Origin of the sequence: Stenotrophomonas maltophilia group sp. Smal12 (assembly GCF_037079935.1) — a bacterium.
Lineage (GTDB): Bacteria > Pseudomonadota > Gammaproteobacteria > Xanthomonadales > Xanthomonadaceae > Stenotrophomonas > Stenotrophomonas sepilia.
In genome coordinates this window covers 1-109116 of sequence record NZ_JBAWUK010000010.1, presented here as the reverse complement: position 1 = coordinate 109116, position 109116 = coordinate 1, and the positions used below count along the sequence as shown (strand labels likewise).

Annotated in this window: 118 protein-coding genes, 3 tRNA genes and 8 pseudogenes; 92 read left to right on the top strand and 37 right to left on the bottom strand. The window is 64.8% G+C overall.

All coding sequences use genetic code 11. The annotated features are described in order from the left end of the window. Positions 1–52 precede the first annotated feature (52 nt). Both WDC87_RS06805 and WDC87_RS06800 read left to right on the top strand, forming a co-directional pair. Complete coding sequence (locus WDC87_RS06805; protein WP_239669987.1) at positions 53–607, top strand: hypothetical protein; 555 nt, start codon at positions 53–55, stop codon at positions 605–607. Next, positions 579–893 carry a hypothetical protein gene (locus WDC87_RS06800; protein WP_239669986.1) on the top strand — a complete coding sequence of 105 codons (315 nt, stop codon included), beginning with the start codon at positions 579–581 and terminating at the stop codon, positions 891–893. Before WDC87_RS06805 ends, WDC87_RS06800 begins: the two co-directional genes overlap by 29 nt. 39 nt (positions 894–932) lie before the next feature. Here the strand turns inward: WDC87_RS06800 and WDC87_RS06795 are convergent, their stop codons facing one another. Then, the gene (locus WDC87_RS06795) at positions 933–1454 is read right to left on the bottom strand and encodes a DUF4124 domain-containing protein (RefSeq protein ID WP_301655299.1); all 522 of its coding nucleotides are present in this window, start codon (positions 1452–1454) and stop codon (positions 933–935) included. 263 nt (positions 1455–1717) lie between these two features. On the opposite strand from WDC87_RS06795, the gene WDC87_RS06790 reads away from it, so the two are divergent. From WDC87_RS06790 to WDC87_RS06740, 11 genes are all read left to right on the top strand, one after another. Further along, positions 1718–1942, top strand: coding sequence for a hypothetical protein (locus WDC87_RS06790; protein WP_043402292.1), 225 nt, complete (start codon positions 1718–1720; stop codon positions 1940–1942). Next, positions 1939–2193, top strand: a complete 255-nt coding sequence (locus WDC87_RS06785) for a hypothetical protein (RefSeq protein WP_301655290.1) — start codon at positions 1939–1941, stop codon at positions 2191–2193. Before WDC87_RS06790 ends, WDC87_RS06785 begins: the two co-directional genes overlap by 4 nt. After that, the gene (locus WDC87_RS06780) at positions 2190–2339 is read left to right on the top strand and encodes a hypothetical protein (protein WP_153856539.1); all 150 of its coding nucleotides are present in this window, start codon (positions 2190–2192) and stop codon (positions 2337–2339) included. The genes WDC87_RS06785 and WDC87_RS06780 overlap by 4 nt, the downstream gene beginning before the upstream one ends. A 74-nt stretch (positions 2340–2413) precedes the next feature. Further along, entirely contained in the window at positions 2414–2662 is a 249-nt protein-coding gene (locus WDC87_RS06775; protein ID WP_301655291.1) for a hypothetical protein, read from the top strand. A 15-nt stretch (positions 2663–2677) separates the two neighbouring features. After that, a complete protein-coding gene (locus WDC87_RS06770; RefSeq protein WP_043402296.1) occupies positions 2678–2950 on the top strand; it encodes a hypothetical protein in 273 nt (90 codons plus the stop codon). Then, positions 2947–3273 carry a hypothetical protein gene (locus tag WDC87_RS06765; RefSeq protein ID WP_301655292.1) on the top strand — a complete coding sequence of 109 codons (327 nt, stop codon included), beginning with the start codon at positions 2947–2949 and terminating at the stop codon, positions 3271–3273. Before WDC87_RS06770 ends, WDC87_RS06765 begins: the two co-directional genes overlap by 4 nt. After that, a complete protein-coding gene (locus WDC87_RS06760) occupies positions 3270–3509 on the top strand; it encodes a hypothetical protein (protein WP_301655293.1) in 240 nt (79 codons plus the stop codon). The genes WDC87_RS06765 and WDC87_RS06760 overlap by 4 nt, the downstream gene beginning before the upstream one ends. Continuing rightward, entirely contained in the window at positions 3506–3994 is a 489-nt protein-coding gene (locus WDC87_RS06755) for a hypothetical protein (RefSeq protein ID WP_301655294.1), read from the top strand. The genes WDC87_RS06760 and WDC87_RS06755 overlap by 4 nt, the downstream gene beginning before the upstream one ends. 7 nt (positions 3995–4001) lie before the next feature. Continuing rightward, entirely contained in the window at positions 4002–4394 is a 393-nt protein-coding gene (locus WDC87_RS06750) for a hypothetical protein (RefSeq protein ID WP_301655295.1), read from the top strand. Further along, positions 4391–5089: a hypothetical protein gene (locus tag WDC87_RS06745; RefSeq protein ID WP_301655296.1), complete on the top strand. Its 699-nt coding sequence runs from the start codon at positions 4391–4393 to the stop codon at positions 5087–5089. The genes WDC87_RS06750 and WDC87_RS06745 overlap by 4 nt, the downstream gene beginning before the upstream one ends. Continuing rightward, positions 5082–7166, top strand: a complete 2085-nt coding sequence (locus WDC87_RS06740) for a DNA cytosine methyltransferase (protein WP_301655300.1) — start codon at positions 5082–5084, stop codon at positions 7164–7166. Before WDC87_RS06745 ends, WDC87_RS06740 begins: the two co-directional genes overlap by 8 nt. 8 nt (positions 7167–7174) lie before the next feature. Here WDC87_RS06740 and WDC87_RS06735 read toward each other — a convergent pair whose 3' ends face one another. Then, positions 7175–7837 (bottom strand): hypothetical protein, encoded by a 663-nt coding sequence (locus WDC87_RS06735; RefSeq protein WP_301655297.1) that lies wholly within the window; start codon positions 7835–7837, stop codon positions 7175–7177. Here WDC87_RS06735 and WDC87_RS06730 point away from each other — a divergent pair. Next, positions 7837–8202, top strand: coding sequence for a helix-turn-helix domain-containing protein (locus WDC87_RS06730; protein WP_241882520.1), 366 nt, complete (start codon positions 7837–7839; stop codon positions 8200–8202). The two genes, WDC87_RS06735 and WDC87_RS06730, sit on opposite strands and share 1 nt — an antisense overlap. Here the strand turns inward: WDC87_RS06730 and WDC87_RS06725 are convergent. The 4 genes from WDC87_RS06725 to WDC87_RS06710 all read right to left on the bottom strand — a co-directional run bounded on the left by WDC87_RS06725 (position 8190) and on the right by WDC87_RS06710 (position 9900). After that, positions 8190–9305 (bottom strand): site-specific integrase, encoded by a 1116-nt coding sequence (locus tag WDC87_RS06725; RefSeq protein ID WP_301655298.1) that lies wholly within the window; start codon positions 9303–9305, stop codon positions 8190–8192. The two genes, WDC87_RS06730 and WDC87_RS06725, sit on opposite strands and share 13 nt — an antisense overlap. Before the next feature lie 161 nt (positions 9306–9466). Then, positions 9467–9540, bottom strand: a tRNA-Cys gene (locus WDC87_RS06720). 66 nt (positions 9541–9606) lie between these two features. Next, a tRNA-Gly gene (locus WDC87_RS06715) sits at positions 9607–9682 on the bottom strand. Between the two features lie 142 nt (positions 9683–9824). Continuing rightward, a tRNA-Gly gene (locus tag WDC87_RS06710) sits at positions 9825–9900 on the bottom strand. A 133-nt stretch (positions 9901–10033) separates the two neighbouring features. On the opposite strand from WDC87_RS06710, the gene WDC87_RS06705 reads away from it, so the two are divergent. After that, positions 10034–10483 carry a hypothetical protein gene (locus WDC87_RS06705; RefSeq protein WP_227837344.1) on the top strand — a complete coding sequence of 150 codons (450 nt, stop codon included), beginning with the start codon at positions 10034–10036 and terminating at the stop codon, positions 10481–10483. A gap of 4 nt (positions 10484–10487) precedes the next feature. On the opposite strand, the gene WDC87_RS06700 is transcribed toward WDC87_RS06705, so the two are convergent. From WDC87_RS06700 to WDC87_RS06685, 4 genes are read right to left on the bottom strand one after another with little or no spacing between them, the layout of a single operon-like run. Further along, a complete protein-coding gene (locus tag WDC87_RS06700) occupies positions 10488–11408 on the bottom strand; it encodes an HlyD family efflux transporter periplasmic adaptor subunit (protein WP_252745543.1) in 921 nt (306 codons plus the stop codon). Beyond that, positions 11405–12133, bottom strand: a complete 729-nt coding sequence (locus WDC87_RS06695; RefSeq protein WP_252745542.1) for an ABC transporter ATP-binding protein — start codon at positions 12131–12133, stop codon at positions 11405–11407. Before WDC87_RS06695 ends, WDC87_RS06700 begins: the two co-directional genes overlap by 4 nt. A 10-nt stretch (positions 12134–12143) precedes the next feature. Beyond that, the gene (locus WDC87_RS06690; protein WP_088497728.1) at positions 12144–13283 is read right to left on the bottom strand and encodes an ABC transporter permease; all 1140 of its coding nucleotides are present in this window, start codon (positions 13281–13283) and stop codon (positions 12144–12146) included. Next, on the bottom strand, positions 13280–14743 hold the full coding sequence (locus WDC87_RS06685) for an efflux transporter outer membrane subunit (RefSeq protein WP_252745541.1): 1464 nt from the start codon (positions 14741–14743) through the stop codon (positions 13280–13282). The genes WDC87_RS06690 and WDC87_RS06685 overlap by 4 nt, the downstream gene beginning before the upstream one ends. Before the next feature lie 190 nt (positions 14744–14933). On the opposite strand from WDC87_RS06685, the gene WDC87_RS06680 reads away from it, so the two are divergent. Then, positions 14934–15305: a hypothetical protein gene (locus WDC87_RS06680; RefSeq protein WP_072166733.1), complete on the top strand. Its 372-nt coding sequence runs from the start codon at positions 14934–14936 to the stop codon at positions 15303–15305. Between the two features lie 447 nt (positions 15306–15752). On the opposite strand, the gene WDC87_RS06675 is transcribed toward WDC87_RS06680, so the two are convergent. Then, a complete protein-coding gene (locus WDC87_RS06675) occupies positions 15753–16253 on the bottom strand; it encodes a DUF305 domain-containing protein (protein ID WP_003098996.1) in 501 nt (166 codons plus the stop codon). 450 nt (positions 16254–16703) lie between these two features. Between WDC87_RS06675 and WDC87_RS06670 the strand changes: the two genes are divergently transcribed. The 11 genes from WDC87_RS06670 to WDC87_RS06620 all read left to right on the top strand — a co-directional run bounded on the left by WDC87_RS06670 (position 16704) and on the right by WDC87_RS06620 (position 27014). Beyond that, positions 16704–17450, top strand: coding sequence for a hypothetical protein (locus tag WDC87_RS06670; protein ID WP_003098991.1), 747 nt, complete (start codon positions 16704–16706; stop codon positions 17448–17450). A gap of 118 nt (positions 17451–17568) precedes the next feature. Next, entirely contained in the window at positions 17569–17781 is a 213-nt protein-coding gene (locus WDC87_RS06665) for an AlpA family transcriptional regulator (RefSeq protein WP_003090093.1), read from the top strand. A gap of 42 nt (positions 17782–17823) precedes the next feature. Beyond that, positions 17824–18699, top strand: coding sequence for a ParA family protein (locus tag WDC87_RS06660; protein WP_003098988.1), 876 nt, complete (start codon positions 17824–17826; stop codon positions 18697–18699). Then, a complete protein-coding gene (locus WDC87_RS06655) occupies positions 18683–18952 on the top strand; it encodes a hypothetical protein (protein ID WP_003050422.1) in 270 nt (89 codons plus the stop codon). Before WDC87_RS06660 ends, WDC87_RS06655 begins: the two co-directional genes overlap by 17 nt. Then, entirely contained in the window at positions 18945–20624 is a 1680-nt protein-coding gene (locus WDC87_RS06650; protein ID WP_003098985.1) for a ParB family protein, read from the top strand. The genes WDC87_RS06655 and WDC87_RS06650 overlap by 8 nt, the downstream gene beginning before the upstream one ends. Positions 20625–20638: 14 nt before the next feature. Beyond that, complete coding sequence (locus WDC87_RS06645; RefSeq protein ID WP_003090097.1) at positions 20639–21199, top strand: DUF2857 domain-containing protein; 561 nt, start codon at positions 20639–20641, stop codon at positions 21197–21199. A 3-nt stretch (positions 21200–21202) separates the two neighbouring features. After that, complete coding sequence (locus tag WDC87_RS06640; protein WP_005408896.1) at positions 21203–22441, top strand: STY4528 family pathogenicity island replication protein; 1239 nt, start codon at positions 21203–21205, stop codon at positions 22439–22441. A gap of 429 nt (positions 22442–22870) precedes the next feature. After that, the gene (locus tag WDC87_RS06635) at positions 22871–23662 is read left to right on the top strand and encodes a PFL_4669 family integrating conjugative element protein (protein WP_003098981.1); all 792 of its coding nucleotides are present in this window, start codon (positions 22871–22873) and stop codon (positions 23660–23662) included. Continuing rightward, positions 23659–24186, top strand: a complete 528-nt coding sequence (locus WDC87_RS06630; protein WP_003098978.1) for a DUF3158 family protein — start codon at positions 23659–23661, stop codon at positions 24184–24186. The genes WDC87_RS06635 and WDC87_RS06630 overlap by 4 nt, the downstream gene beginning before the upstream one ends. A gap of 73 nt (positions 24187–24259) precedes the next feature. Beyond that, entirely contained in the window at positions 24260–24700 is a 441-nt protein-coding gene (locus tag WDC87_RS06625) for a single-stranded DNA-binding protein (RefSeq protein ID WP_003098976.1), read from the top strand. Between the two features lie 283 nt (positions 24701–24983). Beyond that, complete coding sequence (locus tag WDC87_RS06620; RefSeq protein ID WP_003098974.1) at positions 24984–27014, top strand: DNA topoisomerase III; 2031 nt, start codon at positions 24984–24986, stop codon at positions 27012–27014. 723 nt (positions 27015–27737) lie between these two features. On the opposite strand, the gene WDC87_RS06615 is transcribed toward WDC87_RS06620, so the two are convergent. Next, entirely contained in the window at positions 27738–28373 is a 636-nt protein-coding gene (locus WDC87_RS06615) for a cation transporter (protein WP_003098972.1), read from the bottom strand. A 417-nt stretch (positions 28374–28790) separates the two neighbouring features. Between WDC87_RS06615 and WDC87_RS06610 the strand changes: the two genes are divergently transcribed. Then, positions 28791–28994 (top strand): hypothetical protein, encoded by a 204-nt coding sequence (locus tag WDC87_RS06610; protein WP_023657334.1) that lies wholly within the window; start codon positions 28791–28793, stop codon positions 28992–28994. A 454-nt stretch (positions 28995–29448) separates the two neighbouring features. Here the strand turns inward: WDC87_RS06610 and cadR are convergent, their stop codons facing one another. Further along, positions 29449–29847 (bottom strand): Cd(II)/Pb(II)-responsive transcriptional regulator, encoded by a 399-nt coding sequence (gene cadR, locus WDC87_RS06605; RefSeq protein WP_003098965.1) that lies wholly within the window; start codon positions 29845–29847, stop codon positions 29449–29451. Between the two features lie 91 nt (positions 29848–29938). Here cadR and WDC87_RS06600 point away from each other — a divergent pair, with 91 nt between their 5' ends. The 8 genes and pseudogenes from WDC87_RS06600 to WDC87_RS06565 all read left to right on the top strand — a co-directional run bounded on the left by WDC87_RS06600 (position 29939) and on the right by WDC87_RS06565 (position 37406). Beyond that, entirely contained in the window at positions 29939–32851 is a 2913-nt protein-coding gene (locus WDC87_RS06600; RefSeq protein WP_252745539.1) for a heavy metal translocating P-type ATPase, read from the top strand. A gap of 3 nt (positions 32852–32854) precedes the next feature. Beyond that, positions 32855–33355, top strand: a complete 501-nt coding sequence (gene lspA, locus WDC87_RS06595; protein WP_252745538.1) for a signal peptidase II — start codon at positions 32855–32857, stop codon at positions 33353–33355. A gap of 465 nt (positions 33356–33820) precedes the next feature. Further along, a pseudogene (locus WDC87_RS22020) lies at positions 33821–34003 on the top strand (hypothetical protein); the annotation flags it as partial. A gap of 298 nt (positions 34004–34301) precedes the next feature. Continuing rightward, positions 34302–34553, top strand: coding sequence for a hypothetical protein (locus WDC87_RS06585; RefSeq protein ID WP_005408894.1), 252 nt, complete (start codon positions 34302–34304; stop codon positions 34551–34553). Between the two features lie 21 nt (positions 34554–34574). Further along, positions 34575–34967: a hypothetical protein gene (locus WDC87_RS06580; RefSeq protein WP_003098949.1), complete on the top strand. Its 393-nt coding sequence runs from the start codon at positions 34575–34577 to the stop codon at positions 34965–34967. Positions 34968–35180: 213 nt separating this feature from the next. Beyond that, complete coding sequence (locus WDC87_RS06575; RefSeq protein ID WP_003098947.1) at positions 35181–35918, top strand: hypothetical protein; 738 nt, start codon at positions 35181–35183, stop codon at positions 35916–35918. 96 nt (positions 35919–36014) lie between these two features. Further along, positions 36015–36293: a hypothetical protein gene (locus WDC87_RS06570; protein ID WP_003098943.1), complete on the top strand. Its 279-nt coding sequence runs from the start codon at positions 36015–36017 to the stop codon at positions 36291–36293. A 288-nt stretch (positions 36294–36581) separates the two neighbouring features. Next, complete coding sequence (locus WDC87_RS06565) at positions 36582–37406, top strand: hypothetical protein (RefSeq protein WP_003098941.1); 825 nt, start codon at positions 36582–36584, stop codon at positions 37404–37406. 261 nt (positions 37407–37667) lie between these two features. On the opposite strand, the gene merR is transcribed toward WDC87_RS06565, so the two are convergent. Continuing rightward, positions 37668–38075 (bottom strand): Hg(II)-responsive transcriptional regulator, encoded by a 408-nt coding sequence (gene merR, locus WDC87_RS06560; RefSeq protein ID WP_003098939.1) that lies wholly within the window; start codon positions 38073–38075, stop codon positions 37668–37670. A 71-nt stretch (positions 38076–38146) separates the two neighbouring features. Between merR and merT the strand changes: the two genes are divergently transcribed. The 25 genes and pseudogenes from merT to WDC87_RS06435 all read left to right on the top strand — a co-directional run bounded on the left by merT (position 38147) and on the right by WDC87_RS06435 (position 57918). Next, positions 38147–38497 carry a mercuric ion transporter MerT gene (gene merT, locus WDC87_RS06555; RefSeq protein WP_003098936.1) on the top strand — a complete coding sequence of 117 codons (351 nt, stop codon included), beginning with the start codon at positions 38147–38149 and terminating at the stop codon, positions 38495–38497. Between the two features lie 12 nt (positions 38498–38509). After that, entirely contained in the window at positions 38510–38815 is a 306-nt protein-coding gene (gene merP / locus WDC87_RS06550) for a mercury resistance system periplasmic binding protein MerP (protein WP_003098934.1), read from the top strand. Between the two features lie 10 nt (positions 38816–38825). Then, a complete protein-coding gene (gene merA, locus WDC87_RS06545; RefSeq protein WP_003098932.1) occupies positions 38826–40514 on the top strand; it encodes a mercury(II) reductase in 1689 nt (562 codons plus the stop codon). 24 nt (positions 40515–40538) lie between these two features. Then, positions 40539–41530: pseudogene (locus tag WDC87_RS06540) on the top strand (Tn3 family transposase); the annotation flags it as partial. Between the two features lie 45 nt (positions 41531–41575). Then, complete coding sequence (locus WDC87_RS06535; RefSeq protein WP_031629745.1) at positions 41576–41860, top strand: DUF3085 domain-containing protein; 285 nt, start codon at positions 41576–41578, stop codon at positions 41858–41860. A 141-nt stretch (positions 41861–42001) separates the two neighbouring features. Continuing rightward, positions 42002–42187: pseudogene (locus tag WDC87_RS06530) on the top strand (XF1762 family protein); the annotation flags it as partial. Continuing rightward, on the top strand, positions 42168–42452 hold the full coding sequence (locus tag WDC87_RS06525; protein WP_003098923.1) for an XF1762 family protein: 285 nt from the start codon (positions 42168–42170) through the stop codon (positions 42450–42452). The pseudogene WDC87_RS06530 and the gene WDC87_RS06525, both read left to right, overlap by 20 nt. Before the next feature lie 310 nt (positions 42453–42762). Beyond that, positions 42763–43668 (top strand): DUF3577 domain-containing protein, encoded by a 906-nt coding sequence (locus WDC87_RS06520; RefSeq protein ID WP_003098919.1) that lies wholly within the window; start codon positions 42763–42765, stop codon positions 43666–43668. Positions 43669–43813: 145 nt separating this feature from the next. Continuing rightward, entirely contained in the window at positions 43814–44641 is an 828-nt protein-coding gene (locus WDC87_RS06515) for a DUF932 domain-containing protein (protein WP_003098915.1), read from the top strand. Positions 44642–44735: 94 nt separating this feature from the next. Then, positions 44736–45425, top strand: coding sequence for a DUF3275 family protein (locus tag WDC87_RS06510; protein WP_003098913.1), 690 nt, complete (start codon positions 44736–44738; stop codon positions 45423–45425). A gap of 94 nt (positions 45426–45519) precedes the next feature. Further along, a pseudogene (locus tag WDC87_RS06505) lies at positions 45520–45858 on the top strand (hypothetical protein). Positions 45859–45964: 106 nt separating this feature from the next. Then, positions 45965–46372, top strand: a complete 408-nt coding sequence (locus WDC87_RS06500) for a hypothetical protein (RefSeq protein WP_003098908.1) — start codon at positions 45965–45967, stop codon at positions 46370–46372. Between the two features lie 16 nt (positions 46373–46388). Further along, a complete protein-coding gene (locus tag WDC87_RS06495) occupies positions 46389–46649 on the top strand; it encodes a hypothetical protein (RefSeq protein WP_003098905.1) in 261 nt (86 codons plus the stop codon). A gap of 76 nt (positions 46650–46725) precedes the next feature. After that, on the top strand, positions 46726–47373 hold the full coding sequence (locus tag WDC87_RS06490) for a hypothetical protein (protein WP_003098901.1): 648 nt from the start codon (positions 46726–46728) through the stop codon (positions 47371–47373). A gap of 40 nt (positions 47374–47413) precedes the next feature. Then, positions 47414–48547 (top strand): DUF6094 domain-containing protein, encoded by a 1134-nt coding sequence (locus WDC87_RS06485; protein WP_254917107.1) that lies wholly within the window; start codon positions 47414–47416, stop codon positions 48545–48547. 50 nt (positions 48548–48597) lie between these two features. Further along, entirely contained in the window at positions 48598–48918 is a 321-nt protein-coding gene (locus WDC87_RS06480; RefSeq protein ID WP_003098896.1) for a hypothetical protein, read from the top strand. An 89-nt stretch (positions 48919–49007) separates the two neighbouring features. Then, complete coding sequence (locus WDC87_RS06475) at positions 49008–49313, top strand: hypothetical protein (RefSeq protein ID WP_003098895.1); 306 nt, start codon at positions 49008–49010, stop codon at positions 49311–49313. 136 nt (positions 49314–49449) lie between these two features. After that, positions 49450–51729, top strand: coding sequence for a helicase-related protein (locus WDC87_RS06470; protein ID WP_003098893.1), 2280 nt, complete (start codon positions 49450–49452; stop codon positions 51727–51729). 138 nt (positions 51730–51867) lie between these two features. Continuing rightward, positions 51868–52467, top strand: coding sequence for a PilL N-terminal domain-containing protein (locus WDC87_RS06465; RefSeq protein ID WP_003098890.1), 600 nt, complete (start codon positions 51868–51870; stop codon positions 52465–52467). Further along, entirely contained in the window at positions 52464–53108 is a 645-nt protein-coding gene (locus WDC87_RS06460) for a hypothetical protein (RefSeq protein WP_003098888.1), read from the top strand. Before WDC87_RS06465 ends, WDC87_RS06460 begins: the two co-directional genes overlap by 4 nt. 12 nt (positions 53109–53120) lie before the next feature. Beyond that, positions 53121–53858 (top strand): TIGR03759 family integrating conjugative element protein, encoded by a 738-nt coding sequence (locus WDC87_RS06455; RefSeq protein WP_003098886.1) that lies wholly within the window; start codon positions 53121–53123, stop codon positions 53856–53858. Beyond that, positions 53840–54430, top strand: coding sequence for a transglycosylase SLT domain-containing protein (locus tag WDC87_RS06450; RefSeq protein ID WP_003109780.1), 591 nt, complete (start codon positions 53840–53842; stop codon positions 54428–54430). The genes WDC87_RS06455 and WDC87_RS06450 overlap by 19 nt, the downstream gene beginning before the upstream one ends. Beyond that, a complete protein-coding gene (locus WDC87_RS06445; RefSeq protein ID WP_003109779.1) occupies positions 54427–54975 on the top strand; it encodes an integrating conjugative element protein in 549 nt (182 codons plus the stop codon). The genes WDC87_RS06450 and WDC87_RS06445 overlap by 4 nt, the downstream gene beginning before the upstream one ends. Positions 54976–54979: 4 nt before the next feature. Further along, positions 54980–57172: a type IV conjugative transfer system coupling protein TraD gene (gene traD, locus WDC87_RS06440; RefSeq protein ID WP_301655141.1), complete on the top strand. Its 2193-nt coding sequence runs from the start codon at positions 54980–54982 to the stop codon at positions 57170–57172. Next, positions 57169–57918, top strand: a complete 750-nt coding sequence (locus WDC87_RS06435; protein ID WP_003105620.1) for a TIGR03747 family integrating conjugative element membrane protein — start codon at positions 57169–57171, stop codon at positions 57916–57918. The genes traD and WDC87_RS06435 overlap by 4 nt, the downstream gene beginning before the upstream one ends. A gap of 40 nt (positions 57919–57958) precedes the next feature. On the opposite strand, the pseudogene WDC87_RS06430 reads toward WDC87_RS06435, so the two are convergent. From WDC87_RS06430 to WDC87_RS06395, 8 genes and pseudogenes are all read right to left on the bottom strand, one after another. Continuing rightward, positions 57959–60582 (bottom strand): annotated as a pseudogene (locus WDC87_RS06430) (AAA family ATPase). A gap of 9 nt (positions 60583–60591) precedes the next feature. Beyond that, complete coding sequence (nucC, locus tag WDC87_RS06425) at positions 60592–61317, bottom strand: CBASS effector endonuclease NucC (protein ID WP_003050273.1); 726 nt, start codon at positions 61315–61317, stop codon at positions 60592–60594. A gap of 38 nt (positions 61318–61355) precedes the next feature. Then, positions 61356–62258: a CBASS oligonucleotide cyclase gene (locus WDC87_RS06420; protein ID WP_003105624.1), complete on the bottom strand. Its 903-nt coding sequence runs from the start codon at positions 62256–62258 to the stop codon at positions 61356–61358. Then, on the bottom strand, positions 62258–62758 hold the full coding sequence (gene cap7, locus WDC87_RS06415; protein ID WP_003090159.1) for a type III CBASS phage resistance system CD-NTase-associated protein Cap7: 501 nt from the start codon (positions 62756–62758) through the stop codon (positions 62258–62260). The genes WDC87_RS06420 and cap7 overlap by 1 nt, the downstream gene beginning before the upstream one ends. Continuing rightward, complete coding sequence (cap8, locus tag WDC87_RS06410; RefSeq protein WP_003105626.1) at positions 62755–63225, bottom strand: type III CBASS phage resistance system CD-NTase-associated protein Cap8; 471 nt, start codon at positions 63223–63225, stop codon at positions 62755–62757. The genes cap7 and cap8 overlap by 4 nt, the downstream gene beginning before the upstream one ends. Continuing rightward, on the bottom strand, positions 63222–64136 hold the full coding sequence (locus WDC87_RS06405; RefSeq protein ID WP_003105629.1) for an AAA family ATPase: 915 nt from the start codon (positions 64134–64136) through the stop codon (positions 63222–63224). The genes cap8 and WDC87_RS06405 overlap by 4 nt, the downstream gene beginning before the upstream one ends. A 17-nt stretch (positions 64137–64153) precedes the next feature. Then, the gene (locus tag WDC87_RS06400; protein WP_003109777.1) at positions 64154–64729 is read right to left on the bottom strand and encodes a PIN domain-containing protein; all 576 of its coding nucleotides are present in this window, start codon (positions 64727–64729) and stop codon (positions 64154–64156) included. Next, positions 64726–65196: a helix-turn-helix domain-containing protein gene (locus WDC87_RS06395; protein WP_003050245.1), complete on the bottom strand. Its 471-nt coding sequence runs from the start codon at positions 65194–65196 to the stop codon at positions 64726–64728. Before WDC87_RS06395 ends, WDC87_RS06400 begins: the two co-directional genes overlap by 4 nt. A gap of 203 nt (positions 65197–65399) precedes the next feature. Between WDC87_RS06395 and WDC87_RS06390 the strand changes: the two genes are divergently transcribed. From WDC87_RS06390 to WDC87_RS06315, 16 genes are all read left to right on the top strand, one after another. Beyond that, positions 65400–65783, top strand: coding sequence for an RAQPRD family integrative conjugative element protein (locus tag WDC87_RS06390; protein WP_003105635.1), 384 nt, complete (start codon positions 65400–65402; stop codon positions 65781–65783). After that, on the top strand, positions 65780–66013 hold the full coding sequence (locus WDC87_RS06385) for a TIGR03758 family integrating conjugative element protein (protein ID WP_003050225.1): 234 nt from the start codon (positions 65780–65782) through the stop codon (positions 66011–66013). Before WDC87_RS06390 ends, WDC87_RS06385 begins: the two co-directional genes overlap by 4 nt. Before the next feature lie 16 nt (positions 66014–66029). Further along, positions 66030–66389 carry a TIGR03745 family integrating conjugative element membrane protein gene (locus WDC87_RS06380; RefSeq protein ID WP_003090173.1) on the top strand — a complete coding sequence of 120 codons (360 nt, stop codon included), beginning with the start codon at positions 66030–66032 and terminating at the stop codon, positions 66387–66389. An 11-nt stretch (positions 66390–66400) separates the two neighbouring features. After that, complete coding sequence (locus tag WDC87_RS06375) at positions 66401–66799, top strand: TIGR03750 family conjugal transfer protein (RefSeq protein WP_003105639.1); 399 nt, start codon at positions 66401–66403, stop codon at positions 66797–66799. Then, on the top strand, positions 66796–67488 hold the full coding sequence (locus WDC87_RS06370) for a PFL_4703 family integrating conjugative element protein (RefSeq protein WP_003105641.1): 693 nt from the start codon (positions 66796–66798) through the stop codon (positions 67486–67488). Before WDC87_RS06375 ends, WDC87_RS06370 begins: the two co-directional genes overlap by 4 nt. Beyond that, positions 67485–68396 (top strand): TIGR03749 family integrating conjugative element protein, encoded by a 912-nt coding sequence (locus tag WDC87_RS06365; RefSeq protein WP_003105643.1) that lies wholly within the window; start codon positions 67485–67487, stop codon positions 68394–68396. Before WDC87_RS06370 ends, WDC87_RS06365 begins: the two co-directional genes overlap by 4 nt. Beyond that, positions 68386–69804 carry a TIGR03752 family integrating conjugative element protein gene (locus WDC87_RS06360; protein ID WP_003109776.1) on the top strand — a complete coding sequence of 473 codons (1419 nt, stop codon included), beginning with the start codon at positions 68386–68388 and terminating at the stop codon, positions 69802–69804. The genes WDC87_RS06365 and WDC87_RS06360 overlap by 11 nt, the downstream gene beginning before the upstream one ends. After that, on the top strand, positions 69785–70234 hold the full coding sequence (locus tag WDC87_RS06355) for a TIGR03751 family conjugal transfer lipoprotein (RefSeq protein WP_003109775.1): 450 nt from the start codon (positions 69785–69787) through the stop codon (positions 70232–70234). Before WDC87_RS06360 ends, WDC87_RS06355 begins: the two co-directional genes overlap by 20 nt. After that, on the top strand, positions 70234–73125 hold the full coding sequence (locus WDC87_RS06350; protein WP_003105079.1) for a conjugative transfer ATPase: 2892 nt from the start codon (positions 70234–70236) through the stop codon (positions 73123–73125). Before WDC87_RS06355 ends, WDC87_RS06350 begins: the two co-directional genes overlap by 1 nt. Positions 73126–73149: 24 nt before the next feature. Next, a complete protein-coding gene (locus WDC87_RS06345; protein ID WP_003090202.1) occupies positions 73150–73917 on the top strand; it encodes a thioredoxin domain-containing protein in 768 nt (255 codons plus the stop codon). 175 nt (positions 73918–74092) lie between these two features. Further along, complete coding sequence (locus WDC87_RS06340; RefSeq protein ID WP_003090203.1) at positions 74093–74587, top strand: JAB domain-containing protein; 495 nt, start codon at positions 74093–74095, stop codon at positions 74585–74587. Between the two features lie 164 nt (positions 74588–74751). Then, on the top strand, positions 74752–75198 hold the full coding sequence (locus WDC87_RS06335) for a TIGR03757 family integrating conjugative element protein (RefSeq protein ID WP_003109772.1): 447 nt from the start codon (positions 74752–74754) through the stop codon (positions 75196–75198). Beyond that, positions 75195–76145 carry a TIGR03756 family integrating conjugative element protein gene (locus WDC87_RS06330; protein WP_003109771.1) on the top strand — a complete coding sequence of 317 codons (951 nt, stop codon included), beginning with the start codon at positions 75195–75197 and terminating at the stop codon, positions 76143–76145. The genes WDC87_RS06335 and WDC87_RS06330 overlap by 4 nt, the downstream gene beginning before the upstream one ends. Before the next feature lie 9 nt (positions 76146–76154). Then, complete coding sequence (locus WDC87_RS06325) at positions 76155–77549, top strand: integrating conjugative element protein (RefSeq protein ID WP_003109770.1); 1395 nt, start codon at positions 76155–76157, stop codon at positions 77547–77549. After that, entirely contained in the window at positions 77546–77905 is a 360-nt protein-coding gene (locus WDC87_RS06320; RefSeq protein WP_003090212.1) for a hypothetical protein, read from the top strand. The genes WDC87_RS06325 and WDC87_RS06320 overlap by 4 nt, the downstream gene beginning before the upstream one ends. Before the next feature lie 13 nt (positions 77906–77918). Then, on the top strand, positions 77919–79439 hold the full coding sequence (locus WDC87_RS06315) for a conjugal transfer protein TraG N-terminal domain-containing protein (protein WP_003090214.1): 1521 nt from the start codon (positions 77919–77921) through the stop codon (positions 79437–79439). 11 nt (positions 79440–79450) lie between these two features. On the opposite strand, the gene WDC87_RS06310 is transcribed toward WDC87_RS06315, so the two are convergent. The 3 genes from WDC87_RS06310 to WDC87_RS06300 form a co-directional block, all read right to left on the bottom strand. Beyond that, positions 79451–79816 (bottom strand): DUF3742 family protein, encoded by a 366-nt coding sequence (locus WDC87_RS06310; protein ID WP_003090216.1) that lies wholly within the window; start codon positions 79814–79816, stop codon positions 79451–79453. A gap of 84 nt (positions 79817–79900) precedes the next feature. Beyond that, entirely contained in the window at positions 79901–80533 is a 633-nt protein-coding gene (locus tag WDC87_RS06305) for an RES family NAD+ phosphorylase (RefSeq protein WP_003090219.1), read from the bottom strand. A 12-nt stretch (positions 80534–80545) separates the two neighbouring features. Continuing rightward, complete coding sequence (locus WDC87_RS06300) at positions 80546–81172, bottom strand: integrase (RefSeq protein WP_252745537.1); 627 nt, start codon at positions 81170–81172, stop codon at positions 80546–80548. A gap of 315 nt (positions 81173–81487) precedes the next feature. Here WDC87_RS06300 and mobH point away from each other — a divergent pair, with 315 nt between their 5' ends. The 4 genes and pseudogenes from mobH to WDC87_RS06280 form a co-directional block, all read left to right on the top strand. Beyond that, positions 81488–83335 (top strand): MobH family relaxase, encoded by a 1848-nt coding sequence (gene mobH / locus WDC87_RS06295; RefSeq protein WP_252745536.1) that lies wholly within the window; start codon positions 81488–81490, stop codon positions 83333–83335. A 293-nt stretch (positions 83336–83628) separates the two neighbouring features. Further along, positions 83629–84825, top strand: a pseudogene (locus WDC87_RS06290) (efflux RND transporter periplasmic adaptor subunit). A gap of 92 nt (positions 84826–84917) precedes the next feature. After that, positions 84918–85363 (top strand): annotated as a pseudogene (locus WDC87_RS06285) (efflux RND transporter permease subunit); the annotation flags it as partial. Between the two features lie 282 nt (positions 85364–85645). Further along, positions 85646–87109 (top strand): annotated as a pseudogene (locus tag WDC87_RS06280) (chromosome partitioning protein ParB); the annotation flags it as partial. Between the two features lie 207 nt (positions 87110–87316). Here the strand turns inward: WDC87_RS06280 and WDC87_RS06275 are convergent. From WDC87_RS06275 to WDC87_RS06230, 10 genes are all read right to left on the bottom strand, one after another. Continuing rightward, a complete protein-coding gene (locus WDC87_RS06275) occupies positions 87317–87847 on the bottom strand; it encodes an N-acetyltransferase (RefSeq protein WP_003107230.1) in 531 nt (176 codons plus the stop codon). 5 nt (positions 87848–87852) lie between these two features. Then, positions 87853–89082, bottom strand: coding sequence for a chromate efflux transporter (gene chrA, locus WDC87_RS06270; RefSeq protein WP_003107233.1), 1230 nt, complete (start codon positions 89080–89082; stop codon positions 87853–87855). Then, complete coding sequence (locus WDC87_RS06265) at positions 89079–89381, bottom strand: PadR family transcriptional regulator (protein WP_003107234.1); 303 nt, start codon at positions 89379–89381, stop codon at positions 89079–89081. Before WDC87_RS06265 ends, chrA begins: the two co-directional genes overlap by 4 nt. A 98-nt stretch (positions 89382–89479) precedes the next feature. Next, positions 89480–89902 (bottom strand): arsenate reductase (glutaredoxin), encoded by a 423-nt coding sequence (gene arsC, locus WDC87_RS06260; protein WP_003107236.1) that lies wholly within the window; start codon positions 89900–89902, stop codon positions 89480–89482. 14 nt (positions 89903–89916) lie between these two features. After that, positions 89917–91002 carry an ACR3 family arsenite efflux transporter gene (gene arsB, locus WDC87_RS06255; RefSeq protein WP_003109696.1) on the bottom strand — a complete coding sequence of 362 codons (1086 nt, stop codon included), beginning with the start codon at positions 91000–91002 and terminating at the stop codon, positions 89917–89919. Between the two features lie 10 nt (positions 91003–91012). Then, on the bottom strand, positions 91013–91510 hold the full coding sequence (locus WDC87_RS06250) for an arsenate reductase ArsC (RefSeq protein WP_003107241.1): 498 nt from the start codon (positions 91508–91510) through the stop codon (positions 91013–91015). 12 nt (positions 91511–91522) lie between these two features. Next, a complete protein-coding gene (locus WDC87_RS06245) occupies positions 91523–91993 on the bottom strand; it encodes an ArsI/CadI family heavy metal resistance metalloenzyme (RefSeq protein ID WP_003107243.1) in 471 nt (156 codons plus the stop codon). Positions 91994–92006: 13 nt separating this feature from the next. Next, on the bottom strand, positions 92007–92336 hold the full coding sequence (locus WDC87_RS06240) for a helix-turn-helix domain-containing protein (protein ID WP_003116799.1): 330 nt from the start codon (positions 92334–92336) through the stop codon (positions 92007–92009). A 947-nt stretch (positions 92337–93283) separates the two neighbouring features. Then, positions 93284–94720, bottom strand: a complete 1437-nt coding sequence (locus WDC87_RS06235) for a Cu(+)/Ag(+) sensor histidine kinase (RefSeq protein ID WP_003097498.1) — start codon at positions 94718–94720, stop codon at positions 93284–93286. Beyond that, a complete protein-coding gene (locus WDC87_RS06230) occupies positions 94692–95384 on the bottom strand; it encodes a heavy metal response regulator transcription factor (protein WP_003097513.1) in 693 nt (230 codons plus the stop codon). The genes WDC87_RS06235 and WDC87_RS06230 overlap by 29 nt, the downstream gene beginning before the upstream one ends. Positions 95385–95638: 254 nt before the next feature. On the opposite strand from WDC87_RS06230, the gene WDC87_RS06225 reads away from it, so the two are divergent. From WDC87_RS06225 to WDC87_RS06185, 9 genes are all read left to right on the top strand, one after another. Then, on the top strand, positions 95639–97540 hold the full coding sequence (locus WDC87_RS06225; protein WP_003097515.1) for a copper resistance system multicopper oxidase: 1902 nt from the start codon (positions 95639–95641) through the stop codon (positions 97538–97540). Between the two features lie 25 nt (positions 97541–97565). Continuing rightward, a complete protein-coding gene (locus WDC87_RS06220) occupies positions 97566–98546 on the top strand; it encodes a copper resistance protein B (protein ID WP_005408883.1) in 981 nt (326 codons plus the stop codon). Between the two features lie 37 nt (positions 98547–98583). Then, positions 98584–99069 carry a DUF411 domain-containing protein gene (locus WDC87_RS06215; protein ID WP_003090303.1) on the top strand — a complete coding sequence of 162 codons (486 nt, stop codon included), beginning with the start codon at positions 98584–98586 and terminating at the stop codon, positions 99067–99069. Between the two features lie 33 nt (positions 99070–99102). Continuing rightward, positions 99103–99375 carry a DUF2933 domain-containing protein gene (locus tag WDC87_RS06210; RefSeq protein ID WP_003097518.1) on the top strand — a complete coding sequence of 91 codons (273 nt, stop codon included), beginning with the start codon at positions 99103–99105 and terminating at the stop codon, positions 99373–99375. Between the two features lie 287 nt (positions 99376–99662). Next, complete coding sequence (locus WDC87_RS06205) at positions 99663–101969, top strand: heavy metal translocating P-type ATPase (RefSeq protein ID WP_228777907.1); 2307 nt, start codon at positions 99663–99665, stop codon at positions 101967–101969. A gap of 141 nt (positions 101970–102110) precedes the next feature. Then, complete coding sequence (gene copC, locus WDC87_RS06200) at positions 102111–102497, top strand: copper homeostasis periplasmic binding protein CopC (protein WP_003090319.1); 387 nt, start codon at positions 102111–102113, stop codon at positions 102495–102497. Between the two features lie 4 nt (positions 102498–102501). Beyond that, entirely contained in the window at positions 102502–103428 is a 927-nt protein-coding gene (copD, locus tag WDC87_RS06195) for a copper homeostasis membrane protein CopD (protein WP_003097522.1), read from the top strand. A 128-nt stretch (positions 103429–103556) separates the two neighbouring features. Continuing rightward, a complete protein-coding gene (locus WDC87_RS06190; protein WP_003090336.1) occupies positions 103557–103841 on the top strand; it encodes a CopK family periplasmic copper-binding protein in 285 nt (94 codons plus the stop codon). 231 nt (positions 103842–104072) lie between these two features. After that, positions 104073–104963 carry a LysR family transcriptional regulator gene (locus WDC87_RS06185; protein ID WP_003097524.1) on the top strand — a complete coding sequence of 297 codons (891 nt, stop codon included), beginning with the start codon at positions 104073–104075 and terminating at the stop codon, positions 104961–104963. Positions 104964–104967: 4 nt separating this feature from the next. Here WDC87_RS06185 and WDC87_RS06180 read toward each other — a convergent pair whose 3' ends face one another. Beyond that, on the bottom strand, positions 104968–105273 hold the full coding sequence (locus WDC87_RS06180) for a helix-turn-helix transcriptional regulator (RefSeq protein WP_003097526.1): 306 nt from the start codon (positions 105271–105273) through the stop codon (positions 104968–104970). A gap of 107 nt (positions 105274–105380) precedes the next feature. Between WDC87_RS06180 and WDC87_RS06175 the strand changes: the two genes are divergently transcribed. Continuing rightward, the gene (locus WDC87_RS06175) at positions 105381–106022 is read left to right on the top strand and encodes a LysR substrate-binding domain-containing protein (protein ID WP_023657317.1); all 642 of its coding nucleotides are present in this window, start codon (positions 105381–105383) and stop codon (positions 106020–106022) included. Positions 106023–106545: 523 nt separating this feature from the next. Here WDC87_RS06175 and WDC87_RS06170 read toward each other — a convergent pair. Next, positions 106546–107338, bottom strand: a protein-coding gene (locus WDC87_RS06170; protein WP_086009121.1) for an IS5-like element ISStma16 family transposase whose coding sequence is annotated in 2 segments (ribosomal slippage) — positions 106546–107080 and positions 107079–107338 — 795 coding nt in all. Because the reading frame shifts where the segments join, the coding sequence is not laid out codon by codon here. Between the two features lie 206 nt (positions 107339–107544). Here WDC87_RS06170 and WDC87_RS06165 point away from each other — a divergent pair. Continuing rightward, positions 107545–108852 (top strand): TolC family protein, encoded by a 1308-nt coding sequence (locus WDC87_RS06165; RefSeq protein WP_003097539.1) that lies wholly within the window; start codon positions 107545–107547, stop codon positions 108850–108852. Positions 108853–109116: the final 264 nt, after the last annotated feature.

The window sequence follows — 109116 nt, the reverse complement described above, 5'->3', positions numbered from 1 at the left end:
TGTCAAGCACGCAGCGCAACTTCGGCGTTTAGCTACTAGCTACGCTTGCCGTATGGATGCCATCACCGCCAGACACCTCAACCTCCAGGCCCTGGTCGCCACGCTCAAACCCCAGTTGGGGACGCAAAAAGCGATCGCCATCCACCTGGACATGGCGCCTTCCTATCTGAACCAGCTATTGAGCGGCAAGAAGATGGGGGATGACGTTGCGCGCAAGATCGAACGCGCGGCCGGGCTATCCCATGGCTGGCTGGACCAGCCGAGGTCCGACGACGACGCTGGTGCTGGGGCCCCTGCTGGTTCTCAGGATCTGCGAATCGACCCTGAGATCATCGCCTCCGCGATCAGGCTCGTGAGGCTAACGTTCGCCAACCTCGGGATTGATGACTTCAGCAACGAAGAAGACGGTACGCCACTGGCTTATGCCTACGAGTACCTATACCAGCGGGGTGAGGCAACGGTAACTCCCGACAACCTGATCGACTTCAGCAAGGCGCTTGCACAAAGGCTCAGGGAGAAGGATGGAGAAGCAGAAGAAGGAACCCCCGGCCGCCGGGACGCTCGAAGCATTGGCTCAGGTGATCGCACAACGCGTCGCAAGGCGTGACGGGCAAAAGCCCAAGCTCCGCTTAGTCGAAGCACCTAGGCCATCAACCATCGATAACGTAACGCGAGACAGCATTCTCCGGCGTATCCGCTGGCTCCGCGATCACTACAACTTGGGCTGCTTGATCGACCAAGCAACATTCAACACGCCAGGCATCGATTGCCTTGAGAACGACGCGCTGGTGCGTCTGCATCGAGAAATGGAAGCCGCCAGAGAATGCTGCATGGACGGAGTTCCTTTGGATGAAGCTGGCTTCATCCGAGATGTTTCCATCCAGGACGCGTGACCCTGAAGCAAAGCAAGTGGGCGCGCAACGCGCCCACATCTATGGTGTGCCGGCACCTGAGTATTTTTCCCGCGTGACTCGTTCTCGCTCAGCACGTGCGTCGCCGCATCGCTTCCTAGCCTCGGCCATCTGGCTATCTGCAGAGATCCTGTCGGCTGTCTGGGCCTGCTGCAGGCTAGCAATCTGAGACCTTATTCCAGACGCATAGGTGGCGCCGGCAAGGTTATTCCTTGCAGTAGCCAGTTCACGATTTAGCGCAGCGATCTGACGTGACACATCCTGCCCCCGGGCGTTGACCGGGCCGTAAATCCGACTTTGCTCCGTGGACAAGCAGTTCCGTTCGGAGATGCCAGCATCTGCGAGCTCTGTCGTCTGATACACCGCCGCACGATTGGCAGCCTCGCCCGCACTCTCTGTAGAAGCTCGATTGGAGCGCAGCTTCATCGGCGCTGCGCCTGCGGAACACGGGGCTTGCGAGTAGACCGTCTCCCCGGCTGCCCCCTTGCACTTGAACACCTCTGCCGAAGCCCAAGGCGAAACTACAAGCGCAACCCCCAGCATCACCAACCTGTTAAACATCGCAGCCTCCCTGGCACCTGTATGCCTGGGAATTATCAGGCGTGCCCTTCCCTTTTTCAGCCCCTGACGAAAATTTAGCTCACAGCTATTGCAATGACAATTTAGCTGTGGGATAAATTGCCTCGCCGGCCAACGACCGGCGGGCGACCGGCGGGTCGCCACCTTGCCGGCCACTCCCCTGACCGGCAGTAGCCGCCCCCTCGGCCACTGACCCGCCGGCGCCCTCCTTCGAACAGGAGCGCGCCATGTCTCATCGCTACGCCGATCCAAGCCCCTGCCTGCTGCCGCTGTTGGCCGTGAAGGCGCTGCGGGCAGTGGCAGCACGCGATCACAGCACCGCCCGGACCCTGTGGGTTCGTAGCAAGGGCGAACACAGCCGCAACCAGCTGCGCCGCTCGCGGCGCATGGGGGTCGCCAGCCTCCGCCTGGAAGCTTGCTCACGGGACCTGTCGGCCGAGGTGCGGGCATGAGCGCACGTACTGCAGGCGCGATCTGGCGCCGTCTCGATCGCTTGGCGTTCAGCCAGCTCTGCGCAGAGGCCGCACGTTTGGCTGTCGAGAATGAGCGGCTTCGGGAACAGCTGCGGCGAGCAGAAGACGCCGCTCAATTCTGGCAAGAGGACGCTCTCGACCTGCAGCAGGCTCTGTGCGAGGCAACGGGCGGGCGTCCAGGGATCACCCGTGACGGCACCCTCGCCGTTGTGCAGGCAGGTGTCGTATGAGCCGGCGTCTCCGCCTCGCCTGGGCAGCTGTCGCGCTGTTGGCCGCGGTTGTCGTTCCGCTGCGCATCGCCGAGATCAACCAGGCGAACGCCGACCGTGATGCGGCCAAGGCGCGCTGGACGCTCAGCACTTCGGTGAGGGGCTGACCATGCGCCAGACCGCTCGCCCGCTTCCCGACTCAGTGCCCCTGTGCGCGCCCGGCCATCGACCGCAACTCGTCGTGACCGAAGGCGCCCCTACCGGCCATCGCCTGGGCGCGCCCTGCCCGCCGCTGCTGCACATCGAATGCCATCGGTGTGGCCTGGCCACGCGTCCGGTACCGGTGGAAAAGGCCGCGCTGGCCGAGCTGCGCTGGACCGATCCGAGCCTTGTCCACCTGCGCATCCCGATCTCCCTGCTCGCCCGCCATCGCGGCGAAGTACTTGCCGAGATCGCTGCCGCTTCCCCTTCCACGCCCATCGCCGCCTGACCAGGAGAACTGCCCATGGCCGCTCCACTGAAGCCGAAGGAAAAAGCCGCGTTGCTCGCAGCGCATGGCGCTTCCGACCTCACCCTCCACCGCACCGCCAACGGATTCGCGCCCCGCAACCGCCCCGAGAAGCTGTTCACGCGCCGCGTCATGAACTGGCTGGATGAGCGCGTGCTGATCCGATACGACGACCCGCAGCTGCCGCGCAAGGCTACCTTGACCGCCACTGGCATCGCTGCCGCCGAGGCCGAGATTGCCAAGGCGCGCGACCTGGCACTCACGGCATGAGCGTGCAAACCACGCTGCCTGTGGAGCAGCAGTTCGCCACCGGTCATCAGGGCGAGTCGCTCGTCCTGATGGTGTGCCAGGGCTGGCTATGGGCCGGCCTTTACACCGCCGCGCCCCGCGAGTTGCTCCTGAAGGTCGCCGCCAGCGCCAGCCGGAGCGTGGGGGTATCGCACCACTCGCTCACCCTCGGCGGCGTCACGTTCTCCCTCAACCGACTTGCCGCACAGGCCGCGCACCGCTGGCTCGACCGCCAGGGCGTGCGCGTTCGGTCGACTTCCCCCATCAACCGCGCTACGCGCCGCACGCGAGGAATCTCGGCATGAGCCGTTCTGTTGTGATCTATGGGCCGCACCTGTGCGGCAAGAACGCCAACGCGCAGGAGCTGCGCGAACACTTCGGCCTGCAGGCCGTGATTGAAGACTGGGATGGGCACAGCACCTATCCGTTGGACAACACGCTGGTCCTGACCGAGAACCCTGACGCTGTCGCCGACAGCTCATCCAAGGTGATGCAGCACGGTTGGGCCATGCGCGAACTGATTGCAGGGGCCCGCGCATGAGCGCCCGCCCACAGCAGACCGGCCGCGCTGCCGAAGTGCGCAGGGTCCTGTCCATGTTCCCCCAAGGCGCCACGGTCGAGCAGATCAAGACCGCTGGCCGCATCAACGGCACCCACCAGGCCATCGGCTACACGCTAAAGGGGCTGGCGCGCAGCGGCCAGGCGATCTGCCACCGCTCCGGCGTGCGCGGTATCTGGCGTCTCTCCAGCCACACGCAACATGCGATCGCCCCGCTGCGCGCGGCACCTGTCCGAGTGCAGCCGACCTGCGCGCCAGGTCCGCTTACAGGCGTCAGTGACGCGGCGACCACGATCCGACACCGGGAACTGGACCGACAGCAGCTGGCCGACGACCTGGACGCTTTCCTCGCAGCGGGCGGGCACATCGAGGTGCTGGGGCACACCCCGCTTCGTCCGCTGATGAGCCGTCACGCGGCTAACCATGGCAGCTATGCAGAGCGCGTGGCAGCCCATGAAATCGACTGAGGCCCGCATGAGCAGCGAATCGCACGCAGCTACCGTGGTCGAGCCCGGCAGGCCCGGTAGCACCTATTCCGATGGCCCGGCATGGCATGCCTTCGGCCTCAGTCGCGCCGCCTATCACGTGGTGCCGCGACGCACCCTGCAGTCGATGCCGGTCGGTTGGCAGACGCGCTTTGTCACGCTGATGGAAGAGGCACGCGCAGCGCTGCCCGACGAGGCGTTCCCTGAGTACCAGGTGATCCGCATCGAAGGCGGCAGGTTCGCATCGGACCCCAACCGCCGCTACCGCCACGCCGCGCCCTTCCCTCTTCGCCCCGCTGGCGCCGAGCAGGCGTCCCAGGTAGCGCCGCTCTCTGGCGCGTTCGTCAACACCGACACCCAATTCGAGCAGGCCCGCCGATGACCGAGAAACTTACTACTCTTCCCACGAGCTGCCCCGTTCTGCGCGACGCATTCGAAACGATCAGTGCGATCGCTGTCGAGGCTGTGTGGCTGCCCAACCAGGCGAAGGCCATCACCCTCGCCCAGGCCCACACCGCGCTGCGTGATCTGCATCACCGCCTCCCGCGCCTGCAGGATCTGCGCGTGTTCGAAGCCGCCGTAACCGCCTATGTGTCGACCCTGCGCAGCAGCATGCAGGACGGCGACACGCCGCTCTGCGACACCACCCGGGCCCGGCTGGCGCAGGCGACCGAGCTGCTGGAGCTGGTCAGGAATCAGACACACACCGTGGCCGATCCGGCAGACCCGTGGCGCGGCCTGTACCACCCGAGTCGCCTCCCAGCGCGCAATGCCTACGGCGAGATCCTGTGCCATCCGGACGTGCCGGCGTGGGCCGAGGGTCGCGAGGTATCGCTGCGACCGTTATTGCTTGCGCAGGGCTTCGACCTGCAGGTGACGTATGGCGACTTCACCGAAGAAGCCGTGGAGACCGGGGACCATCGCTACTGGGACGAGATGCGCGCGTGGCAGCCCGTTGGCCCAGGCGCAGATTGGCGCCTGGTGTGGCTGGGTGATACCGAAGATGGCCCAGCCGCATGGTTCGTGCGACCGCTTGGTGTCGAGGCGATCATCGCCTGGGAGGCAGCACATGGCTGACAGCTCCCGCTCGTTCAACTTCCCCCCGCCACAGCGCTCTCGCCTGCGCCCAGGCGAAATCGTGGTCGACCTGTTCGCCGGCGGCGGCGGCGCCAGCGAGGGCCTCAAGCAGGCCCTCGGCGTAGATCCCGCTCTAGCCTACAACCACGACAAACTGGCCATCGGCATGCATGCCGCCAACCACCCGCTGACCCAGCACCACCGCGAGGATATCTGGCACGCCGACCCGCGCGTGGACGTGGCCGGCCGGCCCATCGGCTGGTTCCATGCCTCGCCGGATTGCACGCACTTCAGCCAGGCCAAGGGCGGCCAGCCGTGCAGCCGGAAGACCCGCGCATTGTCGTGGGTGGTGCTGAAGTGGGTTGGCCAGCTGCTGCGTGCTGATCGGCTGCACGGGACCAACACGGCACCGCGCATCATCTCTATGGAGAACGTGTGGCAGATCCTGACCTGGGGTCCGCTGGTGGCAAAGCGTTGCTGTAATACCGGCCGGGTGATCACCCTAGACTTGGTCCAGGCCGTGCATCCGGAGTCGGGAAGGCCGCTGTTCCGGCGTGGTAAGCCGGTCATGGTCAACCGAGTCGCCGACAAGGGCGAGCGGGTGCCCGTCGAGCGCCAGGCTCTTATCCCCCACAAGCGTTACAGCGGCCGCACTTGGCGGCAGTTCGTTGCAGCATTACGGGCGCTGGGCTACGCGGTGGAGTGGCGCAAGCTGGTGGCCAGCGATTACGGCGCCGGCACCAGCCGCGAACGCCTGTTCCTGCTCGGCCGCCGCGACGGCCAGGCCATCGTGTGGCCCGAGCCGACCCATGGCACAGCCCCGGGACAGAAGCCGCGCGTGACTGCTGCTGACTGCCTGGACTTCTCGATTCCCTGCCCGTCCATCTTTACTCGGGACCGGCCGCTGGCCGACGCCACCATGCGCCGCATCGCCAAGGGCGTCATGCGCCACGTCATCAACTCGGCCGATCCCTTCATCGTCCCTGCAACGCACCAGGGCAGCGATCGCGTGCATGGAGTGCGCGATCTCATGCGCACCATCACCGCCGCCAATCGCGGCGAGCTGATGCTGGCCGCGCCGGAGCTGGCGCCGTTCCTCACCGAGCATGCGAACGCAAGCCGCCAGCGGACGATGCCGGCGGGCGAGCCGCTTCCCACGGTCTGTGCTGGGGTCAAGGGTGGCCACTTCTCGGTGGTATCCCCGACGCTTGTCCAGACCGGCTACGGCGAGCGCGAGGGCCAGGCCCCGCGTGCGCTGGACCTGCAGCAGCCGCTGGGCACGATTGTCGCGGGCGGTGTGAAGCACGCCGTGGCCGCGCCGCACCTGGTGAAGTTCCGTGGCGACAGCATCGGCACGGCAGCCACCGAGCCCGTGCCGACGATCACTTCTGGTGCTGGTGCAGCCAGGCCGGCCGGCGCAGCGCATGCCCTCGGTGTGGCCGCCGCTTCGCTGGTCACGCTGCGGAGGAACATGGTCGGTGCCGATGCGCGCACGCCGCTCACCACCGTAGCCGCTCAGGCCGAGCACCATGCGGTATCCAGTACCTTCATGGTCCAAGCCGCACACGGCGAAGGTCGAACTGGCGGCGTCCAACGCTGGGGAACTGGCAGCAAGGATGCTCGCTCACCGGTCGGCACGGTCACTGCCAGTGGCAATGGCGGGCATGCGGTGGCGGAGGCGGAGCTGGCACAACTGTCCCCCGAGCAGGAGGCAGGTGCCCTGCGAGTTGCCGCGTTCCTGGTGAAGTACTACGGCACAGGCGCGAACGTGCCGACGCTCCGGGACCCAGTGGATACCGTCACCACCCGAGATCGCCTGGCGCTGGTCACGGTGGTCATCAAGGGCACGCCCTACGTGATCGTGGATATCGGCCTGCGAATGCTCAAACCGCACGAGCTGTTCCGTGCGCAGGGATTCCCGGTGACCTACATCATCGACCGCACCGCCGACGGCACCGTGCTCAAGACGACGGCGCAGGTGCGCATGTGCGGCAACAGCGTCAGTCCGCCACCCATGTTCGCGATCGCAGAGGCCAACTTGGACCAGGTCCCGACTGGCATGGCGGTTGCAGCGTGATCGGCGACCTAGCGGAACCGCTTGAGAATCGATGTACGCCCGATCGCGGCCGAGCACCCCTTGGTCGCATGATCCAGCACGGCAAGACCGTCGTCCAAATTGCGATTCATCGCGACGCAGAACTTGATCCATACCTCGTCTTCCACGCTACTCCTGTCATATTGAAGAAGCCCGGCCAATTTCGATATGTAGTTGACGAAGTACAAAGACCGAGAAACGTCCGCGGCAAGAAGAGTACCTACGTCAGGATATTTGCTCAGATCGACTTCAAGAGCGCGGGTGGAGGCAAGGTTTTCCACAAGCGCCTCTGCGGCCTTGGCAAGCCCGGCATCGCTCTTGAGAACCAAGCGTTTATCAGCCGACTCCGTCGAGGGCGCGGCGAACGAGTACGCAGAACTGAAATTCCTAATTGCTGCTTGTGCCGCCTCAAGCTGCGTGACGTGAGCTGCAGCGAAAATCGCACTCACACGTCGACTCGCAAAGAAGCGCTTAACAGCGGGCACAGAGAGTGCTGTCACAACACCCGCGACAGTGCCGATGCTGGCCCATGCGTCCCAGTTTACTGCGCAGGTTTCGCTAAGCCACCAGCACTCACTTATCCCGTCAGAAAAGCTCATTTCAGAAATCCCCCTGATTGCTGGGATGAAGTTTGCCATGAGTTTGTAGGCCAATGAGAAACTTTCCGATTGACAACACCTCTAAGCAATTCAAAGACGAGATCGCTGACACACTGGGTATTGAGGGAGCGGCACGTATGCTGCGGCTCGGCTTGGAGGCAATGAAAGACCTGGTCGATAAGGGCGAGGTCCCAGCCGTGCGCTTGAATCAGAAACACACGGTCATGCTGCGTGAGGACCTGATCGACTTCCTACGTTCGGAAGGGCGCAGGCAAGCTGCTGAGCGCAAGAAGTTGGCCATCGGGAGCCGGTCTGCCGCCAACACGCCCGAATCACTGCCGACCAGACGTGCAAGCAAGTCCCGCCGCACAAAGCTTCCCGACCTCCGCGCTTATGAGCAGGCCGATCACCAAAGCTGATCGGCCAAATCCGAAGCGCGGAGGTTCGCGTACCGCTTCAACTGTCGCGGGTCGCGATGCCCAGTGATGCTCGCGATCTTGATATCTGTCAGCGTGGTCTTTTCGTACAGGCGGCTCGTCGCTTCGTGACGCAGATCGTGGAAGCCTAGATCCGCGCAGCCGGCTGCGACGAAGATGCGCTCGAACTGGCGCGACAGCTTGCTCGATACACGCCGCAGGGCCAGCGGCGTACGCTCGCCTCCCCAGAACGGGAATAGACGGCCTTCGAAATCACCCTCATACGCGGCAAGCTTCGCTAGCAGTACCGAAGTCATAGGTACCTGCCGCTTGCTCCCGTTCTTTGTCTTGTCCAAGAAGATCGTACGCCGCGCCACATCGAGTTGGCTGCACTCTAGCGTGTAGATCTCCCGCATGCGCATGGCGGTTTCCAGCGCCATGTCAAACATTAGAATCAGCGCCTCTCGCTGCGGCAGATCGAGCGGCCGCTGCCGCCCCGGCGGCTTTGCGCCGGCGAGGATCTCGCGGATGCGTTCCTCCTCACCAGGCTCCAGCCGGCGATCGCGCTCCTGGTCAGCTTTCGCTTCACCATCTATGCGCTTCACTGCGATCTTGTCATCAGCCGTGTACGTCGAATAACCCCGGGGCAGGAGTCGCAGAGGATTCATTGGCAGCGCGCCGTGAGCAGCCAGCCAATCCAGGGCACGCGAAAGCGCCCCCACGTAGTGCCGGATCGTTGAAGGCGCAAGGTTCTGCTCACGCTTCATGGTGGTCACCCACTCGGTCGCCCAGGTGAAGGTCAGCTGCGGCAGCGTAATGCCGATCGGCAGTCGCGAAAGCAGCACAGGCAGCAGTTGCTCATCGTCCACCGAGATGTGCTGCGCGCTCCGATACTCGCTGACCTGGCTGCGTAGATCCTTCGCAGCCGCCTTGGTATTGGCCAGCTCCTCCGGCACCACCCCACGGTCGAGCAGCGCCTCGAGGCGGCGCACATACTCGTCGCCCTCTGCCTCCGACGCAAAGCTCAGGTAGACCGGCTGGGGCAGTAGTCCCGCCCGCTTGATCGTGTACTGCCAGGAGTCGCCCCGGCGTCGCTTGGTTGCCATCCCTGCTCAAACTCACGTAAACGCACTCGGCACATGTTAACGCGAGTTTGCCACCCGAAAACGGGTGGCAGACCGATGATTTCATGGACGAATCAGGGGATTTTGGGTAGCGCCGCCAAACGTCAGGCAAAGAAAAACCCCTGACGAATCAGGGGTTTATTTGGAGGCCTCAAGCGGAATCGAACCGCTGTAAACGGATTTGCAATCCGGTGCATAGCCACTCTGCCATGAGGCCAACGTACTGCGCGCCAGGAACCCAGCCCTGACAAGACAAAACCCCAAGATGGGGCCTGTCGGAACATGGAGCGGGAAACGAGACTCGAACTCGCGACCTCAACCTTGGCAAGGTTGCGCTCTACCAACTGAGCTATTCCCGCGTAAGCCGACATGCTACCGGAAATCCGGAAAACACACCAGCGATTTCACCTTTCTGACTGCGCGCAAAGCCTTGTGGCCCAACGTGCCCCGCCTTGCCGGGGCGGGAGAAAAACAAGGCCCCTACCGGGGCCCTGTAGAATCTGGAGCGGGAAACGAGACTCGAACTCGCGACCTCAACCTTGGCAAGGTTGCGCTCTACCAACTGAGCTATTCCCGCAGATTCCGTTCGACCTGCGTCGAAGGAGCGCCATTGTGTCCAAATTCCTTCACGCCGTCAACAGTCTTCACATCATGCGGTCACGAGCGTCCGGGTTGGGGTACGCTGCCCCGCCCAAGCACGGACACCGCCGATGCCGACACGCTACGTCCGCCTGTTCTGGTTGCTGGTCGCGCTGACCTGGCTGGCGCTGATCGCCGCGCTGGTCAATGCCGGTTTCACCCCGGACTACTGGCTGCTGCACCGACTGGAAGGCGCTGAGCTGCCCTACCCGACCAGCACCGTCATCCTGTTCGCGCTGCTGGGAACGGTTGAACTGGTGGTGGCCGCGTTGATCGTGCGGCCGTGGCGACTGAAACGACTGTGGCTGCGCCTGCTTTTCGCCTTCGCCCTGCTGCTGGTGTGGTCGGTACCGTGGATGCTGTCGGCGATGCACCAGCCGCCGGTACAAGGCATGCACCTGCTGTGGTTGCTGCTGCTGGACGTGGGATTGCTGCTGGCGCTGTGCGTGGTGTCGGCGGTGAGCGCGTGGCGGACGCTCTGCCGGCGCGGGTCACCACAGACTCCCCCGCCGCAGCGCTAGAGACCTACTTCCGGAACTCCACCCGCACGTGCTGGCCGAAGCGCGCCTTGGCTTGCCCATCGAACTCCAGCACGCACTCCACCACTTTGGCCACGCCACGCCCTGCATCTTCAGGCAGGCGTGCCTGCGCGAACACCGGACTGATGCGCACCACGCGTGCAGGCGGCAGCGTGCCCGTGTTCTCCGCACCATCACTATCCGGCACGACAGTAGCCTTCATGCCCACCTGCACGGCATCGGCGTAGGCGGCGCTGAGTTCGGCGCGCACCTGCAGCGGGCGCGCCGGCAACAACGAGATCACCGGCTTGCCCGCCTGCACGAAGGCACCGACGCCCGGCACCTGGCCGACCACGGTGCCGGCTTCCGGCGCGCTCAATGACATCTGCTGCAGTCTCAGCTTCGCGTGCTCCAGCTTGTGCTGCGCCAGGTCGACCTGCGCACCGGCCACGTCGACATCGGCACGCACACCGGCCAGCTGCTGTTTGGCCGCATCGGCCTGCTGGTTCGAGGACACACCTTCGCTGGCGCCCGTGGACAGTCGGGCGGCGTTGCGCTCCAGTTCGCGCAGCTGCGCCTGGCTGCCCTTCAGGCGGTCATTGGCCAAGGCCAGATCGGCGGTGGCCATTGCCACTTCCTGCTGCAACAGGGCGCCATCCAGCGACAGCAGCAGCTGCCCCTTCTTCACCGTGGCGCCTTCCTTCACCGGCGCTGTAGTGATCGAGCCATCCACCGGCGGTGCCAGTGCGATCAGGCCACCTTCGACGTCAATGATGCCCCGCGCCACGGCGACCTTGCCGTCGGCGGCAGTACCCGCCTTGCCTGAGGAGGCCGATGCGGCGGTGGGCGCTTCCCTGGAACAGGCGCCGAGCAGCAGTGCCGCGGACAGGGCCAGGCTGAGGGGGAGCAGGTGCGACGTCTTGGTCATGGGGCGGACTCTACGGTTTCGTTCTGGCGGCGGTCATCACGGACCATGCCGTCTTCCATGGCGATCACCCGATCGGCATGCCGGATCAGGCGCGGATCGTGGCTCACGCACAGCACGGTGGCGCCCTGCGCGCGTGCGTAGCGATGCAGGATGTCGATCACGCGCTGACCGTTCTCGGCGTCCAGCGCGCTGGTGGGTTCGTCTGCGAAGATCAACGTCGGCGACTTGGCGAACGCGCGGGCGACAGCGACGCGCTGTTTCTCGCCACCGGACAGCTGCGCCGGGCGCATGTGGCTGCGATGGCTGAGGCCGACTTCTTCCACCGCCTGGCGGGCCAGCGGCTCGCTTTCGCGATTGCGCATGCCGCGGTAGCCCAGTGGCAGCTGCACCTGCTCCAGCGCGGTCAGTGCCGGGAACAGGTTGAAGCCCTGGAACACGAAGCCGACATGGTGCAGGCGGAAACGCTCCACTTCACTGCGGGTCATGTGACCCACGTCCTGGCCCAGCGCGTGCACGCGACCGCCATCGGGTGCGGACAGGCCGGACAGCAGCGACAGCAGCGTGCTCTTGCCGCAGCCGGACGGGCCGGATACCAGGGTCAGCTCGCCGGGATAGATGTCCAGCGACAGGCCACGCAGCACCGGCACCTGCACATCACCGGACATGAAGCCTTTTTCCAATGCTTCGGCCTGCAGGGTCGGGGCGATGGCGCGTGTGGAAGTCATCGGCCGGTCCTCAACGCAGCAGCAACGATGGATCGGAGCGGAGGACGCTGCGCACCGCCATGATGCTGGAGAGCATGGCCATCACCGCGACCAGCGCCACGCAGCCCAGGATCACCATCGGCGTCAGCTGCACCGGTACGCGCTGGGTCTGCGCGAGCAACAGCACCACGGTGCTGAAGGCCGCCGCCAGCAACATGCCCACGCCGCCGATCAGCAACGCCTGCTCGAACACCACCCGTGCCAGCGCATAGCGGCCTGCACCGAGTGCATTGAGCGTGGCGTACTCGCGTACCGAGCCGGCCACCACCGAGGCGAACGACTGGTTGGTGATCACCGCACCGACGAAGCAGACGATGACGGCCATGAACAACACGGCGATACCTGCGCCGGTATCGAACAGCCAATACTGCTGCGAACGGCTGGCGAACGCCGGCGCGGTCCAGAACTCGACCGGTGCGGCCTGGCCCATCGACGCGGCCAGGCGGTCACGCACGCGGTCGGCCAGGTCCGGCGAGCGCAGGCCCGCCACGAAATAGGTGCTTCCCGCGTGTGGGTCGGTGCCGGCGATGGCGCGCGCGGTGTCCAGCGAGGCCAGTACGTTGACACCACCAAGGCCCCGCAGGCCCGGTTGTGCAGCGACCACGCGCACCGCCTTGCCATTGATCCAGGCACGGTTGTTCTGCAGGTCCACGCCCAGCGTATCCAGATCGGCGCTGTCGACGATCACCGCACCCGGCTCGCGAAGCTGCGCGCGCAGGTTCGCAGGGAGGATGCGCGCGAACATCATCGCGTCGTCCCGGGTGGAGATGCCGGACAGGTACACCGACACATTGCCGGTGCCCTGCGCGCCGGACCGCCATTCGCCATCGACCCACTCGTAGGGCTCGACGCGGGTGACATCCGGGTCCATGCGCAGATGGCTTTCCACATCCGCGCTGATTGCATGGCCGTAATTGACGCTCTGGGTGCCGGGGAAACCAGCCCAGATATCGGCCGAGGACGCCTTCACGTAGATCGCGGCGGTACCGAAGATGCCCAGCACCAGTGCGGCCTGCACGATCAACAGCACACCGGCGAAACACATCGCCAGCACCACCGGCAGGAACCGGCGCCACTCATAGGCCAGGGTCTTGCGCGCGAGTGCGATCATTGTGGTTCGCCCTCACCCTCGGCAGGCAGCGGGGCACCGCCGAGGGCGCGGTACAGCGATGCAAAGGCCAGCACGCGCGCGCCCTGCGCACCGATCAGGTCGGCCTGCGAGGCCAATGCGGCACGCTGCGTATCCAGCCCGTCGAACTCGCTGGACAGGCCCAGCTGCACCTGCCGCGCCTGCCGCTTGACCTGCTGGTTGGCGGCATCATTGGCCGCACGCAGCGATTGGATGCTGCTGTCCTGGCGCGCCAGGCTACCCAGTGCACCTTCCACTTCGCTAACGCCTTCCAGCACGGCCTTGCGGTAGCCGAGCAAGGCGGCGTCCAGTTGCTTCTCGTCGGCATGGAACCGCGCGCGGCGCTGGCCCCAGTCCCACAGCGGAATATCGATGTACGGGCCGATCGACGGGCTGGAGTCGGAATTGGAACGGGCGTTCTGGGTGAGGTTGTACGCGTACAGGATGGAGCCGCCAAGGCTGACCCGTGGATACATCGCTGCGCGCGCCGAACCCTTGCTGGCCGCTGCCTGCATCAACTCTGATTCAGCCAGCAGGATCTGCGGGCGGTGGCGCAGCAGATCCGCAGGGACCTGCTGCAGCGTGAACGCACCCAGCGTCGGCGGCGTGCGATAGGCGTGCCAGGCCGGATCCGGACGCTCCCGGCCCAGCAGCAATGCCAGCGCACGGGCGGCGTTGTCGGCGTTTTCCCGCGCCTGCGCGATGGCCGCACGGGTGGCCGCCTGCCGCGCGCGCAGCCGTTCCAGCTCGCCCGGCTCATCCAGACGCAGCCGCTGACGGACCAGCGCCAGCTGTTCGCCGCGGTCGTCCACGGCCTGATGTCGGGCCAGCAGGTCCTGCTGGGCCTGGGCCACGGTCAGGTCGACATAACTGCGCACCACGTCGGCGATCACCGCCACCTGCGCGGCATTGCGCAACGCCTCGGCATTGCCGGCCGAGGCCTGCGCGCTGAGATGGGCACTCTCGGCGGCACCGAACAGGCCCAGGTCCCAGATCGCTTCGATGCCTGCATGGAAATAGGTGTCGACCGCGGCGGCGTCCTGTACCTGCTTGGCGCTGGCCGAGATCTCCGGCAGGAAGCGCGAATCCGAGGCGCCGGCGACGATCCGCACTGCCTGCAGGCGCAACGTGGCCTGCTGCAGATCAAGGTTGCCGGCGATGGCCTGCTCGACCAGGCCGTCCAGCGCCGGGTCGGCCAGCACCTTCCACCACTGCCTGGCGTCCACCGCCACACCCTGCCCCTGCGGCACCTGGGTCCAGGTGCTGGGTGTGCGGTCAGGCAGGTCCGGGACGGACACCGACATGCAACCCGCCAAGGCCAGGGTTGCCAACAACGCGCCGGGGCGCAGCACTGCCTGCAGGGAGAGTTCACGCCCTGTCCTGGGCACTGCCACTGAAGTGATACGCCTGACCACCAGCCCGCCAACGTGTAGAAGGAGCAAGAAGGCTACCGTGCGATTGTGGAGCGAACATGGAGAATTGGTCCGAAAACGGTCACAACAAGCGTGCGGTTCAGGCAACGCCGACCCAGCCTTTCACTACGCTTTCAATGCGTTCCCGGCACGGAACACTGGACGACTTTCACGGCGTATTGCACATTGCGGCAATTCCTTGCTTCGATGCTGCACGAGCATGAAACACCCTCGCCGTTGGCTGCTGATTGGCTCGATCACGACAGCGACTGTCGGTGTGATCGTGCTCGTCCTGACCACCCCACTGGTCTCGAACGCCCTGCTGCTACTGATGGAGCGCAGCAACTTCATTCCCGCCGAATCCTCGATCCTCACCTTCGAGCCGTATGCGATCAACGACGGTTCGTCGAACTACTGGTTGTATGGGAAGGACCGCACCTACTACTACCACTTCACCTACGAGATGACGTTCCCTACGTCTACATCCCGCAGGACAACAGCTCCCCCGGTTTCGACCGGCAGAATGCCCGGACCTGGTGCAGCGCCCTGCCCGGCAAGGCACGCTGGCGCGGTGGTGGTGCAACCGGTGTGACAAACGAAAAACGCTCCCTTTCGGGAGCGTTCTTCTTGAATCTGGAGCGGGAAACGAGTCATGCACTAGAGCGCTAAGTCTCTGTTTCCCAATCACTTTCTCCACTGTGGTGATCAGCGAAGAACTCAATTATAGCCTTGTTTTTCGCCCTCGGCAACAAAGTTCATCCAACCACTTCCACCAGCGTCCAAGGATGATCCATCCACCCGTCGTTACGCCTGATGCGTCCAGCTGCTGAGCGGGTTCGCTATCGAACTCCAACTTGCGACGATCATGACTTGCGCTCGCTCCGCAGGCAGCGCGGGGTGGTGTCGCGTGGACTACCTGGCACCTGGACGGCTGTAGGACACAACCGCCGGCATCGGAACACCGCAAGTACTCATCTTTACATCGCTGCGGCTAACTTCGCCGGAGCGCAACGCGGCGCCAGTGTAGTGGCAGCCAGCCTCAACGAAGGCGTGCAGCAATCCGGTTCATCTGCTCGATCTCCGCGCGCTGGCCATCGGAAATCGCTTGGCATAGGTTGACGAGTTCCGGATCTGAGAGCTGCGCCTCGCGGCACATGAGGATCGCTCCCGAATGGTGCGGGACCATAGACGCGATGAACTGTCGATCGCCGATTCCGGTTTGAGCACGGGTAGCGGCAAAAGAACCGAGTGTGAGAACGGCAAACAAGCCGTACAGCACGAGATTGAGCCGCCGGTTTGGAAACATGCCGGGCATTGTCGCTAGCATGAAGATGCCCATTGGCGCCCACATAGTGACCGCCATGTAGAGCATGTTGAGATTGTTTCTGAAGTCCCTGGCGCCGTCGATCATGCTGAACATTACGAAGTACATGACGACGAGGCCCAACACCATGTTCACCCAGAACTTGGCGTATGGTCGGCCGTGCTTACCCATCTGACCGGATGTGTGATGTTGATGTTCATGGGAATGTTCAGCCATCTCCGTCTCCTATGTGCTGGGGCAACCTGGCAGGGTCACTGGTACTGCGGCAGATACTTTGTCGATATATCAGCATGTGGAGCGATGCATCACTAACCGCTGATTTCCAGTCCCCAACTGGACGTAGGGGCGTCGAACGCTTCAACTCGCTGGTCTTGAACCGTCTGGATATCAGACCATACCAAATCGGTCTTGATGGGCTTTGCGCCACCTATGACGCTGGTACCGTGAGCGCCAATATCGAGCTTGCGTCCTCATCGCTCGATGGGCCGGCAACTGATCGATTCTTGCATATCAAGCAAGACAAGGCCACCTGCGGCGGACGCCAATGGCCTCCTCCGCCTTCGCTTAGGGCATCGCCTCAAGCGTCCGTCGCAGGCCATAACGACACAACAGCCCTTGGGCAAGAAAGGAGCCGGTGATGTAGCGCACCCGAAAGGAGACGAAGACATGCACAAGGACATTTCAACATCAAAGGTGTTCTATCGTCCCATCGAGGCGGCCATCCGATGGGCTGGGTTGCTGCGGTATCTCCCGATGATCCTGGCCACGATCGCGTCACCGCGTGTCCTGCCTCGGTCGCTGAACTGCCCTCGATGGAATGAGTGCCGGCTGCACTCGGAACGTATCTATGACGGCATCCTCAACGGAGAGCTGCCCTACGGCAAGAACGGGATCACGCTCAATGATCCGAACCTGCTCAATTCTCTGGATCTGACTGTTCGCCATGTCGATCTAAAACGCTGGATGCGCACCCACTATCCCGAGCACCGGCCAGGATTTCTGTTCAGCCGTGGCGAACGCATGGCGCATCCTTTCATCACCATGGAAACAGGACAGGCGATCCTCGTGGAGCGGCTGGCCCTTCAGGCCGCGCTTGAACAAGCCCGACGTGAGATGCGAGAACTGCAGGAGCAGCACGACACGCTACTCAAGCAATCCTCGGTGCTGTTGGCATCCAAGCAATGCGAGATCAGCGAACGGGCGGAAACGACCTATCTCAACATCATTGGAGGGATGTTGACGCTGATGCTGAGCCAGTCGCCTTCAGGCGTGCCCTATTCCAGCTTCAAAACGCAGGAGGCCCTTGTCTCTGCATTGGTCGCCCACTACGGCGGCACCATGGGCATCACTGAGCGCACCTTAAACGGAAAGTTCGCCAACGCTAAGAGGTACGTTCGTAGCGCAAGCGCATGAGGTTATCCAGCTTGTATGTGCAATCGCGGAGATTGCATTTGCAATGTCTTTCCGCAGCCAGGTCTATTGAATAGAGGTCACGCCAACAAACGCCACCGAGCGTTCAGGAGTGACCGCCATGTCGCAGACCCCTGTACTCCCGCCGAACGAGCGCCGCATCCTGCGGCTCGATGAAGTCGAAGCGAAGTCCGGCTTCAAACGCGCCCACATCTACAACCTGATGAAGAAGCGCCAGTTCCCTCAGGCGCTGCGCCTGGGCGTGCGCGCTGTCGGCTGGGATTCGATCGAAATCGACCAGTGGATCGCCGAGCGCCTCAACCACCGGACCTGACCCGCTCTCCCGCGGACTTCCCATTCCCAGCCGGAGAGCGCCATGCAGGTCGTGTCCATCATTTCAACGAAGGGCGGCGTCGGCAAGACCACGACGGCCGCCAACCTGGGCGGGCTCGCCGCGGACGCGGGCCTGCGCGTGCTGCTGCTCGATCTCGACGTGCAGCCCACCTTGTCCTCCTACTACGAACTGACCCAGCGCGCGCCGGGCGGCATCTATGAGCTGTTGGCCTTCAACGAGCGCGACCTTGGCCAGCTCGTGTCCCGCACGATAATCGCGGGCCTGGACCTGGTGCTGTCCGACGACCACCGGGGCGAGCTGAACACGTTGTTGCTGCATGCGCCGGATGGCCGCCTGCGGTTGCGGCATCTGCTGCCAGCACTTGCTCCCCTCTACGACCTGGTGCTGATCGACACCCAGGGCGCGCGTTCCGTGCTGCTGGAGATGGCGGTGCTCGCCTCCGATCTCGCGCTGTCGCCCGTCACGCCGGAGATCCTCGCGGCACGCGAGCTGCGGCGCGGCACCATGCAGTTGCTCGAAGACATTGCGCCGTACCGGCACCTGGGCATCGAACCGCCGCCGCTGCACTTGCTCATCAACCGCGTCCACCCGGTGTCCGCCAACGCACGGCTGATCCAGCAGGCCTTGCGCGACCTGTTCCAGGACAGCGCCGGCATCCGCGTGCTCGCCACCGACGTGCCGGCCATAGAAGCGTATCCACGTGCCGCAACGCGCGGCCTGCCGGTGCATCGGGTCGAGCACCGCCAGCCGCCCGGCAGAGTCGCCCCTGCCGCGCTCGACACGATGCGCGCGCTCGCCAGCGAGTTGTTCCCGCAATGGCAGGACCGACTCGCTCAAGTATCCGGCCGCCCGCAGCGACCTCTTGATCCTGGGAGGCCCCATGGCGAACGCACATGAGCTGGCCCGCGGCCACAAGCGGCTGCGCGCCCTGATCGAGTTCGCGGTCGGTGAGGGCTGGCACGTCAAGCGCACGCCGGGCGGGCACCTCAAGTTCACCAAGGCCGGCTGCGCGGCGATCTACACGAGTTCGACAGCGAGTGACCACCGGGCCGAATTGAACGCCCGTGCGCAGATCCGCCGCGCCGAGCGAGAGGCCCGCATGGCGCCGGCCGGCGGTCGTGGGGACTGCGAGGGGTGCGGCCATGGCTGACATGACCTCGCAGGACATGGCAGGCAAGCTGCTCGCGGCCGGCTTCGAGCGCAGCGGCCCAGCGGCTACGGCCTTGAGCGACCCGATCGCGGACACGCCCATGGTCGTGACGCTGGACCAGTTGCGGCCCTACGACCATGACCCGCGCATGAAGCGCAACCCGGCTTACGAGGAAATCAAGGCATCCATCCGCGAGCGCGGCCTGGACGCGGCGCCGGCCATCACGCGCAGGCCCGGCGAGGACCACTACATCATCCGCAACGGCGGCAACACGCGACTGGCGATCCTGCGCGAACTCTGGTCGGAGACCAAGGAAGAACGCTTCTTCCGCATATCGTGCCTGTTCCGACCATGGCCGGAGCGCGGTGAAATCGTCGCGCTGACCGGGCATCTTGCCGAGAACGAACTGCGCGGCGGCCTCACGTTCATCGAGCGCGCGCTCGGCGTCGAGAAAGCACGGGAGTTCTACGAGCAGGAGAGCGGCGCCGCCCTGAGCCAGTCGGAACTGGCCCGCCGCCTGGCGGCCGATGGCTTCCCCGTCCAGCGGTCGCACATCACCCGCATGGCCGACGCGGTGCGCTACCTGCTGCCCGCCATTCCCACTGTGCTCTATGGCGGCCTGGGGCGCCACCAGGTCGAGCGGCTGTCGGTCATGCGCACGGCCTGCAAACGCACCTGGGAGCACTACGCCAAGGACCGTTCGCTGCCGCTGGACTTCGACAGTTTCTTTCAGGAGGTGCTGGCGCAGTTCGACACGCAGGGCGACGAGTTCGCGCCGCAGCGCGTGCAAGACGAGCTGATCGGCCAGATGTCCGAGCTGCTGGGCATCGGCTACGACGTGCTGGCGCTGGACCTGACCGAATCGGAAAGCCGCCACCGGGCGCTGGTCAGTGACCCGACGCCACCTGCGGCGCAGCCGGCGTTGCCTTCGCCCACCGCCGGCACGCCGACTCCGCCGGGCGCAGCATCGTCCATCGCCACGCCTGCAGCGGCGGCCGGTCCTCCACCCGCCAGCCCTCCGGCGTCCGAGCCCACCTTGCGCCACGACGACACGGCGGTTGGCGAAGCGGCCACGGGAAGCCAGCCGGCCGCACCGGGCGATCTGCTTCGCGAGCACATCGTCTCGCCAGCACCGACGACAGAACGGCTCCAATCGATCCAGCGCATGGTCGCCGACCAGTTGGGCGATGCGCTGCCGCCCGACTTCTCGGCGAGCGTGCTGCAGTCCATCCCGGTGCAACTCGGCGGACTCTATCCGATCTCCGACGTCTGGTACATCGACGCCGGCCTGGACACGCCCGATCGGCTGCGCATCCACATCGCGCAGTTCGCGCGCGAGATCGCCGGGGAGGCAGGCCTGGACGAGTGCATCGAGGATCGCGCCGATGGCATCGGGTTTGCGTGCCGCGCCCGCGGCCAAGCCCCGTCGCCGCTCGGCCGCGCGGTGCTGACGCTGCTCACTTCCCTGACGGGTCAGCCCGTCGCCGAAGCGGGCCTGGACGGCGCGCAGCTCGCCGCCGACCTGCCGACCCTGTTGCACGGCCAGAGCCAAGGCCATGGCAGCGGCGCAAGGCGCTTGAGCGACACGGCGTTGGTCAAGCTCTTTCGGCTGCTGCGCCTCGCCCGGCGTCTGCTGGACCTGGAAGCCGGCACCACGGCGCCCGGGACGTGAGCGAGGGAGGCCGCATGTCCACATCGCATCCGCTCAACCAGGCCGTGATTGCCCAGGCGCTGTATGACCTTCGCAACGGCCAACTGCGCCGCTGCAAGGCCATGGGCTTCGGCGAGGCCGAGCTGGATGCGCTCAAGCACCCCGCGCTGATCAGCGTGCTGGCCAACGCCAGCGTCTCGTGGTGCTCGGTCACGGTCAACCGCGAAGTGCTGCAGCGCCTGCTCAACCAGGCACAGGACGTGGAGAAGGAAATCGCCACGGTCGATCGCATGCTGCGGCTGGGGGCCAGCACGGAGATGGTCAGCCGCTTCTATGGCCTGACCCATCAGGAAGTCGCCCTGCGGCGGGAGATCCTCGGCCTGCCCAAGCGCAAGGGGCGCCACCCCGTCCTGGACGAGACCCAGGACACCGAACTGTGGCGGCAATGGAAAGCCGTGACCAGCAGCAGGAACGTCGATCTGGAGGACGAGACCTCGATTCTCGATGCGGCCATGGACCTGGCCGAGGGCATGTCGCTGCCGCTCTCGGTGGTCTGGGCCGCGATCAGGAACTGGGTCGATCAGGGATTGGGCTAGGCCATGGCCGTGGACGACACCGCCCCACGAGCCCAGCGCCCTGGCCCCATCGCACTCGCCGACCTGTTCGACGCTGCGCTGAAGGACCTCGCGCCCAAGTCCAGCTCTGGCGCTCCCGCGTCCCTGCCTGCTCCAACGCCCACGCCTCCTACGTCCGGCGACGCCTTCCTGTTCAGTGGCAATCGGCACGGGAGCGTGCCGCGGCGGCTGTTCCTCGACCGCCGCCTGACACCGCTGGAGCGCAACGCCTGGCAGGTGTTCCGATTGATGCTCAACGACGATGGCGTCACGGCATTTCCCACCTATGAGCAGTTGCGCCCCTGGCTGGCGTCGATGCCCTGCGCAGGCCAGGCCTCCCATGAGACCGTGGCGCGGGCGCTGACGCTGCTGCGCCTGACGCGCTGGCTGAGCCTCGTGCGACGACGGCGCGACCCCAAGACCGGTCGCATCCTCGGCAACCTCTACGTCCTGCACGACGAACCGCTGACGCCGTTCGAGGCGATGCAACTCGACGCCGACTACCTGGCCCTGGTCAGCCAGTCGCTGGGGCATTCGGCCAAGGCCGTCCAGGTGGTGGGACTCAACACCCTCCAGGAGATCGCGGACGACCCGATGCTGTCCGGACGCACCTTGCCGTCGCGGCTGCAAGTGCTCGCCGAGCGCCTGGCCGACCAGGGCATCACCGCCTCCGAAAGTTATCCACAGGAGGATGCGGTCCACGATTCCGAAGAAGGGCCCGCGAGCCTTCTTCGGAATGGCGATCGCCCATCTTCGGAATCCGAAGCAGGGCCGAAACCCGCGCCAGACGGCGCTCTTCGGAATTCGAAGCAGGACCGTACAGTACGTAGTAGTCATATTGATGAAGTACGTACTACCGCGCAGGCGCGTGCGCTGGGCGACCTGCAATGGCCCAAGCGCTTCGCGGAACTGAAGGCGGAACAGCAGGCCGGAGCCAAGATGGCGTTGCAGCAGGTGGACGCTGCCCTGCGGCAGGCCGTGCTGGACGAATGGGCCGCACGGTGCGGCAAGCATGGCATCCGCAACCCCGCCGGTTATCTGTTCGGCATCATCCAGCGCGCCATGCGCGGCGAGTTCAATGCCTGGGCCAAGCAGACCGGCCCGGCACCGCCAACACCATCGGCGGCGCGAGCGCCACCAACCGAGCCGCCGCGCAACGTCGTGCCGCCCGAGGTGGCCCGGCAGCACATCGAGCGCCTGCGCGATCTGCTGCGCAAATCCTGAGCACAGGGCTTGTCAAAGCCGTGAAGTAGATCTCCATGGCGGTCGGCAGAAACGGTCCCCTGGGGACGGCTGTGCGGTGAAGCGCCGGGCGACGGCGCGACATGCTGCGCAAAACCTGAGTAGAGCGCATGCAAGACCATGAAGCAGACCTCCATGGCGCTCAACGGAACGGTCCCCTGGGGACGGCTGCGCGGCGAAGGATCGTGTCGAACGGCAGCGCGACGTGCGGTGCAGCACGCATACCGTCAACAACCGAGGACGGGAACGCCGATGTGAGTGCCCATCTGCGGAGCGGTCCCCAGGGGACCGTTGCGCGCTGCGCCGCCAGCGCGCACAGAACCGGGGGTCGGCTCATTTCGGTTTGTTGACTGACTGCCTTCCGCTGCATGCGGATGCTGGCGGCTCCCTGTCCACCAGCGAGCGATCACCATGGCAACCAGCAACGAACCATTGCAACTCAACCTCGGCTCCCTGCGCAGCGCGATGTCGCTGACGCTGCACACCCACCACGCCTCGCGCATCTGGCATGGCCGCGCCGCCGCCGAGGGGCGACCGGGCATCGTCGGCCTGAACGGCTACATCGCCGTCATGAACAAGATGAAGCGCGGCTCGGAGCAGGACGACCCATACAGCGACTGGTGGATGCTTCGCATCGAAGACAAGCTCGACCAGACCAGGACCACGCTGCAGACGCTGCGCGACCAGGTGGACCAGGCCCTGGCCGGCGTGCCCGCCGCGTTGACCCTGGGCGAGAACCTCAACGTGCAGCCCGTCAAGCTTCCGCTGTTCGTCAATGCGCAGTTGGGCTTTGCCGCCGTCTATCTCCTGGCCGACTACGACGACATCGCGCGCAAGCTGATCCTCGCCCACCACACCGCGCTGATCGATCGCTCGACGTTGGAGCGCTGGCTCAACGAAGGTGCCCACGCGCTGCGCAGCCTGTTCAGCCTGGCCCAGCAATACCGCTACTCGGGCTGCACCCGCGACGACTTCGCGGCCAAGAACGCCGCAGCTCGGGCAGCATTGGAGAAGTTCGGCGAACTGCCGCAGGACGTGCTGGAAGGCATGCGCCGCTCGAAGTTTGCGCCGCCCGTCGTGCGCCGTGGTCTGCAACAGCGTGGTGATAGCGCTGCCGCAGCCGCATCTCCCACCGACGAAGGCGCTGCCGCCGATTCGGCCGAGGCCAAGTCCACAGCCGCCGGCGAGGACGAACCGGCATGAGCGACCCGAACCGCGAACCGCGCTACTTCCGTCGTCTGGAACAGCCAGCCTTCATGCGGCTGGAACACGCGGCCTCTCTAAAAGGCCTTTTAAAGCCTTTTAAAGGTAAAGGGGACTTCGAGGCCTGGGCCAGCCAGTGCTTCGCCATGCGCGACGAGTTGATTGCCCTGGCGCAGCGACAGGTGCTGCCACAGGCGTGCGGGCATCCCTTCCACCTGCTTCCCGTCGAGCTGGCCCAGCAGACCACTGGCGCAGGCACGACCTTTCTTCGCTGGCGCAAGCACGATCGATCGGCCATGGGCGTGGCGTTGTGGCAGGAGCTGATGGCGAGCCCCAGCACGCCGGTCAACCTGCTGCACGACCTGCACGAGATCGAACTGCAGCGCGTCATGCTGAACATGCAGATCAGCCTGCTGCACACCCTGGGCAGGCAAGCACAGGAATGCGCCAGCAAGGCCGCGCAGGCGGACAACACCTACCTGCGCCGGCTCGCGTCCGTTCCTGCCGCAGTGCGCGATCGGTGATTGCGCCTGCCATCCGAGCACGCGCCCGAGCCCAACGAGGCACGGGTATTTCAACCACCACGGAGATTCCAACATGAGCACACAATTCATCGGCGAGGGCAACATCGGATCGCCTCCCGAGTACCGCGAATTCCCCAATGGCAACGACGATCCTCGCCGGTTGCTCCGGCTGAACGTGTACTTCGACAACCCCGTCCCCACCAAGGGCGGCGAGTTCGAGGACCGCGGCGGCTTCTGGGCGCCGGTGGAACTCTGGCACCACGACGCCGACCGCTGGCAGCAGCTCTACCAGAAGGGCATGCGGGTGCTGGTCGTCGGCCGCATGGAGCGCGACCCCTGGACGGACAACGAAGATCAGCCGCGTGAGACTTGGCAGGTCAACGCGCGCAGTGTCGGCATCCTGCCGTACCGCATCGAGTCTGTGGCCCTCAGCCCGAAGCCACAGGAGGCAGAGCCGAAGCCCCAGGCCACCCAGGAATCGACGGCGCCGAAAGAGACCAAGCGCAGGAAGTGATCGGGCATGGAGGGCGGCTGCCGCAGTGCTTCGCCGCCCTCCATGCGCTGCGAATTATCCCCAGGGGATAGCTCCACCAACGTCCACCGAGTTCCACGCGCGCTCCCGGAAATCGCGGCTCTCGGCCCGCACACTTCCGGCCACGCACCTTCCCCGCACTCGCCATTTCATCGGCGTGAAAGCGGTCGCTGCCGCATGCGGCTTGTTTGCTGCTGCCAGGGGCTGCGCTCGGCATCCTCGATCCCAGCAACTCCATGAACAACAGGAATCGGGATGGACGGATATGCGGCTGTTCTTGTGCGAGAAACCCTCCCAGGGCAAAGACATTGGCCGGATTCTCGGCGCCACGCAGCGCGGTGAAGGCTGCCTCAACGGTTCCGGCGTCACGGTCACCTGGTGCATCGGCCATCTCGTGGAGGCGGCGCCGCCCGAGGCCTACGACGAGCAGCTCAAACGATGGTCCGTTGAGCAGTTGCCCATCATTCCCCAGCACTGGCGGGTCGAGGTCAAACCGAAGACCGCCACGCAATTCAAGGTCGTCAAGGCGCTCTTGGCGAAGGCGACTCACCTGGTTATCGCCACCGATGCCGACCGCGAGGGCGAATTGATCGCCCGCGAGATCGTGGAGCTTTGCGGCTACCGCGGCCCCATCGAACGCCTGTGGCTGTCGGCGCTCAACGATGCGTCCATTCGGGCGGCACTGGGCCAGCTGCGGCCTTCGGCCGAGACGCTTTCGATGTACCACTCGGCGCTGGCGCGCTCCCGTGCGGATTGGCTCGTGGGCATGAACCTGAGCCGGCTGTTCACGGTGCTAGGGCGACAGGCGGGTTACGACGGCGTGCTGTCGGTCGGCCGCGTACAGACCCCGACGCTCAAGCTCGTTGTGGACCGCGACCGCGAGATCGCGCGCTTCGTGTCCGTACCATACTGGGCCATCGCCGTGTCCCTGTTCGCAGGCGGTTCGACTTTCGCCGCGCAATGGGTTCCACCCGATGCGTGCACCGACGACGCAGGCCGCTGCCTGCGGCAGCCGGTCGCACAGCAGACCATGCAGCAGATCCGCGCTGCGGGCAGTGCCCACGTCGTGTCGGTGGAGACTGAGCGTGTCCGCGAAGGCCCGCCGCTGCCGTTCGACCTGGGCACCTTGCAGGAAGTGTGTTCCAAGCAGCTTGGGCTGGACGTGCAGGAAACCTTGGAGATTGCCCAAGCCCTGTACGAGACGCACAAGGCCACGACGTACCCCCGCTCGGACTCCGGCTACCTGCCCGAGAGCATGTTTGCCGAAGTGCCCACCGTTCTCGACAGCCTGCTCAAGACCGATCCCTCGCTGCGCTCGATCATGGGCCAGCTCGACCGCTCGCAGCGCTCGCGCGCCTGGAACGATGGCAAGGTCACGGCGCACCACGGCATCATCCCGACGCTCGAACCGGCGAAGCTCTCCGCCATGAGCGAGAAGGAACTGGCCGTGTACAGGCTCATCCGGTCGCATTACCTGGCGCAGTTCCTCCCTCACCACGAGTTCGACCGCACTGTGGCCAAGTTTTCGTGCGGGGGGCAGAACCTGGCGGCCACGGGCAAGCAGGTTGTCATCCCGGGTTGGCGCCAGGTGCTCGCCGAGCCGCAGGCCGAAGACGGTGATGGCGAGGGCGATACTGCGGTCCGCGCCCAGGTGCTGCCCGCGCTGCCGAAACTGTATGAGGGCCTGGCATGCCAGGTGGCCGACGTCGATCTCAAGGCACTCAAGACGCTGCCGCCCAAACCGTACACGCAAGGCGAGTTGGTCAAGTCCATGAAAGGCGTCGCCAAGCTGGTGTCCGATCCCCGCCTGAAGCAGAAGCTCAAGGATACGGTTGGCATCGGCACCGAAGCGACGCGGGCCAACATCATCGGCGGCCTGATCGCTCGCGGCTACCTCGTGAAGAAGGGGCGCGCCATCCGCGCCTCGGATGCGGCTTTCACTTTGATCGATGCCGTGCCTGCGGCGATTGCCGACCCTGGCACCACCGCCGTCTGGGAACAGGCGCTCGACATGATCGAGGCCGGACAGCTCACCCTGGACGTGTTCATCGGCAAGCAGGCCGCGTGGATTTCGCAGTTGATTGCGCAGTACGGCAGCGCCTCCCTGTCCATCAAGGTTCCCCAAGGGCCGGCATGCCCGCAGTGCGGAGCACCCACGCGCCAGCGCAGCGGCAAGAGCGGCCCGTTCTGGTCGTGCAGCCGCTACCCGGACTGCAAAGGCACGCTGCCAGTCGAATCCGGCAGCTCCAAGCGCGGCGCCTCGCGCCCGCGCCGTAGCGGCCGCAAAGGCTCCTGACCGCCCCCGTTCCCCGTGAGCCGTGCCCGCCTTCGGCGGCGTGGCCCCTGTCCCGCACTCCGCCGCATGCCCTGCGGGACGCCCAGCGCGCAACGCCTTCTTGATCCGTGTGCGCGTCCCGCCCAGCCGTCCCCGGCCGCGGGACCTGAAGGTAGCTTCTCTGCGAGCCGCACCACGCGCGTTCTGTTGATCTGCGTTTCTTCCGCCCTCTGCGAAGGGTCTCCCGGTGGCTTGCCAGGCTGCACGAGCCACCGGGAGACCCTTCGTGGTCAGCGGTAATCGGTGCCGGTGCCCGCCGGTGCAAAAACGGGCTCCCTTTGTGCGCGGATGTGCGCCAGACGATGCCGGCCCCAGCCACGACATGGGCCGGGTGTGATTGCTTGATGAGCAGATGGTTCTAGCGACGACCGGGCCTGCCAATCAGCCCACGGGTGGTTCCTCTTTTCTCCCGAGCCGAAGGCCGTTGGGCCTTCGGCGCCATTCTCCTGCCCATCAACGTCCCGGCCCGGCCATTGGCCTGGGCCACACGAACAGGAGAGACGACATGCACCCTCAACCTTGCGCACCGCTGCTGTACGGCAGACGGAGGTCGAGAACGGCATGCCCGCCTATCGCGCGGCCATCGCCAATGGTACGCTCGGCTGCAGCCGAGGCCGTAGCCCAAAGGCTGGACTACCTCTTTTGCAGAGGTAAACCTCGGGATGAACTGGGCGAAAACATGCCTTATGTGCCCGCCTTACGGCGAGCTGTTTCCGATGCTTCGCGCAGGATTTCCCGCCCCCCATTCGCTGCGATTGCGGCCACGATGACGCCCAGCACCAGATCCGGGATGTTCGACCCGAACCCCATCACCAGCACCCCGGACAGCACAATCGCACCATTGACGATGGAGTCGTTGCTGGTAAAGATCGCTGACGCCTTGAAGTTCACATCTTCCCCGCGATGGCGGCGCAGTAGTCTGAGGCACACTAGGTTCAAAGCCGCGTTCAGCGCGGCCATGGCCATCATGGCTGGGCCGACAGGCTCTTCCCCTCCAGCGAAGCGGCGTAGGACTTCCAACAGCAGCAGCGCGGCCAGGCCGATTAGCAAGAAACCCGACAAGCGGGCCGCGCCCACCTTGACCGTTGCCGCACGACCGACGGCATACAGGCTAACCGCATAGACCGACGCATCGGCGAGGTTGTCCAACCCGGCGCCCATCAGCGCCGTAGAGCCAGCCCAGATGCCAAGGGCAATGCCGGCGGCGGACTGCGTCAGGTTGATCAGCAACACAGTCAGAAGAATCTTTCGGTCCTTCGCATCGCTCGCATCTAGGCGGCCCAACTCGTCGTTTTCGTGATTTCTGTGGTTTTCAGCCATGCATTGTTCCTTCCAAATCGATGGATGCTGAAGCCTGTAGCGGCTGGAGAGTCAAGGCGCAGATGCAACGAACTTGCCACAGGGTCTTCCCGGACGCCCTTGACTCTACCGTAGCTAGAAGGTTTTCCAATCCAGTCAGAGCTTTAGGACAGAACAGATGAGCACCAATGCGCCCCCTTCATTGCGACTGTCATCCGGTATGGCTGCTATCCACTGATCCGTGGCGCCACTGCGGTTGTGCTCTTCGGCGAGCTCGCGACCGGCCGGCCGTCTTTTCCGACGGAGCTACTCACAGTGATCGTCGCGCTCGCTTGTGCCGCCTTGCTAGAGGGCGGGCGGCCTTTCCACTCCCCGTTGAGCCAGTAGCGGCGTTCCAAGCTGTGGTTGGCCGTCGGCGCATGGCTCGGCTTCTTGGTCGTGCATCTGGCCTTCCAGCACTCCAATCTGGGATACCGGGTCGGGCCGTTGGGATTGTTGATCGGGGTGGCTGAAGCCCATCGCTGGCATCACAAGCGTGAGCACGAAGACGCCCAAGTCAACTACGGCGATTTCTGGATGCCCGGGGGCCACTTGTTCAGCGCTTTCCGGTCGCAAAAGCACACGCTGGGCGCCAAAGAGTGACACTCAAGAAAGATGGACTTTCCAATGGACTACGGCCCGCAGCTTGTCTATCCCTTCCGGAGCCGGCCAGCAGCGGCAAACGCTTGCGCTGCTGGCTATACGATCTTGCCCACGTCGCATTCTTGCGCGAGTCGGGCCTTGCGGCTTCTTGCGAAGCGATCGCGAGTTGCGTGGCGTGCCCATGAGTCGGGCCGCGTCGTGGCGCACTGCTACCTTGGCCTGCACCTGCACCTGCGCAGCCACGCCGCGATGCTCGGTCTGGCCTGGAGAACCCGTAAGGTGGCGGAGATTGCGGCGCGCAGGTCGTCCGGCTCGCGCTGGCTCCTGTGGGCCACGCCCTCGGTCGCACGCCGTCTCAAAACGTCAGAACCGCGCGCTTTCGCATGATGGAGCGCGGCACGTGGCTCTCAGAACTGGACCCGATCACTTCCAGCACCGATGACACGCTCGAGCTTCAGGCGGGCTCGGCCAAGCTGTTGAGAATGCCGCACTCGCGCGAGGTTCGGGCGCTATCGCAGGAGCGTCGCAGATCCATTAACTCGCGCTCCAAGGCGCGCAATTCCTTCATCTTGGTCCGCACTTGCGCGATATGAGCGTCGACCAGCGCGTTCACCTCGCCGCAGCCCAACTCTGGCCGATCCCGTAAGTTCAGCAGTTGACGGATCTCATCCAGCGTCATGTCCTTCGCCCGGCAGCGGCGGATGAACAGCAAGCGCTGCAAATGGACTTCGTCATAGAGCCTGAAGTTGCCCTCGCTACGTGCAGGCTCGGGCAGCAAGCCTTCTGACTCGTAAAAGCGCACGGTCTGCACCAAGCAATCTGCCTTCTTGCCCAGTTCACCGATCCGCATCATGGTTGCTTCCTATAAAAAACTTGACTCTATATCTACTAGAGGTTTTCTAATGATGGCATCCGGGGAAAACCTTGTCAATGAAGAGCGATCTATGAACAAAGAACCTTCCAGCCCATGCGCCTGCTCCGGCGGCAATGGCCAACAGACGGCGTGCGCCAGTGAGCAGGCCAGCACTGAAACCACCGTTTTCCACGTGAGCAACATGGATTGCCGCAATGAGGAAGCACTGGTGCGGCGAACGCTGGAGGGCATGCCCGGTGTCGAGCGGCTCCTGTTCGATCTTCCGCAGCGTTTGTTGACCATTTCGCACCGCGAAGTCTCGGCCGATGCCTTGGAGCAAGCGCTGAATTCGGTGGGCATGAAGGCTCAGGCTGTCCGAGACGCCGCCGTGTCGACCACCTACCGCATCGAGAACATGGACTGCCCGAGCGAGGAGAAACTCATCCGCTCGCACCTCGGGGCAGTCGAGGGAATTCAGGACCTCGACTTCGACCTCGCTGAGCGCACCCTGTCGGTGAAACACCTCGCTCAGGCACGCGCGCAGATGGAGCAGGTCCTGGCCTCGATCGGCATGCGCGCCAAGGAGCAGACCTTCGGCCACACGGGGCCGATCGAAGCCGCGGCTGTGATCCCATCCTCGGCCCTGCAGCAGCAACCAACCGCTGCCGTTTCCGCGCCGCCGATCGGCGAGCGGGTGACGTACCGGATCGAGAACATGGATTGCCCGACGGAAGAAGCGCTGATCCGCGACCGGCTGGGCAAGCTGCCGGGTGTGACCGCGCTCGACTTCAATCTGATGCAGCGTGTGCTGGGAGTCCAGCACACGCTGGCGACCTCAGCGCCGATCGAGAAGGCGCTTGCTTCCATTGGAATGCAGGCTGCGCGGCAGGACATGCAGACAGCCACCACGGTACTTCGCATCGCGAAGATGGACTGTCCGACCGAGGAAAGTCTGATCCGCGGCAAGCTGCAAGGCATGCCGGGCGTGCAGGGAATGGATTTCAACCTGATGCAGCGCACGCTCACGGTTCGGCACACACCCGACGCGATCAAGCCGGCAGTCGAAGCCATCGAATCGCTGGGCATGGAAGCCGAGGTCCAGAGGACTGATGAGCCGCGCGATGCCCCGGTGGCCGCGCACAAGACCAATTGGTGGCCGATGGCGGTTTCGGGCGTTGCGGCGGTGGCCGCCGAAGGCGTGTACTGGGTCAACGACGGCAATCATTGGGCCGTGATCGTGCTGGCACTGGTTTCGATCTTCACCGGCGGCCTCAGCACCTACAAGAAGGGCTGGATCGCGCTGAAGAACCTCAACCTGAACATGAACGCCCTGATGGCCATCGCGGTCACCGGCGGCATGGCGATCGGCCACTGGCCGGAGGCCGCCATGGTCATGTTCCTGTTCGCGTTGGCGGAAGTGATCGAGGCGAAGTCGCTGGACCGCGCCCGCAACGCCATTCGGGGGCTGATGGACTTGGCGCCCGAGACCGCGACCGTGCGGCAGGCCGATGGCTCATGGACAGAGCTGCCGGCCAAGGAGGTCGCAAAGGGCGCGGTGGTCCGCGTGCGTCCTGGCGAGCGCATCGCACTGGACGGCCTGATCACCTCGGGTCGATCGGCCATCAACCAGGCGCCCATCACCGGCGAGAGCCTGCCCGTCGAGAAGGCCGAAGGTGACCAGGTCTTCGCCGGAACCATCAATGAGACCGGCTCTTTCGAATACAAGGTGACCGCAGGCGCCAGCGACTCGACGCTCGCGCGCATCATCCATGCCGTGGAGTCCGCGCAGGGCAGCCGTGCGCCCACGCAGCGCTTCGTCGACCAGTTCGCCCGCGTCTACACGCCGGCGGTGTTCGCGGTGTCCGTGCTGGTTGCCGTCGTGCCGCCGCTCGCCTTCGGCGGCGCATGGTTTGACTGGGTCTACAAGGCCCTGGTACTGCTGGTGATCGCCTGCCCCTGCGCTCTGGTCATCTCCACGCCGGTCACCATCGTCAGCGGCTTGGCCGCTGCCGCCCGACGCGGCATCCTGATCAAGGGTGGCGTCTACCTGGAGGGCGGGCGCAAGCTCAAGGCGTTGGCCCTGGACAAGACCGGCACACTCACACATGGCAAGCCCGAGCAGACCGACTTCGTGCCGCTGATCGGCGAGGCGCAGGAAGTTGCCGCCTGGGCCGCAAGCCTCGCGGCACGCTCGGACCATCCTGTGTCTCAGGCCATCGCCCGCAAGGCGAACCGTGACGGCATCGCGCTGCACGAGGTCGACGACTTCGCGGCGCTGCCTGGCCGCGGCGTGCGCGGCCGCGTCGCCGGGCGCATGTTGCACATGGGCAACCACAGGCTCGCCCAGGAGCTGGGCCTGAGCGAAGCGACGCTCCAGGCTCGGCTGGAGACCCTGGAGCGCCAAGGCAAGACAGCGATCCTGCTGATGGACGATGCGACCGTGCTCGGCATTTTTGCAGTGGCCGACACCGTGAAGGAAACCAGCCGTGAGGCGGTGGCCGACCTGCAGGCGCTGGGTGTGCGCACGCTGATGCTGACGGGGGACAACCAGCACACGGCCGCGGCCATCGCTGCCCAGGTCGGAATCTCTGAAGCCCGTGGTGACCAACTGCCCGAAGACAAGCTCAAGACCATCGAAAGCCTGGTCGGCGGCGAGGGCCAGGTGGGCATGGTGGGCGACGGCATCAACGATTCGCCCGCGCTCGCCCGTGCCGACATCGGCTTCGCCATGGGCGCGGCCGGCACCGACACCGCGATCGAAACAGCCGACGTCGCCCTGATGGACGACGACCTGCGCAAGATCCCCGGCTTCATCCGGCTGTCGCGTAGCACTGCGGCGATCCTCACGCAGAACATCGTTCTGGCCCTTGGCATCAAGGCGGTGTTCCTTGCGTTGACGTTCACAGGGCATGCCACCATGTGGATGGCTGTGTTCGCTGACATGGGGGCAAGTCTTTTGGTTGTCGTCAATGGGCTGCGCCTCCTGAAGTTCAAGGCGGCATGAACAATGGATGAACCATCTCTTCGCAAGACGCAGTGGTACTCACTCGCGATCGTTATATTCGCCGGCGATCAGGCAGCTAAGAGCTACATTGACGCGACAACTCCCTTGGGTTGGTCGCACGAGGTGGCGTCATTCTTCAACCTAGTTCACGCTCTCAATCCCGGCGCGGCGTTCAGCTTCCTTGCTGGCGCGGGCGGCTGGCAGCGGTGGTTTTTTCTGGCGATCGCGTTCGCAATATCGGCATGGCTCGCATGGCTGCTCTCCCGGCCGCTGCGCAAAACGGAAGGCCTTTCGTACAGCCTCATTCTGGGCGGCGCATTGGGCAACGCGTTCGACCGCGCCACGCGCGGGCACGTTATCGACTACATCGACTTTCACCTGCACGGCTGGCACTGGCCCGCCTTCAACATCGCTGACATGGCCATCGTGGGCGGGGCGATCGCGCTGGTGGCCCAGTCGTTCATGAGCGTGGAGAACCCGGCCGCCACAAAGCAGTCCCAGTGACATTGGGACGATCCGGAAATTCGCAATGCACACGGTGCAGGACACCAATCTGAAGAGAACGGCCCCCAGCATGAGCGGCCGCGGCTTGGCCCTCATGCTAGCGCCCACCGCCGCTTTTGCTGCAACGCCCTGTTGCGATGGCGGCGATTGCTGCAACGACGTCGCAATGCCTTGCTGTGAATAAACAGCACGCAAGCCAGTTGACCTGGCAATTATGAAAGTCCATCACGGCGATGCTGGCCTTTTTCGTTCCAATGAGCCGTCACGGAGAGGTGATGATGAAGCTATGCCGGGATCCTGCAAGCTTTAGGACGGTCTTCTTTACCGCATAGCGATATGCTGATGTCACCCGTTCGCCTCGCCTGGCAAGTACAAGTAGTTCGTCGCGGTTTTCTGGCCGTGTCCGCCCGCTTCGCTGGCCCTTTTGCCCCAAACAAGCGCAATCATGCCTGCGTTACCACCAAAGTTCGCCCCCGCCAGTTGCTGTTCCTAAAGGGCATCAAGCTCAACGCCATCGCCGACCGGCCAGCGTATTTCGCATCGCTGCGTGCCCGTCGGGGCCAGCCCATCGTCATCCTCGCAGAGCTGGGACCGGACGAGGCATTCGCCCTGTGGAAGCAGCATGTACTGGGCGACAGGCCTCGCTGACCCAGTTTCGCCTCATCCTCCTGACAGCCCCGCACTTATTGCGGGGCTTTCTTTTTTCCGCGTTCGCCAATCGGGGCTGTTGCAAATGCCGATTTCCGGCTGACGCGGCTCGCCTCGCGCATGAAGCTGCCCGCATGTGTCGCTGATTCGTCAGCACCATGCCAGCAGCCAGAGTTTCCAGGCTGCCGCGGATTCTTTCCGCGCTACCCGCCAGTCCGCCATCGCATCGAGTCTGCGGACGCGCGTCACCCGTGACGCCGATGCTTTTTTCTCAACCGCGTGCGGGAGCTGCCATCCCGTGAGGGACGAGGCCCCGCTTTTTCCAAGGAGCCCGTCCACGTCCCAGCAAGCCTCTTTCGGCCAGTTGGCCTTGATCCATTGCGGCAAGTTCCTGCCGCTCGAAATCCTGCATAGCGCCGCCGGCCACTACATCGGCACGCGCGATACAGAAGGTCCCGTTTCGCGGGAATCCTGCCAGTACTTCCGCAGCTATGCCGCGGCTCAACGTGCCCTCGAAAGAGGCGGCGGGTCCCAGCTCGCCACACCCTGATCCAACTGGAGGAACCACGTCATGAACCAGCTTTTGCCCCAGGAAGTCGTCGATCAGATCATGCGGGAAGAGCAGCATTTCGCCGCCGCGCCCCAAGCCTTCTTCGAGGTCTGGAAGCGCGGCGTCGAGATCGCAGGCCCGCAATGGTTTGGCGACGGCACGCGCGAAGGCCTGAACCAGGCAAAGAGCAAGTGGGATCTGCGTCCCGACATGCTGCGTGCCAACGACGCACTCGGCGTCCTGAGCAGCGGGGAACGCATGTTCCTGTCCGCCATGTTCAGCTTCTACAACGCGCGCGAGGGCGGTGCCATGCTCAAGCGCTGCCACTTCCAAGGACTGTCGGACTTCGATGGTCTCGATCTGCAACGCCGCAAGGTCATCGCCGATCTGTTGGTGAACTACAGCGGTTGGTGAGCCGGTCTGCGGCATACCACCGTCTTTTTGTTCACTGCCCATGAGGGACATGCGTCCACGCGGCCATGTCCCTCGATTTTTCTTCCGTCAGCCTGCGCCGATTGGCCCAAAGCCCTCGATCAGTGCCGCCTGACGCTTTTTCCACTTTCAACCCACCGGGGTTCAATTCCCGGTGGCGGGAATTGGCTCCATTATTCAATCTGGAGAAATTCCATGACCCAGAATCCCAATCCCTTTGTACGCGGCTACTGGAATCTGAGAGTCGTCCGAACGCTGTGCATCTGCTACGGGGACGGAAGCCCGCATGTCTGGCGATCCATCCACACGAGCCAAGCGCATCTTTCCGACAACGACCTGATCTCATCGCCTTGCATCGTCACCAGCGACTTCGCGTTGATCAAAAGCGGCACTGACGCCATCAGCGACGAGCTGATTGCTGAATGTGATGCTGTTGAAGGCATCAACGGCGAAGGCGTGGTGGGCGCCGTGGTCTATGCCATCCATGGCGACGACCTCGACGGCCGCCCGGTCCATGTCGGTGATACCTATTCGGCCGAAGCCGCGCGAGACGTGGTGCAGCGGTTGAGTTTCGAGACCGGCTATTACAGCCGGTGCTGGGAAGTCAGCAGCGCGCACATCTGCCAGGAAACCGGCCAGTACCTCGCCAACCTGGCAGACCTCGCCACGCCGGAGGCTTTTCTGTTCATCGCCTTTCGGGTTCCGTACAGCCCGGCGATTGGCGTCAAGCTGATCTCCACGCCCTGGACAGACAAGAACCTGGAATATGCCGAGGGCATCAGTGCTGAGCAGCTTCGACAGGAGCACCGCGACAAGGGCATGCCTGACGACCTGGCGAACATCCTTGAACTGGCCGGCCAGGCAGATGTGCGCATCCTCATCCTCGATGCCGACGCACCCGCGCTACTGGGCTTGCCACTGGCCGAGACCTAGCAGACACGCGACGCGCAAGCCTTCCCCTTTATCCCCCATATGCCAGCCCGCCTCCCACCAGGAGCCGGGCTGGTTCAATTCCATAGGAGCAATCTCATGTTCCCCGATCTCATCTTGCCCACGCCCGACTTCGAGAATCAGCTTGGAGCCTGCGTCAACGCCATGAGCCAGGACGACGCCATCGGCCAGATCCTGGTGTTCGAGCGCATGAGCGGTACGCTGCACATGCGCCATATCGACAGCGCCGATCTGGTGGACACCGACATTGACGACTACGAAATGGTCGTCTTCGACGGTGGCAACACAAGCGGCGACACGTGGAAACACGTGTTCTTTCCGCGTCAGCGCGAGCACTACTTCGTGTACCAAGCCTGATTCCTCCAGCCCCTTTCGAGGGGCTTTTTCTTGCCCGCAGCACAGGAAAACGGTTGTGGTGCGGTGCCGTTTCCTGCGGGCAGGCAGACCGCCCCAGGGCCATGCTTGCCCCATGTTCGTCGGCGTTGCCGGCACATGCCCAGGCAGTCGAGACCTTCGAGGCTGCAAGCGCGGGAAACCGTGCTGGTCGTTTCTTCCTACGGACCTACCGCGTCCATCCACGCCACCCACAAGGGACCTCTCCCTTGCGGGCGGGGAATCCCTTGTTTTTCCTCAAGGAGTTTCCCCATGGATCGTTCCCTCATCAAATCCATGATGCCTTCGCTGGTCGCAGGCCATGTGCCCCGCAACGTGCGGTCGTTCAAGTACCGCGTGTTCGATGATCAGCCGCTGTCCTCAACGCTGGGCTTCGCCATCGACCCCCAACCCTTCGACGGCAAGGTGGTCGCCGCGACCGACGATGCCATCGTCGTCAAGCTCAAGCCTTCCGAGTTCGCGGTGCTCGATCCCAGCCTGGTGACCACGGTTCCTGCCGAAGGCGCCAAGGTGCATGTCCAACCCTATGCCCGTCGTCGCTTCGACGGACTGCGCGCGGACACGCCGGAGGTCATCACCGAGGAGACTTCGGACGGCACGCCGTACACCATCACGAGGCACATCCTCGGCTCGGCGCCGGCCAAGCTGCCCATTCCCACGCCGCAGTGCATGGAGTTGGGCCAGCTCATCGAGCAGTTGGAGGAGATGCCGGCCCCCGATCGCTTCCGGCGCATCACCCACATGCTGGTGGATGCCGGTGCCCGCGACTTCACCTGGGTCGATCCCACGCCCTCCAAGATCATCGAGACCCCGCCGGCGATCAGCTTCACGGTCTCGACCGCGAAGTTCGAGGGCCGGGTGACGATCCTCTACGACCGCGGCGGAGACACCTACGTGGTGGAACTGCACCGTCAGAACGGTGAATCGGTCGAACTGGTCGATCGGCACGACGAGGTGTATTTCGACATGCTCGGCGAAGTGCTGGAGAGGCTCATCGACGACGGGCGCTGGCGCCAGATCGACGTGAGCATCCTCGACGCGAAAGCGGCCCGCAAGCGCCAGGCCGTCCCGGCATGACGCCCCGCAGCGAAACCGGGCGGTCCTGCGGCTGACCCGAGGCATCCGCCACGGCGTTCCAGCCGTTCCGGCCGCGTGCACTACAGGCCCTTCATCCCATCGGATGGAGGCCTTTCTCATTCTTCCACACAGGAGATTTCATCCATGTCACTGCGATTCAAAGGCGCTGACCTGCGCCCCGTGCTGACCGAAGCCATCGCCAATCAGGGGTCGTCTCAGAAAACGGAAAAAAATCGTACGCTAAGAGCCGAAGTGGGCCCTTTAGCAGCAATGCAAAGCTGCGATCAACGGGCAGGAAACATTGCCATGGTGCGCGTTGCACTCTCTCACTAGCGTCGACAGGGCCTCTTCCATCCGCGTGAGGTCCGCCATGCGTGCGCGCACATCGGCCAGCCGGTGAGCAGCCAGTTCGGCCGCCTCGCTGCAATGGGTGCCGTCCTCCAGTTTCAGGAGCTGGCCGACTTCATCCAGGCTGAATCCCAGGCGCTGGGCTGACTTCACGAACTTCACCCGCGCCACGTCCGCCTGCCCGTAGCGGCGGATGCGACCGTAGGGCCGCTCCGGCTGGGGTAGCAAGCCCTTGAGCTGATAGAAGCGGATCGTCTCCACGTTGACCCGGGCTGCCTTGGCGAAGGCCCCGATGGTCAGATTCTCTTGAGCGTTCTCCATGGCGCTTGACTCCGTAGTTGACTACGGAAGTAACGTTACAGCATCAAGCGAAGTCCCGGAAGGAGAACCTTATGTCGGAACCCAAGAACGGCCGCGGCGCACTGGCGACCGGCGGCGTCGCGGCCGTCCTCGCCTCGGCCTGCTGCCTCGGCCCCCTTGTCCTGGTCGCGCTCGGCTTCTCTAGCGCGTGGATCGGCAACCTGACCGTGCTGGAGCCGTATCGGCCGATCTTCATCGGCGCAGCGCTCATCGCGCTGTTCTTCGCCTGGCGCAGCATCTTCCGACCAGCCCATGCCTGCAAGCCCGGCGACGTTTGCGCCGTGCCCCAAGTGCGGACTGCCTACAAGGTGATCTTCTGGATCGTGGCCGCCCTGGTTCTGGTTGCCCTCGCGTTTCCCTACGTCCTGCCGCTGTTCTACTGAAAGGAGATCACCATGAAGAAACTCACCACCCTCACCACCCTCACCACCCTCACCACCCTCATCGCCCTGGCCGCCGCTCTAAGCGCGCCCGCCTGGGCTGCCACCAAGACCGTCACCCTGTCGGTGCCCGGCATGACCTGCGCCGCGTGCCCGATCACGGTCAAGACGGCTCTGTCCAAGGTCGCCGGCGTCGAGAAGGCCGAAGTCAGCTTCGAGAAGCGGGAGGCCGTCGTCACCTTCGACGAGGCCAAGACCAATGCCGACGCCTTGACCAAGGCCACCGCAAACGCGGGTTACCCGTCCAGCGTCAAGCAGTGAGGGCGTAATCATGGCCGAGGCGATCACCCTCCACATCGAAGGCATGACCTGCACGTCGTGCGCCGAGCACGTCCAGCAGGCTTTGACGAACGTGCCCGGCGTGCGCGCGGCCTCGGTGTCCTATCCGCAGCGGCAGGCCGAAATCGAGGCGGATGCAGGCGTGAGCGTGGCCCCGCTGGTTGCCGCAGTGGCCACGCTCGGCTATCGCGCACGGCTTACCGACACGCCGAACAAGCCTGCCGGCCTGCTAGACAAGGCGCTGGGCTGGCTCGGTGGCGAAACGAAGCATGTTGGCGGTGAACAAGCGCTGCACGTGGCTGTGATAGGCAGCGGCGGCGCGGCGATGGCGGCTGCCTTGAAGGCCGTGGAGCAAGGCGCCCGCGTCACGCTGATCGAGCGCGGCACCATCGGCGGCACCTGCGTCAATGTCGGCTGCGTGCCGTCCAAGATCATGATCCGCGCCGCGCACATCGTCCACCTGCGCCGCGAAAGCCCGTTCGATGCTGGCCTGCCGGCCGCAGCGCCCGCTGTACTGCGCGAGCGGCTGCTGGCCCAGCAACAAGGCCGCGTCGAGGAGCTGCGCCATGCCAAGTACGAAGGCATCCTGGCAAGCACTCCGGCCATCACCGTGCTGCGCGGCGAGGCCCGGTTCAGGGACACGCGCACGCTGACCGTGGCGACCGCTGACGGCGGCACGCACGAGGTGAACTTCGACCGCTGCCTGATTGCCACCGGCGCGAGCCCGGCGCTTCCGCCAATCCCGGGCCTTGCGGACACACCCCACTGGACCTCCACCGAGGCGCTGGAAAGCAGCTCGCTCCCCGAGCGGCTGGCCGTGATTGGTTCCTCCGTGGTGGCGGTCGAGTTGGCGCAAGCCTTCGCCCGGCTGGGCAGCCAGGTCACGATCCTGGCGCGCAGCACGCTGTTCTTCCGAGAAGACCCGGCCATCGGGGAAGCCGTAACAGACGCCTTCCGCGCCGAGGGCATCGAGGTGCTGGACCACACCCAGGCGAGCCACGTTGCCTATGCGGGCGGGGAATTCGTGCTCACCACCGGGCAGGGGGAAGTGCGCGCCGACAAGCTGCTGGTCGCCACCGGTCGCGCGCCGAACACGCGCAGCCTGAACCTTGAAGCGGCAGGCGTCGAAGTCAATGCGCAGGGAGCCATCGTCATCGACCGCGCCATGCGCACGAGCGCACCGCACATCTTTGCTGCCGGCGACTGCACCGACCAGCCGCAGTTCGTCTATGTGGCGGCGGCGGCCGGCACGCGCGCCGCGATCAACATGACCGGCGGCGACGCGGCGCTGGACCTGACGGCGATGCCGGCGGTGGTGTTCACCGATCCGCAGGTGGCGACCGTGGGCTACAGCGAGGCGGAAGCGCACCACGACGGCATCGAGACCGACAGCCGGCTGCTGACGCTCGACAACGTGCCGAGGGCGCTCGCCAACTTCGACACGCGCGGCTTCATCAAGCTGGTGGCGGAAGCTGGCTCAGGGCGGCTGATCGGCGTACAGGCGGTCGCGCCGGAAGCGGGCGAACTGATCCAGACGGCCGCGCTGGCGATCCGCCACCGGATGACCGTGCAGGAGCTGGCCGACCAGTTGTTCCCCTACCTGACCATGGTCGAGGGACTGAAGCTCGCGGCGCAGACCTTCAACAAGGACGTGAAGCAACTGTCCTGTTGCGCCGGATGAGGAAAAGGGAGGTGTTCGATGAACGCCTACAGCCGCGCCAACCGCCGCATCTACGCGGCCTTGTCCGATCCCCTGTCGGCCACCCACCGGCACCGCCTCGACGATCTGCTCAAGCGCCACGACAACGGCAAGACGACCTGGCTGGCCTGGCTGCGCCAGTCGCCCGTCAAGCCGAACTCGCGCCACATACTCGAACACATCGAGCGCCTCAAAGCCTGGCAGGCGCTCGACCTGCCTTCCGGCATCGAGCGGTCGGTGCACCAGAACCGCCTGCTCAAGATCGCCCGCGAAGGCGGCCAGATGACGCCCGCCGATCTGGCCAAGTTCGAGGCACAGCGCCGCTACGCGACCCTGGTGCGCTCGCCATCGAGGGCATGGCCACCGTCACCGACGAAATCATCGACCTGCACGACCGCATCCTGGGCAAGCTGTTCAACGCTGCCAAGCACAAGCATCAGCAGCAGTTCCAGGCGTCCGGCAAGGCGATCAACGCCAAGGTGCGGCTGGCCACCTCGATCAAGCAGGGCACGGTGACGGCCTCGCTGATGCTCAGGAAACTCGGCAGCTACCCGCGCCAGAACGGCCTGGCCGTGGCGCTGCGCGAGCTGGGCCGCATCGAGCGAACGCTGTTCATCCTGGACTGGCTGCAAAGCGTCGAGCTGCGCCGCCGCGTGCATGCCGGACTGAACAAGGGCGAAGCCCGCAACGCGCTAGCCCGCGCCGTGTTCTTCAACCGGCTGGGCGAAATCCGCGACCGCAGTTTCGAGCAGCAGCGCTACCGGGCCAGCGGCCTCAACCTGGTGACGGCGGCCATAGTGTTGTGGAACACGGTCTATCTGGAACGGGCCTCAAACGCCTTACGCGGTCACGGCCAGACTGTCGATGACGCCCTGTTGCAGTACCTGTCGCCGCTGGGCTGGGAGCACATCAACCTGACCGGCGATTACCTCTGGCGCAGCAGCGCCAAGATCGGCGCGGGCAAGTTCAGGCCGCTACGACCGCTGCAACCGGCTTAGCGTACGATTTTTTCCGTTTTCTGAGACGTCCCCAATCAGTGCCGCATTGTCCTGGTCAAGGATCAGGGCGTGTACTTCCTCGCCGAGCGTGGGGAGCGTCGCCCGGATGGGCGCCAGGCACTGCTCGCCTACGCCGTCGGATGCAACCCGGACACCGACCCGTTCGATGACTGGTGGCACCTCGCCGGCCGCGAGCTGGGCGGCGATGACTTCGCGGAGTATTTCGACCCGAAGGACGGCCTGTTCACGCGCCTCCAGCACTCGGCGGACGATCTCGTGCTTTCCGCCACCGCCACGCACCTGTCCTTAGCAGTGGTGCCTCCCGCCTGACGCGGCAACCGCCTCGCAGCCCCCGCATCGGGGGCCTTCTTTTGTTCGCACCGCCGCCATCGCCGCGCGTGCGCGTTTGTCTCCAGCCGCCGAGGCACGCCCCGCCGGCCACAACGCCGGCATGCCACCGGAGACAACCGCATGAACACGCCATCGACCTCGCCGAGGCTGCACCTCCTACCGGTGTCGCTGCGCACGGCCAATGCATTCGTTCTGTCGCACCATCGCCACCACCGCCCGGTCCAGGGCGCGAAGTTCGCCCTGGCCGTCACGCTGAGCGACAGCGACCTGATCCACGGCGTGGCCATTGTCGGCCGCCCGGTCGCGCGGCACCTGGACGCTGGAAGTCACGCGGCTGTGCACCGACGGCACACCCAGCGCCTGCAGCAAGCTCTACGGCGCGGCCTGGCAGGCGGCAAGGGCGCTGGGCTACATACGCCTGCTCACCTACACCATGCCCGACGAAGGTGGCGCCAGCCTGCGCGCCGCCGGCTGGCGGCTGATCGGCGCGCGCGGTGGCGGCGCCTGGAGCCGTCCCGGCCGTCCGCGCGCCGATACCCCCGAGCACCTGCGCGGCGCCAAGTGCCTGTGACAGGCGCCGGGTGGCGCGGACAAAGGGAAGCGCCCGGGTGCCGATTGATTGCTGCCGCGCGCGCGAGGCCCCGCCATGCTGGCCCCATGCCTGCTGACGTCGTCAGCGACATGCCAGGCAACCATCGGTCTTCGAGGTTGCGGCGCAGTTCCCACTGCGTGACCGAGCCAGCTCGCACCGCATCCTTCCGCGAGCGGCCACCAGCCTCTGGTGGCGGATGCTTTCGCCTTATCAACCCACCGCGGGGTCACGCACCTTCCCCGCATGCGTGGGCCGGTGTGTCTCCGCTTCATCCCAATGGAGATTCACCATGAACACCACGTCCAACGAGAAATCGTATTTCGACCTCCACACCTCGGGCATCGGCTACATCCAGCGTGTCCGTGAAGTGCCCGTCCGGGGCGGCCGCCGTGCGCAGCCTTTCCTGGCATGCACCATCGCCGCGCTGGTCGGCCCCGCCCGGGACCCCAGCTACCGCTACTTCGACGTCAAGGTCTCGGGTGCCGAGGCCAAGAAGCTCGTTCAGCGCTACATCGGCGTTGACGATCCCAAGCAGCGCCCGCTGGTGCGCTTTCGCCTCGGTGACCTGTGGGGCGATGTGTACATCCGCGACAAGGGTGAGCAGAAGGGTCAGGCCGCCGCGTCCCTCAAGGCGCGACTGCTCAAGGCCGAACTGATCGACCGGGCCGAACTGGCTTCGATCGAGCAGCACGAGTTGATCACCCGCGGCATCGGCTATCTCAATCGTGTGAAGGACGTCACCCCAAAAGCTGGCGACTCGTTCCTCTCTTGCACCGTCGCGGCACTGGCCGGGCCTGTCGATGAACCGGAGTATCGGTACTTCGACACCATCGTCGCCACCCCGGAAGCCGAGCACCTGGTTCGCCGGTGCGTTCAGGCCATCGAGGGTGACCGCAAGGTGCTGATCGCCTTCCGTCTGAACGACATGAAGATCGATCCGTACATCCGCACCAAGGGTGAGCACGCCGGGGAACCGGCCGCCAGCCTGGAATCGACGCTGGTCCACATCGGTCTCATCAAGATCGACGGCACCCAGGTCTATCCGACGAGCCAGGCGCAAGCCGAGGCGCCGCCGGCCGAAGACGCATCCGCGTCCGAAGCCGACGATGCCATCGACACGGCCACCGAGCCCGCCGAGCGCGAGCCCGAGGCGCAAGTCCAGGAGCAGGAGCCGGCATTGGCTGCTTCGTTCTGATCCGGCACGGCCTCTCACGGGGCCTTGTCGCTTTTCCTCCCCACGTACGCCGCGTCCCCAGGACGCGTGCTTGCGCATTTCATCCCCCGAGTTCCGCGTGGTCTCACGGCCACGCGGTTGTCGAATTTCTCAAAGGAGATCAGCCATGTCTCTGGTATCCCGCTTTGCTCCGCAATCCCCGATCCTGCGCTCTGATCGCCCACTCTCGGACGACCGCATTCGTGCCGTCGTTCCGTCGATCTTCGCCGACGCTCCACATGGGAGCCGGTCCGATCGGTATGCCTACATACCGACCTCGACCGTGCTGACCAAGCTGCGCCAGGAGGGCTTCGAGCCCTTCATGGTGTGTCAGACGCGCGTGCGCAACGAAGACCGGCGCGAGTACACGAAGCACCTCATCCGACTTCGCCATGCAAGCCAGATCAACGGCGACGAGGCGAACGAGATCATCCTGCTCAACAGCCATGACGGCACGAGCAGCTATCAGATGCTCGCCGGCATGTTCCGGTTCGTCTGCCACAACGGCCTGGTTTGCGGTGACACCACCGCCGACATCCGCGTTCCCCACAAGGGCGACGTGGTCAGCCAGGTGATCGAAGGTGCCTACGGAGTCCTCGACGGCTTCGAGCGCGTGCAGAACGCGCGCGATGCGATGCGCACCATCACCCTCGATGAGGGCGAAGCGGAGGTCTTTGCAAACTCCGCGCTCGCACTCAAGTACGACGATCCAGCCAAGTCCACGCCTGTCACGGAGTGCCAACTGCTGGCACCCCGGCGATGGGACGACCGCAAGAACGACCTGTGGGCCGTCTTCAACCGCGTCCAGGAGAACCTCGTCAAAGGGGGCCTGAACGGACGCACGGCCAACGGCCGCAATCAGCGCACCCGTCCGGTGCAAGGCATCGACCAGAACCTGCGCCTGAACCGGGCGTTGTGGCTGCTGGCCGAAGGCATGCGCCAGCTCAAGGCGTGATGCCACGCGGACCTCGCCCACCTCGGGCGAAGCCATTTCCTCTCATCCACCGGGTGCCGTCGGCGGCCCGTCATTCATCATCAGGAGAACCATCATGGCAACCCCATTGGCACCCGAGAAATCGGTTGCGCCCATCGTCGTCCCCGGCCAGCTCACGCTGCGTACCATCCGCGGCAAGAACGGCCCGTTCACGGTTGGCCGCCTCGCCACGCACCTCGGTACGTTCGAGGTCAAAGACCCGGAGCTGGAGCAGTACCCCGAAGGCAAGTACGACGGGGAATTCATCATCAGGTACATCTTCCCGAAGTCCTATCCGGTCGGCGGCGGCATGCGGTTCGAGATCCGTGCCAGCCTCGACGGCATGACGCTCAACGGCATCGACAAACTCAGCCGCGACGAAGCCCGCAGCTTCGCCACCCAGGACGTCGATCCGCTCGATGAAGAGCAAGGGGCGCAGCCTGCGGCAACGCCGGCCAAGCCCACCAAAGCGTCCAGGCCCGCCAAGCCCGCACCCGTGCAGGCGTCCGCGGACCCGATGGTCGATACCACGCCCTTTGGCGTGGATGCGCCGCCACCTGCTGAGGCTGCTGCCCCCGGCAGCACCCAAGACGGTGACCCCGCGCTCTTCGGCCTGCTGTGGCCGCTGGGCGAGTCCGTGAAACTGGATTCGACCATCGACCGCCGCGCTTTGCGTGCACAGATCGTCCGCCTGGGCGAGCTGGGCTACGCGCTGGACTTCAAGACGCAGGAGTGGAGCCGCCAGGCCGAACTGCAACCTGCGTGATCGCAGACGCCGCATGCGCGGTGTTCTTCATCCACCCGCCGGGGTTCCTTCCCCATGCGGGGGAGGCCCTGGCCATCTTCTGGAGGTCTTCATCATGTCCACCATCGCTTGCGATATCCCCCGCTCCGCGCTGGATGAACCCGCGTGGCGGGCTCTCTGCGAGACGGCAGCCGCACAAGCCACCAAGGGTTGCGGACTGTCTCACGACTACTACGTCGAACGCTTCAGTTCGGCGATCGACGCGCAACTCGGTCGATTGCCCGAAGAACAGCGCGCACAGGCGCTGAAGATCGCACAGGAATGAGACTACGCAACACCGGCCGAACGGCAGGAAACCCAGGACTGGAATGCGGAGCACGGCTATTGCTCGCATGGGATCGAGTTCGGCAGCTGCCCGGCTGGTTGTGATCGCGACGATGACGACTGGGACTAAGGGCAAGGCATAGGTTTTCCTTCGCTGCACCTGCGGCATTCCATCACCCACTGGGGGTTCTTCCCCACGGGGAGGCCTCCAGCTCAACTTTTCGAGGAGGCCTCTCATGGGCTGGTATTTCTCTCCCCAATCGCGGTCTGAACTGATCGCGGAACTGATCGCACCACAGCAGACCGAGCGCGTCAGCGCGAAGGTTATCGCTCACGCATTGCGCAGCAACGTGCTGTGGTCCGTGGTCGAACTGACCGCCAAGGTCGAAGGTGTGCATCGTGATCTCGCGCCGGGCCAGTCCCTGCGCTACATCCGCTGCGATCTGCTGGAACGAAGCGGCAACCAGTGGGGCTACAAGCCGCTGGAAGAGTCCATGCATCCGTACTATTACTCGTGCCCGCTGTCCTATCTGGACCTCGCACCGGAGCAGTCCGCCGACTGGCGTGCAGGCGTTCGCGCCTACCACGCACGGCGGCGCACACCCACGGCTGTCACGGCACCCGCCGCGGCGCTGTTGGCCTGAGCCAGGAGGAACCGACATGGACCCGATCCTGGCTGCACTCCCGCTCTCGCTGTTGAAGCTCGTTGAAGGCAGTTTGTCCAACGACGAAGTTTCCTCCGACGAGGAAATGCTGGGGTACTTCATCGACAACGGCCTCACCGAGGAGCAGGCACGGCAGGCGCTGACCTACCGCGACCAGTACCTCAACAACATCTACCTGGACGGCTTCACGCCGATCACCGCGGTGGACGAGGCGCTTCACTTCAATCCGCACACCCAACAGTTCGAGCCGGACTGAGCGGTTTTCTTCCACCCCCTGGGGCAGTACTTGCCCCAGCGGGCGGTGCTGTTCCCGTTCATCCGAGGACACCACCATGCCCGCAAACACTTCTTCCACGCTGTACCGCATCGACGAATGCCCGGACGTGATGGCCGACGCCTGCGTCGGCGATGACCAGGGCAACCTGATCTTCCTGTCCATCTGGGCGCGGGACACCGCCGTCCAGCAGTTCCTTGCACGCCTGACCCTCGGGCGCGACGAGCAGGGACTGGACCAGTTCCACGTCATCACCGACCAGGGCGGCAGCGTCCCGGTATTCATCGGCAACGTCGATCGCCTGGAAAAGCGCATCACGCGCGCCTACCGGCGAACGCTGTTCGGTTCGCTGTCCAACGTGTGGCTGTTCGACCGGCGCTGCGTCAAGCCCGACAAGGCCAACGCCAGCGCATTGGCACTGCTGCCACGTGACAGCGCCCACCGGCTTGACCGCCTGTGGATGCTGGTGCGGGACACCTGCCCGTTGCCGCTGCTCGACCACTGGCGCGAGACCGTGCTGGAACTGCTGCAAAGCCGCGAGATGCTGGCCCGCCTTCCGTTCGCCCTCGGGCCGCTGGAAGGCCATCGGCTCGCCATCGACGTGCCGGCGCTGAGCTTGGCGCTGGGCTCCCTGATCCGCAGTGACGCGCTCACCGCCTATCCCTATCCGGCCAAGATTTGGACGCCGGAAGCGGTAGCGGCTTGACCCACCCTCGGAGGCACGCCTTGGCGTGCTTCCGTCATTCATCCCCGCCAACCAGGAGACTTCCATGGCTCTCATGTTCCCGCGGCTCGCCCGCAATTTCGCCAAAAATGGGTACTACCCGACCGACGAACCCACGCTCGAAAGAGCCCTCAACGCACTGATGCCCAGCGACGGGCCGATGTGCATCCTCGATCCCTGCGCCGGTGAAGGCGTGGCAATCGCCGAAGCCTCTCATGCCCTCGGGCGCGAACAGACCAAGGCGTTCGCCGTCGAATTCGACGCCGAGCGGGCGCGCCATGCCCGCGGCCTGGTCGATCACTGCCTGCACGCGGACCTGATGGACACGATGATCTCCAAGCAGTCCTTCGGACTACTGTGGCTGAATCCACCGTATGGCGACCTGTCCAAGGACGTCAACGGCAACATCGGCTATCAGGGCCAGGGCCGTGCCCGCCTCGAAAAGCTGTTCTATCAGCGTTCGCTGTCGCTGTTGCAATACGGCGGCGTGCTGGTCTTCATCGTCCCCGGCTACGTGCTCGACGCGGAGCTGGTCGGCTGGTTGACGCGCCACTACACCGATCTGCGTATCTACCGAGCGGTGGAAACGCAGTTCAAGCAGGTGGTGATCTTCGGCCGCCGGGTCCGTCAGCGGGAGCTGGCACCCGATGGCGTCAAGGCCGTGCGCAATCTGCTGCTGCAGGTTGGGCTTGGCGAAGTCGAAGCCGAGGAACTGCCGAGCGAATGGCCGTTCCTGCCGTACATCGTCCCCGCCAGTCCGGCCGAGCCGGAGCATTTCTTCCGCGTGACGATGGAGCCCGAACAGTTCGCCGACGAGGTTGGCCGGCTGCAAGGCCTTTGGCCGTCGCTGGACACGCACTTGGGGACCGCGCAGCAGTCGCTGCGTCCACCGGCGCGGGCCTTGTCCCACTGGCATCTCGCCCTGGCTCTGGCCGCGGGCGCGATCTCCGGCGTCGTGCGCTCCCAGACGGGGCGCGTGCTCGTCGTCAAAGGTGACACCCACAAGGACAAGACGCTCCAGCGGGAATTCACCGAACGCGAAGACGGCTCCATCGCCGAGACACGCATCCTCACCGACAAGTTTGTGCCCGTTATCCGCGCGTGGGACATGACGCCTGGCTCCCCGACAAGGGGCGAGGTGCTGACCATTCGCTGATCCACCGGACGCGCTGCCGTCCTGCTGTACCACATCGAAGGAGAAACACCATGTTCCCCAATCCGTTCAAGCGGCCTGCGCCGCGCAAGCAACCCTTGTTCGCACCGAGTACGTTGAAGTTGAGCGAGAAGGTGCATTGGCTGGCTCGGCGAGGCCTGATCGACCCCTTGGCCTATGTCCAGCGCCATGTGCGCGGGGACTGGGGCGAGATCGATGAGGCCACCCGCCAAGCCAACGACGTCGCAATCCAACAGGACAACCTGATGATCTCCCAGTACCGGATCACGCCGGAACTGGTGTTGCTCGTGAAGACCAGCGAAGACCACCAGACCACGGTGGTCCAGCTTCCCGAAGAGCGCGACCTGATCTGAAGGCGCCGCCTCGTCATCCCATCCACTTGACGGAGCCACTTCACTCCGCCAGGGGTGTCGTGGCTCAATAGCCTTTCAAGGAGGAGCCCATGGCATCGCATCGCATCGAAACCTACTGCCAGAGGCTGGCGTTCCCCATCGGGGCGCTCATCTTCAGCCGAGGCATTGATCGCCTTGTCCGCGCGGGTCGCCTGGACCCGATTCCGTACTTCAGGCGCCACACCCGTGGCGACTGGGGTGACGTCAACGTCTGCCAATGGCACGCCAACGGCGTTGCACTTCAATCGGGCGCGTCGCTGGAATCGCACTATGTGATCCACCCGGGACTCGCCATTCGCATCATCACCGATGCGGGGCGCAGCGTCACTGCCATCGTGCTGCCGTCCGAAGACTGAGCACGGTTCACCCGCAGGCCACTCAGGCCAGCATCTTCAACCACCTTCGGCCGCGCGCCGATTTCCTTCCCACCACGGGGCATGCCATTGCCCCGCTGGGGGTGGTGCATGCCCCATTTTTCATTGGAGCATCACAATGTCCTTCGATCTCGAAACCACTGCCGCTGACGCCGCGCCCGTACAGGGCGAACTGCTCGACGCGGAATCATCCCCTCTGACCCTGAGCCTTCAGGATTTCGTCGGCGAGTTCGGCGACGAACTGCTCGACGCCCTCAACAGCGCCAACCCGCCTGTCTATACCGGCCAACCGCAGGCGCACCGGCAGCTCATCGTCGCCAGCCTCAAACGCAAGCTGTTCCCGGCCCAGGCCGAAGTCGTCCACGCCGCCGCCGAGCTGCTGATCGACCGTGGCGAACGCGCCGCGATCGTCAATGGCGAGATGGGCTGTGGTAAGACGACCGTTGGCATCGCCGCGGCCGCCGTGCTCAACGCCGAAGGCTACCGCCGCACTCTGGTCCTGTCGCCACCGCACTTGGTTTACAAGTGGCGGCGGGAGATCCAGGAGACGGTGGCCGGCGCCAAGGTATGGGTGCTCAATGGGCCGGATACGCTCGTCAAGCTCCTCAAGCTGCGTGAGCAGTTGGGCGTGCAGCCCACGGGCCAGGAGTTCTTCGTCCTGGGGCGCGTCAGGATGCGGATGGGTTTCCACTGGAAGCCCGTCTTCACCCAGCGGCGCACCCGCCACGGCGACGTGGCGGCCTGCCCGGACTGCGGCACGGTCATCACCGACCTCGACGGCGAGCCGGTCAACCCGGTCGCGCTCGAAGCCGAGGAGTACCGCAGGAAGTGCAGCCATTGCGCTGCGCCCCTGTGGACGCTGATCCGCCCGCGCAGCCTGTCCGGCAGCGACCAGTCCTCGGCCGTCCTCAAAGCCCTGAAGCGCATCCCGACCATCGGGGAAGTCACTGCGCAGAAGCTGATGCAGAAGTTCGGTGACGGCTTCCTGGCCTCGATGCTGGGCGACAACATCCACGAGTTCATCAACCTCATGGATGGCAACGGCGAGCTGGTGTTTTCCGACCGTCAAGCCACGCGCATGGAACGTGCGATGGCCAACATGGAGTTCGGCTTTGGCGAGGGCGGTTATCAACCCTCGGAGTTCATCAAGAGGTACTTGCCGCAAGGTACGTTCGACCTGCTCATCGCTGATGAAGCGCATGAGTACAAGAACGGGGGCAGTGCCCAGGGCCAGGCCATGGGCGTGCTGGCGGCGAAGGCTCGCAAGACCTTGCTGCTGACTGGCACGCTGATGGGCGGCTACGGTGATGATCTTTTTCACCTGCTGTTCCGAGCCCTTCCGGGGCGGATGATCGAAGACGGCTACCGCCCGACCACGAGCGGCAGCATGACCTCGGCTGCGATGGCGTTCATGCGCGATCACGGGGTGTTGAAGGACATCTACTCCGAGAGCACCGGCACGGCGCACAAGACGGCCAAGGGCACCAAGGTATCGGTGCGCACGGTCAAGGCCCCGGGCTTCGGCCCCAAGGGCGTCTTGCGCTGCATCCTGCCATTCACGATCTTCCTCAAGCTCAAGGACATCGGCGGCAACGTCCTGCCGCCGTATGACGAGGAGTTCCGTGAAGTCGCGATGGACACGGCGCAAGCCGCGGCCTACCGCGATCTGGCGGGTCGGCTGACCGCCGAGCTGAAACAGGCTCTGGCGCGACGCGATACGACCTTGCTGGGTGTGGTCCTCAACGTGCTGCTGGCCTGGCCGGATTGCTGCTTCCGGTCGGAGACCGTGGTGCATCCGCGCACGCGCAACACCTTGGCGTTTGTCCCGGCTCAGTTCAACGAGTTCGAGATCAGCCCCAAGGAGCGTGAGCTGATCGACATCTGCAAAGAGGAGAAGGCGCAGGGCCGCAAGGTCCTGGCCTACACGGTCTATACCGGCACGCGCGACACCACGTCGCGCCTGAAGGTGTTGCTGGAGCAGGAAGGCTTCAAGGTGGCGGTGCTGCGCGCGAGCGTGGATGCCAGCCGCCGCGAAGACTGGATCGCCGAGCAACTGGACCGTGGCATCGACGTGCTCATCACCAACCCCGAGTTGGTCAAGACGGGGCTGGACCTGTTGGAGTTCCCGACGATCGTGTTCATGCAGTCGGGCTACAACGTGTACTCGCTCCAGCAGGCGGCACGCCGCTCCTGGCGCATCGGGCAGAAGCAGCCCGTGCGTGTGATCTACCTCGGCTACGCCGGTTCCTCGCAGATGACCTGCCTGGAGCTGATGGCCAAGAAGATCATGGTCTCGCAGTCCACCTCGGGCGACGTGCCCGAATCCGGGCTCGATGTCCTGAACCAGGACGGTGATTCCGTCGAGGTCGCACTGGCCCGGCAGCTTGTCGCCGCATGACACGTTCCACTTACGGCCCTTCGGGGCCGTTTTTTTTGCCGCTCCCGGTAAATCGGACGCTGCCTGGTTCGCATTGTTTGCTGCCGCTCGCGGCCTGAGCGGCGATGGTGAGGGCTGGATGTTTCAGGACGCCGAGCTATGTGCCCCTCTCCACCGTGGTTTCACTATCCCGAACGCCGCCTTCTGGCGGGATTTCTCGGCCTGCTGTGGTCGGTGCTGGCCGGTGGCTGCGCGACGACGACTGCGCCGGTCGCGCCCGACACCATCGCGGAAGTCTTGGCCGCGCCTGAACCCGAGGCTTCCGAGTACATCCCGGTCGTGCGCTACGCCCGCTACACACTGGTCGAACTGGCACCCATGGCGGCGCAGCGCGACCTGTTGTTGCAGACCATCGACGTGTCCATGCCCGAGGATGCCCGCGCCACGGTCGGGGATGGGCTTCGGCACGTGCTCAAACGCAGCGGCTATGGCCTGTGCCAGACCGCGCATGCCGTGATCGAGCTGTACGCGCTGCCGTTGCCGGCGGTACACCTGCACCTCGGCCCCATGACCTTGCGCGATGCGCTGCTCACGCTGGCTGGCCCGGCCTGGGAACTGCACGCGGATGACCGCGCACGGCAAATCTGCTTCGAGCGGCCCGGCGATCGCGCGGTCGCCGAGTCCCCATCCGAGCCACCCGCCACCGAGGCGGTGCAGACGTTCCCGCTGGCACCCATGGTTTCGGGAGGCCAGCCATGAACGCCCCGCAACCTGCCCAGCGATCGACCGCCGCCGTGGTGGTGCAGAGCCTGATGTGGCTCTGGTTGATCTTCCTCAGCGTCTTGGCGGCCCTGGGCTACCAGGCCCTCAGCGACCAGGCCGACCAGGAGCGGCTGGATTCCCGCCTGCAACGCCTGGAAGCGCAGGCAACTGGCTTGGCCGAGACGATCGAGGCCATCCAGCAGCGCCCGGCCGTCGCGACGGACGCTGACCTCAAAGACACCCGCCAGATTCTGGAAGCACGCGCGGCCCAGGTCGAGAAATCTCTCAGTGGCTACGCAGCGGCCGACGACCTCCAGGCGCTGCGCGCGGAGGTCGAGCAGATCAAGGCGCGCCAAGCCGCCGCGCGTGCCACCGCACCCGCCCAGCGGCGCGCATCGCGCACGTCCGCCGCCTCCAAGACCGAGCTGCCGCCGCTGCCATTCCGCGTCGTCGGCGCCGAACTGCGCGCCGGCCAGCGCAGCGTGTCCGTCGCGCCGAGCATCGGGGACTTCACGCCCGCCCAACTTCAGGTGCTGCTGCCCGGGGATGCGGTCGGCCCGTGGCGCCTGCAGGCGATCGAGGGCAACACCGCAGTGTTCCAGGCCGGCAACCAGACCCGCCGCGTGGCGATTCCCTGACCGGAGCACCCCATGAAGCCGTCGATCCTCCTTTTCGCGGTCCTGGTGGCGTCGTCGCAATGGCCCGCCTGGGCGCAGCAGCCCGCAACGACCTCGGCGCGCAACGCACAGAGCCAGGAGCGCCCGCTGGCCGCCCGCGTGCTGGACGACCGGGTGGCAACCGAATGGGGCTTGCAGCCACAAGAATGGGCACGCTACCGCGAGCTGATGGATGGGCCGCTGGGTATCTACTCGCCCAACCTGGACCCGCTGTCCGCCCTGGGCATCGAAGCTCGCACGGACGAAGAACGGCGCCGCTATGCGGAACTGCAGGTGCAGGTGGAAGCGCGCCGCGTCGAGAAGCTGCTCGCCTACCAGCGCGCCTACGACGAGGCCTGGCAGCGCCTGAATCCGGGGATGCAGCGCGTGAACCTGCCCGACGACAAGCCGGGCGCCGGCCCATCCAGCAGTCCCTTGCGCGGCAGCGGCCGCATGGCGGTGTTCGTCAAGGACGGCTGCGCAGCCTGCGGACAGCTCGTGCAGCGCCTGCAATCCTCGGGCGCGGAGTTCGACCTGTACATGGTGGGCAGCCGCCAGGATGACGCGCGCATCCGCGACTGGGCCAAGCGCGCGCAGATCGACCCGGCGCGCGTGCGCGCCGGCAGCATCACGCTCAACCACGACGGCGGCCGCTGGCTGTCACTGGGCCTGCCCGGCGATCTGCCCGCCGCCGTGCGCGAAGTGAACGGCCAATGGCAGCGCCAGCCGTAGCCATGCCCCTGCGCGCACTGGTGCTCACTGCCGGCCTGTATGCCGTTGCCGCCCTGGCCCAGGAGGTTCCGCCACCGGCTTACCAGCTTGCCGCCCAGCGCGCAGGCATCCCCTCGACCGTGCTCTACGCCGTGGCCTTGCAGGAGAGCGGCATCCGGCGCAACGGGCGCCTGGTGCCGTGGCCGTGGTCCCTCAACGTCGCCGGCCAGTCGCGCCGCTTCGCCACGCGCGCCGACGCCTGCGCTGGCCTGCAGCAGGCGATGCGCGCCACGCCGCACACGCGCATTGATGCGGGCCTGGGCCAGATCAACCTCGGCTACCACAAGCACCGCTTTACCGGCGCGTGCGACCTGCTGGATCCGTATCGCAACCTGGCCGTTGCCGCCGAGATCCTGAAGGAGCAGCACACCCCCGGCGAGGACTGGCTGCTGGCGATCGGCCGCTACCACCGCCCCGCAGGCGGCGAGCCCGCCGCCCGCTATCGGCGCAGCGTGTCGCGCCACCTTGCCCGCGTGCAGGGCACGCGACCAGCCGCCGCGGTCCTCGCGGCGCGCCAGGAGACCTCCCCATGACGAAACCCCATCCCGCCCATCTCGCGTTCACGGGCCTACTCATGCTGCTGTCAGGCCTGCCGCTGGCCTCGCGTGCCGGCGAGCCACTGATCGTTGTCGAGGACCGTGGCGGCACGTCGGCATTGCCGTACTACGAAGCCCTGAATCTCCAGCCGCGCGCCAACGCACCGGCGCGGCCGTCCATCCCGACGCCCCAGGTTCCTGCCACACGGGCGGACGAAGCCGCGATGCTGCCGGTGCGCAGCGCCAAGCTCACGCCCGGCACCGTCGCGCGACGGGTGATCGAAGCGCCCGGCCTGCGGCCGTTCGTGGTCATCGGCGACGACGAGGCTTCCCGGGCCTGGTTGCAGCGCCGCGCCGCCGCTTTGCGCGAACGTGGCGCGGTCGGCCTGGTCGTCAACGTCGAGACCGCGCAGGGCCTGGCGCGGCTGCGCGCCCTGGTGCCGGGCGTGCCGCTCGCGCCCGTGGCCGGCGACGACCTGGCCGATCGCCTGGGCCTGCGGCACTACCCGGCGCTGATCACGGCCACCGGCATCGAGCAATGAAGCCATGTCGGGCAAACAGCCGGTCGAGGTTCTGCTACGCCCAGCGGTGGAGCTATACACCGTCGCGGCGTGTGCAGGCGCCGCGTTTCTGTGCCTGGTGGCCCCATGGTCGCTCGCGCTGAGCCCGGCCATGGGCATCGGCAGCGCCTTGGCGTTCGGCGCCTACGGCGCGATCCGCTACCGCGATGCCCGCATCATCCTGCGCTACCGGCGCAACATCCGCCGTCTGCCGCGTTACGTGATGACCAGCAAGGACGTGCCGGTCAGCCAGCAGCGCCTATTCGTGGGGCGCGGCTTTCTCTGGGAGCAGAAGCACACGCATCGGCTGATGCAGACGTACCGGCCCGAGTTCCGCCGCTACGTCGAGCCGACGCCGGCCTACCGGCTGACCAGGCGCCTGGAGGAACGGCTGGAATTCGCGCCATTGCCGCTCTCGCGCCTGCCGAAGCTCACCGGCTGGGACGCGCCTTTCAACCCCGTGCGCCCGTTGCCGCCTGTCGGCGGCCTGCCAAGGCTGCACGGCATCGAGCCCGACGAAGTGGACGTCAGCCTGCCGCTGGGCGAGCGCGTCGGGCACTCGCTGGTGCTGGGCACCACGCGGGTGGGCAAGACGCGCCTGGCCGAGTTGTTCGTCACGCAGGACATCCGCCGCAGGAATGCTGCCGGCGAGCATGAGGTCGTCATCGTCATCGACCCCAAGGGGGATGCCGATCTCTTGAAACGGATGTACGTCGAAGCCCAGCGCGCTGGCCGCGAAGGCGAGTTCTACATCTTCCACTTGGGCTGGCCGGAAATCAGCGCCCGCTACAACGCCGTGGGCCGCTTCGGTCGGATCTCGGAAGTGGCGACACGCATCGCGGGGCAGCTCTCCGGCGAAGGCAACAGCGCGGCGTTCCGCGAGTTCGCATGGCGCTTCGTGAACATCATCGCCCGCGCCCTGGTGGAACTGGGGCAGCGCTCGGACTACATGCTGATCCAGCGCCACGTCATCAACATCGACGCGCTGTTCATTGAGTACGCCCAGCACTACTTTGCCAAGACGGAGCCCAAGGCCTGGGAGGTGATCGTCCAGATCGAGGCCAAGCTCAACGAGAAGAACATCCCAAGGAACATGATCGGGCGCGAGAAGCGTGTGGTGGCGCTGGAGCAATACCTCTCCCAGGCGCGCAACTACGACCCTGTGCTCGATGGCCTGCGCTCGGCGGTGCGCTACGACAAGACCTACTTCGACAAGATCGTTGCATCGCTGCTGCCGCTGCTGGAAAAGCTCACGAGCGGCAAGATCGCCCAGCTCCTGGCGCCGAACTACTCCGACCTGGCCGACCCGCGCCCGATCTTCGACTGGATGCAGGTCATCCGAAAGCGGGCCATCGTCTATGTGGGTCTGGATGCGTTGTCTGACGCCGAGGTCGCCGCAGCGGTCGGCAATTCGATGTTCTCTGACCTGGTTTCGGTGGCCGGACACATCTACAAGCACGGAATCGACGATGGCCTGCCCGGCGCAGTGGCTGGCGCTCGCGTGCCGATCAACGTGCACGCGGACGAATTCAATGAACTGATGGGCGATGAATTCATCCCGCTCATCAACAAGGGCGGCGGTGCCGGCCTGCAAGTCACGGCGTACACGCAGACGCTCTCGGACATCGAGGCCCGCATCGGAAATCGCGCGAAGGCCGGCCAAGTGATCGGGAATTTCAACAATTTATTCATGTTGCGCGTGCGCGAGACGGCCACCGCGGAACTGCTGACGAGGCAGTTGCCGAAGGTCGAGGTCTATACAACCACCATCGTCTCGGGCGCGACGGACAGCTCAGACATCCGCGGCGCGACGGATTTCACGTCGAACACCCAGGACCGCATCAGCATGGCCAGCGTGCCGATGATCGAGCCGTCACACGTCGTCGGCCTGCCCAAGGGCCAGTGCTTCGCGCTGCTGCAGGGCGGCCAGCTCTGGAAGGTGCGTATGCCGCTGCCGGCGCCGGACCCGGATGAAGTGATGCCGGCGGACCTGCAGCAACTGGCCGGGTACATGCGCCAGAGCTACAGCGAGGCCACGCAGTGGTGGGAGTTCACCAGCTCGTCGGCCTTGCAGGATGCGGCCTTGCCCGACGACCTGCTGGACGATGCCGCTGCGGCCGAGCCCGGCGCGGTGGCCACCGGCGCCGACGATGGCGCGGGCAACGAGGCCGTGCCATGAAGGATGCCGCCTCGACCGCGCAGCGGGAGCAGAACCATCGCCAAGGCTTGATCGTCGGCACCATCACCTTACCGTTCCGGCTGCTCGGGGTGCTCATTGGCTCGCTGCTGTTCTCGATCGTGGTGGAGTGCGCCGGCATGCACCTGTTCTGGAAGGACCAGGGCTGGCGCCACTCCCAGCAGATGCTGCGGTACGAACTCGGGCACCTGTCCAACCACTTCACGCGCAGCGTGGTGGTACAGGAGCCCGGGCGCACGGCGCACGAGTTGGTGGATACCGGGTACGAGTGGGTGTTCGTGCGCTCGGGGTTGCTGGAGCGCATGAGCCAGACCGCCGAGCGCGTCCGCGCGCCCAGCCACGGGCAGAGCCGCAACTTCCGCTACTACATCAGCCAAGTCTATGTCTGGGCCGAAAGCTACCTGATCGCTGCGGCCTTCACGACGCTCACCTTCCTGGTGCGCCTGCTGGTCCTGGTGCTCACGCTGCCGCTGATCCTCACGGCGGCATTCGTCGGCCTGATTGACGGCCTGGTGCGACGGGATGTGCGCCGGTTCGGCGCGGGCCGCGAATCCGGCTTCATCTACCACCGCGCGAAGGCCAGCCTGATGCCGTTGGCCGTGCTGCCTTGGGCCACCTATCTCGCTCTGCCCATATCGGTGCATCCTCTGGTCATCCTGCTGCCCAGCGCGGCGTTGCTGGGGATGGCAGTCAGCCTGACCGCAGGCAGCTTCAAGAAGTACTTATGAGGTGACACGGGCGGCACGGCTCTGCAAAGCCGTGTGCCGTTCATCGGTTCTGCAGGGTATCAAGAGCAGCATCCAACGCCGTAACCGCCTCGACGACCGTTCTTACCGTCGCCCGATCAAACTCATGATCGCGCTGAGCGTCGTGCACACCGCTATTGAGGTAACCCCATTCAATACTCGTACCGCTGACATTGAGCAGCCGGACCAACGCCCCTACGGCATCCGGCGCACCCGCATGTTGCGCCGCGATACGCTCGACGGCCGACCGCAACTTGGTGCATTTATTGTTCAGCTCCCAAGGCGCGCGGGGCCCGCTCAGCTTGATGTCGATCCGGCCGTCCGCCCGCCGACCCAGCCACGTCCACAGGCGGTCCGTCAGACTCTCCAGCGCCGGCCGGGCCTGACGCAGTGCCTCGCGTTTCTCGTCAGCCGCCAACGCCTGCTGGGCCAGAAGAACATAGTTCTTCGCTGGCGGGTCGCTGTCGACCCGCAGTTCGTGCTCTCCCTGATGCGGGAGAAACTTGTAGCGCTTAATGGCCGCGGCGCGGCGCACGCCCAACTCCTGCTGGATGCGGTGCAGGAACTCCTCTGCGTGCGAGGTGAGGATAACCTGCTTGCCGTGGAGCAAACCGTCCTCGAAGAAGGTACGCCAGATGCCATCGCGATGGTCGTCGTCGATCGCGTTGACGACGTCATCGAATATGACCACGGGGCAGCCCTGCGCGAGGTTCTTGGCAAGCAGAATCGCCAGGCCCAGGCATTTGATGTGCCCTTCGCTGAAGACGATCAACGCGTCGTAGCGCGCGCCCGGCTCGCCGGCGAACTCCACCTCGATCTTGCCGTTCTCGGCCACGGGCAACCACAGCGCGTGCAGCAGATCGCCGGGCGGATCGGCCCGGTTGAATGCGTTGTAGAGATGGCGGGCTTGGTCTCCCAGCCCCTGTAGCAGAACCCCGGCAGAGCGGTCAGGTATGCCTGAATCTCGGGCAGGAAACCGTCGTAGGCGGCCTTGACCCGCTGATGGTGCACCACCACCGGCATTTCGTCCGTGGCCGCCTGGATCAGGCCGCGGTTCGCGTCGTCGAATTGGGCCACGGTTTGGCGGGCGGCCGCCAGCTCCTGATCCGCAGTCGTGCGCATGGTCCGCAGCCGTTCGATCTCCAGCTGATGCTGTTGCAGGCGGTCCCGCTCCTGGGCCATCGCGCCGCGCTGGGCATTCACGTCGCGCGCCTGCGCGTCGAAGCCTTCGATGATCTGTGCGATCCGTAAGAGGGCTTGCCAGGCGCGCTGGTCCCCATTCACCCCGCCGCCGAGCCAATTGCCCGCCGACGTGGGAGGCAGCAGTGGCAGGCCCGCGGCCTGCGATTCGGCAGGACAAGCGACCCCAGCCGCCGCCACCACGCGGCGCATTTCGTCACACAGCGCTCGGACCGCCTCGCTCAACTGTGTCCGATGCCCGGCCTCCTGCTGCTGCAGGACGGCCAGTTGCGCGAGCTGCTCCAGGCCCATTCGCGCCCTGGCGAACGGGTCCTGCGCCACGGCGGCCAGTTCGGTTCCACATGCCGGACACGCGGTCGCCCCGTCCGCCAACGCTTGCACGGCCTCGTAGAGCTTCGCGTACGACACCTCGCCGGCGCGGGCCGCGAGTTGCGCGGAAGACGCTTGCCACAGTCCCTGGACGCGGTAGGCCTCTGCCAGCAACGCTTGCAGGCGGGCCTGGGTCACCTCGTGAATGGCAGGCGGGTTGGCGTCCAGCTGAGCCTGGACATACGGTAGCCGTCCTTGCTGCTGCGGCGTACCCAGCAGCCAGTCCACGCAGGTTTGATAGGTCGCGCCAGGTGACATGCGCTGCGCCAAAGCTTGTTCCAGGCCCTCGACCGCTGCGATCTTCTGCGGGTAGGCGGCGATGGTCTGTTCGGAGTTCGCCAACTGCAGGCGACGCTGCGCCAGCTGCGCCGCCTGCACGCCGGCAAGCATCAGGTCCTGATCGAGCGAGGGGTTGAAGCCGCGCACGAACTCGCTGAACTGGTCCACGCCGAACAGGGTGGCGATGAGCTGGCGCTGATCGCTCGGGGTCCGCGCGGCGATTCGGGCGAAATCGTCGAGGCGGTTCTTCTCGATGAAGCAGAAGCGATACTCAGCTTCGTCGGGCTGGACGGCCTGCGCCTCGCCCGCCGCCGTAGACGACAGGACTGGCGCGATGTGGCGGCGCAGGCGAGCGTTGTTGCAGTACGTCCGCTGGTCGACCCGCTTGGCCTGCGCTTCGCTGATCGAACCGAGCATCGCCACTTCCAAGGCTTCGCAGAAGCTGCTCTTGCCGGTGCCGTTGGCACCGTAGACCAAGGTGATGTCATGGCTGAGGTCGAACGTCTCCTGCCGCATGAATCCTCGAAACGGCCCGACTTCGAGCTGGTGCAGTCGCCCGAGCGCCGGCCCGTTTTCGGGGCCGCGCGCGTCCCCGTCGTAGGCGACAGGCATCTGCGCCAGATGCGCGATGGCCAGCGGCGCCAAGCGCGTGGAGCGCCCCCGGCGTGCAGCACCGACCTCGGCCAGTGGCTGCAGGTGATCGAGCACCAGGTGCGCCAGCCGGCGCACGTCGTCGTGCACGTGCCGCTGCGTCAAGTGCGCCAGGAACCGGTGGTACTCCGAACGTATGCTTGCCACAGCGACCCCTCACTTGGTCAACCACTGACCGTAAGCCTCCACATCGATCATGGGGACCGTTCCACTGAACTGAAGCTGCGCGATCAGCTTGAAAAGAAACGCGGTCGCCGGCTTGTTTTCGTTGGTGTAGCTGTACGCGCCGCTGGCTTGGTCATAGAAAAAGTGCCCGTGGGCGGCAACGCATCCGATGTCCAGACGCCCCTCGGTGAGGTTTGCGTTCAGCGCCTTGTCCATGGATGGGCCCAATGCAGGACTCCATTCGCTCTCGAAGGTGAGCAAGCCACCCAGAATCGGAATCAACGGCTTCGCTGGGTAGGTCCCGCCAGCGTGCGGGATCGGCAGGCTCGTGCGGTGCAGCCTGCGCACACTGGCGACCTTCTCCTGGGCATAGGCCACAAGCCCCGCGTCAGCCGTCTGCTTGGCCTCGAACACGGCGTACACGCTTTCGGCTGGAATGATCGTCTCGTTCTCGTAGGTGAAGATAAAAGGCGAATATTGCCGATCAAACACCACCACATCGATCTGCTGGCTGAAGTTCCCCAGGCTGTCCACCACATGCGCCTTCGCCGCCTGGTACCGTTTGGGCAGATAGGTATCCAGCATGTCGATCCAGACGTTCTCGCTCGCATCCCCCTTCGTACCCGGGTGACCGAAGGTCTTGCGTACTACGGACAAGCGCTGCTGGATGTCTTCATGCAGGGACGACAGGAGCTGGGAAAGCGACCACTGGGACATGCTGTACCTCGATGGGACGTGTATGGAAGCCGATGGAATCAGGACAGTGGGAACTTGGGGCCAAACAGTGCGCGCCAGGCGCGAAGCGCTTCGATATTGCGACCACGACGCGCGTGGTCGATGGCGATGCTTGCGTCCTGGCTCGCCTGGAACAGCAGCTGCTGCGCGCGCTGCTTGCGCGCGGCATCCATATCGTTGCTGATCGCCGGGCCAAGTCCGGCGGGATCCGGCCACTCGTCATGAACACGATCGGCAAGCGTGGCAAAGAACGACTGGATCTCGCGATCGAACGATCCTCCCCAGCCGCCGTAAAGACACTCAAGGGCCATTACCTCGATCAGGAACGAGGGCTTCACCGGCTTCTGATCGCCGTGCTTGGGATTGTTGTTCCAGTACTTCACCATGCGCACGAGACCTTTCCACTCATTGCCATAGGCTTGGTGCGCTGCGGTCGCCTTGTCCTTATGGATCTCCGGGTCCGTCTTGATCCACTTTCCGGACGCCGTATCGGGGATCTCATACTGGTCGCCGGTGTCGAATGCGGGCACCGCATCCACGCTGACCACCCGGTAGTCCGTGTTGTCCTCCGCGTCGATGTGAACACCGAAATCCACGTTGATCGAGCGCGCCTGTTTGCGCACGGCCGCCGAACCGTATTTCTCCACCAATGCAGAGTGGAAATCATCCAGCACTACCGATGCGGCCTTGCCGTGGTAATGCTTCTCCGAGTCCTTCAGCACGAAGAAGATGTCGATATCCTTGAGCGGCTTCGTCTTCGTGTATCGAGCATAGGACCCGGTCAGGAAGCTGCGCGCAATGCCGAACTTGGTCTGCAGGTAGTCCCGCACTTCGTTCTGGCGTTGCGAGGCATTCTTCTGTTCGCGTTCGTTGAGTTCCAGACGCGACTTGAACTTGCGAAAAGCTTCATCGATCGACAGCATCAGCGTTGCCTCCAATATCCGGCCTGACCCGCCAGGCCGCTGTGTTCGACAGTCGAGCCTAGGCTCTGCTTGACCATTCCATCCGTCGAGCGATAACTTCCTTTGCTCCACCCCTCCACATCAGGCCGCCCTGGCTTTGTATCGAGCATTAACTTGTACTTGGCCTGCGATGGCAGCAGCCCAGCTTTCTTGATCGCGTACTTCAACTGCTCGGTATCCGTCCAGAAGCTGCCGTCGCCATCGGACCACCCATACACGATGTCGATATCCCATCGGGTCACGAGTTTGTCGGTTGCCGGGTTGTAGATCTCCAGAATCACCTTGCGCAGATCACCGGTCCCGAGCCACGTCTTGATGGCTCGGGTATTGCTCTCCCAGCGATCCGCGAAGTGCTCGGGGTCCAGCCCACTGAGCAGGATGATGTCTTTCAAGCTCTTGAGGATGTTGTCGGTCACATAGGTAACCGAGTGCGTGTACGAGTAGGTGGCGACGGTGCTCATGACTTGAGGAAACCTCCGAGGTCGAGCGACAGCGCTTGTCCAGCATCGGCCTGCGCCTGCGTGGCAATTCCTTGGCTCAAGTCCCGTGCAATGATGCGAGAACTGTGCTTTTTGAGCGCGGTTTGCACCCAGCCGAGCTGCTCCTTCGGACACGGCAGCGAGACTCCCCAGTCTCCCTTCAACGGCTCGAACCCCAAGACTTCTTCGTTGGCATCATCACCATCGATCGCGTCTTCGTCGAAGAGGCAGTAGATCCTGGTCCGTGGTCCATCGCATGTCGCAACGATGGGCGCGCTCTTGGGTGCCTGGTCGGCGATCAAGCTGGCGGCCACGCCCGCCACGGCCCTGAGTTCAGAGCGAGCCGTGCCGTCCTTGCCCTGAGTGAGCAGTTCGACAATGGCATCCCACGTCTGCAACGCATCGCGGTGCGGCGAGCTGCGAAACGTCCGGCTGACAACGGTGGTCATTTTTGCTTCCCTCCTTGAAGGCGCATTTGCGTTGCCTGTCGTATCGCACTGCGCAGGTGCTCTACGGAAAGCTTGTTCGGATCGATAGCCACTTGCGGGTCGGCCGCGAGGGCGTTGGCTACGACCTTGCGAATGGCCCGACCATCCAATCCGACGCACTCGCCAGCGCACGCGTCGAACTGGTGAGCCGAGGAAAGCTTGCCAATCCCCGGAAATGTCTTTGCCAGGCCATTCAGGCAGTCCACCAGGATCTGCTTGCAGGCATCCTTGCCGGGCAGTGGCACCTCCATCACCATGTCGCAACGAGATAGGAAGGCACTGTCGACGGCCTGTGGGAAGTTGCTGGTGGCCACGAACAGCAGATGCGGGTTGCGTTCGGCCAACATGTCCAACTGCACCAACACCGCGTCGGTGGCCCGGTGCACATCAACCGGGTTGGCTTCCAGGCTGAGCTTGGCTCGATCAGCCGCAAGCGTTTCGACCTCGTCCAGAAGGACGATCGTCGGGCCCGCCGCTGCGGATTCTGCGATCGATTGCGAGAACAGGTCTGCCACGGCGCGTTGAGTCTTTCCCATTGCAGAGCTCGTCAGCGTGTGAGGCTCTACTTCCAGCAATCGAAACTTCGCAGAAGAAAAAGATTCGGCCACACGATGCGCCAAGCCCCGTGCCAAGGAGGTCTTCCCAGTCCCCGGCGGGCCGACCAACAAGATCACGCCGTGCAGGGGGAGTACCGTGCGCTCCACCTTGGGGCGCACCGTGAAGTTGACGATCGCCTGTGACAGCAACTGCTTCTTGAGAGCTTCGTCCATGACGATGGAATCCCACAGGGCGCCCAGCGACGTGTCCGGCAGCTTCCAGCTTCGATGGATGCCTTTCGGCAAAGTGGCGTCTGATGAAGGATTCTTGGTCATCCGTGGCTCTCGGCGGGTCAGAGAATGGTGCGATAGGTCGCCAGCACCTTGGTCGTTTGCACAAGGCCCTGGCGCAGCAGGATTTCGAGATAGCGGTCCACCTCGATCGGCGGATGCTTGAGTTGGGCACGCTGGCGCTGCGCAGCCGACACCACGGCGGCCGCGTCCAGATCCAGTAGGTTGTCCACAAACTCATCGGGGTGCTGCGATTCGATGCCGTACGGAGCCAGCAGATCGTTCGGGAAATCCCGTTCGTTGAACGTCACAATCACGCTCGCACCGCAGCGAATCGCCGCAGCCAGGACGTGCCGGTCGTCCGGATCGGGCAATGTCAGGCCTGCCACGAGCGCTTCGTAGCCCTCCACCAAGCCGTCCGGAATTGCCCGGTCCATGAGATCCGACGTCCTGTCGACCTGAACCCGGGTGAGATCGGGGCGGTTGATCAACAGGTTGCGTTTCCACTCCTCATGAATGGCTTGGCTCCACCGCGCCCGGAAGCGGCCAGACAGGCCGAGCCACATCAGGAAATCCCGCAGTGGCGCGGGATATAGAACGCACGCGTCGTAGACGGCGGTGAATGGGGAATGCCTCATTCGTATCCCATTCCCAACTCTTGCGACTGCTGAGCGAGTTCGGCCATCGCCTGCTCACTGGCGCGCTCGCGCGCTTCCTTGTACTGCATCAGATCGGCGAACCTCACCCTGCGGTGCTTGCCGGTGCGATGAAATGCCAACACCCCATCTTCGAGCAGCTTGACGAAATGGGGACGGGACACGTTGAGCAAGTCCGCCGCCTCTTGGGTCGTCAGCTCTGCATGGACGGGCACCACCTTTACTGCATTGCCATCGGCCAACTCGGCCAGGATGTCGACCAGCAGGCGTAAAGCCGAGGTAGGCAGTTCCACCTGATGAGCCTGTTTGTGGTCATCAAAGATCTGGATGTGCTGCGTCTCGAACTGGGTTGCGAGGTAAGCCGCCAAGGCACGTTGACCCTGGACGGCTGCCTTCACCTCTCCCGCGGCGGGAAGGGTCATCTTGGATTGGGCAGTGGCGGTGGTCATGGGTAGCTCCTAAGCGAAAACGGTTGCAGAGCCGATCATATTCGAAATACTCGAAAAACGCAATAATCGAAGCGCGACCCGTGCTTTTGTAGGTTCGCTCGCAGCATGCCCAATCCGGTCGTCCGCCAGTTCCTATTGTTTGCGGCCTGAAACAGCCCTGATCTCCACGATCAACCCATTGCTGATCACACAGGAATGGCGCGATGGTGGCTTCGATCTGGCTGCGCGCCGCGCATCGCGGCGTGCCCACTTGTTTCGTGACGGCCCTCGTGCTGGGCCAGTCCCCGATGGCATTGGCCGAGTCCCCGGCGCAGCGCCAGGAGTTGGTCGCCGCGCTGCGCCAGCTCGACGCGCTGGAACGCACCGTCGCGGACAGCGCCGCGCATGCCCCCATCCAGCCGGGCGAGCGCTACCACTTCGATTACCCACGGCTGCTGGCTGACCTGGCGCGCGTGCGCGCCGGCATCCAGTTCCACCTGACGCCATCACGCGCTCAGCCGCGCGACCCCTCCGAACTGGCCGGCGACTACCGCACCGAGCGGGCCGCTTCGCCATCGCCGAAGACGACTGCGGAGGGCGAGCAATGAACGGCGCCCAGGTCTCGGCATTTCAAGCCAACAGCGGTATCGCGCCTTCCGCGATGGCGACCGTCCTGGTCGGCGTCGTGTTCGCGGTCCTGCTCGTGTGGGGCGTCTGGGCCATCCGAACGGCCTATGTGGGGTGGTCCGAGAGCCGCCTCAACCAGCGCCAGTTCCTCGGCGTCTGCATCCGCTTCGTCGCGATGTACCTCGTCCTGAGTTTCTTCCTCCTGTCCTGACATGAAAGGCCCGACCATGCACAACCGCAACCTCACTTCCCGTTTTGCCCAGCGCGCCGCCGTGGCCCTGGGCGCCGCCGCGCTGCCCGCACTGTCGTTCGCGCAAGGTCTGCCGCAGTTGGAGAACCCGACGCGCGGCACCGGCAACGGCATCATGGAGACCATCCGCAACTACGGCTACGACATCATCATGCTCGTGGCCCTGCTGGTGGTGGCGTCGATGTTCATCGGCGTCTGCTACCACGCCTACGGCACCTACGCGGAGATCCACACCGGCCGCAAGACGTGGGGCCAATTCGGCCTCACGGTCGCCATCGGCGCCGTGCTGCTCGTGATCGGCATCTGGCTGCTCACCGAAGCCACCGGCATCCTGTAAGCGAGGCCGGTATGTCCGAGCAGCAGCACGTCCGTGCGGACGGGACGGTCACGTTCCTTCCGCACCGGCTCAACCGCCATCCCGTGGTCGTGCGCGGCCTCACCGCCGACGAGCTGTGGATCTGCTGCGGCCTGTCCGGCGCGGCCGGCCTGCTGGTCGGCGCGCCGCTTTCGTGGGTGTTCCGCACGATCGCCATCGCACCGACGTTCGTTGTCCTGGGCGTGGCCTTGGGCGTGTTCATCGGCGGCGGCATCCTGCGCCGCCTCAAGCGTGGGCGCCCCGACACCTGGCTGTATCGACAGTTGCAGTGGCGCATCGCAACGCGCCATCCGCTGATGGCCGGCTGGGTGGGCGGCCACGTGCTGATCTCGCGCTCGGGCTTCTGGTCCACCCGCAGGAGCATGCGATGAGCCGCTTCAAGAACGAGATCGCCCACCTGCAGGCGCACATCAAGACCTTGCGCCTGGGCGCGGGCGCGCTGGTCATTGTCGCCCTGGTCATGGGCGGCGGCTGGTGGAGCGCGCCGCGCGACCTGACCATCCACGTCCCGCCCGACCTGCGCTCTGGCAGTACCCGCAAGTGGTGGGAAGTGCCGCCCGAATCGGTCTATGCGTTCACGTTCTACGTGTTCCAGACGCTGAACCGCTGGCCGACCAATGGCGAAGAAGACTACTCGCGCAACCTCCATACGCTCTCGCCGTACCTCACCCCGTCCTGCCAGGCCTTCCTGCGGGCGGACTATGACTACCGCCGCTCCACGGGCGAGCTGCGTCAGCGCGTGCGCGGCATCTACGAGATTCCCGGCCGCGGCTATGGCGACGACCCCACGGCGCGCGTGCGCACCGTATCCGATCGCGACTGGGTGGTGACGCTGGACATCACGGCGGACGAGTACTACGGCGCCGAGCAGGTCAAACGCGCCCTGGTGCGCTATCCGATCAAGGTCACGCGGGTGGACGTCGATCCCGCCCGCAACCCGTTCGGCCTGGCGCTGGACTGCTACGAAGGCGCGCCCCAGCGCATCAGTGCACCGGAGCCGGCGCGCCCGGCGCCGAGTGACCTGAATCCGCAAGCGCCTCAAGGAGGAAACACCCCATGAAGCATCCTGTACTCGCGCTGCTGGGGCTACTGGCCGTGGCCGCGGCACCCGTCGCCCAGGCGGTGGAGATCCTGCGTTGGGAACGCATGCCACTGGCAGTGCCGCTGAAGGTCGGTCAGGAACGCATCGTATTCATCGACCGGAACGTGCGCGTGGGCGTGCCCGCAGGCGTGGGCAAACGCCTGCGCGTGCAGAGTGCGGGCGGCGCGGTGTACCTGCGTGCCAGCGAGCCGATCGAGCCCACGCGGTTGCAACTGCAGGACGCCGACACGGGCGCGCTGATCCTGCTGGACATCGCAGCCGAACCGCCCAAGGACGGGGAAGCCGAGCTGGAGCCGGTGCGCATCGTCGAGGGTGACAGCGCACCGGGACGCTATGGCGAGCAGGCCGACAGTGCCGAGGCCCCGGCACGCGCCCAGGGCCAGGCAGGTGCGCGGACCGCGCGGCGCGAAACTCCGGTCCCTGTCGTGCTGACGCGCTTCGCCGCGCAGAACCTCTACGCACCGCTGCGCACCGTCGAGCCGCTTCCGGGCGTCATGCGGGTCAACCTTCCCCGCGACCTCGACCTGGACACACTGATGCCAACGCTGCCGGTGCGCGCGGCCGTGCTCGCGTCGTGGCGCCTGGAAGACCAATGGGTGACTGCCGTGCGCCTCACCAACACCGGCGCCGACTGGGTCGCGCTCGACCCGCGCGTGCTGCAAGGCGATTTCCTCACCGCCACCTTCCAGCACGAGGCGCTGGGCCCGCGCGGCACGACCGAGGACACGACCGTGCTGTACCTGGTCACGCGCGGCCGCGGCCTCGCGCAGTCGCTGCTGCCGGCGATTCACCGCTTCGACCCTGCCGTGCATCTGCCGCAGCCGGACGGCGACGAGAACGCCAAGGAGGCCCGCCATGCGCAGTAACGGCCTGCTCAAGTGGCTGATGATCCCTGTCGCCATCCTGGTGCTGTTCGCCGGTATCCGGCTGTTCTCGGGTGGAGGCGGCACGGCGCCACCCGCGGCGGACAACGGCGCCCAGCTCACGCCCGAGGAAATGAAGGCGCTGGGCATCGAAGGCGACACCCCGCGCGACACCGTGGCGACGCTCGTTGCCCAAGTGAAGCAGTTGCGCACCGAGCTTCAGACCGCGCTCTCGGACAACAAGTCGCAGCGTGAAGAGAACCAGCGGCTGCGCCAGCGCGAGAACTCCATCGACCAGCGCATCAACTCGGCGCTCGAATCCGAGCGGTCCAACCTGCGCCGCGACCAAGAGCAGGCGGCCAGCGCGCGCCAGCAGACCGAAGGGCTGCTCGCCGACCTGCAGCGGCGCCTGGACAGCATCGGCGGGCGCGGCGGCGGCCATGCGGACCTGCCCGTGGGCCTGGGGCTGCAGGGCGGCGACGAGGCCGGCATGGAGGGCGGCGTGCGGTGGGTCGAGCCGGACGACGCAAAGCCCGCCGAGGGGCGCAACGGGGGGCGTGGCGCGAGCGGCGGCATGAGCTTCCCCACGAGCTTCGGCCCGGCGCAGAGCACGCTCGAAACCACCGCTGAAACCGTGGCCAACGCGGGCGCCCGCGCCGCCGGGGTCAAGAATGCCAAGCCGGTCTATACCGTGCCGACCAACTCGACGCTAATGGGATCGGTGGCGATGACGGCCCTGATCGGCCGCGTGCCGATCGACGGCACGGTCAACGATCCCTATCCGTTCAAAGTTCTGGTCGGGCCGGACAACCTGACCGCCAATGGCATCGACATTCCCGACGTGGCCGGCGCCGTGTTCAGCGGCACCGCCTCGGGCGACTGGACGCTCTCGTGCGTGCGAGGTCAGGTGCGCAGCATCACGTTCGTCTTCAACGACGGCACGATTCGCACGATCCCCGAAGACCGCGAGGGCAACCAGCAGAACAACCAACAGCGCGACGGCTTGGGCTGGATCAGCGATCCCCACGGCATTCCTTGCGTCAGCGGCGAGCGGCGCAGCAACGCCCAGCAATACCTCGGCTCGCAGGCCCTAATCACCGCGGCCGGTGCCGGTGTGGCCTCGCTCATCGAGAGTGGCAGCGGCCGCATGTCCTATGTCGGCTCGGACGGCTCCATCGGCACCGTGGGCATCACCGGCCAAGAAGCGGTCGGCCAGATTCTCGCGGGCGGTGTCCGGGACATGTCGGCCTGGGTCAACAAGCTCTACGGCCAAGCCTTCGCCGCCGTCTATGTCCAACCCGGCGCCAAGGTTGCCGTCCACCTCGAAAAGCCGCTCGCCATCGACTTCGATCCCGAAGGCCGCAAGGTCGATCACCGCGCAGGAGAAAGCCATGCCCTTGAACTTGACTAACCTGGCCCGTGGCCTAGCACTGGCCCTCGCCGTCGCGGTGCTCGCCGGCTGCGCCACCAGCAAGGAAAAGCTGTTGACCCACGGTGACCGCACGATGATGGACATCTGGCAGCAGGAGGCCGGCGACGGCGGTGGCGCAGCCGGACGGAACGCCGGCCGCCAGTTGCTCGATGCGCGCCAGAGCCTGCGTCGGCCCCTGACCGACGCCGACGTGCAGGCCGCACCTGTCGAGCAGATGCGCTACACGCGCACCGCGCGCAATGAGGTTCACCGCCAGTTCCAGCGTCTGCCCAATCCCGATCTCGTGATGTACGTGTACCCGCACCTGGCCGGCACCGACCCCGTTCCCGTGCCGGGCTACACGACGGTTTTCCCCTTGTACCAGCGCGTGCAGTACGCGATGCCTGGCGAGAGGACGGAGGACTACTGATGCGGTGGAAACTTCCATGGCCGAAGCTGGCTGCCGTCAGCGCCGAAGACACCGCCGCCGACGAGCAGCCGGACGGCTGGCAGCGCCACGTCGAGGCCTTGCAGCAAGCCGGCATCCCCGAACCCGGCGCCGCGGTCCAGGGCCGCAAGCCGGCGACCGTGGCCGACGAGCAGGCGCTGTACGACGTCGCACCGTCCTTCGTGGAACTGCTGCCCTGGGTGGAGTTCTTGCCCGAGTCGAAATCGATGCTCCTGGAGGACGGCCAATCGGTGGCCGCCTTCTACGAGCTGGTGCCGCTGGGCACCGAAGGCCGGGAACCCGGCTGGCTCGCGCATGCCCGCGACGCCCTGGAAAACGCGCTTCAGGACAGCTTCGATGAACTGGACGAGAACCCGTGGGTGCTCCAGCTCTATGCCCAGGACGAACCGAGCTTCGACCAGTACATGCAGACCTTGCGCGATTACGTGCAGCCACGTGCGCGCGGCTCGGCGTTCACCGAGTTCTACCTGCGCTTCTTCGGCCACCACCTGCGCGCTGTGGCCAAGCCCGGCGGCCTGTTCGAGGACACGGTGGTCACGCGGCTGCGCTGGCGCGGCCAGACGCGGCGCGTGCGCATGGTGGTGTACCGCCGCGCGAGCGGACAGGGACAGGCAAACCGCCGCGGCCAGACACCCGAGCAGATGCTGGGCATCGTCTGCGACCGCCTGTGCGGCGGCCTGGCGAACGCCGGCATCCAGGCCCGGCGCATGGTCGCGGCCGACGTCCACGACTGGCTGCTGCGGTGGTTCAACCCGCGCCCCACGCTGCTCGGGCCTGGGGTGGAGGACCGGGAGCGCTTCTACGCGTTGGCGCGCTATCCGGACAGTACCGAGGAAAGCGAGGCCGGCGAGATCGAGCTGGCGAGCGGGCGGGATTTCAGCCAGCGGCTGTTCTTTGGGCAGCCGCGCTCGGACGTGGCGCAAGGGGCCTGGTACTTCGACGGCATGCCGCACCGCGTGCTGATCACCGACCGGCTGCGCATGCCGCCCGGCACCGGGCACCTGACCGGCGAGACCCGCAAGGGGGACGCGATCAACACGCTGTTCGACCAGATGCCCGAGGACACCTTGATGTGTCTCACCATGGTGGCCACGCCGCAGGACGTCCTCGAATCGGACCTCAACCATCTGGCGAAGAAAGCTGTGGGCGAGACGCTGGCGTCGGAGCAGACGCTCAAGGACGTGCATGAAGCCCGCTCCCTGATCGGCAGCGCGCACAAGCTCTACCGGGGCACTCTGGCGTTCTACCTACGCGGGCGCGACGAGGCGGAACTGGATCGGCGCGGCCTGGACCTCGCGAACGTGATGCTCAACGCCGGCCTGCAGCCGGTGCGCGAGGACGACGAGGTGGCGCCGCTCAACAGCTACCTGCGCTGGCTGCCGTGCTGCTACAACCCCGGCAAGGACCGGCGCCGGTGGTACACGCAACTGATGTTCGCCCAGCACGCGGCGAACCTGTCGCCAGTATGGGGCCGCGCCCAGGGCACGGGGCATCCCGGCATCACGATGTTCAATCGCGGCGGCGGCCCGATTACGTTCGACCCCTTGAACAGGTTGGATCGGCAGATGAATGCCCATCTGTTTCTATTTGGCCCCACCGGCTCGGGGAAGTCCGCCACGCTCAACAACCTGCTGAACCAGGTGACGGCCATCTACCGGCCGCGGCTTTTCATCGTGGAAGCCGGCAACAGCTTCGGCCTGTTCAGCGACTTCGCCAGACGCCTGGGCCTGACCGTGAACCGGGTCAAGCTGGCCCCCGGATCGGGCATCAGCCTGGCGCCGTTCGCCGACGCACGCCGGCTGATCGAAACGCCCAGCGACGTACAGACGCTCGATGCCGACGCGCTGGACGAAGACCTGCCCCCCGATGCCTCGGCCATGGAAGCGGACGAGCAGCGCGACGTGCTGGGCGAACTGGAGATCACAGCGCGGCTGATGATCACGGGCGGCGAAGACAAGGAAGAAGCGCGGATGACGCGGGCCGACCGCTCGCTGATCCGCCAGTGCATCCTCGACGCCGCCGAACATTGCGTGGCCGAAAAGCGCACCGTGCTCACGCGCGACGTGCGCAACGCGCTGCGCGCCCGTGGCCAGGACCCGACGCTGCCCGAGATGCGGCGCGTGCGGCTGCTGGAGATGGCGGACGCGATGGACATGTTCTGCCAAGGCACGGACGGCGAGATGTTCGACCGTGACGGCACGCCGTGGCCCGAGGCCGACATCACGCTGGTCGATCTGGCGACCTATGCCCGCGAGGGCTACAACGCGCAGCTCTCCATCGCCTACATCAGCCTGATCAGCACGGTGAACAACATCGCCGAGCGCGACCAGTACCTGGGCCGGCCGATCGTCAACGTGACCGACGAAGGTCACATCATCACCAAGAACCCGCTGCTCGCGCCCTATGTCGTGAAAATTACAAAAATGTGGCGCAAGTTGGGCGCCTGGTTCTGGCTGGCGACGCAAAACATCGACGATCTGCCGCGCGCCGCAGAGCCCATGCTCAACATGATCGAGTGGTGGGTGTGCCTGTCGATGCCGCCGGACGAAGTGGAGAAGATCGCCAGGTTCCGCGAACTCTCGCCGGCGCAGAAGGCGCTGATGCTCTCCGCACGCAAGGAAGCGGGCAAGTTCACCGAGGGCGTCATCCTCTCCAAGAGCATGGAAGTGCTGTTCCGCGCCGTGCCGCCAAGTCTCTACCTCGCGCTCGCGCAAACCGAGCCCGAGGAGAAGGCAGAACGCTACCAGCTCATGCAGCAGCACGGCGTCAGCGAGCTGGATGCCGCCTTCAAGGTGGCTGAGAAGATCGACCGGGCACGTGGCATCGAGTCGCCGACCCTGGACCTGCCCTGAATCTGCCGTACACCGGAGAACGCCATGGAACAGAAACGCCCATCCATTCCGATGCAGGTACAGGCGTTCCGCCGTCGGCGCTGGAGGCTCAGCTGGCCCTGGGTGTTGGCCGCCGTGCTGGTAGCGCTGCTGCTGATCTGGCTCGTGTCCCGCTATTCTGGCAAGTCCACTCCCCAGACTTCAACGCCGGTCAGCGTGACGCAGGTGGCCGGGCCTCCGTGGCAGATGGGAAATCCGGAAGGGCGTTTCACGCTGACGCTCTACGCGGACCTCGAATGCCCGTTCTGCCGATCCTATTTCCCAGTGCTCAAGCGTTGGGTGGCCGGCAACGCGGACGTGGCCTTGCAATGGCACCACCTCCCGTTGGCCGCGCATGAGCCGGCCGCGTCTGCCGAAGCGAGCCTGGCGGAGTGCGCCGGCGAATCTGGCGGCCATGCCGCCTTCTGGCAGGCTGTCGAGTGGGTCTATGCCCACACGCGCAGCGACGGCCAGGGCTTGCCCGAGGACCTGCGGTACCCCGACCTTACGCCAGCCATCGAGCAGTGTCTGGCGAGCGAACGGCCCGAGGCGCCGATCCGCACCCAGACGGCGGAAGCCACGAGCAGCGGCGTGACCGCCACGCCGTCGCTGCGGCTGCACGATCGCGAAACCGGCAAGGCGATCCTACTGCAGGGTCCGATCGAGGGCGATGCCTTGCTGTCGGCCATGGACATGCTCGCGGCCGGCGATCCCGCCGCCACACCTACTACATCGGAAATGCCTGCCGACGTCGTCGGCGACATGCCCAGGTAGCCCCGGTCTTCAAGGCTACGGCGCAGTCCACTGCGCTGACCGAAACCCGTTCGCCTCGCATCCTGGCCGCGAACGATCACCGCTGCCGCGGTGATGGATGCACCTTGTTCGTTCCCCAGGAGGGCTTGCCCTCCCAGGGCGCGCGCCCTCCGATCTCACCGTCTGGAGGTTCGCCATGTCTTTCGTCGTCAATGACTCCTGCCTGGAGTCGCTTTCCGCCATCGCTGCCCAACACGAGGACTGGATCATCCAGCAAGCCATTGCACTGCTGGAGAAGCGGGTTTTCAAAGCGGGTGCGAAACTCCTCGACCCCACGGCCGTGCGCGACTACCTGCGCGTGAAGCTGGTCGCCGAGCCCAATGAGATATTCGCCGCGGTGTTCCTGGACAGCATGCACCAGGTGCTGGCCTACGAGCCGTTGTTCAGGGGCACGATCAACTCGACTTCGGTCTATCCGCGTGTCGTCGTGCAGCGTGTGCTGGAGTTGAAGGCCGCCGCGGTGGTCTTCGCGCACCAGCACCCCTCGGGCATTTCCGAGCCGTCGAGCGCGGATCGCATGCTGACCCAGCAACTGCAGGCCGCGCTGGCGCTCATCGATGTGCGGGTACTGGACCACATCATCGTCGGCCAGGGTGCCCCGTTCTCCTTTGCGGAGTCCGGCCTGCTGTAAGGGTTGCACTGCTTCGTTGATCAGCGCGGAGGCTTCGGCCTCCGCTTTTTTCTTTGCGGCGACGCAAGCAGGTATGCGGGGTGGCCGCGATGCGCATTGTTTGTTGGGGCCGCCTGGGGTTCGGCGTTTGACTATGGCCCTGATCAACTTCCGGGGCACATGACATGCCAGCAGCTTTTACCCGGTTCGCACCAGGCTGGCGAACCCTTGGCCTGGCCGTGGCGCTGCCGACGTCTCTGGCGGTGTTCAGCCCGGCCACCTTCGCCGCCGACGTGGTGGTCGTCACCGACAGCCGCCACCCGGTCAAGACCATGGGCGGCGAGCGACTGATCGAGTTGGGCGAAACGCCCCGGATCGAGGCCGAGCTTTCCGCGAATCTTCCAGCCGACCCTGAGCGGGCAGCAGCCATCGTCCGGCAACGCCTGAAGCAAGGCGGCACCGATCTTCAGCGCCGCATCGGCACCGCCTACCAGGGCGTCACCGACGCATGGAGTTTGGGTGTCACGACCATCCCGGCCGTCGTGGTGGATCAACGCTTTGTGGTCTATGGCGAGCCGGACGTGGCCCGGGCCGTCGCGCGCATCGAGCAACACCGGAGGACGCAGCCGTGACCCATCGCCCATTCGACCTGCTGCGCCGCCTGCGCGTCGCCGTGGCCTCGCTGCTGCTGATCAGCGCCACGGGCAGCTACGCCTTGAACACCGCCACCATCGTGTCCTCCGTCATGTCGCCGGACTGCCTGGAGTACCGGGTGGTGGGCATCTGCTACTGGCTCTACTGCACCTGGACGGGCTGCACGGTGCGCACATCCACCAAGGTCCGGCACTACGTGCCCGATGCGGTCGTCTCCAGCTACAGCAACACCGGAGAGAACCCCTGGGTCGAGGTGCAGGCGATGAGCACGCCCAACCCATCCGCACAGGCAGGTGGGGATGGGACCACGAACGAAGACCACGACAACAACCTCGCCAAATTCAAGAACAGCGATGTCATCGGCCATCCTGGCGGCGAGGTATTCAACCAGTTCGCATCGTCGTCGGGCTATTTCTGCCAAGGCGCGGGCACGGCCTTCATGCCGTATCTACTCAGCACCCTGGACACGCTGGCTTGGCGCTACAACGTGCCTGAAATGGCCTACCCGGAGGCGTTGATTCCGGGCATGCGCGAGGTCGGTGCGCGCACCACGATGAACCTCTGGGGCAATGTCTATCCGCGCGGCGGCTTCCTGCATCAGACCGATGACTACAAATCCGGGGCCGTCGTGGCCCAGCGCGCCGGTGATGTCGTCACGCGCCGCGGGCAGATCCACGTGTACCAGCCGCTGCTTGCCAACGCCCGCGACGGCTACTGGCCGGCCGGCGCGCTGATGGAGGGTGATGCCTCTACGGGCAAGTGGCAGGAGCTGACGCCGCGCCTGTCCAACACCTGCGTGGTGTTCCCGCACAGCGGCACGCTGACCCAGGCCCAACAAGGCGACTACGCCTGGGCGCTGTGGCGTCCCTATGCGTGCTGCGAACGCCGCGGGCAGGTGTTCCTGGGCAGCGTCGATTTCCTCTGAGGTGCCACGATGAAGCGTCCTGAATCGATGAACCTTTCCGCCAAGGCGTGCCGCCTGCTGCGCCCGAAGGCGCTGGCCGGCCCGCTCGCTCTGGTCTGCGGCCTGGCGTGGGCGCAGGTCGGATACCAGAACAGCGGCCCCGTCCTCGGCGATGACGTCATGTACTCGATCGGCGGTGGCAGTGCGGTGTCCATGGGCCGCGCGGCCGGCATGCGCTCCATCGGGGTCGGCGTGGGGTGGAACAGCAACCTGATCTGCGGCGACATGAGCATCCAGACCACGCTGCGCAATCAGCTCAACGGCATCACGAACGGCTTTCAGCAGATCATGAGCAACGTGATCCAGAGCGCGACCAGCGCGGTTGCATCGCTGCCGGCGCTGATCATTCAGCGCGCCGATCCGGGCCTGTACAACCTGCTGACCAACGGCGTGCTGCAGGCGCGGCTGGACTTCGACCGCTCCAAGCTGACGTGCCGCGCCATGGCGGAGAAGATGGCCGAGACTGCGGGTGGCCAGCTTGGCTGGAGCCAGATGGCCGAAGGCATGGCCTTGCGTGACGCGGTTGGCAGCAACGATGCCGTGTCGGCCGTCGAGCAGGCCGAGACGCGCCGCGGCAACGACGGCCTTCCCTGGGTGGGCGGCAGCAATGCCGGTGGCGCAGGCCAGTCCGCCATCCGCGTGGTCGGCGACGTCACCCGCGCGGGCTACAACCTGGTCAACGGGCGCGGCGTGACGGACACATCCTCCATCGCGTCCACCAGTTGCGCGAGCCTGTCCTGCCAGACCTGGACGTCGCCGCAGCAGGCGACCGAATGGGCCACCCGGGTCCTCGGGGAACAGGTGCAGCGCACGTGCGATTCCTGCACCAAGACCGAGACGGTGCCCGGCGTCGGGCTGACGCCGCTGATCCAGGAGGAGTACGAAGCCAAGCTGGAAGTCTTGCAGGAACTGGTTTCCGGCGTGCGCAACACCACCTTCGAGAACTTGCGCGAGGCCGGCAGCACGTCGCTGCCGATCACGCGCGGCGTCATCGAGGCGCTGCGCGACGAGCCGGACCAGGACCTGCTGGCGCGGCGCCTCGCGTCCGAGGTGGCGCTTTCGTCGGTGCTGGAGAAGGCACTGCTGCTCCAGCGCACGCTGCTCACCGGCAAGAAAGAGCCCAACGTGGCAGCCAACGAGTTGGCAGTCGAGGCCGTGAACCACGAGAGCGACACGCTCGACCGGGAGATCCGCAACCTCAAGACCGAACTTGAACTGCGGCGCGAGCTGGCGAACAACTCGCCGATGGCCATCATCCAGCGCCATGGCACGCGCGCGGCAGGCTCGCGCGGCATCTATGAGGGCGATCCGGTGCCCGACCGCCTCGACCAGTTGCAGAAGGGCAATCCGGGAGGCCGGCCATGAGCGCGGAGCGCATGGCCTGGCGCCCCTTGCGCTGGCTCATCAGCCGGCGTGCGGCGAAAGCACTGCTGTGGGCGGCCGTGATCGTCGCCGCTGCGGTGGGCGCCAACATCGCCGGCATCTATCTCGTTGGCAGCGTGGCCGGCTGGGAGCGGTGGCTCGCGGCCGCATCGGGCTACTTCTTCGTGTGGCGGTTGTTCCTGTACGGGGCGACGGCCTGCGGCTGGGTCTGGATGCGGCGGCGGCTGCTGGCGCGCGAGGACAGCACGCTGGCCCGACGCCGGCTGATTCGCGCTGAGGTCGCCGGCATTGTTGCCATCGTGGCGCTGGAAGCCAGCCTGTTGATGCAGGCCGCTTGAGGGGATCGAGGCCATGACGCTTTTCACGACCGACTACCTGGAGTACTACCTAACCCTCGTGTCCTGGATCGTCAACAACGGCATCTGGGCGGTCCTCGTATCCAGCGGGGTATTCGCGCTGCCTTTCGTCGCCATCATCGTGCAGGAGTGGTTGAAGGCCCGTGCGGAAGGCGCCGACGAGGGCAACAAAGGCGTGCTGAGCGCCGCCCGCATCGAGAACCGGGTCTTCGTCGCCATCGTGGTGGTGATGTTCGCCGGCATTCCGTTCATCGACGTGGACCTGAACACCATCCAGTACGACAGCTCGCGCTCGGCCCAGTGCCAGGTCAGCGTGGCGCAGCCCGGGGATACCGGCTGGTCGCAGTCCTTCAGCACCATCAACAACCAGTCGGCGAAGGTGCCGGTGTGGTGGGCGTTCATGCACGCGCTCTCGCGCGCCGTCACGGGCGCTTCGGTGGCAGCGATCCCGTGCGGCACGGACCTGCGGCAGATGCGCATGGAGATCGACGCTACGCGCATCGATGACCCGGTGCTGGCTCAGGAAGTAGCGGATTTCTCGCGGGATTGCTATGGGCCTGCACGGGCCAAATTGTTCATGCAGCGCCCTCAGCTCGATGAGCAGCAGATGCACGACGTGACCTGGATCGGATCGCGGTTCTTCACCGACACGAACGGCTACTACGACACATACCGTTCCAGCACCCCACGCGAGGACTGGCCCTATGACAGCACCCGCGACGCAGGGCTTGCGCAGGTGGCCAGCGGTGGCGGCTACCCGACCTGCCGCCAGTGGTGGAGCGATGGAAGTAACGGCCTGCGGGCACGCCTGCTGGGTCAGGTGGACCCGAGCCTGTTGAGTCGCCTGGCGGGCTGGGCCGGGTTCCTGAGCCGGGCCGAGGTGGACGACTCGGTGATCCGAGCCATCGCGTCACCGCGGCAGCAGAAGTTGAACCAGGGCAGCGTCTATACGGACTACGGAGGCCAGATCGACAAGACCTTGCCGAACATCGTGACACGGGCCACGGGAGACGTTGGGATGGCCGTCGGCGCGATTGCCGCGTTTCCCGCCATGGACGTCGTGAGACAGTCTCTACCCATGGTCCTCGCCTTGCTCAAGATGGCGCTGGTCATCTGCATCCCGCTCGTGCTGGTCGTGGGCACCTATGACCTGAAGACGGTCGTCACGGTCAGCGTCGTGCAATTCGCGCTGTTCTTCGTGGATTTCTGGTTCCAGCTCGCTCGCTGGATCGACAGCACTATCCTCGATGCGCTCTATGGCTGGGGCTTTGGCTGGAACCGGCCACACACGAACTTCGACCCGCTGGTGGGGCTGAACAATGCGTTCGGCGACATGCTCTTGATGTTCGTCGCGGGCACGATGTTCCTGGTGCTGCCAGGATTCTGGCTGGCAAGCCTGACCTGGGTTGGAATTCGGGCGGGACATGCCATTCAGGGGTTGTCGGACGGCAGCAAGAGCGCCGGCCAAGCCGGGGGCAAGGGGGCTGGGGCACTCACGGGAGGCAAGCTGAAGTAGCCCGGAGTCCGTCAGTCGTCGGTGTACAACTCGTGCGACGTATCGTTGTACAGATTGGGATCGTAGCCCGGTGTCTTGCGCAGTTCTGTGAGATCGGTGAAAGGCCACTCGTCCTCGTCAGAGGTATTGGCAGCAGCAGCCCACGCCGCCGCCACGACGCCCAACAACACGAGTGCGAACCAAAAAGCAACGTAGAGCAGCAATCCCACCACAGACAGCTTGACCACCCACACGAGCGCGGTGGCAACGGCCGCCGGCACCCCCTTGGACACCAACCAGTTCGACGCCCGACGTTCGCCGCGCGCGTAGGCGCGCCATCCGCGGCCAAAGGTGCGGCCGAGGCGTTCTGCGGTGCTGATGCGGGTCGTGGTGTTCATGGTCGTCTCCTGCTACAGAGGGATGCCTATTCCAGTTTGGTCCATTTCATTCTGTTTGGGGCTTCAATGTGCTCTCTTGCCGCTTCAGGACGCTTCGTCATCCGGTTCCACCGGCCCGGGATCAGGCTCCACGCCGACGCGATACGTGGCAACGAAGCGCGGCCAGTCCACATGGTCCACCAGGTCGATGTCATCGACAACGCCGACTCTTGCTGCCGCACGCTCGAACAGGGCGATGCTCTTGGCGGGATAGTTGTTGCGCGACGGATAGAGCACCCCGTCGAACAGCGGCTGGCCATCATCGCCGAGCATCGCATGCACCTGGGCGGACACCTGCTGCGTGTGCGTGTAGTCGCGGCTGGCCAACTGTTCCAGGTTCAGGCCGAAGTAACCCGCCATGACACCCTCGGCCGTGAGATCGGCCAAGCGCACGTCGTCCAGGACCCCCACGGCCCGCACGAGCCGGCTCTCGACTTCCTTCAGCGCAATCGAGCGCTTCTCGTCCGCCAGCCACTGGTGCTTGTGAAACACCGACTCCATCAGCGCCGTGGACAGGTCGCGGCCCAGGTAGAGCACGCCGTAGGTCCGCGCCGGGTCGTCGTAGCGATTGGTGCCGCTGCGGCCATAGTACAGCGGGCTGCCCCGATAGACGACGCGGCTCACATGCTGGAGCAGTTCACCCGCATCGATCAAGAACAAGGGCAGTTCGCGGCTCATGGCGGTCTTGCCTCAATGCACCTGGACGCCCAGCACGTTGAACACCGCTTCGGCCACGTCATCGATTGTGCCATGCGTCACCGCATCCACCGGCGAGCGTCCGCCCAAGCCTTCGAGCGGTTCGGATAGTGCGCGGTAGATCGTCCAGTGGTCGATGCCCTCGACCTCTTGAAGCACGGTTTGGGTCAACTGCTGCTTCACCGGGTCGAGCTGCCAGTCGGGCAGCTTCTGGCCGCGCGGCCCCACATTCAGCGCCAGCAGCCGGCGCGCGAGGATGTCCTTGTAGATCTGCTGGCGCGACTTGTCCGCCAGCTTGGCGTACTCGGGGATCGGCAGGTTGTGCGGCTGGTTGAAGGATTCCAGCAACACGGCGCGGCCTCGCTGGACGTCGGTTTCAGTCGGGGTCCAGCGCGTTTCGGTGCGCAGCGCGGCCGCCTTGCGCGCCAGGGCCTGCTCCACCGTTTCGCCTTCGAGGTTGCCTGGCAGTTTTACCGCCTCCACGCGCTCGTGAATGAACGCCTGCAACTCGGCCGCGAAAGCCGGCGCATCCCGGATTTCAACGGTATCCGCGAAACGGCGCACGTCCTCCACGGTGACGCGCGGCAGACGATCGGCAATGAATTCAATGGCGGTGGGCATGGTCATCTCCCAAGCAGGTTTGAGACAGGATTCACTCTAGTCGCCCTTGTCGCATTTGTCAACTTAGTCGCCTGAGCGAGAGCCTACCTGCCGGGGGTAGCGTCCCCGCAGCATAGGCAGGGGCCAGCGCCAGGTCTCCGTCCAATCCATTCGTGCGGGTTCCACATTGACGCTGGAGACGCAACCCAGGCCCGGCTATACCGAAACGGTTAAAGGCCAAAGGGCCGAAACGGCAAGGGAATGGGGTGCAAGGGGAAAGGCCCTACCTCGAAAAGGCGAAAAGGCCTCCCGGCCGGCCCCCCAGAGGACACCCGCATGCTCTCCCTGTTCCAGCGAAAACGGCCCCCGGTCGCTGCCCCGTCGCCAGCGCCCGCCACCGACCTCCCGAAAGGGTTGCTGCGGCCCGAATCGGCCGCATCGCTGCTGGCAACACCGCGCCGGCAGAAGCTGCTGGAACACATCTGGCAGCGCACGTCGCTGTCGCGGCGGCAGTTCGCCACCCTATACCGCACGCCGCTGGAGCACTACGCCGAGTTGGTCCAACAATTCCCCGCATCGGAAAGCCATCACCACGCTTACCCCGGCGGCATGCTGGATCACGGGTTGGAGATCGTCGCCTATGCGCTCAAGCTGCGGCAGTCCCATCTGCTGCCCATTGGCGGCAGTCCCGAAGACCAGGCGGCGCAGTCTGAAGCCTGGACTGCCGCAGTCGCTTATGCCGCGCTGCTGCACGACATCGGCAAGATCGCCGTCGATCTGCACGTCGAACTGTCCGACGGCTCGCTGTGGCACCCCTGGCACGGCCCGCTGCACCAGCCATACCGCTTCCGCTACCGCGACGATCGGGAATATCGGCTCCACAGCGCCGCGACAGGTTTACTCTACCGTCAACTGCTCGACCGTGATGCCCTGGACTGGCTCAGTGGCTATCCCGACCTGTGGGGACCGCTGCTCTACGTCCTGGCCGGCCAGTACGAGCGCGCCGGCGTGCTGGGCGAACTTGTCGTGCAGGCCGACCGGGCTTCGGTGGCCCAGGAACTGGGCGGCGATCCGGCCCGCGCCATGGCTGCACACAAGCATGCGCTGCAGCGCAAGTTGCTCGACGGGCTGCGCTACCTGCTCAAGGAACAGTTGAAGCTGAACCAGCCGGAAGCCTCCGATGGCTGGATCACCGAGGATGCCTTGTGGCTGGTAAGCAAGACGGTCTCGGACAAGCTGCGTGCGCACCTGCTGTCACTAGGCGTCGACGGCATCCCCGCGAGCAACACCGCCGTCTTCAACGTGCTGCAGGATCACGGCATGTTGCAACCGACGCCGGACGGCAAGGCGGTCTGGCGCGCGACCGTGACCAGCACGACTGGCTGGTCCCACTCATTCACCCTGCTGCGTCTCGCTCCCGCGCTGATTTGGGAGTCTGGAGAGCGGCCAGCGCCCTTCGCAGGGGCAGTGGCAATCGACGGGACACCGGCACCCAACAGTGCCGATGCCTTGGTGCCCTCGCCGGCAATGACGGCAAAGCCAGCCACCGACGATCAAGAGTCCCTTCCATGGGAGGGCGTCGACGCCGCGACTCCGGTTCACTTGCCTGCCGCACAAGCCGCACCCGATGTCATGGAGGACCTGCTGGCGATGGTAGGAATCGGCGATTTGCTTGTTCCCCAACAGGATGCGGAAGCCGTCTCGGGCGACGCACCCGCCGCTGGCCCTCAAACGCCACCGCCAACCTCGATGGTGCCCGTGCCGTCATCAGCGCCGGTGCCCACGTCCTCGTCGGCGCAGCCATCGGGCGAGCACTTCATGGCGTGGCTGAAACAAGGTATCGCTACCCGCCGGCTGGTCATCAACGACGCGAAGGCGCTCGTGCATACGGTGGGCGACACGGCCTACCTGGTCAGCCCCGGGGTATTCCAACGCTACGCACAAGAACACCCCCAGGTCGGGACTCTCGCCAAGCAGGAGAACCAGCAGGATTGGCAATGGGTACAAAAGCGCTTCGAGCGCCTGCAACTGCATCGCAAAAAGCCCAGGGGCCTGAACATCTGGACGTGCGATGTCACAGGCCCCAGGAAGTCCCGCCGCCTGTATGGCTATCTATTGCACGATGTTCGGCTCCTGTTCGCAGAGCCACCACCGAACAATCCTTACTTGTCACTTCTCGCGTAACCGGCGGCTCAAGAGCCGTCCAAAAATGCGACGCGGCGGACCAATCCGCAACGGCGCGAATCAGAACGTCGATATCGCTTGACCTCAAGTTTTGAGGCTTTGTAATGCCGCCGAGGTCGGTTTGCGCGCGCGTTCTGCGACGAGACGAGAAGCCGACAACCAACGGGATTCGATCTCTGCCGCATCTGTCGCTCATGGTCTTGCGCTGCCAAGAAAGCAGCGTCAGGGGACAGCGTGCAGCGCGATCGCGCTCGCTTCATTCGCTTTACGACCTGACCACGGAACCTGTTCAGATGACGACTTCCAGCTCCGACCCTCGCGGCGTGCGCCTGCTTTGGATACTGATCTCCCTCAGCGCGATGGCGCTCGCAGGTTGTAAAGAGAACGCCGGAGCTGGCGCCGGAGGCCATCCACCGCCGCCGCAAGTCAGCGTCGCGCAGGTCGAGATCAAGCCCATCACGTAATGGGACGAATACAACGGACGCATCGAAGCCATCGAGAGCGTCGAGCTGCGCCCACGGGTGTCTGGCTACGTCGAGCGGGTCGCCTATCGCGAAGGAGACGAGGTCAAGAAGGGCGATGTGCTCTTCATGATCGATGCCCGAAGCTACCGCGCGGAACTGGCCCGGGCCCAGGCGCAATTGACCCGGGCGCGCAGCGAAGCCGGCCGCAGCAGAAGCGAGGCGCAACGTGCCAAGGTGCTGGTCGAGCAGCAGGCTGTCTCCACCGAGGCCTGGGAGCAGCGCCGCGCCGCTGACGAGTCCGCGCAGGCTGAGGTGCAGGCCGCGCAGGCTGCGGTGGAGACGGCGCAGTTGAACCTGGAGAGGACCCAAGTGCGCTCGCCCATCAACGGGCGCGCCAGCCGTGCCCGCTTTACCGCAGGCAACCTGGTGGCCGCCAGCGATGCAGCCAGTGTGCTAACCACCATCGTGTTCCAGGACAGGGTCTATACCTACTTTGAGGCCGATGAGAAGGCGTTCCTGCGCTACTCGCGCATGGCGCGCAAGGGAGAGCGCCCCAGCGAGCGAGGCGGCCAGCTGCCGGTCCAGATCGCCCTGGCGGACAAGGCGGACTTCTCTCACACCGGCACGGTGGACTTCCTCGACAACCAGGTGGACCGGGGCAGCGGCACGATCGCCGTGCGCGCGGTGCTGGACAACAAGGATCGCGTTTTCACGCCGGGCCTCTATACCCGCGTGCGACTGGTCGGCAGCGGCGAATTCTCGGCCGTGTTGATCGACGACAAGGCGGTGCTGACCGACCACGACCGTAACTACGTCTACATCGTAGACAAGGATGGACTGGCGCAGCGACGTGATGTGAAACTGGGTGGCAGTTCCCATTGGCTGCGCATCGTGCGAGGGGGGCTGGCGGCGGGCGACCGCGTGATCGTCAACGGCGCGCAGAAGGTGTTCTTGCCGGGCATGCCTGTGCAGGCCACGGCGGTGCCCATGGTGGCTGCTGCGGCGCCCGCGTCCGCCACCAAATGAAGCACCACGCCGGAGCGCGCCACCGATCGGACGTATCACACAACGAGCGGCGCGGCGCGCTTCCCCCTGGACTCCTTTCAAGGTATTAGCCCATGGACCTCTCCAAGTTCTTCATGGACAGGCCGATCTTCGCGGCTGTGCTGTCGATCGTCATCTTCGTCTCGGGCCTGCTCGCGATCCCGGCGCTGCCGATCAGCGAATATCCCAAGGTCGTGGTGCGCGCCGTGTATCCGGGCGCCAACCCCAAGGTGATTGCCGAGACCGTGGCGACACCCCTGGAGGAGCAGATCAACGGCGTCGAAGGCATGATGTACATCAAGTCTGTCGCCGGCTCCGACGGCGTGCTGGTGACCACGGTCACCTTCCGTTCTGGCATCAACGCCGATGACGCGACGGTGCGGGTACAAAACCGCGTCGCCCAGGCTCAGGCCCGGCTGCCCGCGATGTGGTGCGCCAGGGCATCACCGTCCAAAAGCAGTCCCCCGCCTTCCTGATGGTGGTGCACCTGACATCGCCCGATAAGCAGTACGACACGCTGTACCTTCGCAACTACGCCCGGCTGCACGTCAAGGACAGTTGCACATCGAGCCGCGCAAGACCGACAACGAGTAGTCCTGTCCCAAGCAGTCGGGCGTCCCGGCGTGCCGCCGTCGCGCTGTCGTGCTGCGCATTGAGCCTCGCTGCGCGAGTCTCGCCCCTGTCGGGCTTCCATCGCTGGCGCCTCCGGCCCGGCTCGCTGATCCGTGCCTGCGCGCTCCGCTTGCCGAAAACCGGCGTGCGTGGGTGGCGTGAGGGGGCGGTCTTGCTGTGTCCCTTCGCCGACGACCACGCCGCGCAGGAAGCCACGTTCTATGGTGCGCCGGAATGGCAGCGCAGCCCGTCCAAGCTGCGCGAGCGCCTGACCGAGCGCGAAATCGACGCCGCGCACGCGCTGGTGCGCTTCGTCGGGCTGGACGCCTACCGGCAGGCAGGCGGCGGCATCCGCCGCGACCTGTTCGCGGAAGGCGATGCCGGAACCTACCTCACCGATACCGCAGTGCTGGAAACGCTCGTGCGCGACAAGCTGGCAACGCTGGCCGAGGACGTGCGCGCCGAGGGCTGGGCATGGGTGGAGGCCGTGCCGCATCTGGCCTACGAGGAACGGCAGGCGTTCCAGAACGCCCCGCGCCACCGCCGCGAGCCGACCACCCGCGAGGCCCGCCGCATCGCCTCGCTGGAAACCCGCCTCGAAAAGATCGACGCCGAACTGGAAGAAGCCTGCGACGCCGAGGACGAGGCCAAGGCCGAGAAGCTGGAACAGCGGCGCGATCAGGTGGTCGGAGAACTGCAAGACGCGGAGAATGCCTTGCAAGGCTACGCCCCCGAAGTGCGCGAGGTGGCCGGTGCCATCGTCACCATCGACCGCAACGGCGAGGCTGTTATTCATCGCGGCCTGCTGCGCGAAGCCGAGGCCAAGGCGCTGCGCACGCTGGAAAAGCTGCGGCGCGGCTTCGGCAGCACCGAAGGCGAAGCCGCCAACGAGGAGCACGAGGACGCCGACGACCCGCCCAAGGCCGCGAGCCTGTCCGACCAGCTGGCGCAGCGGTTGAGCGCCCACCGCACGGCGGCGCTGCAAATCGAAGTGGCCCGGCATCCGCACGTCGCGCTGGCCGCGCTGGTGCATGGCATGGTGCAGAAGGTTTTGCAGGACAGCTACCACGGCCACGACCTGCCGCTGGGCGTGAGCCTGAAAGTGCAAGACCGGCTGGAAGGCATGGCCCCGGACTGGCCGGAGTCGCCCGCCGCTGTGGCGCTGCGCGAACTGCAACAGGTAGCCGGGGAAGCCTTGCCGGAGGACAGCGCCGAACTGTTCGCCGCGCTGCTGGCGAAGTCGCAAGACGAACTGGTGCGGCTGCTGGCCGTGTGCGTGGCTTCCACGGTGGACGTGGTGACGCCCCGTGCCACGCCGCACCAGCCCGGCGCAGAACTGGCGCAGGCCGTGGGCCTCGACATGGCCGCATGGTGGAAGCCGACCGCAGAAGGCTACTTCAAGCACGTTTCCAAGGCCGTGATTCTGGATGCCGTGGGCGCGTTTGCACCGGAATTCGTCACCCGGCTGGCGAAGCTCAAGAAGGCCGACATTGCCAGCGAGGCCGAGCGGCTGGCCGATGGCACCGGCTGGATGCCCGCCATCTTCAAGGCCGAAGGCCCGCAGGAGGCCGCGCAGGAAGAAGGCCCGGAGCAGGACGCCCCGGAGGATACCGAGGCAATGGCGGATGAACCCGCCGAGGCACTGGCCGCTTGACCCGCGCCGAAGGCAAGCGCCCCGGCCTCGACCGGGGCGCTTCGCTTTGTGTGGTGGCGCATCGAGACGAAGGAATAACCGCGATCAGCACCGCGCCCAGGCCGTTCCGCCCTGGGCGCGGTGGACGCGAAATCCGGGTGCGACAGTGGCCGCGCCCGGTGTTCAAGGCCAATAGCCGAATTAAAACGCCGCCGCCTTCGCGCTGGCTCAGGCGGCGGCGTTGAAGGCATCGCTGTAGTGCGCGATGCCTTCCGGCACTGTCCCATGCAGGGCCAGCGCCATGAAATAGCCGGGCGGCACGCCCGGCAGTTGCAAGCCCGCATGGGCCTGGAAGCCAAAGCGCGTGTAGTACGTTGGATCTCCCAGCAGCACGCAGCCTGCGGCCTGCATAGCCCGCAGTTCAGACAGCGCCTGTTCCATCAGGCGCGAACCGATGCCTCGCCCCTGCCTTGGCGGCAGGACGGAGATCGGCCCCAACCCATACCAGCCCTCGGTCTTTCGCCTGTGCTCATGGGTGATCGTTACTGGCGACAGCGCGACGTGACCGACGACGCGCCCATGTTCTTCGGCCACGATGGAAAGCGTCAGTTCGTTGGCGGCACGCAAGGCGCGCACGATGAATTGCTCGGTGTGGCTGGTGTGTGGTGCATCAGCGAAGGCGGCGGTCGTGACCGCTTCGATGGCGGCAATGTCGTCGGCGGTTTCGTGTCGGAGCTGGATGGTCAGGGTGTGCCACATGAGATTCAGACGCCCATCGCCATGACCCAGCCCACCAGCCCGGCTAACAGCACCACGAGCGCCGGCGGCACGCGCCCCACCGTCAGCAGTCCGAACGAGAGCAGCGCCAGCCCAAAATCCGCCTTGCTGTGGATGGCACTCGTCCATACCGGGTCATAGAGGGCGGACACCAGAATACCGACCACGCCGGCGTTGATGCCGGCCATGGCCGTCTGGATGCCCGCGCGGTGGCGCAGCCCTTCCCAGAACGGCAGTGCACCGACCAGCATGAAAAAAGCGGGGAGGAAGATCGTGCCCAGGAGTGCCAGCCCGCCGATCCAGCCATGCAGCGGTCCGTGGGCGACCGCGCCGAGGTAGGCCGAGAAAGTGAACAGCGGCCCCGGCACGGCCTGCGCCGCACCGTAGCCGGCCAGGAAGTCGGCATTGCTCACGACGCCGCTGGGCACCACCGAGGCCTGCAGCAGCGGCAGCACAACGTGTCCACCGCCGAAGACCAGTGCACCGGAGCGGTACACCCCTTCCAGCAGGGCTATCGTGGACGAGTCCGTGGCTGCCGCCCACAGGGGCAGCCCGACGAGCGGTGCGGCAAACAGCAGCAGCGCCACGATGCCCAGCTTGCGCGAGACGGGGTAGCTGTGGGCGTGGCCGCCGCCGGGTTGCGCGATCTTCAATGTCCACCAGCCCAGCAGCCCTGCCACCGCGATGGCGGCAAGCTGTCCCGCGGCCGAGGGCAGGACCATGGTCAGCAGCGCCGCCAGAATGGCCAGCGCGGCGCGCGGCCGGTCCGGGCACAACGACTTGGCCATCCCCCAGACCGCTTGCGCCACGATGGCCACGGCGACGACCTTGAGCCCGTGCACCCAGCCGGACTGGGCCAGCCCCTGGTACTCGGCGATGCCAAAGGCGAACAGGATCAGCGCAATCGCCGATGGCAAGGTGAATCCGGCCCAGGCCGCCAGCAGCCCCAGCCAGCCCGCGCGGCCCAACCCCAGCGCCATACCGACCTGGCTGCTGGCCGGCCCCGGCAGGAACTGGCACAGGGCGACCAGATCGGAGTAGCTGCGGTCATCCAGCCAGCGGCGACGCTCGACGAACTCCGAGCGGAAATAGCCCAGATGCGCGATCGGCCCGCCGAAGGAGGTCAGCCCCAGCTTGAGGAAGGCGCCGAAGACTTCGACGGGTGAGCCGCGCGCGGCAGCGGCCTCATGCTGCAAGGTGTTGGTGGAATCTGTCATTTGTGCATCGCCTCCCCGGTGAACTCCCGGATGCGGTCCTTGGCCAGCGCCAAGCCTTCCTTGCCCTTGGGCGTGATCGTGTAGAGCTTGCGCACGGTGCGCCCTTCACGCTCCTGGCGGGAGACGAGGTAGCCGTCGCGCTCCATCTTGTGCAGCATCGGGTACAGCGTTCCGGGGGAGAGGCGGTAGCCGTGGTGGGCCAGCTCGTCGATCATCCATTGCCCGTAGATCTCCTGCTCGGCTGCGTGGTGCAGCACATGCAGGCGGATCAGCCCCGACAGCAGGTCGTGGTGCTCCATGGCACGTGGAGTAGGTTTCTCTTTCATATCGAATATCGATAACGAAATTCGATAATACCAGCCTCACTTCAGATTGCCTGCCGCTTGTGCGGGAGGTCTCAGACCCTGCGACCCTCCGCATCCACCACGGCTTCGCCGTCTTCCTTGCGGAACGCGCCGCGCTGCGGCTGCGGCAGGATGTCCAGCACGGCCTCTGAGGGCCGGCACAGGCGCGTGCCCAGCGGGGTCACCACGATGGGCCGGTTGATGAGGATGGGGTGCTGGAGCATGAAGCCAATCAACTGCTCGTCACCCCACTTCGGGTCATCGAGGCCCAATTCCGCATAGGGCGTACCCTTCTCACGCAGCACGGCGCGCATTGGCGCGCCCATGTCCGTGATCAGGCGTTGCAGCGTTTCGCGGTCAGGCGGTGTCTTCAGGTATTCGATAACGTTCGGCTCTTCGCCGCTGTTGCGGATCAGAGCCAGCACGTTGCGCGACGTGCCGCAGGTGGGGTTGTGGTAAATGGTGATGTTGCTCATGAGTCGTGTCTTGGTTATCCGCGGGCAGGGTTCGGGCCGCACTCATACCAGCCCTTGCTTTGGTTGACGATCCGAACGACCAGTAGCATGACTGGCACCTCGATCAGCACGCCGACCACGGTGGCCAGCGCGGCGCCGGACTGGAAGCCGAACAGGCTGATGGCGGCGGCTACGGCAAGCTCGAAGAAGTTGCTGGCGCCGATCAGCGCCGAAGGACAAGCGATGCTGTGCTGCTCGCCCGCCTTGCGGTTGAGCCAGTAGGCCAGGCCGGAGTTGAAGAACACCTGGATCAGGATCGGAACGGCCAGCATGGCGATGACCAGTGGCTGGCGGATGATGGCCTCGCCCTGGAAGGCGAACAGCAGCACCAGCGTGAGCAGCAGCGCCGCGATGGACAGCGGCCCGATGCGCTCCAGCGCCCGGTCGAAGGCGGCTTGGCCCTTGCTCAGCAGGGCGCGGCGCCAGAACTGGGCCAGGATGACGGGAATCACGATGTACAGGCCGACCGATACCAGCAGCGTGGCCCACGGCACCGTGATGGACGATAGGCCCAGCAGCAGGCCGACGATGGGCGCGAAGGCGAACACCATGATGGTGTCGTTCAGCGCGACCTGCGACAGCGTGAACACAGGATCGCCCCCGGTCAGCCGGCTCCAGACGAACACCATGGCTGTGCAAGGTGCGGCGGCCAGCAAGATCAGGCCCGCGACATAGCTGTCGAGCTGGTCGGCGGGGAGCCACTGCGCGAAGACCTGGCGGATGAAGATCCACGCCAGCAACGCCATCGAGAATGGTTTGACGGCCCAGTTGATGAACAGCGTCACGCCGATGCCGCGCCAGTGCTGCTTGACCTGGCCGAGAGCGCCGAAGTCCACCTTGAGCAGCATGGGAATGATCATCACCCAGATCAGCAGGCCCACGGGCAGGTTGACCTGAGCCACTTCCGTGCGGCCGATGGCCTGGAACACGCCCGGCGCGAACTGGCCGAGCGCGATACCGGCGACGATGCACAGCAGCACCCACACGCTCAGGTAGCGCTCGAAGACGCTCATGGTGGGGGCGGCCGGCACGCGGCCGGCCGTTTGGGTTCCAACACTCATCGCGCCAACCTCACTTCGTACCAATGCTGCGCAGCTCGTGCTGCAGCGACATGGCATCCAGGCGCTGAATCGGCAGCGACAGGAACAATTCGATGCGTCGGCGCAGCGTCAGCGCCGCATCCGTGAACGCCTTGCGCTTCTGCTCGTCGGTGCCTTCAACGGCTGCAGGATCAGGCACACCCCAATGCGCCGACATCGGGCGCCCCGGCCACACGGGGCAGACCTCGCCGGCGGCGTTGTCGCAGACCGTGAAGATGAAATCCAGCTCCGGCGCACCGGGCGCCGCGAACTCGTCCCAGTTCTTGCTGCGGTAGCCGGCGGTCGGCATGTGCAGCCGCTCCAGCGTGGCGAGCGCCAGTGGGTGGACTTCGCCCTTGGGGTGGCTGCCCGCCGAGTAGGCGCGAAAGCGCCCCTGGCCCAATTCATTGAGGATGCCTTCGGCCAGGATGGAGCGGGCCGAGTTACCCGTGCAGATGAACAGGGCGTTGTAGGTCTTGTCGGTGGTCATGGGTATCTCACATCAGCAGCAGGAGGAAGCCGGCTTCACCGCAACGCCCACCGGCTTGCCGCGCACCGGGGTACAGCACGCTGCGGCGGAAGTCGCTGCAGGCGCCGCTTCGTTAAAGACCGGAATGTTGCCCAGCGTGTGGAAGTGCTCCCAGGCCACGCCCTGCGGATCGGTGATCCAGTGCTTCTCGCTGCGCGCGTAGCAGCAGGTCGTGGTGCCCTCGTCCAGCAGCGTCATGTCGGCCGCCTCGGCGCGGGCCTTCAGCACCGCCAATTCCTCGGCATCGTCGGTCTGGATACCCAGGTGGTCGATGCCCGGCTTGTTGCCACGTGTGGAGATGGCGAAGTTGACCGGCGGGTCTTCGAGCATCCATTTGGCGTAGTCGCCTTCGACGCGCGCGGGCTGCGCGGCGAACAGTTGGGAATAGAAGCCGATGCTGCGGTTCAGGTCATCGACGTGAAGGTGGACGTGAAAGCGCTTCATGGGGGTGATCCTTTCAGCAGGAAGTACAGGCAGAGGAGGATTCGGTGACCTCGCACGCGCCGCCCTGGCAGCAGTGCTCGGTCAGATAGCCGAGCAGCCCATTCATCTGGGTGAAGTCGGCGCGGTAGATCAGGTTGCGGCCCTGCTGCTCGATGGTGACCAGGCCGGCATGGGCCAGTTCTTTCAGGTGGAAGGACAGGGAGTTGCGGGCCACGTCGAGCTGGTCGGCGAGGACGCTGGGTGTCAGCCCTTCGGGGCCGGCGACCACCAGGGCGCGGAACACGCGCAGCCGCTGGGTATGGGCCAGGGCGCCGAGGGCGGAAATGGCTTGGGTCTCGTTCATGATTCGATAATACAACATTTATTGAATCATTGGCAAAACGCTTCAATTGAATGGAGCCTGCGCGCTTGCGAGGCTTGACTTTCAAGACAGTTGCTCACGCCTTCGCGCCTGCGGCGCTGCGCGCTTCGCTTGCCTCCAGGGGAAAGCCCTGCGGGCTATCCCCGCCGCGCGATGCTTGGCGCCCCTCGATGCCGCCGAACCGGCTGCGCCGGATCGGCCCGGCCAGCGCCCCGCCGCGATGGACGGGACGCTGGCGAACACGCTGGCGCTTGCTGCGGCAGGTTGTGCAGGTGCGTGCCGTCCTCAACGCGGTTCAGGGACAACCCGCCCGGCATCGCTATGGAGCTTCCACGCCACGCCTCAAGACCGGCGCTGCAAGGCATGGCGGGGCGTTCTCGCCTGTCGTTGTGGGGTTGACCTGGCCCGCGTCAGCGGGCGAGTCGGAGAAGCCTTCGGGCGGGGTGCAGTGGTCAAGTTTTAGTGGACACCTGCATAGGTAGTTTTGGCGGTTGGCTGCGTTCATATGCAGCCGGCGCCTGATAGCAGTACCTTGATCTTGATCAATAAGACTCTCTGTACCCAGCTACGGGTACATATACCCGCGCAACGAACCAGCAGACCAACTTCCAACTCACCTCAGGGGCTCAGCGCACACAGCCAGGTCTGCGCGCGATCGAGGCGCCGAGCAGGCAGACGTTCGGCACTGACCGCTGAGGCTATCGACGATCGGTGACCGGATCACGACCGAGCAAAGGCCCCCGCGCGCGGTGTGGACGTAGCGATGGGATACACAAGCGCATGATGTCGGCGCCTGCCGCTAGGACTGGGCACGTGGCAGTCACGGAGAAAAAATGTCCCGCTCGCGTAGCAACGTGGCCGGCCGGGTAGATCCCAGAATCAGGCAAAGAGATACGCCAGTTGGCTGGACGGACCGCAGCGCCCTCGGACTACTGCCGCAGATGGGGCAATACCAAGTCAAACCTGGTGACAAGCTCACTGGAGGTCACGGCAACGGAGCCACCATGTGCCTCCGCAATCGATTTCACGATGGCAAGGCCAAGACCGGCGCCCGCCGTATTTCGTTGCCGTGCCGGATCAACTCGGTAGAAGCGGTTGAAGAGCTTTGGTAGATCGCGCTCAGGAATTCTCTCACCGGGATTGACCACACTGATCGTTGTCCACTGCTCGTCCTGCGAAAGCAAGACCGTGATGCTCTTGCCGCGAGGCGTGTGTCGAATTGCATTCGAGAGAAGATTGTTCAGCGCCCGGGTGAGCATTTCCCGATCCGCCGCTATGCTGCCGATCGCCCCTTTAACACCAAGCGTAATGCCGCTATCTTCTGCCAGCGCCTCGAAATAGTCGAACAGACTCCGCACCAATTCGGACAGATCAATGGTAGACAGACGCAAGTTGCGGGGATCATTTTCCGTTTGGGCAAGAAACAGCATGTCACCAATCATGCGTCCCATCCGATCAAACTCTTCCAAATTTGAATAGAGGATTTCTCTGTATTCCTCGTTGCTGCGCGGCTGGCCAAGCGCCACGTGAGTCTGCGTGACCAGGTTGGTGACGGGCGTGCGCAACTCGTGCGCGATGTCTGCGGAAAAGTGTGATAGCCGGGTGAAGCCTTCCTCGATTCTCGCCAACATATCGTTGAAGGCGAATACCAGTTCCGCCAGTTCGATCGGCACATCCCGAGGATCCAGCCTCACATCCAGCTTTGAAGAGCGAATCGCCCGAATCTCTTCATTGACCTTGCGAATCGGCAGGTGGCCCCACTGCACCGCCAGCCAAGCCACACCGAGCGCCAGGCACATGACCAAGCCGGTTGCCCACCAGAGCATGCGCTTGAACTCCGCCAGGAAGTCGAGATGAAAGCCGATGTCCATGGCAGCGACGATGCGGTAGCCGGGCGCCGCTGAATCGTCAGCAGGCAGTTGCAGCACCACACCTCGATATGACCTCTGATCCTCCTGCCACACGATCAAATCGTCAGCGGTGATGCGGTTGACCAACTTTTTGCTACTGGCAAGTTTAGACAGGTCAGGACCGGGCGTGGCATAGATGCTATTGCCAGCCCCATCGTAGACGCCGTACGTCATCCCATGATGTCCTGCGACTGCGTTGGCCAAGTGTTGCTTCAGTTCGTCGCTTGCGATGTCACTTGCAAGCTGGTGCAAGGGCTGAGCCAAAGCGGTTGTCACTGCCTCCAGTTCGTGGGCATCCTGTTGAGCAAAGTGGTGCTCCAACGACCGGAGAATGACCCAATTGAACACAAGAAACACCAAGGTCGTGGCGATACCAACGAGGGCCGTGACCCTCAATGCAAGCGACGCTGGACGGCTTTGCCGCGGCTTATGGCGCAGGGGCATCATCGGGCGCATCGAGCGTGTATCCCATTCCACGCACGGTGTGGATGAGCTTCGGATTGAACGCATCGTCTATCTTCGCGCGTAGACGGCGGATGGCTACATCGATGACGTTGCTGTCGCTGTCGAAATTCATGTCCCATACCTGCGACGCGATCAGAGACCGTGGAAGGACCTCCCCCTGGCGACGGGCCAGGAGCTCAAGCAACGCGAACTCCTTGCTGGTGAGATTGATGCGTTGGCCAGCGCGCGTTGCGCGCCGGCGCGCCAAGTCCAGCACCAAATCGGCAACCTGGATGCGATCAGGCTGGCTCGGAGCGCTTCCGCGTCGCAGCAGCGTCCGCACCCGCGCCAGCAACTCAGAGAACGCGAATGGCTTGACGAGGTAGTCGTCCGCTCCCAGTTCCAATCCCTTGACACGGTCGTCTACACCGCCACGCGCCGTCAGAAAGAGCACAGGGACCTGTTTACCGGCATCTCGAAGGGCACGCACGATGCGCCAGCCATCGACATCCGGCAGCATGACATCCAAGACCACCAGATCGTATGTCTCGCCCATGGCCAGGTGGTGTCCGTCCAATCCGTTGCGCGCTAGATCCACGACGAATCCCGCCTCCATGAGACCTTGGCGGACGTAATCCGCCGTCTTGTTCTCGTCTTCAACGACCAGCAGTTTCATCGCATGTCCCATGAAATCGCTACGGCGCGGAAAAATAGCCGCTCACGATGTACGCATTCATCCACTTTCAATCAGCAATTTACTGGTTGCCAGCTTCCACGAACATGACACGAACATTACATGAATGTAATTCAGGGGTCATTCGATGGAAAGTGCCCAACCCATAGCATGACCTGCATTGCGTCGAACTGTGCCGCTCAGGATGGGGTGGCGTTTAGAACGACTTCCGAGTCATCTATGGAGGATTTCAGGCCATGCCGCCTCGTTCACCCTTTTTTATCGTGCCCACACAGGGCCTTTCTCGTCGGCGTTTCGTCCAAGGGTTAGCCGCCGGCGGCGTTCTCGCTGGGCTGTCCACGCCGGCGTTCAAGGCATTTGCCCAGCAAGGCTCCGCGACGCGCGGTGCCGCCCCTGTGCTGAAGGGCACCGAGTTCGACTTGGTGATCGCCGAATCGCCCGTGAACTTCACGGGCAAGCCAGGCGTGGCTACGACCATCAACGGCTCGCTGCCGGCACCGACATTGCGTTGGCGCGAGGGTGACACCGTCACAATCCGTGTAACCAACAAGCTGCGTGAAGCCACATCCATTCACTGGCACGGGATCATCCTGCCGTATCAGATGGATGGCGTGCCGGGCATCAGCTTCAATGGCATCGCTCCCGGCGAGACCTTCACGTACCGCTTCAAGGTTCAGCAGAGCGGCTCCTACTGGTACCACTCGCACTCCGGCTTCCAGGAACTCACGGGCATGTACGGGGCGATCATCATCGACCCCGCTGGCGCCGAGACCATCCACGCCGACCGTGACCACGTGCTGCTGTTCTCGGATTGGACCGACGAAGACCCGATGCGGGTGTTCACCAAGCTCAAGTCCCAAAGCGACTATTACAACTACAACCAACCTACCGTCTTCGACTTCTTCCGGGACGCCTCGCGCGAAGGCACGGCCGCTGCGATCGACAAGCGCAAGATGTGGAACGAGATGCGGATGAATCCGACGGATCTCGCAGATCTGTCTGCCGCCACGCTGACCTATCTGGCCAACGGCGTCACCCCCGCCGGCAATTGGACGGCGCTGTTCCGACCGGGTGAGCGCGTGCGGCTGCGCATGGTCAACGGTGCGGGCAACACCTTCTACGACGTACGCATTCCAGGACTGAAACTCACGGTGGTGCACGTCGATGGTGTTGACGTGGAGCCGGTGACCGTCGATGAGTTCCGATTCGGTCCTGGCGAAACCGTCGACGTGATCGTCCAGCCACGGGATGACGCTTACACGATCTTCGCCCAGGCGATGGACCGGACAGGCTACGCGCGTGCCACGCTGGCCGTGCGTGAAGGTCTTCAAGCTCCCGTGCCTGCCCTCGATCCGGTCGAATGGCTGACCATGAACGACATGATGGGCGGCATGATGGGGGGCATGGACCATGGCGGGTCCGGCCAGGCCATGGAGATGACCGGGATGACGGGCATGACGGGCATGACCGGGATGACCGGGATGGGCTCGGGTTCGATGTCCGGGATGGATCATGGGGCGATGGCAGGCATGAATCACGGCGCCATGAACCACGGTGGCATGGCGATGGATCACAGCCAACACGCCGCGGCGGCGGGGGGACTGGCCGTGCCCAGCACTACTGCTCGCCACGCTCGCACCGAGTATGGTGCCAGCACGGACATGCGCGTTGACATGGCGCGCACCAACCTCGATGACCCCGGCATCGGACTGCGCAACAACGGTCGGCGCGTGTTGACCCTCGCGGATCTGCATACCCCGTCGGGGCCGCTGGACAAGAGAGGCCCCGGCCGGGAGGTCGAACTGCACCTCACGGGCAACATGGAACGCTACGCATGGTCCCTGGACGGGCTGGAGTTCGGAAAGTCCACGCCGGTGCACTTCAAACACGGCGAGCGGCTGCGGGTCATTCTGCACAACGACACCATGATGACCCATCCCATGCACCTGCACGGCATGTGGAGCGAGCTGGAAAGCCCCGACGGTCGCTTCCTTGCGCGCCGCCACACCCTGCCGGTGCAGCCGGCACAACGCATCAGCTTCCTGGTGACAGCCGACGCGCTCGGCCGCTGGGCGTGGCACTGCCACCTGATGTTCCACATGGATGCCGGCATGTTCCGCGAAGTCGTGGTGTCTTGAACCCAGCGCACAAGGAAGACCAAGAATGTCCAAAGCACTCCCCACTCGCGCACTGGCCACGACGCTTCTGGCCCTGGTAAGCGTCGCCGCCCAGGCACAAGCACAGAACGACCATGCAGCGCACGGCCAGGCCGACGCTCAAACGGCCGCGCCATCCACTCAGACCGTGGCTCCTGCCGCCGACCCGCACGCGGGTCACGCGACGTCGGCGAGCGGCTCGACCGCGGCCCCGGCCATGGATCACGGCAACATGCAGATGCAGGGCGGGTCGGCGCCTCCTGACGCCCGCGATCCGCATGGCTACTCCAATGGCCTGACATTGGGATCGGGCGACTACGCCGTACCCGGTGTGCCGCGGCTGATGCTGGCCGACGAACACAGGTTCTTTTCGTTGCGCGGCGAAACTCTGGAACGCCGCTTCACGCGCAAAGGAGACGACTCCACGGCCTACGACCTCCAGGCGTGGTATGGGACGACCTACAACAAGGCCGTCGTGAAGGCCGAAGGCGATATCGCCAAAGGAAAGCTCGAAGAATCGCGTACCGAGCTTCTCTGGGGGCACGCCGTCGCACCGTACTGGGACACCCAGCTCGGCGTTCGGGTGGATAACGGGGAAGGCCCGAGCCGTCAATGGTTGGCTTTCGGCATCCAGGGCCTCGCCCCCTACTGGTTCGAGCTGGAGGCGACGGGCTACGTGGGAAGTGGTGGACGTACGGCGCTGCGTGTCGAAGGCAGCTACGAGCTGCTGCTGACCCAGCGACTGATTCTGGAGCCTCGCGCCGAGTTGCAGTTTTATGGCAAGGACGACCCGGAACGCGGTATCGGCAAGGGCCTGGCCGAAGCGTCTGCTGGCTTGCGCCTGCGCTATGAATTCAGTCGCCAGTTCGCCCCCTATATCGGCGTGGAACGGGCGGGCAGCTTCGGACGCACCGCGGACTATGTGCGTGCCGAAGGCGGCCGTGCGCAGCAGACGCGCTGGGTGGCTGGCGTGCGATTCTGGTTCTAGAACCTAGCGGGTTTGATCATCTGATGAGAGGCGATCCATGAACATGCACTACGACAGAAGCCAGGGCAAAGTGCCGAGACGCCAGGCATTGATCGCTGGCTTGTTGGTGATGGCACTCGCAGGACCGAGCCTGGCGCAGAGCCGACCGATTGCCAAGGTCTGGAAGGACCCGAGCTGCGGATGCTGCAAGGACTGGGTCTCACACCTGCAAGGCGCAGGCTTCGATGTGCAGGTTCTCGACACCGGGAACACCGCAGCGCGCACGCGGCTGGGCATCCCGCAGAAGTACGGTTCTTGCCACACGGCGCAGATCGGCGGCTATGCCATCGAGGGTCATGTGCCTGCCTCGGACATTCAACGCTTGCTGCGCGAAGCCCCGCAGGCCATCGGCCTCGCGGCGCCCGGCATGCCGGTCGGTTCGCCCGGCATGGATGGTCCGGCCTATGGTGGACGCAAGGACGCCTACGACGTGCTGCTGATTGGGAAAAACGGTAGCAGCACGGTCTATCAGTCGCATCGCTGACCATCCATCAACCCTTCTCCGTGGAGATATGCCATGCAGCATCAGCACACACAGACCCCCAGCGATCGCCCCCGGTTCTGGCGATCGCGCTACGGCGTGGCGTTCCTCATCATCGCCGCTGTCGCCGCGTATTTCCTGCTCAAGGAGCATACGGCACATGTTGCCGGCTATCTCCCCTTCCTGCTGCTGGCGGCTTGTCCGCTGATGCACCTGTTCATGCACCGTGGTCACGGCCACGGCGGACACGATCATGCCGCGCGTCAGGGTAAGGAAGGTGCCGCAGCCTCCAAGGAGCAGAAGCAATGAGTCGAGGCACTCGCACCGTGCGAGCACGCGACGCCGCGCTTGTCTCCTTGCGCGCCTGCGGCCTGCTGCGATCACCAGACACCAAAGGTTAACGGCGGAGGGCACTTGTCACTATGAATTCACCCAGCAAGTCTTCAGGACATGAGCACGCAGGCATGGCGGCGGGTGCCACAACGTCCGGCCCGCATACGCACCACCATCACGCCAGCCATGCTGGAAGTGACGACGCGGGCGGGTCCTCAAGCCACACGCAGCCCGATGCCGCGACGCGAGATCCGGTGTGTGGCATGGCGGTCACGGCGGCGTCGGAGCACCGTTCCACGCACTTGGGGAACACGTACTTGTTTTGCAGCACCGGATGCAAGGCCAAATTCGACGCCGATCCGGCGCGATATGCCAGCGGTGACGCGGGCATAGGCACAGGCAGCGGCCATGCACCGCATCACCATGCCAGCACCGCAGTTTCACCGGCCCCGGCGGCATCGCCAACCGCGCCCGGAACCATCTACACCTGCCCGATGCACCCGGAGATCCGCCAGGATCATCCGGGAACCTGCCCCAAGTGCGGGATGACGCTGGAGCCTCTGCTGCCCGACCTCGATGACGACAACCCGGAGTTGCGTGACTTCTCGCGTCGCTTCTGGTGGACCTTGCCGCTGACGCTCGTGGTCTTGGCGCTGGCGATGCTGGGCGAGCGGCTGCACCTGATGGACATGGCTACACAGAGCTGGGTCGAGTTGGTGCTGTCGTTGCCGATCGTGCTGTGGGCCGGCTGGCCCTTCTTCTCCCGCGGCTGGCTGTCCGTGGTCAACCGCAGCCCGAACATGTGGACACTGATCGGCCTGGGAACGGGTGCGGCATTCATCTACAGCGTTGTGGCAACCGTTGCGCCGGAAGTGTTTCCAGCTTCCTTCATGTCCATGGGACGGGTCGGCGTGTATTTCGAGGCCGCCGCCGTCATCATCTCGCTGACACTGCTCGGCCAGGTGCTGGAACTCAAGGCCCGCTCCCAGACTTCCGCAGCCATCAAGTCGCTGCTGGGGCTGGCACCCAAGACGGCGCGGCGCATCAATGCGGACGGCAGCGAGGAAGACGTGCCACTCAGCCATGTGCACGTCGGCGACCTGCTGCGCATCCGACCCGGCGAGAAGGTGCCGGTGGATGGCATCGTGCACGAGGGCAGCAGCTCGATTGACGAATCCATGCTGACCGGCGAACCGCTGCCCGTCAGCAAGCGCGTGGGCGACAAGGTCATCGGGGCCACACTCAACACCAGCGGCGCGCTGGTCATGCGTTCGGAGCGGATCGGCTCGGACACCGTTCTATCGCAGATCGTCCAGATGGTCGCCCAGGCGCAGCGTTCCAAGGCACCGATGCAACGCATGGCCGATGTCGTTGCCGGCTACTTCGTGATGGCCGTCGTCGCCATTGCGGTAACGACGCTCCTTGTATGGGGATTCTTCGGGCCACAGCCCACCTGGGTCTATGGACTGATCAATGCGGTGGCCGTCCTGATCATCGCCTGCCCGTGCGCGCTGGGTCTGGCCACGCCGATGTCGATCATGGTCGCAACGGGCCGTGGCGCCACGCAGGGCGTGCTGTTCCGCGATGCCGCGGCGATCGAGAATCTTCGCAAGGTCGATACCCTCGTCATCGACAAGACAGGAACCCTGACCGAAGGCCGACCTGCTTTCGATCAGGTCGTCGCAGCCCCCGGCTTTACGAACGATGAGGTGCTGCGTCTTGCGGCCAGCCTGGACCAGGGCAGTGAACACCCCCTGGCCGACGCCATCGTGCAGGCCGCGCGTGCCCAGGGCCTCCAACTCGTGAAGCCTCAGAGCTTTGAATCGGGAACCGGCATCGGCGTGCGCGGAAAGGTTGAGCACCGGCAACTGGCGTTGGGCAACACAGTGCTGATGGAACAGTCTGGCGTATCGGTGGAACCGCTCGTACCCCAGGCCGAAGCTCTGCGCGGCGAAGGGGCCAGCGTCATGTACCTGGCGGTGGACGGGCAGCTCGCGGGCTTGCTCGCCGTGTCCGATCCGGTCAAGGGCAGCACCCCCGAGGCCCTGGCCGCGTTGAAGGCTGCGGGCCTGCGGGTCATCATGGCCACCGGGGACGGGCAGACCACCGCCAAAGCCGTCGGTGCACGCCTAGGCATCGACGAGGTGCATGGTGAGGTCAAGCCGGCGGACAAGCTCATGTTGATCGAGCGACTGCAGAAAGAAGGACGCATCGTCGCCATGGCCGGAGACGGCATCAACGACGCGCCGGCCTTGGCGAAGGCAGACGTGGGCATCGCCATGGGAACGGGAACCGACGTGGCGATGAACAGCGCCCAGGTCACGCTGGTCAAGGGTGACCTGCGTGGCATCGCTGTCGCTCGCACGCTCTCGGTGAGTACCGTGCGCAACATGAAGCAGAACCTCATGTTCGCCTTCCTCTACAACGCGCTGGGCATCCCCATCGCCGCCGGGGTTCTCTATCCCCTCACGGGCTGGCTGCTGTCGCCGCTGATCGCAGCATTGGCGATGAGCCTGAGTTCGGCGTCGGTCGTTGGCAACGCCTTGCGCCTGAGAGCGAGCCGACTGTGACCGGATTTTCTTTCTGAAACTACAGGAGCCTGCTATCGCCCAGCAAACCGTTTCTTTCGTTCTACGCCGTTGCAAAGGTGCAAGCCTTATCTCGGCATTTCGTTCTTAAACCACACCTCACAGATCCAGGTAGAAACTTCTATGACCCGTTCACATTTCATCGCCAAGCTCGTCGCGCCGATCGCTGCTGGTCTGTTCGCCACCGCCGCATTCGCGCATCCTTCGCTGGTGTCTTCAACGCCGGCCGACAAGTCGCAGGTTTCTGCGCCAGCCACCATCGAACTGAAGTTCTCCGAGACGCTGGTGCCGCAGTTCTCCGCCGCGAGCCTTGTCATGACTGGCATGCCGGGAATGGCGAGCCATGGCCCGATGAAGATCAACGCCAGCGTCGCGGCTGCCGGCGACGGCAAGACCATGGTCATCACGCCGGCACAGGCGCTCCAGCCCGGTGACTATCGCGTCGAATGGCGTGCCGTCTCCTCGGACACGCATCCGATCACGGGTAACGTCACCTTCAAGGTGAAGTAAGCCCATGGCCGGGGATTGGTTGACCATCGTCCTGCGCCTGGCGCTGTATCTGGACCTGGCGGCGGCGTTTGGCGTCGCCATGTTCGGTCTCTATGCTTTGGGCAACGACGAGCGATCCTCGACGATCTCGCGCCGCTATCGCGTCCTCATTGGCGCATCCGCTGCCATCGGCATTGCCCTGTCGATGTGGGGCATGACGGTCATGGCCAAGGCCATGTCCGGTGCCCAGAGCTACGCGGAGCTGTCAACGCACGTCTTCGACATGCTCATTACGGGCACGCACATGGGCATCGCCTGGTGCATTCGCATCCTCGCGCTGTTGGTGTGTGTGCTCGTCGCAATGTTGAAATTGAACGCTACCTTGCGATTTGCAGTGATGGCGCTCTCCACCGGCGTGGCGCTGGCGACCCTTGCGTGGGCAGGCCACGGCGCGATGGACGACGGCGTTCGCGGCTACATCCATCTTGCGTCGGATATCACGCACCTCTGGGCAGCGGGCGCTTGGGTGGGCGCATTGGTGGCGTTCTTGATGCTGGCATCCCACAAGCAGGATGTCGCGCAAGACCCGGTAGCGGTCCTCAGTCGGACGTCGAATGGCTTTGCTCGCATAGGTACAGCGATCGTGGCTGCACTCGTCGTGAGTGGAATTCTCAATTACCTGTTGATCGCCGGACCATCGTTTGATCCGCTCATCTCGACGCTGTATGGCCGGCTGCTGATGGTAAAGCTCTTGCTTTTCGCAGGCATGCTGGCGTTGGCTGCTGCCAATCGGTATCGGTTGAGCCCGAGCCTGGAGGCTGCTTTGAAGGCAGGCAATCGCGCACAGGCAGTCATCAAGCTTAGACAGAGTCTGTTCACGGAGGCGACCTTGGCCGTTTTGGTTCTGGCGAGCGTTGCATGGCTTGGCATCTTGTCTCCCACTGGAACCTAGTCCTTCATGGGCGGCAGATGACAGCACATGAATTGAATGTAATGCACGGGTAAGCGCTCTGTAGACCGCCTGCTTCTACATTTAACGACGCGGCGCAAGTTGTCGTCGTTTTTACAAAGGAGTCGATCATGAAATCGCAAATTGTCATTGCCGCCCTGTTGAGCGCTCTCTCCGTGCCAGCCTTCGCCGGTCATGCAGCAGCCCAAGCAGCCAAGGAAATGGTTCCCTTGGCTGACGGGGGAACGCTGTACATCTTCAAGGACGGAAAGATGGCACAGGAAAGCCGCTTCGGGCGCGCCGTCTATCTCAATGTCGGAGCTTCGGTGTCGACGAAGGATGGGCGCAACATCGCGATCACCAGCAATGAAGTCGCTCGCCTCGGGTCGCTGCTACAAAAAGAGCACGGCGGATGACGCCGCGGGTGTGCGGTGCTTTTCAAAGCTTCTGCACAGTGTGACAGAGACGCGCGCCCCGATTGGGCGCGCGCGCTTGGGACGCGTCACGAGCAACCACGAGCGCTCAAGGTGCCAGTTTTTGCGATGTCAAGCGCATCAACTTCCCTGAAATGGATCCAGCCTCCCCGTCCACCGTGATTCGTCCACGGGACATCTGGCGCGAATGAGAACTTGCGAGGAGCCCGATTTATGGAGTTGCGTCATCTACGATGCTTTGTCGTCTTGGCAGAGGAGTTGCATTTCACGCGGGCGGCCGAGAGGCTGCATATAGAGCAACCCCCCTTGTCTCGCGCGATCAAGGAATTGGAAGATGAGCTTGGGGTCACGCTGTTTGACCGCGACCGCAGGGGCACACGGCTGACCGTGGCGGGGGCGGCATTCTTGCAGGACACCCGCCGACTCTTCACTGTCCTGGAGCAAGCGCGTGAAAATGCCAGAGCCATTGCCGCGGGCCTGAGGGGCAGCCTGCGCATTGCAATTTCCGATGGTGCGATGGACCCACGACTATCGGCGTTCCTAGCTCGTTGCCGCGCGGAAGAGCCCGAGGTCGAGATACGTCTCTCCGAGGTACCGCTGACCGAGCAGATACGGGGCCTACGGTCTGGCGACTTCACGATCGGATTTGCACACGCGGCGGATGTTGGCGAAGGCATCGTGGCTGAACCGATCTGGCGAGACCCGATTGTGATCGCCGTGCCAGCGCGGCACTCGCTTCTTGCGCACAAGCAAGTTCCGCTGAACGAACTTCAGGGTCACCCACTGGTTCTGTGCGACAAACTGGCCTGCGAAGGCTACTGCCGAGAACTAAATCGGCTGCTACAGGTTCTGGAACACAGACTCAACGTTGTCGAAGAAGTGTCGTCGCTGGACATGATGCTAACGCTCGTCGGCGCAGGCTATGGGATTGGTTTCATGACGGCGACCAAGATTCCCATCAGCCAGAGGCCGGACGTGGTGATTCGCCCTCTGGCGCAGGACACGGCGGTAATCACAACCTATCTGCTTCGGCCAGAAAGCAGCAACTCATCGGTTTCGCTGGATCGCTTCATCGAACGTCTGCGAGGACCTCCGGATGACTAAAGCGTCAATGCCTATCTGAATCGTGCGCCGCGGCACGAAGATTGCGTTCGGCTGCGCTGACGAGTTCCGCAGCACTGAGCTTGAGTCCGGCGGCGATTCTTAAGATCAGAGCGAGAGTGGGCATGTGCTCCCCACGCTCTATTTTGCCCATGTGCGATCGCTCGATCCCTGCTTTCGCAGCCAGTTCTTCCTGAGCAACACCTTGCGTCAGGCGGGCGACACGAACGGCCGCTCCGAATGCCAACGCTGGCTCGGCGTCGAAAGTGGTAGTTCCTGGGGGACGGCCTCGTCGGACAGTTCGCTTCTCCATCCTTGGAAGCGTCGAACAGTCCAAACAATTTAACCACGTTAAGTTTAACTCAAACTAGCTATCATGAAGACTTTCCATCCTTGTCTTATCGCTTCTTGGGGCCTCTCATGCACGACGCCACCAGCCCACGCCCACAGCTCAGGCTCGCCATAGCGCCTGGTGTGGCCTCTTCGTACCTAGCTGCATTGCTTGCCCTGCAGCGCGCGGAGGAGCCCGAAGTTTCTATGGAATTTAATGAGGTTACGGCGAGCGATCTCATTACGGGCCTCTACAAACGGCGCTTCGACGTCGGCCTTTCTCTGAAGCAGGTGAGCGATTCTTCGCTGAAGAGTCTTTCTATTTGGTTCGAGGCGACAGCTCTTGCCACGCCGCTGCGATACCCACTGCTCCGGCAGCAGTCAATCAGAATAGACGAACTTAAGGAGCACTCCGTGTTTCGATGGAAGGCCGAATATTCTCCTTCGCTGGACCAGTACCTGTCCTCCATGTCATCAACGGAAAGGCCGAATGTCCAGCATGTCAGTTCTTTTGAGATGTTATTGCTCTGGGTCGCAGCTGGATATGGCGTAGGGATTTCCTCGCGATCACGCATCGAAACCGCTAGCCAGTGCGGAATCTGCACGCGCCCAATAGCCGATGGCCCCTACGAGGTCATTACGCACCTGCAGCGACTCTCGGGACAGACGAATCTTGTAGCTGATCGATTTGAGCTTAGAGCCTTGCGAGTTGCCGAGGCGCGTAAAGCATGACAACCACGTGCGGTGCCCGCCCTTGCCGGTGGATTTGCAGCGGGTGCCGGTTCGGGCCAAGGCGCCGTCCAGACGCATCAATTCATCCTGGAAACTGACCTTGATCAATTCAACTCCCTACAACTTCCAATAGTATGTCCGCATGATCGGCTTAAGGCGCCTTCTCGCAAGATGGAGCCGCTGGATTACCAGCGGCCTAGTCGTAACCTTGCTTTTCTCGCAGGTTGCGATGGCGATGTACGTCTGTCCCAAGCCAGACCCGAGGGCATCTGTGGAAACCACGCAAATGCGTGCCACGATCTCGATGCAGCAGGCTGACAAGTTGCCAATGTCGGATTGCACCGGCATGCCTGATTCCATGGACAGCGAAGCGCCACAGTTGTGCCACGCTCATTGCAGTGGCGATCGGGAGTCGGCGCTTTCATGGCAGGGGCTGGACATTCAGTTTCTCGCGGCGCACGTGATGTGGCTCGCCAACTCGCTGCCCGGGTTGGTTCTCGACCGGGTAGCCCTCAGAGCGTGTTCAAAGTCTTTTGAGCAAGAGCACCAAGAATGCCAAGTGGACGAACTGCAGGCTGGTGTTGAGCCATCGCTCGCAGTTCTTCCACAGCCTCCTGTTCTTGTCCAGCCAGGCAAAGCTGCGTTCCACGACCCAGCGCTTGGGCATCACTTTGAAAGTGTGAAGCTCGCTTCTCTTGGCGATCTGCACCGTCACATGCCCTCCCAGAATCTGCTGCACGCCTTGCGCGAACGGCCGACCGATGTAGCCTGCATCGCACAGCAGGCTTTGTAGCCGGCTCAACCGGGGCTTGCAGCGCTGTAGCGCCTGCAGTGCGCCTTTGCGGTCCGTCACCTCGGCCGTGGTCACCGCTATCGCATGCGGCAATCCCTGGGTGTCCACCGCGATGTGGCGCTTGATGCCCGAGACCTTCTTGCCTGCGTCATAGCCCTTCAAGCCCGCCGTGTCCGTGTTCTTCACGCTCTGCGCGTCCACGATCAAGAGCGTGCTGCAGGCGTTGCGCCCCAGTTTCTCGCGGGCCGCGCCAACCTGATTTTTTTAATGCCTGCTCCAGCAGGCTGCCACCCTCGCGTGGCTCGCTCCAGATGGCAAAGTACGAGTGCACGGTGCGCCATTTGGGAAAGTCGCTGGGCAGTGCCCGCCACTGACAGCCCGTGCGCAGCAGGTACAGCACGGCGCAGAACACCTCGTACAGCTCCACTTTGCGTGGGGCAGTCTTTCTGCGCGCACTCTCCAGCAATGGCCGGATCACCTCGAACTGCTCGCGCTTGATGTCGCTGGGGTAGCCTTTTCTCACCCAGCGAGCTTCTCACATCAAGAGGGCGAGACTTTGAACACGTTCTCAGGCGGCACGTTACCTACATTCCTCCCAATCCCCGCGCGGGCTTTCCGCCGATCTACCTCACGTTCCAAGTCCTGCGGAATTGATTTATGTGTCCGTGCTCGCCGCGCACCGATGCGGCAGACCACGTGATTTCGTGAATACCAATTCCGAGGACAACCATGTTTACTCCCTTTTTTGGCGCCCCCGAGGGGCGCCCGTCGGCGTACGGCCGAGGCACAACGCCGGCCTCGATGCGAGTGCATCGTCTGAAAGCTATCAGCATCGCGTTGGCGGGCAGTGCGCTTGTCTCGCCTGTAGCCTACGCCCTCGATTTTGCTGAGGCACGCCTTATCGCGGAGCAGCAGAGCCCACGCATAAGCGCGCAGCAGTTGCAGGTTAACGTCGCCGAATCCGTGCAGAAGGCAGCAGGCTCGCTGCCCGACCCCAAGCTCTCGCTCGGCATCGAAAACTACCCCATCAGCGGCATGGATCGCTGGAGCATGACGCGCGAATCCATGACGATGCAGCGCTTGGCGCTCATGCAGGAAGTGCCCAACAGGGCCAAGCGCGACGCCCAGGTCGCCAGCGCGCAGGCGCGTGTGGATCGAGAACGCGCGGCGCTGGTTTTGCAGCGATTGCAGATCCGCCAGGAACTCAGCCTGGCGTGGATCGCCGCGCAGGCGGTGGAGCAACGGGAGATACTGCTGACGGAACTGCTCGCGGAGAACCAGCGCCTGCAAGACAGTCTCCCCGCTCGCGTCGCCGGCGGCACCGCCCAGGCTGGCGATCTGTTGGTCGCGGAACAGGAGGCGCTGACACTCACGGACCGCCGTGACGATCTACAGCGGGACCGGGCCAAGGCCAGGGCCGCGTTGCGGCGCTGGGTGGGCTCCAGGGCCGACGAAGCACTGCAAGGCGATCCAGGCCCGCTCACTCGCCCCGTCGCGCAACTGCGCACAGAACTGGCGAATCACGCGGAGCTTGAACTCTATCCGGCGATGCAAAGCATGGCCCGGGCCGAGTCCCGCGAAGCCCAATCAGAGACCCGCGGCGATTGGGCCTGGGAGATAGCCTATAGCCGGCGTGATCGCCGATGGGGCGACATGGTGTCATTTCAGGTGACATTCGATCTGCCTTGGCAGAAGGATCGACGCCAAGTGCCCATGATCGAGGCAAAACGGCACGAGTTGGAACGTCTGGACGCCGAACGCGAAGACGTGGCGCGGCGGCATTTGCAGGAGCTGGACGACAGCGCCGCCGAACTCCAAGCGTTGAACAGCCAGATCGACCGCCTGCAGACCGCCGGCTTGCAACTGGTACGGAACCGAGCGGCGCTTGCATTGAGCAACTACCGATCCGCCAAGGGGGACCTGAGCGCTGTGCTCAGTGCACGCGCCCAGGTGCTGGAGACGCGCATGCGTCTGATCGACCTTGGAGCGCAGCGCGACAGCCTCGTCGCCCGACTGAACAGCCTGATCGCGGACTGAGTGGAGACCCTCGCCATGAATACCTCTTCGAGAAACATCCTTGCCGGCTTGACGCTGGTTGCTGCCGGTATTGCCGTTGGATGGGGCGTCGCCCAATGGCGCGCCGGCCACCTCAGCGGCTCCCCCGCTGCCAACGTCTGTTGGCGCGCACTTAAAACTGACCCAGGCTGCGCGTTGAACTTTGACCCACCCGGTGTACGGGGCTGAGGGTATCAGTTGGTGGTCTGGGTGGTGGCCTCCTTTGCCCTGATTCTGGCTTTGGTC

What these genes read in the sequence shown, in the direction of transcription:
- WDC87_RS06805 (WP_239669987.1), top strand. Translation starts at nt 53, where the DNA reads ATGGATGCCATCACCGCCAGACACCTCAACCTCCAGGCCCTGGTCGCC.
- WDC87_RS06795 (WP_301655299.1), bottom strand. Translation starts at nt 1,454, where the DNA reads ATGCTGGGGGTTGCGCTTGTAGTTTCGCCTTGGGCTTCGGCAGAGGTG.
- WDC87_RS06790 (WP_043402292.1), top strand. Translation starts at nt 1,718, where the DNA reads ATGTCTCATCGCTACGCCGATCCAAGCCCCTGCCTGCTGCCGCTGTTG.
- WDC87_RS06785 (WP_301655290.1), top strand. Translation starts at nt 1,939, where the DNA reads ATGAGCGCACGTACTGCAGGCGCGATCTGGCGCCGTCTCGATCGCTTG.
- WDC87_RS06780 (WP_153856539.1), top strand. Translation starts at nt 2,190, where the DNA reads ATGAGCCGGCGTCTCCGCCTCGCCTGGGCAGCTGTCGCGCTGTTGGCC.
- WDC87_RS06770 (WP_043402296.1), top strand. Translation starts at nt 2,678, where the DNA reads ATGGCCGCTCCACTGAAGCCGAAGGAAAAAGCCGCGTTGCTCGCAGCG.
- WDC87_RS06765 (WP_301655292.1), top strand. Translation starts at nt 2,947, where the DNA reads ATGAGCGTGCAAACCACGCTGCCTGTGGAGCAGCAGTTCGCCACCGGT.
- WDC87_RS06760 (WP_301655293.1), top strand. Translation starts at nt 3,270, where the DNA reads ATGAGCCGTTCTGTTGTGATCTATGGGCCGCACCTGTGCGGCAAGAAC.
- WDC87_RS06755 (WP_301655294.1), top strand. Translation starts at nt 3,506, where the DNA reads ATGAGCGCCCGCCCACAGCAGACCGGCCGCGCTGCCGAAGTGCGCAGG.
- WDC87_RS06750 (WP_301655295.1), top strand. Translation starts at nt 4,002, where the DNA reads ATGAGCAGCGAATCGCACGCAGCTACCGTGGTCGAGCCCGGCAGGCCC.
- WDC87_RS06745 (WP_301655296.1), top strand. Translation starts at nt 4,391, where the DNA reads ATGACCGAGAAACTTACTACTCTTCCCACGAGCTGCCCCGTTCTGCGC.
- WDC87_RS06740 (WP_301655300.1), top strand. Translation starts at nt 5,082, where the DNA reads ATGGCTGACAGCTCCCGCTCGTTCAACTTCCCCCCGCCACAGCGCTCT.
- WDC87_RS06730 (WP_241882520.1), top strand. Translation starts at nt 7,837, where the DNA reads ATGAGAAACTTTCCGATTGACAACACCTCTAAGCAATTCAAAGACGAG.
- WDC87_RS06725 (WP_301655298.1), bottom strand. Translation starts at nt 9,305, where the DNA reads ATGGCAACCAAGCGACGCCGGGGCGACTCCTGGCAGTACACGATCAAG.
- WDC87_RS06705 (WP_227837344.1), top strand. Translation starts at nt 10,034, where the DNA reads ATGCCGACACGCTACGTCCGCCTGTTCTGGTTGCTGGTCGCGCTGACC.
- WDC87_RS06700 (WP_252745543.1), bottom strand. Translation starts at nt 11,408, where the DNA reads ATGACCAAGACGTCGCACCTGCTCCCCCTCAGCCTGGCCCTGTCCGCG.
- WDC87_RS06695 (WP_252745542.1), bottom strand. Translation starts at nt 12,133, where the DNA reads ATGACTTCCACACGCGCCATCGCCCCGACCCTGCAGGCCGAAGCATTG.
- WDC87_RS06690 (WP_088497728.1), bottom strand. Translation starts at nt 13,283, where the DNA reads ATGATCGCACTCGCGCGCAAGACCCTGGCCTATGAGTGGCGCCGGTTC.
- WDC87_RS06680 (WP_072166733.1), top strand. Translation starts at nt 14,934, where the DNA reads ATGAAACACCCTCGCCGTTGGCTGCTGATTGGCTCGATCACGACAGCG.
- WDC87_RS06675 (WP_003098996.1), bottom strand. Translation starts at nt 16,253, where the DNA reads ATGGCTGAACATTCCCATGAACATCAACATCACACATCCGGTCAGATG.
- WDC87_RS06670 (WP_003098991.1), top strand. Translation starts at nt 16,704, where the DNA reads ATGCACAAGGACATTTCAACATCAAAGGTGTTCTATCGTCCCATCGAG.
- WDC87_RS06665 (WP_003090093.1), top strand. Translation starts at nt 17,569, where the DNA reads ATGTCGCAGACCCCTGTACTCCCGCCGAACGAGCGCCGCATCCTGCGG.
- WDC87_RS06660 (WP_003098988.1), top strand. Translation starts at nt 17,824, where the DNA reads ATGCAGGTCGTGTCCATCATTTCAACGAAGGGCGGCGTCGGCAAGACC.
- WDC87_RS06655 (WP_003050422.1), top strand. Translation starts at nt 18,683, where the DNA reads ATGGCGAACGCACATGAGCTGGCCCGCGGCCACAAGCGGCTGCGCGCC.
- WDC87_RS06650 (WP_003098985.1), top strand. Translation starts at nt 18,945, where the DNA reads ATGGCTGACATGACCTCGCAGGACATGGCAGGCAAGCTGCTCGCGGCC.
- WDC87_RS06645 (WP_003090097.1), top strand. Translation starts at nt 20,639, where the DNA reads ATGTCCACATCGCATCCGCTCAACCAGGCCGTGATTGCCCAGGCGCTG.
- WDC87_RS06640 (WP_005408896.1), top strand. Translation starts at nt 21,203, where the DNA reads ATGGCCGTGGACGACACCGCCCCACGAGCCCAGCGCCCTGGCCCCATC.
- WDC87_RS06635 (WP_003098981.1), top strand. Translation starts at nt 22,871, where the DNA reads ATGGCAACCAGCAACGAACCATTGCAACTCAACCTCGGCTCCCTGCGC.
- WDC87_RS06630 (WP_003098978.1), top strand. Translation starts at nt 23,659, where the DNA reads ATGAGCGACCCGAACCGCGAACCGCGCTACTTCCGTCGTCTGGAACAG.
- WDC87_RS06625 (WP_003098976.1), top strand. Translation starts at nt 24,260, where the DNA reads ATGAGCACACAATTCATCGGCGAGGGCAACATCGGATCGCCTCCCGAG.
- WDC87_RS06620 (WP_003098974.1), top strand. Translation starts at nt 24,984, where the DNA reads ATGCGGCTGTTCTTGTGCGAGAAACCCTCCCAGGGCAAAGACATTGGC.
- WDC87_RS06615 (WP_003098972.1), bottom strand. Translation starts at nt 28,373, where the DNA reads ATGGCTGAAAACCACAGAAATCACGAAAACGACGAGTTGGGCCGCCTA.
- cadR (WP_003098965.1), bottom strand. Translation starts at nt 29,847, where the DNA reads ATGATGCGGATCGGTGAACTGGGCAAGAAGGCAGATTGCTTGGTGCAG.
- WDC87_RS06600 (WP_252745539.1), top strand. Translation starts at nt 29,939, where the DNA reads ATGAACAAAGAACCTTCCAGCCCATGCGCCTGCTCCGGCGGCAATGGC.
- lspA (WP_252745538.1), top strand. Translation starts at nt 32,855, where the DNA reads ATGGATGAACCATCTCTTCGCAAGACGCAGTGGTACTCACTCGCGATC.
- WDC87_RS06580 (WP_003098949.1), top strand. Translation starts at nt 34,575, where the DNA reads ATGAACCAGCTTTTGCCCCAGGAAGTCGTCGATCAGATCATGCGGGAA.
- WDC87_RS06575 (WP_003098947.1), top strand. Translation starts at nt 35,181, where the DNA reads ATGACCCAGAATCCCAATCCCTTTGTACGCGGCTACTGGAATCTGAGA.
- WDC87_RS06570 (WP_003098943.1), top strand. Translation starts at nt 36,015, where the DNA reads ATGTTCCCCGATCTCATCTTGCCCACGCCCGACTTCGAGAATCAGCTT.
- WDC87_RS06565 (WP_003098941.1), top strand. Translation starts at nt 36,582, where the DNA reads ATGGATCGTTCCCTCATCAAATCCATGATGCCTTCGCTGGTCGCAGGC.
- merR (WP_003098939.1), bottom strand. Translation starts at nt 38,075, where the DNA reads ATGGAGAACGCTCAAGAGAATCTGACCATCGGGGCCTTCGCCAAGGCA.
- merT (WP_003098936.1), top strand. Translation starts at nt 38,147, where the DNA reads ATGTCGGAACCCAAGAACGGCCGCGGCGCACTGGCGACCGGCGGCGTC.
- merP (WP_003098934.1), top strand. Translation starts at nt 38,510, where the DNA reads ATGAAGAAACTCACCACCCTCACCACCCTCACCACCCTCACCACCCTC.
- merA (WP_003098932.1), top strand. Translation starts at nt 38,826, where the DNA reads ATGGCCGAGGCGATCACCCTCCACATCGAAGGCATGACCTGCACGTCG.
- WDC87_RS06520 (WP_003098919.1), top strand. Translation starts at nt 42,763, where the DNA reads ATGAACACCACGTCCAACGAGAAATCGTATTTCGACCTCCACACCTCG.
- WDC87_RS06515 (WP_003098915.1), top strand. Translation starts at nt 43,814, where the DNA reads ATGTCTCTGGTATCCCGCTTTGCTCCGCAATCCCCGATCCTGCGCTCT.
- WDC87_RS06510 (WP_003098913.1), top strand. Translation starts at nt 44,736, where the DNA reads ATGGCAACCCCATTGGCACCCGAGAAATCGGTTGCGCCCATCGTCGTC.
- WDC87_RS06500 (WP_003098908.1), top strand. Translation starts at nt 45,965, where the DNA reads ATGGGCTGGTATTTCTCTCCCCAATCGCGGTCTGAACTGATCGCGGAA.
- WDC87_RS06495 (WP_003098905.1), top strand. Translation starts at nt 46,389, where the DNA reads ATGGACCCGATCCTGGCTGCACTCCCGCTCTCGCTGTTGAAGCTCGTT.
- WDC87_RS06490 (WP_003098901.1), top strand. Translation starts at nt 46,726, where the DNA reads ATGCCCGCAAACACTTCTTCCACGCTGTACCGCATCGACGAATGCCCG.
- WDC87_RS06480 (WP_003098896.1), top strand. Translation starts at nt 48,598, where the DNA reads ATGTTCCCCAATCCGTTCAAGCGGCCTGCGCCGCGCAAGCAACCCTTG.
- WDC87_RS06475 (WP_003098895.1), top strand. Translation starts at nt 49,008, where the DNA reads ATGGCATCGCATCGCATCGAAACCTACTGCCAGAGGCTGGCGTTCCCC.
- WDC87_RS06470 (WP_003098893.1), top strand. Translation starts at nt 49,450, where the DNA reads ATGTCCTTCGATCTCGAAACCACTGCCGCTGACGCCGCGCCCGTACAG.
- WDC87_RS06465 (WP_003098890.1), top strand. Translation starts at nt 51,868, where the DNA reads ATGTGCCCCTCTCCACCGTGGTTTCACTATCCCGAACGCCGCCTTCTG.
- WDC87_RS06460 (WP_003098888.1), top strand. Translation starts at nt 52,464, where the DNA reads ATGAACGCCCCGCAACCTGCCCAGCGATCGACCGCCGCCGTGGTGGTG.
- WDC87_RS06455 (WP_003098886.1), top strand. Translation starts at nt 53,121, where the DNA reads ATGAAGCCGTCGATCCTCCTTTTCGCGGTCCTGGTGGCGTCGTCGCAA.
- WDC87_RS06450 (WP_003109780.1), top strand. Translation starts at nt 53,840, where the DNA reads ATGGCAGCGCCAGCCGTAGCCATGCCCCTGCGCGCACTGGTGCTCACT.
- WDC87_RS06445 (WP_003109779.1), top strand. Translation starts at nt 54,427, where the DNA reads ATGACGAAACCCCATCCCGCCCATCTCGCGTTCACGGGCCTACTCATG.
- traD (WP_301655141.1), top strand. Translation starts at nt 54,980, where the DNA reads ATGTCGGGCAAACAGCCGGTCGAGGTTCTGCTACGCCCAGCGGTGGAG.
- WDC87_RS06435 (WP_003105620.1), top strand. Translation starts at nt 57,169, where the DNA reads ATGAAGGATGCCGCCTCGACCGCGCAGCGGGAGCAGAACCATCGCCAA.
- nucC (WP_003050273.1), bottom strand. Translation starts at nt 61,317, where the DNA reads ATGTCCCAGTGGTCGCTTTCCCAGCTCCTGTCGTCCCTGCATGAAGAC.
- WDC87_RS06420 (WP_003105624.1), bottom strand. Translation starts at nt 62,258, where the DNA reads ATGCTGTCGATCGATGAAGCTTTTCGCAAGTTCAAGTCGCGTCTGGAA.
- cap7 (WP_003090159.1), bottom strand. Translation starts at nt 62,758, where the DNA reads ATGAGCACCGTCGCCACCTACTCGTACACGCACTCGGTTACCTATGTG.
- cap8 (WP_003105626.1), bottom strand. Translation starts at nt 63,225, where the DNA reads ATGACCACCGTTGTCAGCCGGACGTTTCGCAGCTCGCCGCACCGCGAT.
- WDC87_RS06405 (WP_003105629.1), bottom strand. Translation starts at nt 64,136, where the DNA reads ATGACCAAGAATCCTTCATCAGACGCCACTTTGCCGAAAGGCATCCAT.
- WDC87_RS06400 (WP_003109777.1), bottom strand. Translation starts at nt 64,729, where the DNA reads ATGAGGCATTCCCCATTCACCGCCGTCTACGACGCGTGCGTTCTATAT.
- WDC87_RS06395 (WP_003050245.1), bottom strand. Translation starts at nt 65,196, where the DNA reads ATGACCACCGCCACTGCCCAATCCAAGATGACCCTTCCCGCCGCGGGA.
- WDC87_RS06390 (WP_003105635.1), top strand. Translation starts at nt 65,400, where the DNA reads ATGGTGGCTTCGATCTGGCTGCGCGCCGCGCATCGCGGCGTGCCCACT.
- WDC87_RS06385 (WP_003050225.1), top strand. Translation starts at nt 65,780, where the DNA reads ATGAACGGCGCCCAGGTCTCGGCATTTCAAGCCAACAGCGGTATCGCG.
- WDC87_RS06380 (WP_003090173.1), top strand. Translation starts at nt 66,030, where the DNA reads ATGCACAACCGCAACCTCACTTCCCGTTTTGCCCAGCGCGCCGCCGTG.
- WDC87_RS06375 (WP_003105639.1), top strand. Translation starts at nt 66,401, where the DNA reads ATGTCCGAGCAGCAGCACGTCCGTGCGGACGGGACGGTCACGTTCCTT.
- WDC87_RS06370 (WP_003105641.1), top strand. Translation starts at nt 66,796, where the DNA reads ATGAGCCGCTTCAAGAACGAGATCGCCCACCTGCAGGCGCACATCAAG.
- WDC87_RS06365 (WP_003105643.1), top strand. Translation starts at nt 67,485, where the DNA reads ATGAAGCATCCTGTACTCGCGCTGCTGGGGCTACTGGCCGTGGCCGCG.
- WDC87_RS06360 (WP_003109776.1), top strand. Translation starts at nt 68,386, where the DNA reads ATGCGCAGTAACGGCCTGCTCAAGTGGCTGATGATCCCTGTCGCCATC.
- WDC87_RS06355 (WP_003109775.1), top strand. Translation starts at nt 69,785, where the DNA reads ATGCCCTTGAACTTGACTAACCTGGCCCGTGGCCTAGCACTGGCCCTC.
- WDC87_RS06350 (WP_003105079.1), top strand. Translation starts at nt 70,234, where the DNA reads ATGCGGTGGAAACTTCCATGGCCGAAGCTGGCTGCCGTCAGCGCCGAA.
- WDC87_RS06345 (WP_003090202.1), top strand. Translation starts at nt 73,150, where the DNA reads ATGGAACAGAAACGCCCATCCATTCCGATGCAGGTACAGGCGTTCCGC.
- WDC87_RS06340 (WP_003090203.1), top strand. Translation starts at nt 74,093, where the DNA reads ATGTCTTTCGTCGTCAATGACTCCTGCCTGGAGTCGCTTTCCGCCATC.
- WDC87_RS06335 (WP_003109772.1), top strand. Translation starts at nt 74,752, where the DNA reads ATGCCAGCAGCTTTTACCCGGTTCGCACCAGGCTGGCGAACCCTTGGC.
- WDC87_RS06325 (WP_003109770.1), top strand. Translation starts at nt 76,155, where the DNA reads ATGAAGCGTCCTGAATCGATGAACCTTTCCGCCAAGGCGTGCCGCCTG.
- WDC87_RS06320 (WP_003090212.1), top strand. Translation starts at nt 77,546, where the DNA reads ATGAGCGCGGAGCGCATGGCCTGGCGCCCCTTGCGCTGGCTCATCAGC.
- WDC87_RS06315 (WP_003090214.1), top strand. Translation starts at nt 77,919, where the DNA reads ATGACGCTTTTCACGACCGACTACCTGGAGTACTACCTAACCCTCGTG.
- WDC87_RS06310 (WP_003090216.1), bottom strand. Translation starts at nt 79,816, where the DNA reads ATGAACACCACGACCCGCATCAGCACCGCAGAACGCCTCGGCCGCACC.
- WDC87_RS06305 (WP_003090219.1), bottom strand. Translation starts at nt 80,533, where the DNA reads ATGAGCCGCGAACTGCCCTTGTTCTTGATCGATGCGGGTGAACTGCTC.
- WDC87_RS06300 (WP_252745537.1), bottom strand. Translation starts at nt 81,172, where the DNA reads ATGCCCACCGCCATTGAATTCATTGCCGATCGTCTGCCGCGCGTCACC.
- mobH (WP_252745536.1), top strand. Translation starts at nt 81,488, where the DNA reads ATGCTCTCCCTGTTCCAGCGAAAACGGCCCCCGGTCGCTGCCCCGTCG.
- WDC87_RS06275 (WP_003107230.1), bottom strand. Translation starts at nt 87,847, where the DNA reads ATGTGGCACACCCTGACCATCCAGCTCCGACACGAAACCGCCGACGAC.
- chrA (WP_003107233.1), bottom strand. Translation starts at nt 89,082, where the DNA reads ATGACAGATTCCACCAACACCTTGCAGCATGAGGCCGCTGCCGCGCGC.
- WDC87_RS06265 (WP_003107234.1), bottom strand. Translation starts at nt 89,381, where the DNA reads ATGGAGCACCACGACCTGCTGTCGGGGCTGATCCGCCTGCATGTGCTG.
- arsC (WP_003107236.1), bottom strand. Translation starts at nt 89,902, where the DNA reads ATGAGCAACATCACCATTTACCACAACCCCACCTGCGGCACGTCGCGC.
- arsB (WP_003109696.1), bottom strand. Translation starts at nt 91,002, where the DNA reads ATGAGTGTTGGAACCCAAACGGCCGGCCGCGTGCCGGCCGCCCCCACC.
- WDC87_RS06250 (WP_003107241.1), bottom strand. Translation starts at nt 91,510, where the DNA reads ATGACCACCGACAAGACCTACAACGCCCTGTTCATCTGCACGGGTAAC.
- WDC87_RS06245 (WP_003107243.1), bottom strand. Translation starts at nt 91,993, where the DNA reads ATGAAGCGCTTTCACGTCCACCTTCACGTCGATGACCTGAACCGCAGC.
- WDC87_RS06240 (WP_003116799.1), bottom strand. Translation starts at nt 92,336, where the DNA reads ATGAACGAGACCCAAGCCATTTCCGCCCTCGGCGCCCTGGCCCATACC.
- WDC87_RS06235 (WP_003097498.1), bottom strand. Translation starts at nt 94,720, where the DNA reads ATGCGCCCGATGATGCCCCTGCGCCATAAGCCGCGGCAAAGCCGTCCA.
- WDC87_RS06230 (WP_003097513.1), bottom strand. Translation starts at nt 95,384, where the DNA reads ATGAAACTGCTGGTCGTTGAAGACGAGAACAAGACGGCGGATTACGTC.
- WDC87_RS06225 (WP_003097515.1), top strand. Translation starts at nt 95,639, where the DNA reads ATGCCGCCTCGTTCACCCTTTTTTATCGTGCCCACACAGGGCCTTTCT.
- WDC87_RS06220 (WP_005408883.1), top strand. Translation starts at nt 97,566, where the DNA reads ATGTCCAAAGCACTCCCCACTCGCGCACTGGCCACGACGCTTCTGGCC.
- WDC87_RS06215 (WP_003090303.1), top strand. Translation starts at nt 98,584, where the DNA reads ATGAACATGCACTACGACAGAAGCCAGGGCAAAGTGCCGAGACGCCAG.
- WDC87_RS06210 (WP_003097518.1), top strand. Translation starts at nt 99,103, where the DNA reads ATGCAGCATCAGCACACACAGACCCCCAGCGATCGCCCCCGGTTCTGG.
- WDC87_RS06205 (WP_228777907.1), top strand. Translation starts at nt 99,663, where the DNA reads ATGGCGGTCACGGCGGCGTCGGAGCACCGTTCCACGCACTTGGGGAAC.
- copC (WP_003090319.1), top strand. Translation starts at nt 102,111, where the DNA reads ATGACCCGTTCACATTTCATCGCCAAGCTCGTCGCGCCGATCGCTGCT.
- copD (WP_003097522.1), top strand. Translation starts at nt 102,502, where the DNA reads ATGGCCGGGGATTGGTTGACCATCGTCCTGCGCCTGGCGCTGTATCTG.
- WDC87_RS06190 (WP_003090336.1), top strand. Translation starts at nt 103,557, where the DNA reads ATGAAATCGCAAATTGTCATTGCCGCCCTGTTGAGCGCTCTCTCCGTG.
- WDC87_RS06185 (WP_003097524.1), top strand. Translation starts at nt 104,073, where the DNA reads ATGGAGTTGCGTCATCTACGATGCTTTGTCGTCTTGGCAGAGGAGTTG.
- WDC87_RS06180 (WP_003097526.1), bottom strand. Translation starts at nt 105,273, where the DNA reads ATGGAGAAGCGAACTGTCCGACGAGGCCGTCCCCCAGGAACTACCACT.
- WDC87_RS06175 (WP_023657317.1), top strand. Translation starts at nt 105,381, where the DNA reads ATGCACGACGCCACCAGCCCACGCCCACAGCTCAGGCTCGCCATAGCG.
- WDC87_RS06165 (WP_003097539.1), top strand. Translation starts at nt 107,545, where the DNA reads ATGTTTACTCCCTTTTTTGGCGCCCCCGAGGGGCGCCCGTCGGCGTAC.